This is a genomic window from Gandjariella thermophila, assembly GCF_005405885.1.
Classification (GTDB): domain Bacteria; phylum Actinomycetota; class Actinomycetes; order Mycobacteriales; family Pseudonocardiaceae; genus Gandjariella; species Gandjariella thermophila.
Window position 1 is genome coordinate 1 of record NZ_BJFL01000024.1, and the last position, 94,822, is coordinate 94,822.

Annotated in this window: 92 protein-coding genes, 1 tRNA gene and 1 pseudogene; 36 read left to right on the forward strand and 58 right to left on the reverse strand. The window is 71.5% G+C overall.

Features of this window, described 5'->3' with window-relative positions; all coding sequences use genetic code 11:
• Nucleotides 1-260: 260 nt before the first annotated feature.
• Together FFT21_RS19755 and FFT21_RS19760 are read left to right on the forward strand one after the other, a co-directional pair.
• A complete protein-coding gene (locus FFT21_RS19755; RefSeq protein ID WP_192909644.1) occupies nt 261-1,205 on the forward strand; it encodes a hypothetical protein in 945 nt (314 codons plus the stop codon).
• A 37-nt stretch (nt 1,206-1,242) separates the two neighbouring features.
• The gene (locus FFT21_RS19760) at nt 1,243-2,571 is read left to right on the forward strand and encodes an ADP-ribosylglycohydrolase family protein (protein WP_225978572.1); all 1,329 of its coding nucleotides are present in this window, start codon (nt 1,243-1,245) and stop codon (nt 2,569-2,571) included.
• Nucleotides 2,572-2,783: 212 nt separating this feature from the next.
• On the opposite strand, the gene FFT21_RS19765 is transcribed toward FFT21_RS19760, so the two are convergent.
• Nucleotides 2,784-3,008, reverse strand: coding sequence for a DUF397 domain-containing protein (locus tag FFT21_RS19765; protein WP_137815404.1), 225 nt, complete (start codon nt 3,006-3,008; stop codon nt 2,784-2,786).
• Complete coding sequence (locus FFT21_RS19770) at nt 3,005-3,880, reverse strand: helix-turn-helix domain-containing protein (protein WP_192909645.1); 876 nt, start codon at nt 3,878-3,880, stop codon at nt 3,005-3,007. The genes FFT21_RS19765 and FFT21_RS19770 overlap by 4 nt, the downstream gene beginning before the upstream one ends.
• A 274-nt stretch (nt 3,881-4,154) precedes the next feature.
• On the opposite strand from FFT21_RS19770, the gene FFT21_RS19775 reads away from it, so the two are divergent.
• Genes FFT21_RS19775 through FFT21_RS29880 form a run of 3 tightly spaced genes read left to right on the forward strand, consistent with a single transcriptional unit; the run spans nt 4,155 to nt 4,911 of the window.
• Entirely contained in the window at nt 4,155-4,367 is a 213-nt protein-coding gene (locus FFT21_RS19775) for a hypothetical protein (protein WP_137815406.1), read from the forward strand.
• Nucleotides 4,364-4,705, forward strand: a complete 342-nt coding sequence (locus FFT21_RS29875; protein ID WP_225978584.1) for a hypothetical protein — start codon at nt 4,364-4,366, stop codon at nt 4,703-4,705. The genes FFT21_RS19775 and FFT21_RS29875 overlap by 4 nt, the downstream gene beginning before the upstream one ends.
• Nucleotides 4,600-4,911, forward strand: coding sequence for an ADP-ribosylglycohydrolase family protein (locus FFT21_RS29880; protein ID WP_225978581.1), 312 nt, complete (start codon nt 4,600-4,602; stop codon nt 4,909-4,911). Before FFT21_RS29875 ends, FFT21_RS29880 begins: the two co-directional genes overlap by 106 nt.
• Before the next feature lie 27 nt (nt 4,912-4,938).
• Here FFT21_RS29880 and FFT21_RS19785 read toward each other — a convergent pair whose 3' ends face one another.
• Nucleotides 4,939-5,385, reverse strand: coding sequence for an SbtR family transcriptional regulator (locus FFT21_RS19785; RefSeq protein ID WP_307722949.1), 447 nt, complete (start codon nt 5,383-5,385; stop codon nt 4,939-4,941).
• Between the two features lie 269 nt (nt 5,386-5,654).
• On the opposite strand from FFT21_RS19785, the gene FFT21_RS19790 reads away from it, so the two are divergent.
• Both FFT21_RS19790 and FFT21_RS19795 read left to right on the forward strand, forming a co-directional pair.
• On the forward strand, nt 5,655-5,840 hold the full coding sequence (locus tag FFT21_RS19790; protein WP_307722950.1) for a hypothetical protein: 186 nt from the start codon (nt 5,655-5,657) through the stop codon (nt 5,838-5,840).
• A gap of 97 nt (nt 5,841-5,937) precedes the next feature.
• A complete protein-coding gene (locus FFT21_RS19795; protein ID WP_225978573.1) occupies nt 5,938-7,344 on the forward strand; it encodes a neutral zinc metallopeptidase in 1,407 nt (468 codons plus the stop codon).
• Nucleotides 7,345-7,423: 79 nt separating this feature from the next.
• On the opposite strand, the gene FFT21_RS19800 is transcribed toward FFT21_RS19795, so the two are convergent.
• A complete protein-coding gene (locus FFT21_RS19800) occupies nt 7,424-8,560 on the reverse strand; it encodes a DUF6114 domain-containing protein (RefSeq protein WP_137815408.1) in 1,137 nt (378 codons plus the stop codon).
• Nucleotides 8,561-8,644: 84 nt separating this feature from the next.
• Nucleotides 8,645-9,295: a DUF6230 family protein gene (locus tag FFT21_RS19805; protein ID WP_225978574.1), complete on the reverse strand. Its 651-nt coding sequence runs from the start codon at nt 9,293-9,295 to the stop codon at nt 8,645-8,647.
• 311 nt (nt 9,296-9,606) lie between these two features.
• On the opposite strand from FFT21_RS19805, the gene FFT21_RS19810 reads away from it, so the two are divergent.
• Complete coding sequence (locus tag FFT21_RS19810; protein ID WP_137815409.1) at nt 9,607-11,055, forward strand: neutral zinc metallopeptidase; 1,449 nt, start codon at nt 9,607-9,609, stop codon at nt 11,053-11,055.
• A 50-nt stretch (nt 11,056-11,105) separates the two neighbouring features.
• Here the strand turns inward: FFT21_RS19810 and FFT21_RS19815 are convergent, their stop codons facing one another.
• From FFT21_RS19815 to FFT21_RS19830, 4 genes are all read right to left on the reverse strand, one after another.
• Nucleotides 11,106-12,092 (reverse strand): tetratricopeptide repeat protein, encoded by a 987-nt coding sequence (locus FFT21_RS19815; protein ID WP_137815410.1) that lies wholly within the window; start codon nt 12,090-12,092, stop codon nt 11,106-11,108.
• A gap of 47 nt (nt 12,093-12,139) precedes the next feature.
• Nucleotides 12,140-12,484: an SCO6745 family protein gene (locus FFT21_RS19820; RefSeq protein WP_192909646.1), complete on the reverse strand. Its 345-nt coding sequence runs from the start codon at nt 12,482-12,484 to the stop codon at nt 12,140-12,142.
• Nucleotides 12,485-12,592: 108 nt separating this feature from the next.
• Entirely contained in the window at nt 12,593-14,344 is a 1,752-nt protein-coding gene (gene icmA, locus FFT21_RS19825; RefSeq protein ID WP_137815411.1) for a coenzyme B12-dependent isobutyryl-CoA mutase large subunit, read from the reverse strand.
• A gap of 96 nt (nt 14,345-14,440) precedes the next feature.
• On the reverse strand, nt 14,441-14,752 hold the full coding sequence (locus FFT21_RS19830) for an MTH1187 family thiamine-binding protein (RefSeq protein ID WP_137815475.1): 312 nt from the start codon (nt 14,750-14,752) through the stop codon (nt 14,441-14,443).
• Nucleotides 14,753-14,844: 92 nt separating this feature from the next.
• Here FFT21_RS19830 and FFT21_RS19835 point away from each other — a divergent pair, with 92 nt between their 5' ends.
• Nucleotides 14,845-15,345 (forward strand): MarR family winged helix-turn-helix transcriptional regulator, encoded by a 501-nt coding sequence (locus FFT21_RS19835; RefSeq protein ID WP_137815412.1) that lies wholly within the window; start codon nt 14,845-14,847, stop codon nt 15,343-15,345.
• Between the two features lie 3 nt (nt 15,346-15,348).
• On the opposite strand, the gene FFT21_RS19840 is transcribed toward FFT21_RS19835, so the two are convergent.
• Nucleotides 15,349-15,690, reverse strand: a complete 342-nt coding sequence (locus FFT21_RS19840) for a DUF3817 domain-containing protein (protein ID WP_137815413.1) — start codon at nt 15,688-15,690, stop codon at nt 15,349-15,351.
• A gap of 440 nt (nt 15,691-16,130) precedes the next feature.
• Between FFT21_RS19840 and FFT21_RS19845 the strand changes: the two genes are divergently transcribed.
• The 4 genes from FFT21_RS19845 to FFT21_RS19860 all read left to right on the forward strand — a co-directional run bounded on the left by FFT21_RS19845 (nt 16,131) and on the right by FFT21_RS19860 (nt 19,493).
• On the forward strand, nt 16,131-16,640 hold the full coding sequence (locus FFT21_RS19845) for a hypothetical protein (RefSeq protein WP_137815414.1): 510 nt from the start codon (nt 16,131-16,133) through the stop codon (nt 16,638-16,640).
• Nucleotides 16,641-16,655: 15 nt separating this feature from the next.
• Entirely contained in the window at nt 16,656-17,507 is an 852-nt protein-coding gene (locus FFT21_RS19850) for a DUF4142 domain-containing protein (RefSeq protein WP_137815415.1), read from the forward strand.
• 69 nt (nt 17,508-17,576) lie between these two features.
• Complete coding sequence (locus FFT21_RS19855) at nt 17,577-18,635, forward strand: DUF1996 domain-containing protein (protein WP_225978575.1); 1,059 nt, start codon at nt 17,577-17,579, stop codon at nt 18,633-18,635.
• Nucleotides 18,636-18,821: 186 nt separating this feature from the next.
• Complete coding sequence (locus tag FFT21_RS19860; RefSeq protein ID WP_137815417.1) at nt 18,822-19,493, forward strand: DUF3558 domain-containing protein; 672 nt, start codon at nt 18,822-18,824, stop codon at nt 19,491-19,493.
• Nucleotides 19,494-19,502: 9 nt separating this feature from the next.
• Here the strand turns inward: FFT21_RS19860 and FFT21_RS19865 are convergent, their stop codons facing one another.
• Nucleotides 19,503-20,969 carry a glycoside hydrolase family 47 protein gene (locus FFT21_RS19865; protein WP_192909647.1) on the reverse strand — a complete coding sequence of 489 codons (1,467 nt, stop codon included), beginning with the start codon at nt 20,967-20,969 and terminating at the stop codon, nt 19,503-19,505.
• Nucleotides 20,970-20,986: 17 nt separating this feature from the next.
• Nucleotides 20,987-24,250, reverse strand: a complete 3,264-nt coding sequence (locus FFT21_RS19870; protein WP_225978576.1) for a GH92 family glycosyl hydrolase — start codon at nt 24,248-24,250, stop codon at nt 20,987-20,989.
• A 537-nt stretch (nt 24,251-24,787) separates the two neighbouring features.
• On the opposite strand from FFT21_RS19870, the gene FFT21_RS19875 reads away from it, so the two are divergent.
• The 5 genes from FFT21_RS19875 to FFT21_RS19895 all read left to right on the forward strand — a co-directional run bounded on the left by FFT21_RS19875 (nt 24,788) and on the right by FFT21_RS19895 (nt 29,785).
• Nucleotides 24,788-25,771, forward strand: coding sequence for a LacI family DNA-binding transcriptional regulator (locus tag FFT21_RS19875; RefSeq protein ID WP_137815477.1), 984 nt, complete (start codon nt 24,788-24,790; stop codon nt 25,769-25,771).
• A complete protein-coding gene (locus tag FFT21_RS19880) occupies nt 25,768-26,907 on the forward strand; it encodes a class I mannose-6-phosphate isomerase (RefSeq protein WP_137815419.1) in 1,140 nt (379 codons plus the stop codon). Before FFT21_RS19875 ends, FFT21_RS19880 begins: the two co-directional genes overlap by 4 nt.
• Nucleotides 26,904-27,683, forward strand: coding sequence for an ATP-binding cassette domain-containing protein (locus tag FFT21_RS19885; RefSeq protein WP_137815420.1), 780 nt, complete (start codon nt 26,904-26,906; stop codon nt 27,681-27,683). Before FFT21_RS19880 ends, FFT21_RS19885 begins: the two co-directional genes overlap by 4 nt.
• Nucleotides 27,680-28,717, forward strand: coding sequence for an ABC transporter permease (locus tag FFT21_RS19890; protein ID WP_137815421.1), 1,038 nt, complete (start codon nt 27,680-27,682; stop codon nt 28,715-28,717). The genes FFT21_RS19885 and FFT21_RS19890 overlap by 4 nt, the downstream gene beginning before the upstream one ends.
• Nucleotides 28,718-28,795: 78 nt before the next feature.
• On the forward strand, nt 28,796-29,785 hold the full coding sequence (locus FFT21_RS19895) for an ABC transporter substrate-binding protein (protein ID WP_137815422.1): 990 nt from the start codon (nt 28,796-28,798) through the stop codon (nt 29,783-29,785).
• Between the two features lie 407 nt (nt 29,786-30,192).
• On the opposite strand, the gene FFT21_RS19900 is transcribed toward FFT21_RS19895, so the two are convergent.
• Nucleotides 30,193-31,329 carry an IS701 family transposase gene (locus FFT21_RS19900; protein WP_371856842.1) on the reverse strand — a complete coding sequence of 379 codons (1,137 nt, stop codon included), beginning with the start codon at nt 31,327-31,329 and terminating at the stop codon, nt 30,193-30,195.
• 434 nt (nt 31,330-31,763) lie between these two features.
• Between FFT21_RS19900 and FFT21_RS19905 the strand changes: the two are divergent.
• Nucleotides 31,764-32,136: pseudogene (locus tag FFT21_RS19905) on the forward strand (MmcQ/YjbR family DNA-binding protein).
• Between the two features lie 50 nt (nt 32,137-32,186).
• Here FFT21_RS19905 and FFT21_RS19910 read toward each other — a convergent pair.
• A complete protein-coding gene (locus tag FFT21_RS19910; protein ID WP_137815423.1) occupies nt 32,187-32,597 on the reverse strand; it encodes a hypothetical protein in 411 nt (136 codons plus the stop codon).
• A 573-nt stretch (nt 32,598-33,170) separates the two neighbouring features.
• Here FFT21_RS19910 and FFT21_RS19915 point away from each other — a divergent pair.
• Nucleotides 33,171-33,755 (forward strand): hypothetical protein, encoded by a 585-nt coding sequence (locus tag FFT21_RS19915; protein WP_137815424.1) that lies wholly within the window; start codon nt 33,171-33,173, stop codon nt 33,753-33,755.
• Nucleotides 33,756-33,862: 107 nt separating this feature from the next.
• Here FFT21_RS19915 and meaB read toward each other — a convergent pair whose 3' ends face one another.
• Both meaB and FFT21_RS19925 read right to left on the reverse strand, forming a co-directional pair.
• Nucleotides 33,863-34,837 carry a methylmalonyl Co-A mutase-associated GTPase MeaB gene (gene meaB / locus FFT21_RS19920; RefSeq protein WP_137815425.1) on the reverse strand — a complete coding sequence of 325 codons (975 nt, stop codon included), beginning with the start codon at nt 34,835-34,837 and terminating at the stop codon, nt 33,863-33,865.
• A 29-nt stretch (nt 34,838-34,866) separates the two neighbouring features.
• Complete coding sequence (locus FFT21_RS19925; protein WP_137815479.1) at nt 34,867-36,054, reverse strand: acetyl-CoA C-acetyltransferase; 1,188 nt, start codon at nt 36,052-36,054, stop codon at nt 34,867-34,869.
• Nucleotides 36,055-36,294: 240 nt separating this feature from the next.
• Here FFT21_RS19925 and mce point away from each other — a divergent pair, with 240 nt between their 5' ends.
• A complete protein-coding gene (gene mce, locus FFT21_RS19930) occupies nt 36,295-36,753 on the forward strand; it encodes a methylmalonyl-CoA epimerase (RefSeq protein ID WP_137815426.1) in 459 nt (152 codons plus the stop codon).
• Between the two features lie 7 nt (nt 36,754-36,760).
• Here mce and FFT21_RS19935 read toward each other — a convergent pair whose 3' ends face one another.
• On the reverse strand, nt 36,761-37,336 hold the full coding sequence (locus tag FFT21_RS19935) for a TetR/AcrR family transcriptional regulator (RefSeq protein ID WP_137815480.1): 576 nt from the start codon (nt 37,334-37,336) through the stop codon (nt 36,761-36,763).
• Between the two features lie 181 nt (nt 37,337-37,517).
• Complete coding sequence (locus FFT21_RS19940) at nt 37,518-37,901, reverse strand: SPW repeat protein (RefSeq protein WP_137815427.1); 384 nt, start codon at nt 37,899-37,901, stop codon at nt 37,518-37,520.
• Nucleotides 37,902-38,269: 368 nt separating this feature from the next.
• Between FFT21_RS19940 and ccrA the strand changes: the two genes are divergently transcribed.
• Nucleotides 38,270-39,601: a crotonyl-CoA carboxylase/reductase gene (ccrA, locus tag FFT21_RS19945; protein ID WP_137815428.1), complete on the forward strand. Its 1,332-nt coding sequence runs from the start codon at nt 38,270-38,272 to the stop codon at nt 39,599-39,601.
• Nucleotides 39,602-39,761: 160 nt separating this feature from the next.
• Nucleotides 39,762-41,702 carry a polarized growth protein Scy-related protein gene (locus FFT21_RS30560; protein ID WP_137815429.1) on the forward strand — a complete coding sequence of 647 codons (1,941 nt, stop codon included), beginning with the start codon at nt 39,762-39,764 and terminating at the stop codon, nt 41,700-41,702.
• A 58-nt stretch (nt 41,703-41,760) separates the two neighbouring features.
• On the opposite strand, the gene FFT21_RS19955 is transcribed toward FFT21_RS30560, so the two are convergent.
• From FFT21_RS19955 to FFT21_RS19965, 3 genes are all read right to left on the reverse strand, one after another.
• Nucleotides 41,761-42,555 (reverse strand): alpha/beta fold hydrolase, encoded by a 795-nt coding sequence (locus FFT21_RS19955; protein ID WP_137815430.1) that lies wholly within the window; start codon nt 42,553-42,555, stop codon nt 41,761-41,763.
• Between the two features lie 46 nt (nt 42,556-42,601).
• On the reverse strand, nt 42,602-43,363 hold the full coding sequence (locus FFT21_RS19960) for an alpha/beta hydrolase (RefSeq protein ID WP_137815431.1): 762 nt from the start codon (nt 43,361-43,363) through the stop codon (nt 42,602-42,604).
• Nucleotides 43,364-43,466: 103 nt separating this feature from the next.
• On the reverse strand, nt 43,467-43,787 hold the full coding sequence (locus FFT21_RS19965) for an Rv1322 family protein (protein WP_192909648.1): 321 nt from the start codon (nt 43,785-43,787) through the stop codon (nt 43,467-43,469).
• Between the two features lie 114 nt (nt 43,788-43,901).
• Between FFT21_RS19965 and FFT21_RS19970 the strand changes: the two genes are divergently transcribed.
• Nucleotides 43,902-44,126: an FmdB family zinc ribbon protein gene (locus FFT21_RS19970; protein WP_137815482.1), complete on the forward strand. Its 225-nt coding sequence runs from the start codon at nt 43,902-43,904 to the stop codon at nt 44,124-44,126.
• Between the two features lie 75 nt (nt 44,127-44,201).
• On the opposite strand, the gene FFT21_RS19975 is transcribed toward FFT21_RS19970, so the two are convergent.
• The 5 genes from FFT21_RS19975 to FFT21_RS19995 form a co-directional block, all read right to left on the reverse strand.
• Complete coding sequence (locus FFT21_RS19975; protein WP_137815481.1) at nt 44,202-45,983, reverse strand: 3-hydroxyacyl-CoA dehydrogenase family protein; 1,782 nt, start codon at nt 45,981-45,983, stop codon at nt 44,202-44,204.
• Between the two features lie 395 nt (nt 45,984-46,378).
• On the reverse strand, nt 46,379-47,056 hold the full coding sequence (gene dhaM, locus FFT21_RS19980; RefSeq protein WP_137815432.1) for a dihydroxyacetone kinase phosphoryl donor subunit DhaM: 678 nt from the start codon (nt 47,054-47,056) through the stop codon (nt 46,379-46,381).
• Between the two features lie 118 nt (nt 47,057-47,174).
• Nucleotides 47,175-47,876, reverse strand: coding sequence for a dihydroxyacetone kinase subunit DhaL (dhaL, locus tag FFT21_RS19985; RefSeq protein WP_137815484.1), 702 nt, complete (start codon nt 47,874-47,876; stop codon nt 47,175-47,177).
• Between the two features lie 170 nt (nt 47,877-48,046).
• The gene (dhaK, locus tag FFT21_RS19990) at nt 48,047-49,048 is read right to left on the reverse strand and encodes a dihydroxyacetone kinase subunit DhaK (protein ID WP_137815433.1); all 1,002 of its coding nucleotides are present in this window, start codon (nt 49,046-49,048) and stop codon (nt 48,047-48,049) included.
• A 112-nt stretch (nt 49,049-49,160) separates the two neighbouring features.
• Complete coding sequence (locus tag FFT21_RS19995; protein ID WP_137815434.1) at nt 49,161-50,672, reverse strand: aldehyde dehydrogenase family protein; 1,512 nt, start codon at nt 50,670-50,672, stop codon at nt 49,161-49,163.
• A gap of 222 nt (nt 50,673-50,894) precedes the next feature.
• On the opposite strand from FFT21_RS19995, the gene FFT21_RS28890 reads away from it, so the two are divergent.
• Nucleotides 50,895-51,047, forward strand: a complete 153-nt coding sequence (locus tag FFT21_RS28890) for a hypothetical protein (protein ID WP_153816564.1) — start codon at nt 50,895-50,897, stop codon at nt 51,045-51,047.
• A gap of 36 nt (nt 51,048-51,083) precedes the next feature.
• On the opposite strand, the gene FFT21_RS20000 is transcribed toward FFT21_RS28890, so the two are convergent.
• The 3 genes from FFT21_RS20000 to nucS all read right to left on the reverse strand — a co-directional run bounded on the left by FFT21_RS20000 (nt 51,084) and on the right by nucS (nt 54,135).
• A complete protein-coding gene (locus tag FFT21_RS20000; protein WP_137815435.1) occupies nt 51,084-51,383 on the reverse strand; it encodes a hypothetical protein in 300 nt (99 codons plus the stop codon).
• A 13-nt stretch (nt 51,384-51,396) separates the two neighbouring features.
• Entirely contained in the window at nt 51,397-53,088 is a 1,692-nt protein-coding gene (locus FFT21_RS20005; protein ID WP_137815436.1) for a sodium:solute symporter family protein, read from the reverse strand.
• Nucleotides 53,089-53,475: 387 nt separating this feature from the next.
• Nucleotides 53,476-54,135 carry an endonuclease NucS gene (nucS, locus tag FFT21_RS20010; RefSeq protein WP_137815437.1) on the reverse strand — a complete coding sequence of 220 codons (660 nt, stop codon included), beginning with the start codon at nt 54,133-54,135 and terminating at the stop codon, nt 53,476-53,478.
• 194 nt (nt 54,136-54,329) lie between these two features.
• Here nucS and FFT21_RS20015 point away from each other — a divergent pair, with 194 nt between their 5' ends.
• Genes FFT21_RS20015 through FFT21_RS20025 form a run of 3 tightly spaced genes read left to right on the forward strand, consistent with a single transcriptional unit; the run spans nt 54,330 to nt 55,664 of the window.
• Entirely contained in the window at nt 54,330-54,866 is a 537-nt protein-coding gene (locus FFT21_RS20015) for an NUDIX domain-containing protein (RefSeq protein ID WP_137815438.1), read from the forward strand.
• Between the two features lie 36 nt (nt 54,867-54,902).
• On the forward strand, nt 54,903-55,172 hold the full coding sequence (locus tag FFT21_RS20020) for a BrnT family toxin (RefSeq protein WP_137815439.1): 270 nt from the start codon (nt 54,903-54,905) through the stop codon (nt 55,170-55,172).
• A 27-nt stretch (nt 55,173-55,199) separates the two neighbouring features.
• Nucleotides 55,200-55,664: a hypothetical protein gene (locus tag FFT21_RS20025; RefSeq protein WP_137815440.1), complete on the forward strand. Its 465-nt coding sequence runs from the start codon at nt 55,200-55,202 to the stop codon at nt 55,662-55,664.
• 10 nt (nt 55,665-55,674) lie between these two features.
• Here the strand turns inward: FFT21_RS20025 and FFT21_RS20030 are convergent, their stop codons facing one another.
• The 3 genes from FFT21_RS20030 to FFT21_RS20040 form a co-directional block, all read right to left on the reverse strand.
• Nucleotides 55,675-56,448: an enoyl-CoA hydratase-related protein gene (locus FFT21_RS20030; protein ID WP_137815441.1), complete on the reverse strand. Its 774-nt coding sequence runs from the start codon at nt 56,446-56,448 to the stop codon at nt 55,675-55,677.
• Nucleotides 56,449-56,583: 135 nt separating this feature from the next.
• Entirely contained in the window at nt 56,584-57,651 is a 1,068-nt protein-coding gene (locus tag FFT21_RS20035; protein WP_137815442.1) for a glycoside hydrolase family 172 protein, read from the reverse strand.
• A gap of 109 nt (nt 57,652-57,760) precedes the next feature.
• Nucleotides 57,761-59,758, reverse strand: coding sequence for an ethylmalonyl-CoA mutase (locus tag FFT21_RS20040; RefSeq protein ID WP_137815443.1), 1,998 nt, complete (start codon nt 59,756-59,758; stop codon nt 57,761-57,763).
• Nucleotides 59,759-60,071: 313 nt separating this feature from the next.
• Here FFT21_RS20040 and FFT21_RS20045 point away from each other — a divergent pair, with 313 nt between their 5' ends.
• A complete protein-coding gene (locus FFT21_RS20045; RefSeq protein ID WP_225978577.1) occupies nt 60,072-60,368 on the forward strand; it encodes a hypothetical protein in 297 nt (98 codons plus the stop codon).
• 126 nt (nt 60,369-60,494) lie between these two features.
• Here FFT21_RS20045 and murA read toward each other — a convergent pair whose 3' ends face one another.
• Nucleotides 60,495-61,775, reverse strand: a complete 1,281-nt coding sequence (gene murA / locus FFT21_RS20050) for a UDP-N-acetylglucosamine 1-carboxyvinyltransferase (RefSeq protein ID WP_137815445.1) — start codon at nt 61,773-61,775, stop codon at nt 60,495-60,497.
• 207 nt (nt 61,776-61,982) lie between these two features.
• Between murA and FFT21_RS20055 the strand changes: the two genes are divergently transcribed.
• Nucleotides 61,983-62,618 (forward strand): cob(I)yrinic acid a,c-diamide adenosyltransferase, encoded by a 636-nt coding sequence (locus FFT21_RS20055; RefSeq protein ID WP_137815446.1) that lies wholly within the window; start codon nt 61,983-61,985, stop codon nt 62,616-62,618.
• A 58-nt stretch (nt 62,619-62,676) separates the two neighbouring features.
• Here the strand turns inward: FFT21_RS20055 and FFT21_RS20060 are convergent, their stop codons facing one another.
• The 17 genes from FFT21_RS20060 to rpmE all read right to left on the reverse strand — a co-directional run bounded on the left by FFT21_RS20060 (nt 62,677) and on the right by rpmE (nt 76,363).
• Nucleotides 62,677-63,102, reverse strand: a complete 426-nt coding sequence (locus tag FFT21_RS20060; RefSeq protein WP_137815447.1) for a DUF2550 domain-containing protein — start codon at nt 63,100-63,102, stop codon at nt 62,677-62,679.
• Between the two features lie 34 nt (nt 63,103-63,136).
• Nucleotides 63,137-63,505, reverse strand: a complete 369-nt coding sequence (locus FFT21_RS20065; protein WP_137815448.1) for a F0F1 ATP synthase subunit epsilon — start codon at nt 63,503-63,505, stop codon at nt 63,137-63,139.
• Between the two features lie 215 nt (nt 63,506-63,720).
• Nucleotides 63,721-65,151, reverse strand: a complete 1,431-nt coding sequence (gene atpD, locus FFT21_RS20070; RefSeq protein WP_137815449.1) for a F0F1 ATP synthase subunit beta — start codon at nt 65,149-65,151, stop codon at nt 63,721-63,723.
• 2 nt (nt 65,152-65,153) lie between these two features.
• Complete coding sequence (locus tag FFT21_RS20075) at nt 65,154-66,110, reverse strand: F0F1 ATP synthase subunit gamma (RefSeq protein ID WP_137815450.1); 957 nt, start codon at nt 66,108-66,110, stop codon at nt 65,154-65,156.
• Between the two features lie 15 nt (nt 66,111-66,125).
• Nucleotides 66,126-67,769 (reverse strand): F0F1 ATP synthase subunit alpha, encoded by a 1,644-nt coding sequence (atpA, locus tag FFT21_RS20080; protein WP_137815451.1) that lies wholly within the window; start codon nt 67,767-67,769, stop codon nt 66,126-66,128.
• 88 nt (nt 67,770-67,857) lie between these two features.
• Nucleotides 67,858-68,676 (reverse strand): F0F1 ATP synthase subunit delta, encoded by an 819-nt coding sequence (locus FFT21_RS20085; RefSeq protein WP_137815452.1) that lies wholly within the window; start codon nt 68,674-68,676, stop codon nt 67,858-67,860.
• Entirely contained in the window at nt 68,676-69,218 is a 543-nt protein-coding gene (gene atpF / locus FFT21_RS20090; protein ID WP_137815453.1) for a F0F1 ATP synthase subunit B, read from the reverse strand. Before atpF ends, FFT21_RS20085 begins: the two co-directional genes overlap by 1 nt.
• Nucleotides 69,218-69,745 (reverse strand): F0F1 ATP synthase subunit B, encoded by a 528-nt coding sequence (locus FFT21_RS20095; protein ID WP_137815454.1) that lies wholly within the window; start codon nt 69,743-69,745, stop codon nt 69,218-69,220. The genes atpF and FFT21_RS20095 overlap by 1 nt, the downstream gene beginning before the upstream one ends.
• A 2-nt stretch (nt 69,746-69,747) precedes the next feature.
• Nucleotides 69,748-70,005: a F0F1 ATP synthase subunit C gene (locus tag FFT21_RS20100; RefSeq protein ID WP_137815455.1), complete on the reverse strand. Its 258-nt coding sequence runs from the start codon at nt 70,003-70,005 to the stop codon at nt 69,748-69,750.
• A gap of 71 nt (nt 70,006-70,076) precedes the next feature.
• Complete coding sequence (atpB, locus tag FFT21_RS20105; protein ID WP_137815456.1) at nt 70,077-70,811, reverse strand: F0F1 ATP synthase subunit A; 735 nt, start codon at nt 70,809-70,811, stop codon at nt 70,077-70,079.
• A complete protein-coding gene (locus FFT21_RS20110) occupies nt 70,808-71,215 on the reverse strand; it encodes an ATP synthase subunit I (RefSeq protein WP_192909649.1) in 408 nt (135 codons plus the stop codon). Before FFT21_RS20110 ends, atpB begins: the two co-directional genes overlap by 4 nt.
• Before the next feature lie 16 nt (nt 71,216-71,231).
• Nucleotides 71,232-71,432, reverse strand: coding sequence for an AtpZ/AtpI family protein (locus FFT21_RS30745; protein WP_137815458.1), 201 nt, complete (start codon nt 71,430-71,432; stop codon nt 71,232-71,234).
• Between the two features lie 473 nt (nt 71,433-71,905).
• Nucleotides 71,906-73,075: a glycosyltransferase family 4 protein gene (locus tag FFT21_RS20120; protein WP_225978578.1), complete on the reverse strand. Its 1,170-nt coding sequence runs from the start codon at nt 73,073-73,075 to the stop codon at nt 71,906-71,908.
• Nucleotides 73,076-73,309: 234 nt separating this feature from the next.
• A complete protein-coding gene (locus tag FFT21_RS20125; protein ID WP_137815460.1) occupies nt 73,310-73,960 on the reverse strand; it encodes an L-threonylcarbamoyladenylate synthase in 651 nt (216 codons plus the stop codon).
• Nucleotides 73,961-74,029: 69 nt separating this feature from the next.
• Nucleotides 74,030-74,929 (reverse strand): peptide chain release factor N(5)-glutamine methyltransferase, encoded by a 900-nt coding sequence (gene prmC / locus FFT21_RS20130; protein WP_225978579.1) that lies wholly within the window; start codon nt 74,927-74,929, stop codon nt 74,030-74,032.
• Nucleotides 74,930-74,935: 6 nt separating this feature from the next.
• Nucleotides 74,936-76,024 (reverse strand): peptide chain release factor 1, encoded by a 1,089-nt coding sequence (gene prfA / locus FFT21_RS20135; RefSeq protein WP_137815461.1) that lies wholly within the window; start codon nt 76,022-76,024, stop codon nt 74,936-74,938.
• A 117-nt stretch (nt 76,025-76,141) separates the two neighbouring features.
• A complete protein-coding gene (gene rpmE, locus FFT21_RS20140) occupies nt 76,142-76,363 on the reverse strand; it encodes a 50S ribosomal protein L31 (RefSeq protein ID WP_137815462.1) in 222 nt (73 codons plus the stop codon).
• 286 nt (nt 76,364-76,649) lie between these two features.
• Between rpmE and FFT21_RS20145 the strand changes: the two genes are divergently transcribed.
• Complete coding sequence (locus FFT21_RS20145) at nt 76,650-77,060, forward strand: hypothetical protein (protein WP_137815463.1); 411 nt, start codon at nt 76,650-76,652, stop codon at nt 77,058-77,060.
• A gap of 59 nt (nt 77,061-77,119) precedes the next feature.
• Here the strand turns inward: FFT21_RS20145 and rho are convergent, their stop codons facing one another.
• From rho to argS, 6 genes are all read right to left on the reverse strand, one after another.
• Nucleotides 77,120-79,186, reverse strand: a complete 2,067-nt coding sequence (rho, locus tag FFT21_RS20150) for a transcription termination factor Rho (protein ID WP_371856841.1) — start codon at nt 79,184-79,186, stop codon at nt 77,120-77,122.
• A gap of 413 nt (nt 79,187-79,599) precedes the next feature.
• Entirely contained in the window at nt 79,600-80,517 is a 918-nt protein-coding gene (gene thrB, locus FFT21_RS20155; protein WP_137815464.1) for a homoserine kinase, read from the reverse strand.
• Between the two features lie 112 nt (nt 80,518-80,629).
• The gene (gene thrC, locus FFT21_RS20160; RefSeq protein WP_137815465.1) at nt 80,630-81,715 is read right to left on the reverse strand and encodes a threonine synthase; all 1,086 of its coding nucleotides are present in this window, start codon (nt 81,713-81,715) and stop codon (nt 80,630-80,632) included.
• Nucleotides 81,712-83,019: a homoserine dehydrogenase gene (locus FFT21_RS20165; RefSeq protein WP_137815466.1), complete on the reverse strand. Its 1,308-nt coding sequence runs from the start codon at nt 83,017-83,019 to the stop codon at nt 81,712-81,714. The genes thrC and FFT21_RS20165 overlap by 4 nt, the downstream gene beginning before the upstream one ends.
• A complete protein-coding gene (lysA, locus tag FFT21_RS20170) occupies nt 83,016-84,440 on the reverse strand; it encodes a diaminopimelate decarboxylase (RefSeq protein ID WP_137815467.1) in 1,425 nt (474 codons plus the stop codon). Before lysA ends, FFT21_RS20165 begins: the two co-directional genes overlap by 4 nt.
• Before the next feature lie 4 nt (nt 84,441-84,444).
• Nucleotides 84,445-86,109 carry an arginine--tRNA ligase gene (gene argS, locus FFT21_RS20175; protein WP_137815468.1) on the reverse strand — a complete coding sequence of 555 codons (1,665 nt, stop codon included), beginning with the start codon at nt 86,107-86,109 and terminating at the stop codon, nt 84,445-84,447.
• Between the two features lie 264 nt (nt 86,110-86,373).
• Here argS and FFT21_RS20180 point away from each other — a divergent pair, with 264 nt between their 5' ends.
• The 3 genes from FFT21_RS20180 to FFT21_RS20190 all read left to right on the forward strand — a co-directional run bounded on the left by FFT21_RS20180 (nt 86,374) and on the right by FFT21_RS20190 (nt 90,206).
• Nucleotides 86,374-87,165, forward strand: a complete 792-nt coding sequence (locus FFT21_RS20180) for a thioredoxin-like domain-containing protein (RefSeq protein WP_137815469.1) — start codon at nt 86,374-86,376, stop codon at nt 87,163-87,165.
• A complete protein-coding gene (locus FFT21_RS20185) occupies nt 87,155-87,952 on the forward strand; it encodes a DUF305 domain-containing protein (RefSeq protein ID WP_137815470.1) in 798 nt (265 codons plus the stop codon). The genes FFT21_RS20180 and FFT21_RS20185 overlap by 11 nt, the downstream gene beginning before the upstream one ends.
• 274 nt (nt 87,953-88,226) lie before the next feature.
• Nucleotides 88,227-90,206, forward strand: a complete 1,980-nt coding sequence (locus tag FFT21_RS20190; protein WP_137815471.1) for an acyl-CoA dehydrogenase family protein — start codon at nt 88,227-88,229, stop codon at nt 90,204-90,206.
• Between the two features lie 341 nt (nt 90,207-90,547).
• On the opposite strand, the gene FFT21_RS20195 is transcribed toward FFT21_RS20190, so the two are convergent.
• Complete coding sequence (locus tag FFT21_RS20195; RefSeq protein ID WP_137815487.1) at nt 90,548-91,711, reverse strand: ROK family transcriptional regulator; 1,164 nt, start codon at nt 91,709-91,711, stop codon at nt 90,548-90,550.
• 150 nt (nt 91,712-91,861) lie between these two features.
• Here FFT21_RS20195 and FFT21_RS20200 point away from each other — a divergent pair, with 150 nt between their 5' ends.
• Entirely contained in the window at nt 91,862-93,292 is a 1,431-nt protein-coding gene (locus FFT21_RS20200; RefSeq protein WP_225978580.1) for an APC family permease, read from the forward strand.
• Nucleotide 93,293: 1 nt separating this feature from the next.
• Here the strand turns inward: FFT21_RS20200 and FFT21_RS20205 are convergent, their stop codons facing one another.
• On the reverse strand, nt 93,294-94,217 hold the full coding sequence (locus FFT21_RS20205) for a cation diffusion facilitator family transporter (RefSeq protein ID WP_137815472.1): 924 nt from the start codon (nt 94,215-94,217) through the stop codon (nt 93,294-93,296).
• A 210-nt stretch (nt 94,218-94,427) separates the two neighbouring features.
• On the opposite strand from FFT21_RS20205, the gene FFT21_RS20210 reads away from it, so the two are divergent.
• Nucleotides 94,428-94,499: transfer RNA gene (locus FFT21_RS20210), tRNA-Arg, on the forward strand.
• Nucleotides 94,500-94,822: the final 323 nt, after the last annotated feature.

A 94,822-nucleotide genomic window follows, 5' to 3' on the forward strand; every position in this document is an offset into this window, starting at 1 on the left:
AAGAACTGGAAGATACTTGCCACCGGCTTTCGAGGGCGCCTCGCCGAGCTTCCGAATGTCATCCGAATCGTCACCGCACTGGAGTTCTACCGACTTGGCTGGTAAGGGCTCTGAATAACGCTCTCAAGGTCCCGCACCCGTATCAGCCCGGCGGTCAGGTGTTCATCGCCACGTTCACGGTGCCGAAGGCCACGTGCGGCGCGGTGCTGAGTATCCACTGCGCGGAGCTTGGCACCACCGGTGTCCGGGAGGCCGTCCTGATGGCCGAAATCGGGTGGCAGAACTGGATACGGCCGCACCCGTACGCACCCGAGATCAGCCGTCTCCCCTACCACGCGGGTGACGACCCGTCCTGGGACGCGAGGTTCGCCGGTCATCCGCTGAGCCGGGCGCGGGCCTGGGCCCACCACGTCGTGCGCACCGCCTCGGTCGACCCGCGTTTCGCTGCCCTGCCACCGTTCCAACTCCCGACAGCCGAAGCCCAGTCGGCCCCGCCGCCCGAGCCGCCGGTGGAGGTCGGAAGCACGCTGACGACGGTGTTGCTCGGCCTACCAATCGGCGGTTACCTGCCGTTGTGGTTGAGCAATCAGGACGTCGCATTCGTCCGGCTCGTTGAGCCCGAGTCCCTGTGGACGCGGCTGGGGATGGGCTCGGTCGGCCGGTCGCCGCTGGCGGAGAACTGGTACCGGGAGACGGCACTGTACAGCCTGGGCAGCGGCACGTTGCTGCTGCCCGGCCGGTACCGGGACGACAGGGGCGGCATTCCGGTGCAACAGGTCGCGGTCGCACCGGTCAGCCCGGAGGAGGCTGCCGCCGCGGCGACGGAGGACGCGGTACTGGAGACGTTCCGCTGGCTGGGCCAGGTGGCGCTGCAGGCATCGCAAAGGGATGAGGCTGTGGCGGTGACGCCTGGCGGACACCAGATGTACGGCAGGCCGGTCGTACTGCTCAAAGTTGTCGACCGCACGTCACTCGTCCTGGCCAGACCCGCCCCGGTGGGTGCCCCGTTGTGGCGGGACAACATCCCCGCCGACTACGAGCCCACTGCCGACGACCAGTGGTCGATGGTCGCCCCGGCATCCGAGGAGACCATGAAGGCTGGCGGCCTACTCACCAGGTTCGCCGTTTCCACCTGGTCGGTTCGACCGACGGAGCTGGCACTGTCCTTCGGCCGAGACCACCCAGGAGGCGATGCAGCGCGATAGGCGGCGATTCACCACTGATCCCGCGAGGATGGCAGGCGTGACGGACGGTTGGAAGCCGAGCAAGGAGGATCTCGAGGCGATCGAGATCCTCGAGAAGTTCCACGAGGAACGCAAGAAGAATCCCGTGGAGGAAATTTCGCTTCCGCCTGGGCAGGACTTCCTCATCGGGTACGACAGCAAGGGACGCAAGCTGTACGTTGACGATGACAAGGAGGAGGGCCCAGCGGGCGAGTTCTCGCGTCCGCGCTCGGCGTCCGATCGTCCCAGCGCCAGGGCTTCGACGACGGCAGTGCCCTACCGAGATCGCGTGTTGGGCTCACTCCTGGCTGGCGCGGTCGGTGACGCCCTGGGCGCTCCGGTCGAAGGTCTGCCTATGGAAAACATCCGGCAGCTCTACGGTCCTGAGGGCATTACCGAATTCAAACCGGCGTTCGGGGTTGGACCCGGTCTGATCACCGACGACACCCAGATGACCCTGTTCACATTGGAGGGACTGATCCGGGCCCATGTGAAGCAACGAAATTTCGGCACCGTGGACGTTCCCGCTGTCGTGCACAGGGCCTACCTCCGCTGGCTGCGGACCCAGACGCCGCCGCCGAAAACGGAGCCCACGTACCTACCCGGCGACGGCTGGCTGATCACCAACCGGGCGCTGCATCGCCGCAGGGCGCCCGGCAGGACCTGCATGACGGCGCTGCGCGCGACCCGCGACGGCGAGCAGTTCGGCACGTTCGAGCATCGTCTCAACGACTCCAAGGGCAACGGCGGGGTCATGCGCGCCGCTCCGGTCGCGCTGTGGCCGGGCGACGTACGCGAGGTCTTCGAGCTGGCAGCCCGCACCGCCGCTATCACGCACAGCCATCCCAGCGGCTACCTCTCCGCCGGCACCCTCGCCGTCATCGTGCACCAACTCCTGGCCGGCGCCGACCTCCGCGCCGCGATCGCCACGGCCCACTCGATCCTGCTGCGCTGGGACGGCCACGAGGAACAGGCCCGCGCGCTGGACGCGGCCATCGACCTGGCCTCCGCCGGACGGCCGACCCCGGAGCAGATCGCCGAACGGCTCGGCGGCGGCTGGGTCGGCGAGGAAGCACTCGCCATCGGCGTGTGCGCCGCGCTCTGCACCGACAACCTCACGGACGCTCTGATCGTCGCCGTGAACCACTCCGGCGACAGCGACTCCACCGGCGCGGTGTGCGGCAACATCGTCGGCGCCCACTACGGCCCTGCCGCCATCCCCGAATCCTGGCTCGCCACCCTGGAACTCCGGGACGTCATCGAGACCATCACCCGCGACGCCGTCCGCGAGTTCGGTCCCGAACCACCGTCCACACCAGACTGGTACCAGCGCTACCCGGGTTGGTGACCGAAGCGACGCGCCAGCGTCACGGCCGGGGCGGTAGCGGATGACGCGACCGGCGGCCAGCAGCTTCTCCCGAACGGCTCCACGGATCGAGGAGCTGTTGGTCGACCAGGTCGCGGTCAGTGCGCCAGTCCGCGTCGGCGTGCCCGAGGAAGAGGTCGGCCACCTCTGCGTGCGTTCGCCAGGTTCGAGGGCGACGACCGTCAGGTTTGCCCTCAGACGTCGAGGCGACCGCGCTTGACCCGCACGATCAACGACCGCCACGCGGAAGCGGTGAAGGCGAGGATGGGGCTCGTTGCGCCGAGTTTGGAGTCGCGCACGCCGACCCAGCCCGAGACGTCCTCGGTGATCTCGACGCAGTTCTGTCCCTGGCCGGTCCGGGTGGATGTTCGCCAGTTGGCGGCTTCGGCAAGGGCGGCGAGGGCGTCCTCTCGGTTCACGATCCGATCTCCTCTGCGATCCGGGCGATGAACGCCGGTGCATGCTCCGGCTTGATCGCCTGGACCTGCAAGCGTCTCAATGCCTGCCGGTACTCGTCGATCTCGGCCGGCTCCTCGTAGTAGACACCGCGGAGTCGGGTCTGAACGTAGACGGTGCCCGGGTCGCCGACCAGGTCCAGTGGGAAGTCCAACACCGTGAAGGTGCCGTCCAGCCCGCCGTGCGCGCCGGCGGCCGCCGGGAGCACCTGCACCGTGATGGTCGGGCGTTCGGCAAGGTGCACCAGGCGGTCGAGCTGGGCGCGCATCACGTCCGGCCCGCCGACGACGCGCCGGAGCGCCGCTTCATCGAGCACGGACCAGATCCGCAGCGGTTCGGGTTCGCGGTCGAGCGCGCTCTGCCGGGCCATCCGGAGGTCGACCCGGCGCCGCACCTCGGCGTCGGGCAGTTCCGGGTACGCCGCGAGGATCAGCGCGCGGGCGTACTCGGGCGTCTGGAACAGGCCGGGCACCACCAGGGCGTCATAGGACTGCACGTCGCGCGCCCAGGCCTCCAGCCCGAGGTAGAGGTCGAACCAGTCCGGCTCGGCGCCCTTGAAGACGGGCGTCTTCCACCAGTCCTTGCCCTTCTTCGCGCTGCGCAGCAGTTCCCGGAATGCTTCCTTGCGGTCGCCGACGCCGTACAGGTCGAGCAACGCGTCGCTCTCCAGCGCGGACGGCAGGTTGCGGCCGGTTTCCAGATGCGAGAGGTGGGAGACGTTGCAGTCCAACACCTCGGCCAACTCCTGACGCGACTTGCCGCTCTGCTCGCGCAGCCGCCGCAGCGTGAAAGCGATCCAGCGCTTGATCGCCGTTGGACTGCCAGTCGTCGCCACGTTGCTGCCTCCACCTCCGGGGATCTCCGAGTGCCCGCCAAAGCCACCCGATCGGGCCATGGATTGTATCGCGTTACCTATGTAACGTGATACTTGACCGGAGATCATCGCTCCGGATCACGGTAGTACCGCCAGGACCGCCGATCGGACGCTCCCCAGTCCTTCCCCGCCGAGCGGTGGTTCCTGGCATCCACGACTGGCGGTGGCCCGGCGCGGACCCCGAAACGGGCCGGGCCACCGCCGTCCACGGACACGGCAGAACTCGGGGGTGCGGATGGACGGCAACCCACGGCGGATCGCGTGCCGGGACCAGGACGGCCGGCGCGCGGAGTTGGAGGTGTCGGCGCTCGGCGACCATCGCGTCGGGTTACGGGTGCCGACCGGCGAGCGCTACGAACTCGAAGCGCTGGAGGGCGTGGGCCGGCTGCGGGCCGGCCTGCGGGACAAGCTGATCGAGAGTGCGCTGGCCAAGCGGGAGTACCGGTGAGCGCGGAACATCCGATCGTCGCCAGGATGCGGCTGCTCCGCCGAATGGGCTTTCACCAGGACTGCATCTACGACGAGTGCTTCGCAACCGTGACGGTCTACTTCTGGCGGGTCTGGCGCGGTGTCCGGGACGCGGTGCTGGCGTACTCCGCCGACGAGTGCAGCGCGTACCGGGTGTGGGCGGAGGACTTCGACGAGCGGAATCCGTTTGTCGTGGATGCAGATCTGCGCCTCTGGGGTCGGGTCGGGGACTTTCTCGACGTCACCGCCGAACTGCTGTCGCTGGCGCATCCACGGGCACCCGGGCACTTTCCCAGCGGACAGCCACCGGCGCGGTGAACCACTCCGGCGACAGCGACTCCACCGGTGCGGTGTGCGGCAACATCGTCGGTGCCCACTACAGCCCGGCCGCGATCCCCCGGTCCTTGTTCGACACGCTGGAACTCCGCGAGGTGATCGAGACCCTCGCCCGGGACGCCCTGCGCGAGTTCTGCCCGCAGCCACCGTCCACACCGGACTGGTGCCAACGCTATCCCGGCTGGTGATACCCGGACCGCGTTGCCGTCGCCGTCTCAGCCGCCGCCGGCGTGGTCGCCGCGGTCGTCGTTCCCACCGTGACCTGAAACGGCTGCGCGAGCGTCGGCGCCGTAGCGCAGTCCGTCGATGAGCACGTCGACCATGCGTCCGGCGTGGCCGGACCGGTCGTCGTCGGGTCGGCACAGGTTGGCCACCGCGTGCAGCAGTTCGTTGGGGTCGACGTCGGCGCGGACCTCGCCGGCAGCCGCCGCGGACTCCAGCAGCGAGGCGAGCGCGGGCCGGAGGTGCTGGTCGAAGTACGCGGGCAGGGCGTCGAAGGCCGGGTCGCCCGAGTGCAGGGCCGCGGCAAGCCCGCGCTTGGTCGCGATGAACCCGGCGTACCGCCGCAGCCAGCGTGCCAGCGCCTCGCCGGGGGCGTGCTCGGCCGCCAGCACGCGGGCGGCCTCGGCGCAGGCGTCGACCTCGTTCCGGAACACGGCCACGACCAGGTCCGAGCGCTGCGGGAAGTGGCGATAGATGGTGCCGACGCGGCCCGGGCGGCGATCTGCCGCACCGGGGCGTCCACGCCGGAGACGGCGAACACCGCCTTCGCGGCCTCGAGCACCGCATCGACGTTGCGTCGCGCGTCGGCGCGCACGCGGCGCGCCGAGCGGCCTGGCGTCTGTGGTGCCTCCGGCATCCCGGGCGTTGCCGGGTCGCCGCCGCGCTCGATCCGGTTCCCGTCCACGCTGCTCCTTCGCTTGAACGCACGATGGCGCACCTCGACGACCTGCTCGCCGGCGCGGAGACCACCCTCGACGACGAGATCCTCGACCGGATCGGCGAGATCGTCCCGCCAGGCACCGACGTCGGCACCCTAGACATGGCCTACGTGCCTCCGGCCATCTCCAGCGTGACCCTGCGACGTCGCCCGGCCGGCGAGCGCGCCGCGGCCTGAGCCGACCACCGACGAGCCGAGGAGGGCGCCCGGCGCCGGAGACCCTCCGGCCGCGTCGCGCTGCCGGGTGCCGGGGCGACCCGGCACACTGGACGGTGTGCGCGCACGCGTCGGACGCCGGTTGCGGACCGCGCCGTTCCGGCCGGTCGCGATGGTCGCCACCACGCTGGTCGTGGGGCTGGTCGCGGCGTGTGGCACGACGGTGACCGGGCACCCGACGGCCAGCACGACAGTGGCCGTACGGACGGTCGATCCGGTGTTCGTGCGCGGCACGGACGGCGGTACGGCCGACCGGCTGGCCGCCACCGTGCTCACCGACCTGCAGGGCTACTGGCGACAGACCTACCCGCGGGTGTTCGGCCGGCCGTGGCAGGACGTCGCGGGCGGGGTGTACTCGGTCGACTCCGGTGACGCCGCGGCGAAGCCGCCGCCGTGCGCCGACCGCGCCGCCGAGGTGCAGGGGAACGCCTTCTACTGCCCAGCCGCGGACGCGATCGCCTGGGACCGCGCGGCGCTGCTGCCGGTGCTGCGGGAACGCTTCGGCGACGCCGGCGTGGTGCTGGTGCTGGCGCACGAGATGGGGCATGCGGTGCAGCACCGGGCCGGGCTCAGCATCGAGGAGCTGCGCGACCATCCCGACCGGTACCCGATGATCCTGGTCGAGACGATGGCCGACTGCTACGCCGGGGCGGTCGTCCGCTGGGTCACCGACGGCCACGCCCCCGACCTGCGCATGGGACCGCGCGACCTGGACGCCGCGCTCAGCACGCTGGTCACCTTCCGTGACCCGGTGGGCACCACGGCGTCCGACATGGCCTCACACGGCGACGCCTTCGACCGGGTGGGCGCGTTCCAGGACGGCTACCAGCGGGGACCAGACCTGTGCGCGGGGATGACCGTGCAGAACCGGCGGTTCACCCAGCAGGAGGTGACCGAACCGGGCGCCCGCACGAACGGCGGCAACCTCCCGCTCGACCAGCTGCTCGCCGCGATGGGACCGGACCTGGCCGGGTACTTCGGCGGCGTGGTGGCCGGGCTCGGCCGGCGCTGGGCGCCGCCGCGCGTCCAGCCGACCGGCGCCGAACCCGGCTGCGGCGGCGACCAGGGGCCGGCAGCGTTCTGCCCGGCCCAGGGCGCCATCGACGTGGACATCGCGGGCGCCGTGCCGCGACTGCACCGGCAGATCGGCGACTACGCGGTGGGCACGCTGGTCGCCAGCCGGTTCGGGCTGGCCGCGCTGGCCGCGGTGGGCCGCCCGGTGGACGGCGAGGACGCCGGCCGGGGGGCGGTATGCCTGGCCGGCGCGTACACCGGCACGCTACTGGCCCGCCGAAACGGGTTCGCGCTGTCCCCCGGAGACCTGGACAAGGCCGTCGAGCTGCTGCTGGGCTACGACTTCGCCGCCCGGGACGTGCACGGGCATCCGGTGCCCACCGGCTACCAGCGGGTGGCGGCCTTCCGGGCCGGCTTCCAGGGCGGCGCGCGGTCCTGCGGCCTGGGCTGAGGCGAATGTCCCTGTCGCCACGGTGTGGCGTCGTTGGCGACCCGCGCCGGCCGGCCTCGCGGCAGGCACTCGCGGACCGTCAGCTGATCGTCACCCGGCCGCCGGGGATGTGCAGGACGCCGCCGTCCAGGTCGGTGTTCAGCACGGTGGCGTCGGTGAAGAAGATCGGGAACGGCAGCTTCACGCCCGGGATCATCAGCGGCGGCGGGTGGCCGATGTCGATGGTGATCGGGTTGCCGATGCCGAGCAGCTTGCCGCGCAGCACCTGGGTGCGCAGCTCGATCGGGCCGGGCGTGATCGTGGAGACGCTGCCCGGCGCGGCCGACGTGGTGATGCGGTGGCCGTTGCCCGCGTCCCCGCTCTGCACCAGGTTGGTGATCTTGATGGACGACGCGGTGAACCGCAGCAGCTTGACCGGCTGGCCGTTCAGCAGGCCGTCCACCAGGCCCTGGAAGGTCAGCCCGCCCATCTCCAGCCGCGTCGCCTGAAGCGTCCAGGCCCGCCCCTTGGGCACCACCGGCACGTCCCGCGTGGCCGGCGGCGCGCTGGTCGTGGCCGGCGGCTGGGCCGGCGCGGACCGGGAGGTGGTGGTGGCCGACGGGCCGGGCGAGCCGCTCGGCCGGCCCGTCGGGGTCGAGGAGGCCGACGTCGGGCGCGTCGGGAACGGAGGGAAGGGGAACGGGAAGGTGAACGTGGCCGCGGCCGCCGAGGCGGCGGGCACGGCGGCGGCGCGCTCGGTGCCGCCGACCACGAGCGCGGCGCCGAGCAGCACGGCGAGCGCCACGGCCATCGGCGCGGCGGGAGCGCCGGCCGCCCTCCGCCTGCCGGCGCCCCGCCTGGCGGGCCGGCGGTCGCTCCACGCCACCGCGAGCGCCCCGCCGACCAGGCCGAGCACGGTGCCCACCAGGAAACCGCCGAGGTTGCTGGTGACCAGGGCGACGAGGGAAAGGAGCACGGCGGCGGTCCCGGCGAACAGCCGGAACCGCGGCCGTAACCACATCGTTGCGGCGCAGACGAGCAGCAGGCAGCCGATCACCAGCGCGGAGACCCCGCCCAGGGTGTTGATGGAGATGACCATGTCACCGAACCGCAGCGTGGCGTACGGCGGCAGCAGGATCACCACCCCGGAGGCGAGCAGGAACAGCCCAGCCCAGAACGGCCGGCCGTGCCGCCACCGCCGGAACACCCGCCAGCCACCGACCACCCGCGCCCACATCGCAGGTCACTCCCCTCTCGACTGCCAACTCGCGGACCACCCCGAGCCCGCACCCGGCGGGTGCGGGTCACCGGAGGCCGATGATCAGAAGCACTCGCTGCGGCCGAGCTTGACGGTCATGCCCATGCCCTTGAACCGCAGGGTCTGCGCGGTCGTACTCCACGCCGTCTGCCGCAGCGAGCCGATGAAAGCGGAGTCCGCCTGAATGCCGAACGTGCCGGGAACACCCCTGACACCGGCCGGGCCCTTGCCGAGTTGGCCGGCGTCCACGCCGATCTGCGGGTTGTCCAGGGTGAGATCACCGGTCAACTGGTCCAACCCGACGACCAGGTTGTCGGCGGACATGGCGCCCCGGCCGCCAGCGGTGATCCGCAGGGTGACGTCGCCGACCACCGGCACGGCGGGCATGAACACCGACTGGCAGAAGTTGTCCAGGGTGGCCGAGCGGAAGCCGTTCACCACCACCGGGTGCGCCGCGCCCGCACCCTGGTCCACGCCGCCGAACTGGACAAGGCCCTGCCCGTGTAAGGCGTCCGCGCTGGATTTGAAGCTGGTACCGGACACCGCGAAGGACGCGGCGAGCGCGCCCTGGGACATGCCCACCATCAACACGCCGGCGCCGACTCCCCCGGCGGCGAGTACCGCCAGAAAGCGCAGCCAGCGCGTCCGTCCGCCGCGCTCGGTCGGCATCTTGATTACCTCGGTAGGCGCGTCGGTCGCCACGTCAGTCGTCACGACAGTCTCCCTCCGTTGGAAGCACGCATGCGGTTCGGCTGGGTGACACCCAGAAGACGTGATCTAGGGGGCAGAGGTTTACGTAGCGTGTGTGCGGACACAAGCAAAACGGCTCCGACCAGTCTAGAAATCACCCCGTGGAGTGATAGAAATGTGCGTTTGCCTGCGGATTTATGGCCTTTCCGGACTAGCCACACCACGGCTGCCGGGCCAGTAGGGTGCTGCCGTGTCCCGCGCGCCGGCGCGGTACGCGACGGCGTGACACACCAGCGGATGACACACGGCGGGGGTTCGTGAGGGGACGGGTGCGGATGCGTGGCACAACGCCGGGCGTACTGGTCGTGGTGGTCGTGGCGCTGATCGGGTTACTCAGCGGCTGCGCCGTCGAGATCCCCGGTTACGCCAGGGCGGTGGGCGAGGTGGATCCGGGTACGGTCGCCGGCCTTCCGGTCAGCCAGGGGCCCAGCGGGCCGGTCCCGGGCGTGCCCGACGCGCAGTTACGAGTGGACAACGCCGACGGCGGCGACATGGACAGGCTCGCCGTCGACGCCGTCGCGGACGTGCAGGAGTACTGGGCGCAGGCCCTCCCGGCCGGCTTCAACGGCGCGCGGTTCAAGCCGATCACCCGGCTGGTCTCGTTCGACTCCGCGGGCAGGCCGGTGGAGGTGTGCCACACCAGCACCGCGGGCCTGGTGAACGCCTTCTACTGCGGGCTGGATGACAGCGTCTCCTGGGACCGCGGCGAACTGCTGCCCCAGCTCAACCAGGCGCTCGGCCCGATGGCCGTGGTGGTGGTGTTCGCCCACGAGATCGGCCACGCCGTGCAGTTCCGGCTGGGCCCGGCCAGCCACATCGACCAGGCGACGCCGAGCATCGTCAAGGAGCAGCAGGCCGACTGCTACGCGGGCAACTTCATGCGCTGGGTCGCCGAGGGCCACGCGCAACATTTCCGGCTGTCCACCGGCGCCGGGCTGAACAAGGTGCTGGCCGCGCTGTTCTCGGTGCGCGACCCGTCCGGGGCGACGTTCAGCATGCAGAACGCGCACGGCAGCGCCTTCGACCGGGTGTTCGCGTTCCAGACCGGCTTCGCGGCCAACCCGCAGCGCTGCGCCGCGATCGACCTCAACGAGATCCAGCGGCGGGCCACCGAGACGGCGTTCACCCCGCAGGACACCAACGGCGGCAACCTGCCGATCAACGAGCAGACCCTCGCGCTGCTGCAGCGCAGCCTGCAGTTCGCGTTCCGGCAGAGCGGTGCCGTCCCACCCACCTTCCGCACCGGCGGGGCCACCTGCCCGGACGCCAGGTCCACCGACCCGGCCTCATACTGCCCGGCGACCAACACGATCATCCTGGACGTCGCGCGGCTGGCCAGGATCGGCACGCCGCCGTCCCGGCGCGGCCAGGGCGGTGGTGGCGGCATCGGCGACTTCGCCGCGTTCGGCGAGGTAGCCTCCAGGTACGCACTGTCCGTGGAGAAGGCGGTCGGCCTGCGGCTGGACGATCCGAACGCCGGGCTGCGCACCGCGTGCCTGACCGGGGCGTGGGCGGGCATCGCGGGGCAGGTGGAGGACCCGCAGAACCCGCTCCGGCTGTCCCCCGGCGACCTGGACGAGGCCATCGCCGAACTGCTCGCCGACGGCGGGCTGATCGCCTCGGACGTCAACGGCCAGCAGGTGCCGGCCGGGTTCGCCCGGGTCGAGGCGTTCCGGATCGGCTACCTGCAGGGCTCCGGCGCCTGCACGGCCAAGTTCGGCTGAGCGGCGGCGCCGGGCCGAAGCCGCCGCCGGACCCGGTCAGACCGGCACGGTCAGAACAGCACGCTGGCCAGCTTGCGGCGGGCCGCGGTGACCCGCTCGTCGTCCGGCGGGAACAGCTCGAACAGCTCCACCAGGTGCTGCCGGGCGCGGTCGCGGTCCTCGCCGGCGGTGCGGCCCACGGCGGCGATCAGCCGGCCGAAGGCGTCCTCCACCTTCTGCTGGGCCAGTTCGGTATCCGCGGCGGCGAACTGCGCCTCCAGGTCGTCGGGCGCGGCGTCGGCCTTGGCGATGGCGGCCGGATCCGCAGCCTCCGCGCGCCGGGTGAACCGCACCTGCGCCAGCGCGAACTTCGCCTGCTCGTTCGCCGGCTCGGCGTCCAGGATGCGCAGGTAGGCCTGCTCGGCCGCGTCGTAGTCGCCGCGCTCGAACGCCGCCTCGGCCTCGGTGAACCGCGGGTCCTCCGGCTCCTCGGCCGCCGCCTCGCCGGCCCCGCCGCCCTGCTCGGCGGCGCGGATGCCGGGCAGCCGGTCGCGCAGCGCGTCGATCAGGCGGTCGATCCACTGCCGGACCTGCGGCTCGGGCAGCGCCCCGGAGAAGGCGTCCACCGGCTGCCCACCGGCGATGGCCACCACGGTGGGGATCGACTGCACGCCGAAGAGCTGAGCGATCCTCGGGTTGGCGTCGACGTCCACCTTGGCCAGCACCCAGGTGCCGCCGCCCTGCTCGGCCAGCCGCTCCAGCACCGGCGAGAGCTGCTTGCACGGGCCACACCAGGTGGCCCACAGGTCGACCACCACGGGAACCTGGAGCGAGCGCTCGACGACCTCGGCCTGGAAGTCGGCCTCGGTCACGTCGATGATCGACGCGCCGGCACCGGCCGCGGCGCCGTCCGACTGTCCGCCGCGCTGCGACGCCCGGGAGGCGGCCTCGGCCTTGGCCTTGAGCCCGGACAGGTCGACGGCGCCGGAAAGCGCCGCGGACAGGGCTGCGTTCTGGGCTGCACTCTGACGAGGATCAGGCCTTGTCACGTTCTCCATCCTGACACGAGGGGTGGTGTGCTCGCGTGGCCGGTTGGCCGGCCGGTTCACCCCGGGCGTCTCACCCGCGGCTCCCCGTCGCCGAGCATGCGGCGCAGCGCGCCGTCCGCGCCGGCGAGCCGGGCCTCCAGGTAGCGGTCGGGCTTGCCGATCCGCCAGGCGTCCGGCAGCGCGCGGGCCACCCGGGACGGGTGGAAGTTGTAGAACGCGGAGGTGACCGCCTCCGGGCTGGCCGCGCCGAGCGGCGCCGCCCGGGTGCCGAAGTAGCCCATCCAGCCGCCGAGGCAGCCGAGGTCGTCGGTGGCCGCGCGGGCCTCCGGGGTGAAGTAGGTGACGTCGTGGTAGGTCTCGAACCGCACCCACATCCGGCGGGCGACCGCGGCGGCGTCCATGTGGATCACCCTATCCCCATTCAGCGGGCTCGACGGCGGTTTTCGGCACTCCCAACCCCCCGTCGGGCCCGCGGAATGCGGATTCGGGAGGCGGAGGTGCGGGTGTGCTCAGAACCGGGCGGGCTCGGTGTAGACACCCCACTCGGCGCGCAGCGCGTCGCAGATCTCACCCAGGGTGGCCTCGGCGCGCACCGCGTCCAGCATCGGCTCGATCAGGTTGCCGTCCGTCCTGGCCACCTCGACCATCGCGGCCAGCGCCCGGTCCACCGCGGCCTGGTCGCGCTCCGCGCGGCGCCGGGCCAGCACCCGGTTCTGCTCGCGCTCGATCTCGTGGCTGATCCGCAGGATCTCCAGGTCGTCCTCGCCGGACTCGGTGGCCACGTTGACGCCGACCATCTTCTTCTCGCCCTTCTCCAGGGCACGCTGGTGGGCGAACGCGGCCTCGGCGATCTCGCCGGTGAACCAGCCGTCCTCGATGCCGCGCAGGATGCCGGAGGTCATCTCGCCGATCGGGTACCGGCCGTCGGGCACCGCCCGCCGGGCCATCTCCCTGATCCTGTCGAAGATCTTCTCGGCCTCGGCCTCCAGCTTGTCGGTGAGCGCCTCGACGTACCAGGAGCCGCCCAGCGGGTCGATCACGTTGGTGACCCCGGTCTCCTCGCGGATCACCTGCTGGGTGCGCAGCGCGATCTGCGCCGCCTTCTCGCTGGGCAGCGCGAGCACCTCGTCGAGGGCGTTGGTGTGCAGCGAGTTGGTGCCGCCAAGCACCGCGGCCAGCGCCTCAATCGCGGTGCGGACGATGTTGTTGTCCGGTTGCTGCGCGGTCAGCGAGACGCCGGCGGTCTGGGTGTGGAACCGCAGCCACTGGGCCTTCTCGGTGCGTGCCCCGTAGACGTCGCGCAGCCACCGGGCCCAGATCCGCCGGGCGGCGCGGAACTTGGCGATCTCCTCGAAGAAGTCGATATGCGCGTCGAAGAAGAAGCTCAGCCCGGGGGCGAACGTGTCCACGTCCAGGCCGCGGGACAGGCCGAGTTCGACGTAGCCGAACCCGTCGGCGAGGGTGAACGCCAGTTCCTGCGCCGCGGTCGAGCCGGCCTCCCGGATGTGGTAGCCGGAGACGGACAGCGGCTTGTACGCCGGGATGCGCTCCGCGCAGAACTCCATCAGGTCGCCGATCAGCCGCAGGTGCGGCTCGGGCTGGAACAGCCACTCCTTCTGGGCGATGTACTCCTTGAAGATGTCGGTCTGCAGGGTGCCGTTCAGCCTGCCGATGTCCGCGCCCTGCCGCTCGGCCGCCACCAGGTACATGCAGAAGATCGGCACCGCCGGCCCGGAGATGGTCATCGACGTGGTGACCTGCTCCAGCGGGATGTCGGCGAACAGGATGTCCATGTCCTGCGCGGAGTCGACGGCGACCCCGCAGTGGCCGACCTCGCCGAGCGAGCGCGGATCGTCCGAGTCCCGGCCCATCAGGGTGGGCATGTCGAAGGCCACGGACAGCCCGCCGCCGCCGTTGGCCAGGATCATCTTGTAGCGCTCGTTGGTCTGCCGGGCGTTACCGAAGCCGGCGAACTGCCGGATGGTCCACTCCCGGCCGCGGTAGCCGGTGGAATGGATACCGCGGGTGAACGGGTACTCACCCGGCCAGCCGATGCGGCCGAAGTCCTGGACGGTCTCGCCCGGCCGCGGGCCGTAGACCGGGTCCACCTCCGTGCCCGACAGCGTGGTGAAGTCGGCATCCCGCACCCGGCCGCTGGCCACGGCCTCGTCGTAACGCCGCCGCCACCGCTGCCGGCCCGCCTGGATGTCGGCGCCGCTCCCGTTCGGGGCGTCGTCCCGGTCGTACCGCTTGACGGACATGGCGACCTCCGTGTCGTCCGCTCTTTTCTGATAGTAGGACGTCCTACTAATTGGCCGCCAGCGTGGCGTGCGCCACCCTGCGCGGTAACGGCCCCCTCAGTACTCGGTAGGGCCGCTCAGGTACCGCTCCACGCGGTCGACCTTGGCGCGCAGCTGCCCGGTGTGCCCCGGCCGGATGTCCGCCTTGAGCACCAGGCTCACCCGGGGCGCCCTGGCCTGCACGGCCTGCACCGCGCGCTTGACCACCGCCATCACCTCGTCCCAGTCCTCGCCCTCGACGGTGGTGAACATCGCCGTGGTCTCGTTGGGCAACCCGGACTCCCGCACCACGCGGACCGCCTCGGCGACCGCCTCCCCGACGCTGTCGGACTCCCCGCCGAGCGGGCTCACGCTGAACGCGACCAGCACTGCCGCCTCCTCGATCGACCTTCGTCCACTCCCACCGCCCACCGTGCGGACCGCGTCGTCGCCCCGCATCGTCGCTGATAGCGTCGTCCGCCATGACGACCCGCCCGCTGCCCTTCGACCCCATCGCTCGCGCGGCCGAGTTGTGGGAGCAGCGCGTCGGTCCGTCGACCACGATGGCCGCGGTCACCAGCATCATGCGAGTCCAGCAGATCATCCAGTCCGCGGTGGACACCGCGCTGCGCCCGCACGGCCTCACCTTCGCCCGCTACGAGGCGCTGGTGCTGCTCTGCTTCTCCCGGCGGGGCAGCCTGCCGATGCGGGTGATGGGCGAGCGGCTGCAGCTGCACCCCACCAGCGTGACCAACATCGTCGACCGGCTGGAGGCGGACGGCCTGGTGCGCCGCCTGCCGCATCCCACCGACCGCAGGACCACCCTGGTGGAGATCACCGACGCCGGCCGCAAGCTGCGCGCCATCGCCACCGAGGCGGTCACCTCGATCGACTTCGGGCTGCGCGGGCTGACCGAGCGGCAGACCCGGCGGCTCACCGAACTGCTGGCCAGGGTGCGGCGCGCCACCGGCGACTTCGGCTGAGCACTACTCCCCGGACTCCCCGACCGCGACCGTGGCCGCCGGCGGCTCGGCCAGCCGGCCGGTCCGGGTGGCCCAGCGCTCGAACACCACCGAACCGAACGGCGGGATGCTGGCCAGCAGTGCCAGGAAGGTGGTGCGCGCGTCCCAGGCCTGGCGGGAGCGCAGCTGCACCGCGAGCGCGAGGTAACCGAGGAACACCACCCCGTGGACGGTGCCGAAAACGTGCACCCCGACCGGGTCGTGCACCACGACGTACTTGAAGAACATGCCGATCAGCAGTCCGGCCCAGGACACCGCCTCGGTGACGGCGACGGTGCGGAACCGGGCGACGGGGGTGGCTGGCACGCGATCTCCCTCCGGGACGTCGACAGGCCCAGTGTGGGGCGTGAGCCGCGCCACCACGCGGCCGGGTGACCGGCCGGGAGCGCGCCGCGGCACCGGCGCCGGCTTTCTCGCCGGCTGACCTTCTCGACAAAAAAACAAATGTCCCGCTGATCAGTTCGACTTTCGACCTCGCACGTCCGGAGTAGCCGCGGTGACGGTGACTGTGGAGGTAGCGCCACATTCGGTCACCCTTTCGCGGCAGCCGGCGCGGCGATCGGGAATGTGCTGAACCGAACATCTACCGAGAGCGTACCTCGTGGCAGGCCCCGCGACCCGTGCCGCTTCGGGGTAGCGGACATCGCCAGGAAAGGGGAACGATCGTGAAATTGTCACGCAGCCGAACTGCAGTCCTCACGGTCGCCGGCTGCGCAGCGTTTCTGTTCACCGCCGCGTGCGGTCCGATGAGTATGGCCAGTTCCGGGAGCAACAGCGGCGGCTCGGCCGGGTCCGCGGCCGGTGGGGCCAGCGCGGGCGAGGCCGCCGGTGCGGGCGCCCCCAAGTCCACGCTGAACGCCACCGCGTCTCCCCAGCTCGGCTCGATCGTGACCGACTCGGCGGGCAACACGCTGTACCGGTTCGACCGCGACTCGGCCAACCCGCCGAAGTCGCGCTGTGTCGGCCCGTGCGCGCAGAAGTGGCCGCCGGTACTGGCCAACGGGGACATCACGGTCACCGGCCTGGAACGGTCGCTGGTCGGCACGGTCAAGCGTCCCGACGGCACCATGCAGCTCACGCTCGCGGGCTGGCCGCTCTACCGCTACGCCGAGGACAAACCCGGCGAGGTCAAGGGGGAGAACGTCGGCGGGGTCTGGTTCGCCAGCAGCCCCGCGGGCAAGAAGGTCACGCCACCACCCGGAACCAAGGTGGGTGGCGATCCGAACGACGGCAACTACGGCGGCAACGGCGGCTGACGGGATTTCACCGAGATGAGTACTCGACACATCAAGACGACCGGTCCGTCCGGCGGCGACAACGTGATGCTCCGGCGCTGGTTGATGATCGGAGGCGGGTTCTTCGGCCTCATTCTCGTGGTGGGTCTGGTGTTACCTCAGTTCGTCCACTTCCCCAGCGCGCCGCAGAACACCGCGGCCGCGGCGACCCAGGACGACGGCACCACATGGGACACGCCGTCCGGTCCGCTCAGCCCGATGGACCGGCTGCTGCTGGCCAAGGTGCGGCAGGCCAACCTCTGGGAGACCCCGACCGCCCAGCAGGCCAACCAGCAGGGCTTCAGCCAGCGGGTGAAGGACGTGGGCATGGTCCTCATGCAGGACCACGTCCAGCTCAACCAGCAGACCAACGACCTGGCGGCGCAGTTGCACGTGCCGCTGCCCAACGAGCCCAACCCCCAGCAGAAGGGCTTCATGGCCGACCTGGCCAACAAGTCCGGTCCGGACTACGACCAGACCTGGGCCACCGACCTGCGCATGGCGCACGCCCAGGTGTTCACGGTGGCCTCCCAGGTGCGGGCGCTGACCCGCAACACGCAGATGCGGGCCTTCGCGGACGTGGCGATCAACCTGGTCGGCAAGCACATGCGGCTGCTGGAGAGCACGGGCGTGGTGAACTTCAACGCCCTGCCGCCGCTGACCACACCGCCGCCCACGTCGGCGGCGCCGACCACGGTCGCGCAGTCGGTCGGCCCGGTCGGCACGGCGGGCGGCGACGACACCGCCTTCCGCGTGCTCAGCGCACTTCTCATCGGCCTGACCGAAATTGTCGTGATCACCGCCGTGTTGCGGACGTTCCGGCCCCGACGGAGCAAGGTGGAGAGGTAAATGGTACGTAAAGGAACACACCGTCGACCGAAGGCAGTACGGTTACTCACGGCCACCGCGGCCGTGCTCGTGGCCGCGGGGGTCGTGGTGGGCATGGGCGCCGCATCGGCCAAAACCACGAACGACGCCAACAGTTCAAGCCAGTCCAGCGCGTCGGCCACCGCCAACAAGAAGGGTGGAAACAACAACGGCGACAGCAACGGCGGTAACAACGGAGACAACAACAACGGCAAGGCGGAGGACCCGGCCAAGGCGCAACCGCCGTCGCCCAACGACTTCGTCGACATCACCAAGGTCAAGCCGAACCAGAAGAAGCAGAACGGCGCGGGCGGGAGCTTCGTCACCGACTGCGGCGTGAAGGCCAACCACCAGAACTCGGACAACTTCATCGCCGCGCCCGGTGTGCTCGACGGTGCCCAGCACACCCACGACTACGTCGGCAACGACAGCACGGACGCGAACTCGACCGACGACAGCCTCGCGGCGGCGGGCACGACCTGCAAGAACCAGCAGGACAAGTCCGCCTACTTCTGGCCGGTGATCCGCGACCTCACCAAGCAGGGTAACGACGTCAACCAGGACGGCGGCGGCGCGGACGGCAACTTCGGCCAGATCCTGGAGCCGGACTCGGTGCAGTTGAAGTTCGCCAGCGGCGGCGCCGACCAGGTGACCGCCATGCCGCAGTTCCTGCGCATCCTGTTCGGCAACGCCAAGGCGGTCACCCAGAACGGGAAGAACGCCAAGGACACCTGGACCTGCACCGGGTTCGAGGACCGGCTCACCAACAAGTACCCGCTGTGCCCGCAGGGCTCGAAGGTGGAGCGCATCCACGCCTTCCCGAACTGCTGGGACGGCAAGAACACCGACAGTGCGGACCACCGCTCGCACATCGTGGACGCGCAGAACGGCCAGTGCCCGAAGGGCTTCAAGGCCGTCCCGCAACTCCAGGTGACGCTGACCTACACCGTGCCGCAGGGCAAGAACTTCGCGGTGGACGGGTTCCCGGAGGAACTGCACAAGCCGCAGACCGACCACGACGACTTCGAGAACGTCATGTCGAACAACCTGATGAAGCAGGTGGTCGACTGCATCAACAACAACAAGCAGTGCGTCAACCAGGAACAGTGATCCGTCCATCGGTCATCCCGCCGGCGGTTCTCGACACGCGGATCGGTGGGTGACTTCACCGCCAACGGTGACCACCCTCCGGGGACGCCCCGAGACGCCAGACCGCCCGGTGCGCCTCCCTCGGGAGGCGCACCGGGCGTTGTCGACGGCGGCGCCGGTGACGCCGCAGGCACGAAGGGACGCGTGATGCACAGGAAGATCGCGAGGGCGCTGGCCACCGCGGTACTGGCCGGTGCGGTGCCGACCCTGGCGGCGTGCTCGTCGTCAGCCGCCGCGGGCGGCCACCCGCAGAGCCACGGCCAGAGTTCCGCGCGGAGTCACGGGCACGAGCACGGCGCCGCGGCGTTGCCGGCCAGCGAGCCGCTACCGCCGACCGCCCCGAACGTGGCCAACCCGGTGGACGCCACCACGTTCCGGCAGGCGCCGTGCACCGCGCTCAGCCCGGAGCAGCTGCACGAGTTCGGCGTGGCCGCGATCGGCCGGCAGACCACCCGCGGCCAGTACCTCGACTGCCTGTGGCGCGACCACGACGGCCCGTCGAGGATGTTCCTGATGGTGACCTTCTACCAGGGCGGCGGGCTGCAGGATATCTACGGCCACCAGGACAACTACGGGTACCTGCACGCGCTGCCCGCCATCGAGGGCTTCCCCGCGGTCGACGCGGTGCCCGAGGACTGGCGGCACCACGGGTTCTGCGGCACCGCGGTCGGGCTGGCCGACGACATGTTCGTGGACGTCCAGGTGGCGCTGGCCGGCGGGGCGAACCCGGCCCCGGACCACGACGACCCGTGCGGGCGGTCGCAGAAGGTGGCCACCGCCGTGGTCCGGAACATCAAGGGCGGGGGCACGGTGTCCTGAACGCCCTGGTCACCTCCTGGCGCCGAGCAGGATCTTGCCCTCGGTGGACAGGAAGTTGTTGGCGTAGTCGAACCGGTCGGTGTCGCTGAAGATCAGCCAGTAGTACTTGGTCTGCTCGGCCCACCAGTAGCCGGGGCAGAAGTCGCCCCGCACCGGCGGGTTGCTGGTCACGTCGTCCAGGACGGTGTAGCCGTAGGCGACCTTCGAGGTGCGCTTCATGTTCCGGTAGTGGGTGTACGCCTGCTGCCGGTAGCGCTCGTCCCGGGTGTTGATCCACAGCTTGAGCGCGGAGTCGACGAACTCGGGGCGCAGCGCGTTGCCCCTGCTGGTCGCCTTCAGGTTGGTGTAGTCGATGCCCTCCGGCAGCACGCCGTACCGCTCCTGCACCGCGCTCCACGAGGCCTGGTACGCGGCGGCCGGTGCGGCGTGGCCGGAGTTGGACAGCAGCCCGGCGTAGAACGCGGCCAGCTCGCTCTGGCTGGTGTCCACCTTCTTCCCGGTGTGCGCGTCGACCTGGGCGAACCACAGGTTCCCGCGCACCATGTCGGACTGGTATCGCAGGATCGCCGCGGTGGCCGCCCGGTACCAGCCCAGCAGTTCGGTGTCGCCGAAGAGCCGGTAGCCGCCCCACAGGTACTCGTAGAACGAGTCGGCGGGCGGGCCGATGGTCGCGGTGGCGGTGGTCCACTGCCCGGTCTCCGCGTTGATCCCGTACGGCAGCAGGTTCAGCGCGGTGCGCCGGTCCCACGCCGCGCGCAGGGCCTGCTTCGCCGCGTCGTGGTACTTCGCGTCACCGGTCCACGTCGAGAGCATGCCGAACTCGGGCAGGTAGGTGCCGATCTCGGCGAGGTTGGTGCTCGGCCCGCTGACCGCGCCGGTGTGCAGGTTGGCGAACCGGTACGGCAGCCCGGTCGGCGACTTGGTGAACGCCGGCAGCAGCCGGTCGGCCAGGTCCACGGCCAGCCGCAGCAGTAACGGCTCGCCCGTGACGGAGTAGCCGGCGGCCAGCCCGCCCACCACCCGGATGGTGGCCTCGAAGACCTGGAACGGCGCGTCGATGTCGAAGTTCGGCAGGTTCCTCCTGATCCAGGAGATGGCCTGGGCCAGCTCGTCGTCCAGGCCCATCACCCACAGCGTGTCCAGCGCCTCGATCAGCGACAGCCCGACCGAGTGCCCGGCGGCGAAGAAATCCGAGTGGCCGCCGGACACCGGCAGGATCTGGTCGTAGCCCAGCGCGCGGGCCACGTAGTTCCGCCAGGCCCAGCGGAACTCGGTGCGGACGTCCTCGGCGACGGCCGCCCAGTCGGCGCCCGCGGCGGGTTCCGCCGCGCCCGGCGTCGCGGCCAGCGCGGTGGGCCCGCTCAGGGTGGCCAGGCCGGCGGCCGCGCCGGCGGCCCCGAGCGCGCCCAGCAGCCGGCGCCGGGAAAGGTTCGGCGCGCTCGGGTGGATCGAGGTCCCGTAGCGTGAGGTGGTCACGGCTCCTCCGATGCGGTTCAGCCGACGGCGATGGAGAACACGTGCAGCGCGCCGCCCTTGACGTTGCTCGGCAGGGTCACGCTGCGCACCTGCTTGCCCGGTTGCAGGGTGATCGGCGCGGTGGCGAACAGGTACACGGTCAACCGCTGCGCCGTGCCGCTGACGCTGTTGCGGTACGGCATGGTGGCCACGATCCGGTTGTCGAAGGACACCGGGTTGTTGGCCGCGCCGCCCAGGGCCCAGTCGGAGAAGCCCACGTCCGCGGTCTGCGTGCTGCCGTCGGTGTAGGTGATGGTCAGCGTGCCGGACGCGTTACCGTTGGTGCCGGTGCCGAGCAGCGCGAGCTTCGTGGCGCCGGCGGGCGCGCTCGGCAGGTCCACGCTCTGCCCGTTCGCGTCCACGTTGTCGTACTCGCCGACGGACACGTTGGGCCAGGTGTGCGTGACGCCGTCGACGGTGACCGTGCCGCCGGGACGGACGCCGGCCGCGGCCAGCGCGTCACGGGAGAAGCTGTACCCGTCGCTGTCCAGGTTCGCCACGGACTGGTCGTTGTCCGGCGAGGTGCCGACGTTGTTCAGCGCGGCGCGCAGGCTACCCGGCTGGGCGACCAGCACGGCCAGCGTGGTGCCGGGCACGGCGCCGCTGTCCTGCGTGTAGGTGATCGGGATGCGGTAGGTCGCCTCAGCGGTGCCGGCGGCCACCGCCACGGTGACCGGCTGGCCGGCCTTGCCGCCCGCCGGCACGGGGATGTCACCGGAGGACGGGGTGACCGTCAGGCCCGCCGGGGGCTGCGCGGTCCAGTGCACCGTGCCGCCCTGGCCGGAGAAGTCCTGCGCGCCGATCGTCGCGGTGGCGCTGCCGCCCGCCGGAGCCACCACCCGGGCCGGGTCGACGTAGCCCAGGGCGTTGATGGCACCGTCCGCGAAGGACGGTGGCGCGTCCGCGGCGGCGGAACCCCAGGTGGTGTCCGGCGTCGCGGACAGCGTGTAGTCCAACGTGCCGCCGGTGTTGACGAAGGACTCCGGCAGCCACGGCCGGGTGGACGGTTGGCCGTTCACCGTGAGCCCGGTCACGTACGGCACGGCGGTGGCCGCTCCGGGCGCGTTGATGGTGATCTTCTGGCCGGTCGGCCGGGTCAGCACGACCTTGCTGAACAGCGGCGCGGTCAGGGTGAACTCGGCACGGCCCGGGATCTCCGGGTACATGCCCATCGCCGTCCACACGTACCAGGACGACATCTCGCCGAGGTCGTCGTTGCCGACCAGGCCGTTGGGCGCGGCCTTCCAGATCTCGCCCATCACCCGCCGGGTGATCGCCTGCGTCTTGTACGGCGCGCCGGTGTAGTCGTAGATGTACGGCGTCTGCAGGGTCGGCTCGTTACCGAGGAACGCGTACGGCTGCCGGGTGCCCGCGTTGAGCTTGGTGAAGAAGGTGTCCAGCCGCTGGTTGGCGGCCGCCTTGCCGCCCAGCGCGGTCACGAGTCCGCCGAGGTTGTACGGAACCATCCAGGTGTACTGCGCGCCGTTGCCCTCCACGTAACCGCTGGAGGAGGCCGGGTCGAAGGGTGCTGCGAACGAGCCGTCCGCGTTGCGCGGCTGCAGGTAGCCGGTGGCCGGGTTGAACAGGTTCTGCCAGTACTGGGCCCGCTTCATGAAGGTGTCGTAGGTGGCCCCGTCACCGAGCCGGCGGGCGAGTTGGGCGATGGCGAAGTCGGCGCTGGTGTACTCCAGCGTGTCGGCGGCCGCGCCGGGTACGTAGCCGAGTTTCTGGTAGTCGGCCAGCCCGGGCCGTTCCTCGTAGCCCTGGGTCGGCTGGGTCGCCCCACGCACCATCGACAGCAGCGCCCTGCCCGCGTCGAAGTCCTTGGCGCCGAACGCGTACGCGGTGGACACGATGATGTGGTACGGGTCGCCGTTCATCACGCCGGTGTAGTCGTTGGCCACCGTCCACCGGTCCCAGGAGCCGCCCTGCTCCGCATAGGCGATCATGGAGCGGGCGATGTCCGAGGTCTCCTTCGGCGCCAGGGTGGCCAGCAGTTGCGCCTCGGACCGGTAGATGTCCCACCCGGAGAAGTTGGTGTACATCGCATGCCCGGAGTCGGCGGTATGCACCCGGCCGTCGAACCCGGTGTAGCGGCCGTCCGCGTCGGAGAACACGTTGGGCTGCAGCAGGGCGTGGTAGAGCGCGGTGTAGAAGATGGTGCGCTCGTCGGTGCTGCCGCCGGTGACCTGCACCTCGTTGAGCCGGTCGTTCCACGCCGCCCGGGCGGCCGCGGCGATCTGGTCGAGGGACCGCGAGCCGTTGTTCTCCGCGCGCAGGTTCGTCCTGGCGCCGTCGACGGAGACGAAGGACAGGCCGACCCGCACGTTGACGGCCTGCGACTTCGAGGTGTCGAAGGTGACGTACCCGCCGGAGCCGGGGCCGGAGACGGTGGTGTCCTGCGGTGCCACCGACCGGGACCGCGGCCGCGCGGACGGCGTCGCCGTGTCCGATGTGGACAGTTTGGCGTGCGCCGGCGCGCCGCCGCGCTCGGTGGCGCTGCCCGGGGTGACCGCGCCGTTCTTCCAGGTGCCGATCGACGCGAACGGCCGGTCGAACTGCGCGTAGAAGTAGACCCGGTAGTGGTCGCCGGCGCCGCAGAAGTGCCCGCTGGCCGCCCAGCCGCTGATGCTGTCCCGGCCGATGGTGATCTGGGAGTCGTCGGTGCCGGCGATCGACCCGGAGGTGTTCACCAGCAGGGTGGCCGGCTTGCCGGCCGGGTAGCTGAACCGGCCGGAGCCGGTGCGCTGGGTGGTGGTCAACTCCACCTTCGCGCCGCTGTCCAGCGTCACCCCGTAGTAGCCGGCGGTGACCTTCTCGTTGGCGTGGCTGAACGTGGACACGTAGCGGCTCGGGTCCGCCGCCGGGGACGTGGTGACCTCGCCGACCAGCGGAATGAACGGGATGTCCTCGTAGGTTGAGCAGCCGGCGCCGGAGAGATGGGTCAGGCTGAACCCGCGGATCCGGTTGTCGTCGTAGTAATAGCCGCCGTGCTGGAACGTGACCGTGTCCGGGCTCCACTGCACCATGCCGAACGGCACGTCCGCGCCGGGGAAGGTGTTGGCCGCGCCGCCGCCGGTACCCATGTCCGCGTCGCCGGGCTTGGTGCCGATGTACGGGTTCACCCAGCGGGCCAGGTCCTGCGCGGCGGGTGCCGCGGCGCCCGGCTGGGCCGTGGCGGTGGTCAGCGGGGCGAGCGCCAGCGCGAGCGTGGCGCCCAGGGTCACCGCTAACCGCGACACGCCACGCCGGCGCTGGCCGCGTCTCTCCGCGCCCCTCTCGTCGCTTCGTTCCCCGGTTCTTTCCCCGGCCTCCCGACCGGCCCGGACTCGGCTCATCAGCCCATCCCTCCCAACACCCGCCCGCGCGGAACCGGGACGCCCCGCTCGCACGGTTCTTCGCAACCGTTCCCGACGACCTCGCCAACCGTTCCCGGCAGCACTGAAAGCGCTTTCGCCAACCGTTCTCGGCGCCTGCTGACAACCTTGTCCAACCGACGCAACGCGAGCGCCACATTGCGGAGAGCCACGGGTCGCGTCAAGGCTTGATCGGTCAGGTTGTCCCGTTCGAGACAACGATCTTCGCCCGGAGGGCTGAAAGCCGCGTGGCCATCCGGGCTCCGGATCGATTCCCGATGCGCCACCGCCCGATGTGGACGGATCGCCGTGCGCGGCCTTGACCGGTTCACCAGGCGTTGACAGCTCCCGAGTTGGCGTGTCCAATCTCCGGGCATGACAACGTTGTCCGGGACCGGCCCTCGCCGGGTGCGGCGCGCCACCATGAGCGACGTGGCGCGGCTGGCCGGCGTGAGCATCAAGACGGTGTCCCGGGTGGTCAACGACGAGCCGGGGGTGCACCAGGCCACCGCGGAACGGGTGCTGGCGGCGATCGACCAGCTCGGCTTCCGCCGCAACCTGAGCGCGCGCAACCTGCGCCGCGGGTCCTCCGCGGGCATCGTCGGGCTGGTCATGGAGGACGTGGCGAACCCGTTCTACTCGGAGTTGACCGGGGCGGTGGAGGAGGTGGCCAGGCAGCACGGCCGGCACGTGCTCGCCGCGTCCTCCGGTGAGGACCCGGACCGCGAACGCGAACTGGCCCTGGAGTTCTGCGCCCGCCGGGTGGACGGGCTGATCGTGGTCCCGGCCGGGGTGCAACACGGCTACCTGGTGCCGGAGATGCGGGCCGGCACGCCCGCGGTGTTCGTCGACCGCCCGGCCGGCGACGTGGTGGCGGACACCGTGCTGGTGGACAACATCGGCGGCACCGTGGCCGCGGTGCAGCACCTGGCCCGGTACGGGCACCGGCGGATCGCCTTCCTCGGCGACGCGCCGGACATCTTCACCGCGGCGGAGCGGCTGCGCGGCTTCCGCGAGGGCTGCGCCCGCGCCGGCGTCCGCTACGACGAGGACCTGGTGGCCATGGGCCCGCACGACGCGCCCGGCATCGGCGCGACGCTGCGCCGGCTGCTGCGCGGTCCCGAGCCGGCCACCGCGCTGGTCACCGGCAACAACCGGATCACCGTGCTGGTGCTGCGCGCGCTGGCCGGCCAGCGGGACCGGCCGGCCCTGGTCGGCTTCGACGACTTCGAGCTGGCCGACCTGGTTAACCCGCCGGTCACGGTGATCGCGCACGACGTCGCCGCGCTCGGCAGGACCGCCGCCGAACTGCTGTTCGCCCGGCTGGACGGGGACGGCGCGCCGCCGCGCCGCGTCGTGCTGCCGGTGCGCCTGGTAACGCGTGGATCCGGGGAGGTACCTGCGTGACGTCCGATCACCCGGCAGGGCACGACACCGGCGGGCCGCCGCCGCGGCCGGTGCTGCTGCCGGCCAACCAGCCGAGGCAGTTCTACCGCGGCGGCACGTCCATCGCGGCGCTGCGCGGCATGCCCGCCGAGGCACGCACTCCCACCGAGGCGGCGGAGGGCACCGTGGCCACCGAATTCGGCCCCGAGGACTGGATCGCGTCCACGACCAGCCTGTTCGGCAAGGCGCCCGCCGGGCTGACCGTGCTACCGGACGGCCGCCTGCTGCGCGACGCGGTCGCCGCCGACCCGGACGGCTGGCTCGGCCCCGCGCACACCGCCGTGCTGGGCGCGGACACCGGCCTGCTGGTCAAGCTGCTGGACGCCGGCCAGCGGCTGCCGGTGCACTGCCACCCGTCCAACGCCTTCGCCCGGCGGCACCTCAACTGCCGGCACGGCAAGACCGAGGCCTGGGTGGTGATCGGCACCAGCGGCGACAACCCCACCGTGTACGCCGGGTTCACCGAGGGCGTGGACGAGCGGACGATCGACGCCTGGGTGTCCACTCAGGACTCCGCGGCGATGCTGGGCGCGCTCAACCCGATTCCCGTCCAACCCGGGGACACGGTGTTCGTGCCGGCCGGCCTGCCGCACGCGATCGGCCCCGGTGTGTTCATCGTCGAGTTGCAGCAGCCAACCGACTTCTCGGTGACCCTGGAGTGGCAGGGTTTCCTGCCCGGCGCGGACGCCGGCCACCTCGGGCTCGGCTACGACACCGCGCTGGGCTGCGTGGACACCTCGGGCTGGTCCGGCGCCCGGCTGGACTCGCTGGTCCGGCACACCGGAGACCGCCGCGACCCGGTGGTGCCGCTGTTCGGCGCGGAGGCCGACGCGTTCTTCCGGGCCGAGCGGATGCATCTCGGACCGCGCGTCGAGCTGGACCCGTCGCTCGCCGTGCTCGTCGTGCTGGAGGGGACGGCGCGGCTGCGCACCGAGCACGGCGGCGAGCTGGACCTGCGGCGCGGCGCCACCGCGCTCGTCCCCTTCGCCGCTGGTCCGTCCACTCTGGACGGCGAGGCGGTGGTGGTGCGGTGCCGCCCGCCGCATCCTTCCGCGGTGCCGGCCGCGGACGGCTCCGATGTGGGAGGTGTCGAATGAGCGCCGAACCGGCCGGGCCATCCCTGCTCGAGGCGCGGGACCTGGTCAAGCACTACGGCGGCGTGGAGGCGTTGCGCGGCGCGTCCTTCGAGGTGCGGCACGGCGAGGTGGTCGCGCTCATCGGGGACAACGGGGCCGGCAAGTCCACCCTGGTCAAGTGCCTGTCCGGTGCGGAACAGGCGGACTCCGGCGAGGTGCTCATCGACGGCCGGCCGGTGACGCTGGACTCGCCCACCGCCGCGCGGCGGCACGGCGTCGAGACCGTCTACCAGGACCTCGCCGTGGCCCCCGACCTGGACCCGGCGGCCAACCTGTTCCTCGGCCGCGAACTGTTCCGCACGGGCCTGCTGGGCCGGCTCGGCATGCTGGACAAGGCGGAGATGCGGCGGCGCGCGGCGAGCGAGTTCGCCCGGCTCGGCGTGCAGTTGCAGAACATCGACGTGCCGATCAGGTCGCTGTCCGGCGGCCAGCGGCAGAGCGTCGCGGTGGCCCGGTCGGTGGTGTGGGCGAGCAAGGTCGTGTTCATGGACGAGCCGACCGCCGCGCTCGGCGTGGTACAGCGCGAGCGGGTGCTTGACGTGATCCGCCGGGTCCGCGACTCCGGCGTCGCCGTGGTGCTGATCAGCCACAACATGCCCGAGGTGCTGGCCGTGTCGGACCGGGTGGAGGTGCTGCGGCTGGGCCGCCGGGTGGCCCGGTTCCGGACCGCGGAGGCCACCCTTGAGGACCTGGTCGGCGCGATGACCGGTGCACTTCACCAGGAAGGCGCGGCATGAGTACGTCCACAGTGGAAGCTCCGGCGACGCGGCCGGAGCGCACCGGGTTCGGCCGGCGGCTGGTGTCCGCGAACACGTTCTGGATCGGCCTGGTGCTCGTCGGGCTGTACCTGGGCTTCAGCGTGCTCGCGCCGAGCGCCTTCCCCACCCTGTTCAACTTCCAGACCCTGCTCATCGAGGCGTCGGTGTTGCTGGTGCTGTCCGTGGGGATGACCTTCGTGATCATCACCTCGGGCATCGACCTGTCCGTCGGCTCGGTGCTGGTGTTCGCCGGCGTGGTGGGCGCCAAGGCGATGGAGGCACTCAGCCCCGGGCACGACGCGACGTCCGCCGGCTGGGGCGTGATCGCCGTCGGCCTGGTCGCCGCGCTGACCGGCGGCGCGGTGTGGGGGCTGGCCAACGGGCTGCTCATCGCGCGCGCCAAGATCCCGCCGCTGATCGTCACCCTCGGCTCGTTCGGCGCCGCGCTCGGCGTCGCCGAACTGGTCACGGCCGGGGTGGACGTGCGGACCGTGCCCCAGGCGCTGCGCCGCACCCTCGGCTACGGCACGTCCTTCGTCGTGGTGCCGAACCTGGTGCTGGTCGCGGTGGTGGTCACCGTGCTCGGCGGCTGGCTGCTGCACACCACCCGGTTCGGCCGCTACACGTACGCGGTTGGCTCCAACGCCGAGGCCGCCCGCCGCTCCGGCATCGGGGTGACCCGGCACCTCGTGCTGGTCTACCTGATCACCGGCCTGCTGGCCGGCCTGGGTGGCTTCATGTCGCTGGCCTACTACGGCACCACCACGATCTCCGGGCACAGCACGGACAACCTGAACGTGATCGCCGCGGTGGTGCTGGGCGGCACCAGCCTGTTCGGCGGCGTCGGCAGCATGCTCGGCTCGGTGATCGGGGTGTTCATCCCCGCCGTGCTGACCAAGGGCTTCGTGATCCTCGGCGTGCAGCCGTTCTGGCAGCCGGTCGCGGTGAGCGCGGTGCTGGTCGCCGCGGTGTGGTTCGACCAGCGGCGACGCCGAACCCAGGACCGCCGCTGACCCGAAACGGCTTCGCGGCAGGCGACACGACGTCCGGATACAGCTTCCAGACACGACGAGGTGCGGAGGTACGGGCAGATGAATGCAGGCAAGCGGCGCGTGGCGCTGGTGGGCGCGGTGCTCACCGCGGCCACGGTGGTCGCCGCGTGTGGTAGCGGTCAGGTCGGTCAGGTGGGCGGGAGCAGCACCGACAACAAGAAACTCGTTCTCATTCCCGGGGTGCAGGCGGAACCCTTCTACATCTCGATGCAGTGCGGCGCGCAGGAGGAGGCCAAGAAGCTCGGCTACGACCTGAACACCCAGGCACCGCAGAAGTTCGACCCGAGCCTGCAGACACCGATCGTCACCGGGGTGCTCGCGTCCAAGCCGGCCGCCGTGCTGATCGCGCCGACCGACGACAAGGCGATGGCCAGCCCGATGCAGCAACTCAAGGACGCCGGCATCAAGGTCGTCGAGGTGGACACCTCCCTGCAGGACAAGTCGATCGGGTTGGCGTCGATCTCGTCGGACAACGAGCAGGGCGGCCGGAAGGCCGCGGACACGCTGGCCCAACTCGTCGGTAACAAGCAGGGTTCCGTGCTGGTGCTCAACACGATCGCCGGCACGTCCACCACGGACGCCCGCGCCAAGGGCTTCGAGGACGAGATCAAGAAGTACCCGAACCTGAAGTACGTCGGCGCGCAGTACACCAACAACGAACCCGCGCAGGCCGCCGCTAAGGTGTCCGCCACGCTGTCCAGCACGCCGGACCTGATCGGGGTCTTCGCCACCAATCTCAACACCGGCGAGGGCGCCGCCACCGGGCTGCGCAACGCGGGCAAGGTCGGTCAGGTCAACCTGGTCGGGTTCGACGCGAGCCCGAATGAGGTGGAGGACCTGAAGAGCGGCAGCTTCCAGGCGCTCATCGCGCAAGACCCGGCCAGCATCGGCCGCAAGGGCGTGGACGCCGCCGTTGCCGCCGTCCAGGGCAAGCCGGTCGGCCCGCGCGAGGTGCAGACCGACCTCATCGCGATCACGCAACAGAACCTGCAACAGAACCAGAAGTACCTGTACCGGACGAGTTGCTGAACCGGCCGCGGGTGGTTGGCACGCCGCATGTCGTGCCAACCACCCGCGTCGCCCGGCGCCGCACGGCTTCCAGCGTGGCGACCCGCTCCCGCAGCTCCGTGATCAACCGCGCCCGCTCGATAACCAGGGCGGCCTCGTCGTACGACGGGAATCCATCCCCGACCTGCACTCCAAGACCGTCCCATAGAGACAATCGAACCCACAAATAGCCTAATACGACAACGGCAGTTACGGGGGCCAGTGTCCGCGTCGTCGGTAGTGGCTTCGGCGAGCTTGGTGTTGGCGTCGTCGTCGCCAGTCTGACCAGCTCAGGATGTGCTTCTGGCCGTGGCCGGGCGTGAGCAGCAGGGTGGCGATCAGCCGGCGGATCTCGTTGCCGGTCACGCTGATCTTGTCGCTGCAAACGCCTACGTCGCCCCTTTTGCGGTGTGCTCGCTGCGGGTGACGGTCAGGAACGCGGCGGCCAGCATGGACCCGGTGATGTGCCGGTACCAGGCGGTGTAGTCGCGGACCTGGTAGTGGTCCAGGCCGGCCTCGTTCTTGGCCAACTGGAAGCATTCCTCGACGCACCAACGGATGCCTGCAACCCGGATCAGCTCGGCGAAACTCGTGTGGGCGGGGGCGGCGCAGCGGTAGTAGGCCACCTCGTACTCGCCTTTGTCGTTGGGACGGGTGGCGCGGCGCAGCAGCAGGCGGTGTGCCCAACCCGCGGGTAGCCCGGCCGGGTCGAGTTCGACCAGGGACCAGTCATACAGGCGTTGGCCGCGGGCGCCGTCCCCGGCGCTGCGGCGTTCCCACGCGGCAGCCGGCACCACGGCGGCCACGGTCTTGGCCTGCCGGCGTCGACGGTCCGGGCAGGGCAGCCGGTCATCGCAGCGGGTGGCCAACACGAACGGCATCCGCCGGGCCAGCAGTCCCTTGCGGAAGGCCGGGTTCTGCCCGAACTCCTCATCCGCGGTGACCCACCCGGCCGGCATCCCGGCGTCCAACGCGCGGGCGATCATGGCCAACGCCTGCGCCGGCTTGGTGGAAAACGCGACCCCGTCCGGGATGCCTGCCCGGCGGCACCGCGCGCGGTCATCGGTCCACGACTCCGGTAAGTACAGCTCCCGGTCGATCAGTGCCCGCCCCTTGGCCGAGGCGTAGGCGAGAAACACCCCGACCTGACAGTTGTCGATCTTTCCGGACGTGCCGGTGTACTGCCGATGCACGCCAGCAGAGTGCCGCCCCTTCTTGACAAAACCGGTGCCATCCGCGATCAACACCCCGCCCGGCTCTCCCAGGCGATCCGCCACATAGCCGCGCACATCGTCGCGAACCCCGTCGGCGTCCCACCGCGCGGTGCGTAACAGCCGCTGCATCCCGTCCGGGCACGCCGCCCCGGCGTGCTCGGCCACGGTCCATCCGTTCTTGCGCTCCAACGGCGCTAGCAGGCCGCGCACATACCCCAGCACTCGCTCACGCGGCTCCGACCGGCCGAAACGCGGCCCCACCAGCGTGCACAACCGGGCTAACTCATCCGACCAACGCTCGATGTCCTCGATCTCCACCCCACCGACATCGACGCTTCACCCACCCGACTGCATCACCGGATCAAGTGCCGTTGTCGTACTAACCAGTTATCCCACGAGTATATTGGCCAACGAGTTCTGGTACAATCAGAAGCGTCTTCACTCGGCAGTGGGTTACCGCCCTCCGCGGGAGGCTTACGCCGAATTCGAGGCATTGCGGTCCATCGCGTGAAATAAGCGGCCAGATCCCTGTCCGAAAAACGCGAGGCCCCCCAGCCACCCGGAGCGCAGACCACGACACCGAAGATCACCCACTCGGCGCAACGTTCAAACCTGGCCATTGATCGTCTACCTGTGCACGGCACGACTACTCCGCCAGCAGCCAGAGCTGTCCACACGCCTCCCCACAAACAGGCCCGCGAGGCGAGAATTGCCCCGCGGCCTCAGGAGGCGGGAAGCAGCACACGATGGTGACGGACCCGCTGGAGCGGCTGCGCCGGTTGTGTCTTGCGCTACCGAAGACGACGGAACGCCTCAGTCACGGCGAGCCGACCTGGTTCGTGCGCGGCAGGAAGACGTTCGTCATGTACGCCGACCACCACCATGACGACCGGCTGGCCTTCTGGTGCGCGGCTCCACCCGGCGTGCAGGAGGAGTTGGTCGCTTCCGACCCCGGGCGGTTCTTCGTGCCGCCGTACGTTGTGCATCGCGGGTGGCTCGGGGTGTGGCTCGACGTGCCGGTGGACTGGGATGAGATCGAGGAGCTGGTGACCGGACGCCTACCGAGCGATCGCACCCAGGATACTGGTCGCGCAACTGGACGCGCGGAACGCGGAATAATTCCGCCTTTACCCCGGCTGTCCCCCGCTGTCCGTGGCTGTCCCCGGCGCTCATTCACCGATGACCGGTGGTGCGGCGAACTGGGTGTCACCGAAGGCGTTCTCGGTCTGGATCAGGTAGGTGTCGGCGGCGCCGGCTGGCTCACTGGTCGCGGGCCGCGACCGGACGACACGTAACGGCTGGGTGTCCTCCGCGTTGCCGCGCACCACGGTCGGCCGTCCCTGGTCACGGACTGGTGGAATCGGCGTGGTCGGCGGGCCGCCGTCCGACCCGTGCCCCGCGTCGGCGTGCCGACCGCTGCCGGCGTGCGCCGCCGGCTCCGTGCCGTCGAGCACGCCGGAGAAGCCTCTGTCCGGCCCGCCACCCGGGTCCGGGCCGGTCCCGTGCGACCACCCCTCGTCCTCGACGCGCCGGTGCCTCGCCGGCTCACGCCACTGCGGGCGCTCGCGGAATCGCGTCATGGTGCCCCCTCTTGACGACGGCTTCCGTTCGCCGATCTGCCGACCCGGTAAGTGACTCGACAGCCTCTCGTCATGTCTTACGCGCCGATACCGGGTAGCGGTTCGGACGGTAACAAGGGGCCGCCCACCGCGCGTCCACTTTGCCCGAACGTGGCCGAGGCCACGTCACGGCGGAGCGCCGGTCGCCCAGCGCCGATCACTGACGGTGATCGATTCGCTGAGTGGCCGGTCGCGAGGACCGCGCCGACCGGGGCCGCCGCCGAGGCCGTACCACGGCACACCCGCCGGCCTGCGGCGACCAACGCCCGCTGCTACCGCGGCGCTAGCGAACCGGGCTCCCGGCGCCACCGGCTGCCGCCTTTCGGTGGTGTCCGCATTGGTGCGAACGGACGTTGACTCCCGCACGTGGGAACGCTTTCCTGTCAGTGCTCCGGCGCATTTTTCGCACATTCACAACAGCCATAGAGCTCACTCCGACGCGGGCGGCCGACGCAGACCGTCAGTAATCCTTGCAAACCCTGGTCAGGACTGGATGAACCGTCAACACACACCCTCGAAACGCTAGGATCCTCAATGAATGACTCTTCGTCGTCTTCGCCCAACCCCGTATTTGAACTTTCCCTGACATTCTTGAACGGCTGGTGCGATCTTTACCTCGAATACGGCGACGAGCAGTTAACCATTCGTGCGACCACTCTTTCGAACGCGTTCAACGACCTGGTGGACGCGTCCATCGACCTGGCGCAGGGCCGGCAGTGCGTCAGCGTCATGTGGGGCGGCGAGGGCAACGGCGCATTCGTGGACCTCGCGCTCGACGCCACGGAGTATCTCGGCGTGGTCGTACACGAGATGGCCGACTCCAACTGGTTTTCCCCAGCGCTCCGGTGGGCGCCCGCCCGCGGGCACGCCCTGTTCACCGCGTACGTGTCCTTTTCCGAGTTCGCCCGCAAGCTCGGCCGTGAGCTTCGCAAGATTCGCGTCCAGCACACCGACATCACCGGCTACATGCCGCACTGGGGATGGTCATACCCACAGGCCAGGTACGAGCTGTTCGAAAGCTTGATGGCGCGCCGCGGGTTCAAGCCGGTGTCCACCCAGACGATCAGGCACGAACTGCAGGTCGGCCGGCTCCGAGAGCCCAACCCGGCGCACGCGTGACAGCCTGTTGCGGCACGCTGGTGAACACGCCCTCGACCCGACCGGTCGGCGACGGACTGCTGGTGCTGCCGCAGCGGTAAGCCCGGGTGGACGCGGGTCGGAGCCGCTCAGGCTTCTTCCGCGTGCAGGCCCTCGATGAGCTGGTCCGCCGCGGTGTACGGGTCGATCTGGCCGGCGACGACCTGCTTGGCCAGCCGGTCCAGCGCCTCGCCGCCGTGCACGTAGCCGAGCTTGGTGCGCAGCCGCTCCACCGAGATCGCCTCGATCTCCGCTTCGGCCCGCCGCCGCCGGCGCTGCTCCAGCTCGCCGTGGTCCACCAGCCAGGTGCGGTGTTGCTCGATGGCGCCCACCACGTCGTCCAGGCCCTCGCCGCGGGAGGCCACGGTGCGCACGATCGGCGGGCGCCACATCGGGCCGGACCGCTCCCGGCGACCCAGCGAGATCATGTACTTGAGGTCCCGCTCGGTGGCGTCGGCGCCGTCCCGGTCCGCCTTGTTGATCACGAAGACGTCGGCGACCTCGAGGATGCCGGCCTTGGCGGCCTGGATACCGTCGCCCATGCCCGGGGCGAGCAGGACCAGCGTGGTGTCGGCCAGTTGCACCACCTCGACCTCGGACTGGCCGACGCCGACCGTCTCGATGAGCACCACGTCGCAGCCGGCCGCGTCCAGCACCCGCAGCGCCTGCGGGGTCGCCCAGGCCAGCCCGCCCAGGTGCCCCCGGGTCGCCATCGACCGGATGAACACCGCCTCGTCGGTGGCGTGCTCCTGCATCCGCACCCGGTCGCCGAGCAGCGCGCCGCCGGAGAACGGCGAGGACGGGTCCACGGCGAGCACGCCGACCCGCTTGCCCTGGCTGCGGAACGCGGACACCAGCGCCGAGGTGGACGTGGACTTGCCCACACCCGGCGCGCCGGTCAGGCCGATCACCTGCGCCCGCCCGGTGTGCGGGGCCAGCGCCTCGGCCACCTCGCGCAACTGCGGGCTGGCGTCCTCGACCATGGAGATCAGCCTGGCCACCGCGCGCGGCTGACCCGCCTGCGCGCGGTGGACCAGGTCTGCGACGTCAACGCTCCTCGGCACGTTTCAGACCCTAGTTGTGCGGCTTCGGCTCAGCCCTTGGGCACCCGGATGATCAGCGCGTCACCCTGGCCGCCGCCGCCGCACAGCGCGGCCGCGCCGACCCCGCCGCCGCGGCGCTTCAGCTCCAGCGCCAGGTGCAGACCGAGCCGCGCGCCGGACATGCCGATCGGGTGGCCCAGCGCGATGGCGCCACCGTTGACGTTGACCCTCTCCTCGTCAATGCCGAGTTGCCGGGTGGACACGATGCCGACCGCGGCGAACGCCTCGTTGATCTCGACCAGGTCCAGGTCGGCGACCTCGATGCCCTCCTTGGCCACCGCCGCCCTGATCGCGTTGGCCGGCTGCTCGTGCAGGCTGGCGTCCGGGCCGGAGACCACGCCGTGCGCGCCGATCTCGGCCAGCCACGGCAGCCCCAGCTCCTCGGCCTTGGCCCTGCTCATCACCACGACGGCGGCGGCGCCGTCGGAGATCTGCGAGGCCGAACCGGCGGTGATGGTGCCGTCGGAGGAGAACGCCGGCCGCAGCCTGGCCAGCCCCTCCACGGTCGTGTCGCCGCGCACACCCTCGTCGGTGACGAACTCGATGGGGTCACCCTTGCGCTGCGGGATGGTGACCGGGGTGATCTCCTCGGCGAAGGTGCCGTTCTCGATCGCCTTCGCGGCGCGCTGGTGCGACCGGGCGGCGAACGCGTCCTGCTCCTCGCGGGTCAGCCCGTAGCGGGAGTTGTACTTCTCCGTGGACGCGCCCATGGCGACCTGGTCGAACGCGCAGAACAGGCCGTCGTAGGCCATGTGGTCGACAAGCTGCACGTCGCCGTACTTGAACCCGGCGCGGGACTTGGGCAGCAGGTGCGGGGCCTGCGTCATCGACTCCTGGCCGCCGGCCACCACGATGTCGAACTCGCCGGCCCGGATGAGCTGGTCGGCGAGCGCGATCGCATCCAGCCCGGACAGGCAGACCTTGTTGATCGTCAGCGCGGGCACGGTCATCGGGATGCCGGCCGCGACCGCGGCCTGGCGGGCGGGAATCTGGCCGGCGCCCGCGGTGAGCACCTGACCCATGATCGTGTACTGGACCTGGTCGGGCGACACACCGGCCCGCTCCAGTGCGGCCTTGATGGCGAACCCACCGAGCTGAGCCCCGGAGAAGTCCTTCAGCGAGCCCAGCAGGCGGCCCATCGGGGTACGCGCCCCGGCGACAATGACGGAACCGGACACCGAACCGGACACGGCAGCCTCCATCGGCGTGCTAGCGGTTGTTAACTGCGGACCATACCCGTGAGTAGCAGCCGAGTCGCAACACGTCCGTGGTGAGGCGGCGCACAACGACGGCTGCACCGATTCTGTCCGCGCCGGGGCGTCACGCCGGCGTCCCGACCCGCCGGGCGAGGCGCCGACTGTCGTGCGCGCCACACAACCTCGCTCGGAACCGTTCCAGCGGGCCTACCCTTTCTGGATATGCGCGAGGAACTTCGGCCCGCACTCCAGTCCTTCGTCACCGCCATCGACCACGTCGGCGTCGCGGTACCCGACCTGGACGCCGCGATCGACTTCTACCGGGAGACGTTCGGGCTGGAGGTCACCCACACCGAGGTCAACGAGGAACAGGGGGTGCGCGAGGCGATGCTGCACGCCCCGGGGGACGGCGGCGCCGGCACCGCGCTGCAGTTGCTCGCCCCGCTGCGCCCGGACTCGACCATCGGCAAGTTCCTCGACCGCAGCGGCCCGGGCCTGCAGCAGCTTGCCTACCGGGTGTCCGATGTGGACGCCGCGAGCGCCGCGTTGCGGGCCAAGGGGCTGCGCGTCCTCTACGACGAGCCCAGGCGCGGCACCGCGGGCAGCCGGGTCAACTTCGTACACCCCAAGGACGCCGGCGGGGTGCTCGTCGAACTGGTCGAGCCGGCCGGGTCGCACTGACCCGGGCCTAGCGGCCGGCGCCCGCCCCGCGGCCGGCGCCGAGTTCGAGGGCGCCGGCGATGAACGCGGTTTCCCGCTCCATCTCGCCCGGCTCGTCGCCGGCGTGCCGCGCGGTGGAGTGCCGGTAGCTGAGCGCCTGGGCGAGCAGCGCGGCGGCGCTGTCCACGTCAGCGCGCGGCACCCGGTCCCCGCTGGCGGCGATGATCACGCCGCGGATCTGCTCCACCACCCGGTGGAAGCGGGCCTGCAACGCCTCCCGCACCGCCTCGTGCGTGTCGGCCTCGCGCCACAGCAGGTGGGACAGCAGCCGGGAGGCGCCCAGCCGGGCGTTCAACTCGGCGACCAACCGGCGCAGGCTTTCCGCCACGTCCCCGGAGACGACCACCCGGCCGTGGTCGAGCCGCTCCTCGGGGAGCCGCTCGACCAGCGCGGCGAGCAGATCGGACTTACGGCGGAAGTAGTAGTGCACCAGCCCCTTGGGGACTCCGGCCCGCTCGGCGATCCGCGAGGTCGGCGTCCCCTCGAAGCCCGACTCGGCGAACAGTTCCTCCGCCGCGGCCAGGATCCGTTCCCTGGTCGACATGTCCGCCGACACGTTCACCGCACACCTCACCCCACGCCCGCGTTGCGCACCCGGCCTCCTTCCATGGAACACGATTCTCGGGACTCGGGTGCGCAACGCTCCAGGGTGACCGGCTCGACCGGGCCACCCGACCGACCCGGCAGATCGGTCCGGCCGGATCTGGCCAGTCTGCTCGGTCCGGTCAGTGCTGCCCGGCCAGCCCGTGATGCGCGGTGTTCGCGGCTGGCAGCGCCGCCGCCCCGGCGATCACGGCCAGCACGCCAATGACCCACGACGTCCACGACGCGCCCTGCATCGAGCTGTAGCCCATCACCCACGGGGAGATGAACATCAGCACGCCGAGCACCATGTGGACGCCCTCGCTGGTCACCGAGCCCGGCATGGCCAGCGACCACAGGCCGGACGCGGCGAGCAGCACACCGAGGACGATCATCGTCCACATCGCCCCCGTCGTCGTGCTGACCGCCAGCGGCGAGAGGGCCAACACCACCCCGAGAACGACGGCCGCCCAGTCCTGCCACCTGGTCCATGGCCTGGCCGTCGCCCTGTCCGTCGACTCAGCCATCACCATCACCTCCGGTCCTGGAGTCCCCCGCCCGAAAGGGAAGGAGAGGAAAACGACAGAGGAAGCGGCATCATCATCCGCCTTGGTTGGCCGGCCGGTCAAGGCCCTGTTGCGAGCCGTACGACCCTGTGGCGGGCGGGAGCGCTCGCCCTATGGTGGAAAACCTGGGTGCCATCGCTCACAGCGCGACCACTGGATCGTTTACTGACCAGTAACATTCCGCCACCTGCAGCCATCCGCGCAGCGAACGAGGCCACCCGGGGCCGGCCACGCCAACCCGGAACAACGGCCATGACCACACGGCCGCGGAGCCACAGCCGCGAAGACGCCATATCCGCGAAGACGAAAGCCGCCCGGAGGTACCCGCCGTGCAGAAAATCCTCGACGCGATCCTCGCCGACGAGCTGGACGCCATCGGCTCCCTGCCCGTGCCGGAGAGCTACCGGGGGGTGACCGTGCACGCGGACGAGGTCAACATGTTCGACGGCGTCCCGCACAAGGAGAAGGACCCGCGCCGGTCGCTGCACGTGGACGAGATCGCCACGCCGGAGCTGGGGCCCGGCGAGGCCCTGGTCGCCGTGATGGCCTCGGCGATCAACTACAACACCGTGTGGACGTCGATCTTCGAGCCGGTCCCCACATTCGCCTTCCTCAAGCGCTACGGCAAGACCTCCCCGCTGGCCGCCCGGCACGACCAGCCGTTCCACGTGGTCGGCTCCGACCTGGCCGGGGTGGTGCTGCGCACCGGTCCCGGCGTGAACGCGTGGAAGCCCGGCGACGAGGTGGTCGCACACTGCCTGGACGTCAGCCTGGAGAGCCCGGACGGGCACAACGACACGATGCTCGACTCGGAGCAGCGGATCTGGGGCTTCGAAACGAACTACGGCGGCCTCGCCGAGATCGCGCTGGTCAAGGCAAACCAGTTGATGCCGAAGCCGGCCCACCTGACCTGGGAGGAGGCCGCCTCCCCCGGGCTGGTCAACTCCACCGCCTACCGCCAGCTCGTGTCGGTCAACGGCGCGAACATGAAGCAGGGCGACGTGGTGCTGATCTGGGGCGCCTCCGGCGGCCTCGGCTCCTACGCCACGCAGTTCGCGCTGAACGGCGGTGCCATCCCGGTGTGCGTGGTGTCCAGCCCGACCAAGGCGGAGATCTGCCGCAAGATGGGTGCCGAGCTGATCATCGACCGGAACGCGGAGGGTTACCGGTTCTGGAAGGACGAGCAGAACCAGGACCCGAAGGAGTGGAAGCGGTTCGGCACGAAGATCCGCGAGCTGACCGGCGGTGAGGACCCGGACATCGTCTTCGAGCACCCCGGCCGGGAGACCTTCGGCGCGAGCGTGTATGTGGCCCGGAAGGGCGGCACGATCGTCACCTGCGCGTCGACCAGCGGCTACATGCACACCTACGACAACCGTTACCTGTGGATGAACCTCAAGCGGATCATCGGCTCGCACTTCGCCAACTACCGCGAGGCATGGGAGGCGAACCGGTTGATCGCCAAGGGCAAGATCCACCCGACAGTGTCCAAGGTGTACCCGTTGGAGCAGACCGGGCAGGCCGCCAACGACGTGCACCAGAACCTGCACCAGGGCAAGGTCGGCGTGCTCTGCCTTGCCCCGCAGGAAGGTCTGGGCGTGCGCGACCAGGAGTTCCGCGCGCAGCACGTGGACAAGATCAACCGGTTCCGCGGCGTCTGAGCACGTTCGGCCGGCGTCCGGCACGGTGATCGGTCACCGACGCGTCGGCGGGGCGCGCAGCTTGCCGGGTGTATAACGGAGAGCATTGTCCAGCAATCCATCGCCGTGTCGGCCGGCGTGCACCCGCCGGCCGGCGCGCATATCCGGGTAGCGTGAAGATATGCGCCTCGCCGACGACCGTGACCTCGTTCCCCTCGGATCCGGCTTCGACATCGTCAAGCGCGGCTACGACCGCCAACAGGTCGAGGAGCATCTCGAACGCCTCGATACCGATCTCCGGCTGCTGGCCGCCGATCGCGACGCGGTGGTGTCCCAGGCCCATGATCTTGCCCGCCAACTCGAGGCGGCGAGATCGGAGATCGAGAAGCTCAAGGGCCAGATCGAGCGGCTGTCCCTGCCCCCGACCACCCTGGAAGGGCTGAGCGAGCGGTTGCAGCGCATGCTTCGGCTCGCCCAGGAGGAAGCCAGCGAGACCAAGGCCAGGGCCGACGCCGAGGCCGACCACATCCGGGCGAAAGCGGAGTCCGACGCGAACGCGCTGCGCTCCCGGTACGAGCAGATGATCGCCGAGCTGGACCGGCGGCGCTCCGAGATGGAGGCCGAGCACCAGCACGTGCTGGACAAGGGCCGAGCCGACGCCGAGGCGCTACTCAAGCAGGCCGAGGAGGAGCGCAGGCGGCTGGACGCCGAGGCCGAGCGGCGGCGCAACCAGGTCGAGGAGGACTTCGAGATCGCGATGGCCTCCCGGCGCAACGAGGCCATGCGCACGCTCGCCGAGCAGGAGGCGGCCAGCAAGGCCGAGGCGGAGCGCCGGCTGCGGGAGGCCGCCGACGAGGCGGCCCGGATCCGCCGGGAGATCAACGACGAGCGGGCCAGCAGCAAGACCGAAGCCGAACGACTCGTCCGCGAAGCGACCGAAGAAGCCAACCGCCTGGTCCGCGAGGCCACCGAGAAGGCCGAGCGGCAGCTCGCCGAGGCCACCGAGGAGGCCGCCCGGATCCGCCGAGAGATCAACGACGAGCAGGCCAGCAGCAAGACCGAAGCCGAACGACTCGTCCGCGAAGCGACCGAAGAAGCCAACCGCCTGGTCCGCGAGGCCACCGAGAAGGCCGAGCGGCAGCTCGCCGAGGCCGAGCAGACCGCGGAGCAGCGGCTGCGCGAGGCCACCCAGCGGGCCGAGCAGCAGGTTCGGGAGGCCACCGAGGAGGCCGCCCGGTTGCGCCGCGAGGTGACCGAGGAGGTCAACCGCCGGCGGCACGACTCGATGGCGGAGGCCACCGCACGGTTGCAGGAGGCCGCGGACGAGGCCGACCGGCGCGTCCGGGACGCCACCAACAAGTCCGAGCGGATGGTCCGGGAGGCCACCGAGGAGGTCAACCGCCGCAGGGAGAAGGCCACCAAGGAGCTGGCGGAGCTGCGCCAGCTCCGCGAGCGCATGGTCGGCCACCTGCAGACCGCGCGGCGGCTGATGCAGGACGCCAGCCCGCTGTTCGACCAGTTGGACGAGGACCAGCCGGCCGAGGGCGAGACCGACGAGACCACGGAGTTCATCCCGCGTCCCAAGTCCGGCAGGCCGGCCGCGGCGAAGTCCGAGCCCGCCGAGTCCCGCTCGGCGGGTTCCGAGCCCGCCGAGTCGGCCGAAACGGCGGCCGAGGTGCCGGCCACGACGTCGTCGTTAGCCTCGGCGCCGGCCGGCGGCAAGGCAGCGGCGGACAGCGGGGACACCGCGGAGAGCACGGGCGCGGCCACCGGCGACCAGGCCCCGTCGCAGCGTGACGACCAGCGGCGGGCCCAGCCGTCGAACGCCCAGCAGTCCAGCTCTCAGCAACCGAGTGCCCAGCAGTCCACGGCGCAGCGGCCGGCCCGGCAGGAGCAGACCCGGCGGATGCACCCGGTCACGCCGGGCGGCACGGGCACCAAGCAGATGCCGCCGGTGTCGCAGGGCAGCGACACTCAGGGGCCCTCCGGGGAGGGCGGCCAGCAGGCCAACCGGGGCAGCCAGGCGCAGCAGCGCGGCGGCAGGGGTGGCGGCCAGGGCCAGGACACGCCGACCAAGAAGCTGCGCCATCCGCTCGCGTCGGGGCCGCGCGGCAAGCGCTGACGGCGAACACCGGTGGGGCCCGGTCGGCGCGTGCCGGCCGGGCCCCGCCCCTGATGGATCAGCCGACGGTGGGCAGCCAGTCCAGGACCGTGCGGACGAAGCTGTGCGCGTCCTCCACGGGTGGCAGGTGACCGCAGCCGGGCAACTCGACGTATTCCGCGCGCGGCAGCAGGCCGGCCATCTCGCGGGACAGGTGCGGCGGCACCACGGTGTCCTCATCTCCCGTCACGACGAGGGCGGGCACGCCGGCCGCGCGCAGCGCGTCGGACGAGTCGGGGCGGGCGGCCATCGCGCGCTGCGCCCAGGCTACCCCGGCGGCGGGCTGCCCGTCGATCATGCCGCGTACCGTGTCGACCACGTCCGGCCGGCGGGTCGTCGTGGTGGTGCCGAGCAGTTTCGGCAGCATGGATTCGGCGAGCCAGCCGCGGCCGCCCTCGGCCTCGGCCCGCTCGGCCACCGACAGGCGAGTCGCCCGCGCCTCCTCGGTGTCCGCGGACGCCTTGGTGTTCACCAGCAGCAGGCCGGCGATCCGCTCCGGGGCGGCACGCAGCACGGCCATGGCCGCGTAGCCACCCATCGAGCAGCCGCCGAGCACGACGCGGTCCAGTCCCAGCCTGTCCAGCAACGCGAGCACGTCCGCGGCCACCACGGAGAGGTCGGGCCGCGGCACCGTGCCACCGCCGTTCGGGCCGCCGCCGTCCAGCGGGCTGCGGCCCAGGCCACGCTGGTCCGGGGTGATCAGCCTGGCCTGCCCGGCGAGTCCGGGCCGGACGTCGTCCCACATGCGCGAGTCGACGGGATAGGCGTGCAGCAGCACGAGGGGGGTTCCTGATCCGGAGTCGATGTAGTGCACACCCTCATCGTGCCGCCGTCCCCGTCCGGCCGAACGACGCGGGGGCTCAGGACTCGACGATAGTCACCTGGCGGGTCTCGTACCGGCCGGTCCAGGTGCGCGGCAGCGGCGTGGCCACCCGCGGTGCGACGGCGGCCACCACGGCGTCCAGCACGGCGTCGGCGTGCCCGACGAACAGGTGCTTGGCACCCGGGAAGTCGATCACCTTGGCCTGCGGGACCGCGGCGAACCGGCGACGCGCCTCGGCCGGCCGCAGGTAGTCGTCGAACTCGGGCACCAGGCAGACCACCGGCTTACCGGACTCCGCCCAGACGGCCAGATGTTCCGGCTTGGTGAAGCGCAACGGCGGGGAGATCAGCACGGCGCCCCGCACCAGCGGGTCGCAGCCGTGCATCAGCGCCAGGTCGGTGCCGAACGACCAGCCGACCAGCCACACCTCCGGCAGGTCGTGGAACTCCGCGTACTCCAGCGCGGCGGCCACGTCGAACCGCTCGCCGACCGCGTTGTCGAACCGGCCCTCGCTGCGGCCGGCCTCGCTGGCCGTGCCCCGGGTGTTGAACCGGAGCACCGCGAGGTCGGCCAGCGCCGGTAGCCGCCAGGCCGCCTTGCGGTAGAGGTGGGAGTCCATCATGCCGCCGTGGGTGGGCAGCGGGTGCAGGCACACCAGCGTGGCGCGCGGCTGCCGCTCCGGCGGCAGTGCCAGCTCACCGATCAGCCGCAGGCCGTCCGCGGTGTGCAGCTCGATCGGCTCCCGGCGGGCCGGGAGCACGGTGTTGGCCCGGATCTGCACTGTCTCTGCCGGATTCATCGGCACCGATCCTGCCATCCGAGGTGCGCCACGCGTGGCCGTCCGGCCGCGACGCTCGTCACCTCCCGCTCACCGGCAGCGTAACCACCGAGATCGCCGGCGGTCACCAGCGGCGTGCGGTCGGGCCGCGGCGACCGCGCGCGGCCCAGCAGTGGCTGTGCCAGTGCCGGCGGTCCGCCACCGAGCCCCACTCCTCGGCCGGCCAGGTGACCACGTGGGCGGTGCCGGGCACGATCTCGTGGTCGCAGCCGGGGCAGCGGTAGAACTTCGTGGCCCGCGACCCGGGCACCCTGCGGACCAGCCACTCGCCGTCCGGTGCGCTCTCCCGTTCCGGCCAGCCGAGTCCCGCGCTCAGCGGCTGGCGGCCGGCGTCTCGGGTGTCCGAACCCGAGCGCCGGGACCGCGGGCGGTGACGGCGGGGCACGAACAGCACGGTAACCGGGTCACGGCCGGCGGGGTCACCCGGGCCGGCCGGCAGTCCCCGGCGTGCGCGGCCGGCGCGGTGGCCGGGACCGTCGCCGCCGGGCGACAATGGGGCGTGCCCACATACGCCTATCGCTGCCGCGAGTGCACCGAGCAGTTCGAGGTCAAGCGCCCGATCAAGGATGCCGGCCAGCCGGCCCGGTGCCCCGCCGGCCACTCCGACACGGTCAAGCTGCTGACCACGATCGCGATCACGGGACGAGGCGGCTCCGGACGCGGCGCCGCCCCCGCGGCGGCGCCGACCGGCGGCTGCTGCGGCGGTGCCTGCTGCGGCGGCTAAGCCCGGCCCCGACCGGCGAGCGCCCGCGTGCCGTGCTCGGCACGCGGGCGCTCGCGGGAGCCCATCCGGCGCGGCTCAGGCCGCCGTGTAGTCGCGGAAGCCCTTCCCGCTCTTACGACCCAACCGGCCCGCGGTGACCAGGTGCTCCAGCAGCGGGGCAGGCGCGAACCCCGGCTCGCGGAACTCCGCGTAGAGCGTGCGCTCGATGGCCAGGGACACGTCCAGGCCGACCACGTCGAGCAGTTCGAACGGCCCCATCGGCAGGCCGCAGCCGACCTTCATCGCGGTGTCGATGTCGTCCGCGTCGGCGTAGTGCGCCTCCAGCATCTTCACCGCGTCGTTGAGGTACGGGAACAGCAGCGCGTTGACGATGAATCCGGCTCGGTCGCCGCAGTCCACCGGGTGCTTGCGCAGCTTCTTGCAGACCGCCCGGGTGGTGGCCACCGTGTCGGCCGAGGTGAGGATGGTGGACACCACCTCGACCAGCTTCATCACCTGGGCCGGGTTGAAGAAGTGCATGCCGATCACGTCGCGGGGCCGAGAGGTGGCGGCGGCGCACTCCACCACGGGCAGCGAGGACGTGGTGGTGGCCAGCACGGCACCGGGCTTGCACACCTCGTCCAGGGTCTCGAAGACGACCCTCTTGACGTCCAGTTCCTCGGCCACCGCCTCGACCACCAGGTCGCAGTCGGCCAGTTCCTCGAACTCGACCGCGCCCTGGATGCGGGCCAGCGCGGCGTCCCGGTCCTCCTCGGACAGCCGGCCGCGCACCACCGCCTTCTCCAGCGACTTGCGGATCTTGTCGACGGCGCCTTTGACCTTCGCCTCGCTGCGACCGCGCAGCACCACGTCGAACCCGGCCTTGGCGAAGACCTCGGTGATGCCGGTGGCCATGGTTCCGGTGCCGACCACGCCCACCCGCTGCACATCGCGCGCGGCCGCGCCCTCGTCGGCCCCGCTCGGGGTGAGGGCGTCCGGCACCACGTTCGGCGAGTCGGGCGCGTCGTAGGTGTAGAAGCCGCGGCCGGACTTCCGCCCGAGCAGGCCCGCAGTGATCATCTGCTTGAGCATCGGCGCGGGTGCGTGCAGCCGGTTCCGCGACTGGTGGTACATCGTGTCGAGGATCTCGTACGCGGTGTCCAGACCGATCAGGTCCAGCAGGGCCAGCGGCCCCATCGGGTAGCCGCAGCCCAGCCGCATCGCCGCGTCCAGATCCTCCCGGCTGGCGTAGCGCTGCTCGTACATCCGCACCGCATGGTTGAGGTAGCCGAACAGCAGCGCGTTCGCGATGAATCCGGCCCGGTCGCCGATCACCACCGGCTCCTTGCCGATGCTCCTGGCGAACGCCACCACGTCGTCCACCACGTCCGGTTCGGTGACCACGGTGCGCACCACCTCGACCAACTTGAGCACCGGGGCCGGATTGAAGAAGTGCATGCCGACGACCTTGCCCGGCCGGCCGGTGTGCACGCCGATCTCGGTGACCGACAGCGACGAGGTGTTCGAGGCGAGGATGGCGTCCGGCCGGCACACCCGGTCCAGTTCGGCGAACACCTCCGCCTTGAGGTCCAGGTGCTCCGGGACCGCCTCGATCACCAGGTCGGCGTCGGCGACGTCGGCGAGCCGGGTGGTGGTGGAGATGCGGTCGAGCAACTCGGCCTTACCGGACTCGTCCAACTTGCCGCGCTGCACGGCCCGGTTGGTGGAGTGCTCGATGTGGCCGAGCCCCCGGGTGATGCCGGCCTCGTCGACTTCGACCGCGATCACCCGCAAGCCGTTGCGGGCCAGCACCTCGGCGATGCCGGAACCCATGGTGCCGAGGCCGACGACGCCGACCGTGGAGAACTCGCGAGCCAAGACCAACCTCCCGCGTCCTTGAGGGCTCGTCACGTGCGACCGCTCGTTCGTTACCGAGCTTGTTACGGCGCTGTCCGGCGTTGCCGCCGGACTCGTTACCGATGTGTTGCTACGCGCCGGTAACTTGCGGGCATCTTCCCACGCGTGCGGCGATTGACCAGGTGAGGTTCGCCACCGGATCGAGCCAGTTTCGTGCTGCTTTCTCCGAACGCTCGGGTTGTTCAGCCCCCGCGCTGTCCGTCGCGTCCGTCACCACACCGGCCGCTCGCCCGGGCCCGGCGGCCCGGGGTCGCTGGGCCGGTCGTGAACAACCCTCGCTGAGGGCCTCTGGGTGCGATATGCCACACCGGCCGTCACGGCGGCGTTGGTGACCGCCGGACGGCGCGGCCCGGAGGTTACTCGTCGAACCGGCGTTCCGCGAGGTTGGTGATGCGGCGCAGGGCGTCCTTGGCGTCCCGACCGGTGGCGGTCACGGTCACCGTGTCCCCGGCGCGCGCGCCCAGGCCCATCAGCGCCAGCACACTTCTGGCGTCCACCTCCTGATCGCCGTAGCGGACCGTCACCTCGGCGTCCAGGTGGGCGATGGACCGGGCGAGCAGGGCCGCCGGCCGGGCGTGCAGCCCGACCTCGTTGGTCAGCAGCACGTCGGTGCTCTCCGTGGGACCGGCGGGGGCCGGTTCGGCGGCCGCCTCGGCGCCGGCCCCGGCCGCCTCGGCGGCGGAGGCCACCGCGGGCAGGTCGGCGCCGCCCTGGGCGGCCACGGCGGCCGCCACCGCGCCCTCGACCAGCGGGGCGTTCACCAGCCGCGCCCGGTCCGGGTCGGCCAGCGACTCCACCGCGAGCTCCGCCGTCATCTGCGCGCTGCCCAGGTCGTAGAGCAGCAGCACACCGGCGCCCGAATCCGCCTCGGCGACCGCGCCGGTGACCTTGTCGAAGGAGGTGCCCAGGCCGCCGTCGTCCATCCCGCCGGCGGCGAGCACGGTCACCTCCGGCGCCATCTGCGCGGCGAGTTCCACCACGCCCTCGGCGAGCCGCGCGCTGTGCGCGACGATGACCAGGCCGACCCGGCTCATGGCGCGCCTCCGTTCTGCGCGGCTTCGTGCGCCACCGCGACCGCGTCGGCGGGATGCGGCCGGCTGAAGGCAGGGCGCGCGCCGTGGTCGCCCGGGGCGTCGCGGCTTGACGCACGCATCAGGGGGCCTCCCCGCCCGCGGCCTTCCGGGCGGCGTCGGCCAGCGCGCGCAGCAGCAGCGCGGCGGACCTGGCGCCGGGGTCCAGGTGCCCGGCGCTGCGCTCGCCGAGGTAGGAGGCGCGGCCCTTGCGGGCGACGAGCGGCACGGTGGACTCCGCGCCGACCTCCGCCGCGTCGGCCGCGGCAGCGAGGACGGCGGGCACGCCGTCACCGCCCGCCGAGGTACTTCCTCCCGCCGAGGCGGCCGACAGTGCCGCGGCGTCGGCCATCGCCGTCTCCGCCGCCCGCACCGCCGGCTGCAACGCGTCCACCATGGTCTTGTCGCCGATCTCCGCCTTGCCCCTGGCGACGACGCCCTCGCACGCGGCGCGCAGCGCGGCGGCCACCTCACCGGCGGACAGTTCCGTGGCGGCGCCGACCGCGTTGGCCGCGCGCAGGAACGCCGTGCCGTACAGCGGGCCCGCCGCGCCGCCCACGGTGGAGATCAGCGTGGTGGCAGTGAGCTTGAGCACCGCACCGGGAGTGTCCAGTTCGGACATGTCCAGCTTGGACATCACGGCCTCGAAGCCGCGGCGCATGTTCTCGCCGTGGTCGCCGTCGCCGATCTCCCGGTCCAGGTCGACGAGTTCGTCGCGGTGCTCGGCGATCACCTCGTTCACGCGGCGCAGAGCGGCGATCACGTCCTCGGTGGCGCAGCCCATGCTCAGTGCCCCTTCCTGAACGCGCGCCGCGAGCGCGTCGCCGCGGCGCGACCGGGACATGGCATTCCCGTCGTGGCTGATGAGCCGCCCCGCCCGCGCGATCGCGGGGCTTCGCCCTGGCGCGTTCCCGTGCTCATCATCGCAGGCCAGCCCTGTTCCGGGACACGCTGTCAGGCTCCCCACCGCAGCGCCGCGGTGTGCACCGGGGCGTCCCACAGTTCGATCATCTCGTCGTCCAGCTTGAGCAGCGTGATGCTCATGCCCTGCATCTCCAGGCTGGTGATGAACGGCCCGACCAGCCGCCGCTCGACCCGGATGCCGCGCTCGGCGAGCAGCCGCTCCGCGATGCCGTGCGCCAGGTACAACTCGATCAGCGGGGTGCCGCCCATCGAGTTGGTGAACAGCAGCGCCCGGTCACCCTCGCGGAACGGCAGATCCTCCAGCACGGGCTCGAGCAGCCGCCGCACGATACCGTCGGCGTTCTCCGCCGGCATCCGCTCCCGGCCCGGCTCGCCGTGGATGCCGATACCGATCTCCATCTCGTCCTCGGCCAGGGTAAAGGTCGGCTCGCCGACGTGCGGCACGGTGCAGCCGGTGAGCGCCATACCCATGGAGCGCACGTTGGCGATCACCCGGCGGGCCAGTGCCTCGCAGCCGTCCAGGTCAACCTTGCGGTCGGCGGCGGCGCCGACGATCTTCTCCAGTAGCACGGTGCCGCCGACCCCGCGCCGGCCGGCGGTGTAGAGGGAGTCCTTCACCGCCACGTCGTCGTCGATCACCACGCTGCGCACGTCCCCACCCTCGGCGGCGGCGAGTTCCGCGGCGGTGTCGAAGTTGAGCACGTCACCGGTGTAGTTCTTCACCACCAGCAGCACCCCGGCACCACCGTCCACCTGGGACACCGCGGCCTGCACCTGGTCCGGGGTGGGCGAGGTGAACACCGCGCCCGGGCAGGCGGCGTCGAGCATGCCCGGACCGACGAAGCCGGCGTGCAGGGGTTCGTGGCCGGAGCCGCCGCCGGACACCACCGCCACCTTGCCGCGCACCGGGGCGTCGGCCCGCGCCACCACGGCCGGCTTGGTGCTGACCCGGAGCAACTCGGGGTGCGCGGCCGCCATGCCTCGCAGGGAGTCGGCCACCACGGTCGCCGGATCATTGATGATCTTCTTCATGGCCGGCCTCCGGTACGGATCGTCCTCGACTCGCTGAGCCTTTCCTACCGTGCTTGGCCGAGCGGGGAAAGCACCGCCGCGCCGGGCGACTGGCCGGTGACTGGTGGGTCGCTCAGCGGCCGTAGCGCAGCCGCACCAGGCGGAGCAGTTGTCGCACCGTGTGCGTGCCGCGGGAGAAGCTCATCGGCTCCAGTAGCGCGCCGAACCGGCGCCGGGTCACCGCCTGCGGCCTGGCGAACTCGCGCAGCCCGTCCTCGCCGTGGATGCGGCCGAAGCCGGAGTCGCCGACCCCGCCGAACGGCAGCGCGGGCACCGCGGCGAAGGAGATCACCGAGTTCACCGACACCATTCCGGCGCGCAGCCGGCGGGCCAGTTCCTCGCCACGGGACCGGGAGAACACCGCGGCGGCCAGGCCGTAGCGGGTGCCGTTGGCCAGCCGCAGCGCCTCCGCCACGTCGCGGACCCGGTTGACGGTGATGGTGGGCCCGAAGGTCTCGTCGCGGACCGCGGCGCAGTCCTCCGGCACGTCGGTGAGCACCACCGGCTCGACGTACGGCGCGCGCACCGAGTCCAGCCCGCCGACCACCGCGCGGGCACCGGCGTCCAGGGCGGCCTGGATGTGCCCGCGGATGACGTCCACCTGGGACGGCATGGTGATCGGGCCGAGGTCGGCGCCGTCCTGGCCGCCGGCGCGGAGCCGGCGCGCCCGCTGGGCGACGAGGTCGAGGAACCGGTCGGCCACCGCGTCGACCACGTACACCCGCTCGACCCCGACGCAGGTCTGGCCGGCGTTGGCCATGCCGCCCCAGACCGCCGCGTCCGCGGCCGCCTCCAGGTCGGCGTCGGCGTCCACGATGAGCGCGTCCTTGCCGCCGCACTCGACCAGCACCGGGGTCAGGGTCTCCGCGCATGCCGCCATCACCCGCTTGCCGGTGGCCGTGGAGCCGGTGAACGCCAGTTTGTCCACTCCGGACCGGCACAGCGCCGCGCCGGTCTCGCCGTACCCGGTGACCACGCGGAACACCGGATGCTCGGGGACCACCTCGGCGAAGGTGTCGGCCAGCCAGGTGCCCACGCCGGGGGTGTACTCGCTGGGCTTGAACACCACCGCGTTGCCGGCGGCGAGCGCGTAGGCGATCGAGCCCATCGGGGTGAAGGCCGGGTAGTTCCACGGCCCGATCACACCGACCACGCCCAGCGGCTGGTACTCCAGCGTGGCCGCGTGGTTGTACATCAGCAGGCCGGGCGAGACCCGGCGGCGGCGCAGCACCCGCTCGGCGTGGTGTGCCGCCCAGTGCAGGTGGTCCACCACGAGCACGAGTTCCAGCCGCGCGTCGTCGATCGGCTTGCCGGTCTCCGTGCTGATCAGGTTGGCCAGTTCGGGCAGCCGGCGGACGAGGCGCCGGCGCCAGGCGTCGAGCCGCTGCTTCCGGCCGGCGAAGCCGAGCCCGGCCCACCACTGGCCGGCCTCGCGGGCGCGGCGGACCGCGTCGGTGACCTCCTCGGCGCCGTGGACGGGGTATCGCCCGACCACCTCGCCGGTGCGCGGGTCGAGCGAGAGCAGCTTGTCGGAGTTCTCCGACTCCTGGGGCGCCGGTGTGCTCTGGGACGTGGTCCGCGTCATCGAGACTCCCTGTGGATCACCCGTCGGTTACCCAAGAGTAATCAATGCGACCGGCCGTCGGCAGGGGTCACCGTGAACCGCTGGTAACACAGGGTCACATTTGCCGTGGCCGAGGTCACGGAGGGGTTCGGGAACGATCCAGAGGGCGGAGGCGATGTACCTGGTGGGGCGCGGCGATCCCGCGCCCCACCAACCGGCACCTACTACTGGAGAGGAGCAAGCGTGTCCAACACCATGGGCAACACCGCCTCCCGCCGTGCCGCCATCCGCGGCCTCGGCACCCGCCTCCGCCGCGTGGCCAACCGGTTCGACGCGTACACCCTGGAGGCGTTCAACCCGCAGTTCCCGCACGGCCGCGGCCGCAGGCGGGCCTGACGGGCCACCGCGCCCAACCGTTCCAACGGTTCGGCCCTACCGCTCGCCGGCGCCATCGGCGTCGTCGGCGGGCCCCGTAGCCGCCCCCTCCGACGCCGCGGTGGGCACCCGCAGCGGCCGGAGCTGGGCCCACGCGGCGAACAGGATCGCCAGGCCGAGCATGCCCAGCCCGCTCCACAGGTTCAGGTTGGTGCCCGCCTTCGCCGTGTCGGCCTCGGTGGTGAAGGCGATGCCGACAACCAGCAGCACGATCCCGTAGAAGCCGAACAGCAGCGCGATCACCCAGCGCAGGTCGAACAGACCGGCTCGCTTGGTCGGAGTTCCCGCTTCGCTCACGGCACAGCCTCCCTCAGGCGAAGATCACGTTAAGCACGATGGCCAGCACGGCGACGATCCCGGCGAGCACGGCCGGCGACCGGTACCACCCGGCGTTCTCCCCGGTGGTCTCGTGCCGGCGTGCCTCCTTCGGCGTCAGCGACCACACCAGCCCGGCCAGTTCGGCCTCCGGCTTCGGCCGGGTGGCCAGCGACACCGCCACGCTGACCGCGATGTCCACCACGAACGCCGCGCTCGCCCCGACGAAGCTGGCGCCCTGGCCGGCGAGGTTCAGCACGCCCACCTTGTTGAGCAGGTCGACCAGGATCGCCGCGACGGTGCCGAGCACCAGGCCGGACCAGCCGGCCGCCGGCGTCATCCGCTTCCAGAACATGCCGAGGATGAACGTGGCGAACAGCGGGGCGTTGAAGAACGAGAACAGCGACTGGACGTAGTCCATCAGGTTCGAGTAGCCGCCGGCGATGAACGCGGTGCCCATCGCGATGATCGTGCCGACCACCGTGACCGTGCGGCCGACCCGCAGGTAGTACTCGTCCGGACGGTCCTTGACGATGTAATCCTGCCACAGGTCGTAGGTGAAGACCGTGTTCAGCGAACTGATGTTGGCGGCCATCCCGGCCATGAACGAGGCGAGCAGGCCGGTGATCGCGATGCCGAGCATGCCGTTCGGCAGCAGGTCGCGCATCAGCAGTTCGAGCGCGTTGTTGTAGGTGACGCCCGCTTCGCTGGCGCCCTGCTTGAGCTGGATCAGTTCCGGCGCGAGCACTCCGGCCAGCATTCCGGGGATCACGATGACCAGCGGGATCAGTGTCTTCGGGAAGGCGCCGATGATCGGCGTGCGGCGGGCGGCCGACATGTCCCGTGCGGACAGTGCGCGCTGCACCTCGGCGAAGTTCGTGGTCCAGTAGCCGAAGGAGAGCACGAAGCCGAGACCGAACACGATGCCCAGCACGGACAGGAACGAGTTACCGATGCCGGTCAGGTTGACGCCCGGCCACGAGGTGACCTGCTCGTGAGCGGTGCTCGGGTAGAGCGTGTTGATCCGGTTGACCAGCCCGCTCCAACCGCCGACCTTGTGCAGGCCGACCAGGGTCAGCGGCAGCAGCATCGCCACGATCACGAAGAACTGCAGCACCTCGTTGTAGATGGCGGCGGACAGCCCACCCAGCGTGGTGTAGCTGAGCACCACCAGGCCGGCGACCACAATGGACAGTGAGACCGGCCAACCCAGCAGCACGTTGACCACGCTCGCCAGGGCGAACAGGTTGATGCCCGCGATCAGCACCTGGGCCACCGCGAAGCTGATCGCGTTGACCAGGTGGGCGCCCTTACCGAAGCGACGAAGCAGGAACTCCGGCACGCTGCGTACCTTGGAGCCGTAGTAGAAGGGCATCATCACCAGGCCGAGGAAGAGCATGGCCGGGATGGCGCCGATCCAGTAGTAGTGCGCGGTCGGCAACCCGTACTGCGCGCCGTTTGCGGTCATGCCGAAGATCTCGAGCGCACCGAGGTTCGCCGAGATGAAGGCCAGACCGGTGATCCAGGCCGGTAGCGACCGGCCGGAGAGCAGGAAGTCGAGACTCGTCGACACCTGGCGCCGAGCGAGCGCCCCGATGCCGAGCACCAACGCGAAGTAGACGACAAGGAGTACGTAGTCGAGCGGTCCGGCGTGTAGCCGGAGGTTCGCTGCGGCCAGGACGGACACCCAGCCCACCTCCAGTCCAACATTATCCAACAAGACCAACCACGACGCGTCGGCGCCGCACGTTACCGCACAGTTTCAACGCGGTGAACCGATGTAGCGGAACTGTGTCCTAATTTGTTGCCGGGCCATACTAATTCACTCCAACGTGTCACGCATCACCCGGTCGAGAACCTGGGCGAGCCCGCACCGACAGGCCCGGTGAGCAGCACGGATGCCACAGCGGCCCGGCCGCAACGCTCCCTGGCCGTGCGTGTCGAGGGTTCCGCGCCGCCGGTCGCGTGTCGAGAGCGGCGTCCGTGCCCGTGCCGCGAACGCGCGCCGCGATCGCGTCGCCGGCGGGGGACCGGGACTCGGCGTCGCAGGCCGGTCCCGTTCCGGAACGGGCCGTCAGAACAGCCGGAACTCGTCCGAGTCCATGCCGCGGAGGGCGTCGTAGTCCAGCACGACGCACTCGATGCCGCGGTCCTCGGCCAGCGTCCTGGCCTGCGGGCGGATCTGCTGGGCCGCGAACACGCCGCGCACCGGAGCCAGCAGCGGGTCGCGGTTGAGCAGTTCCAGGTAGCGGGTCAACTGCTCCACGCCGTCGATCTCGCCGCGCCGCTTGATCTCCACGGCGACGGAGACGCCGTCGGCGTCCCGGCACATCAGGTCCACCGGGCCGATCGCGGTCGGGTACTCGCGGCGCACCAGCGTCCACCCCTCGCCGAGCGTGGTGACGTGCTCGGCGAGCAACTCCTGCAGGTGCGCCTCCACACCGTCCTTGACCAGGCCCGGCTCCACGCCCAACTCGTGCTTGGAGTCGTGCAGCACCTCATCGATGGTGATCAGCAGCTTCTCGCCGCTCTTGTTCTGCACGGTCCACCGGCCGTCGTCCTCGGTCAGCCAGCACGGCGGACTCATCCAGTTCAGCGGCTTGTAGGCGCGGTCGTCGGAGTGCACGGACACCGAACCGTCGGCCTTGATCAGCAGCAGCCGCTGAGCCATCGGCAGGTGCGCGGTGAGCCGTCCGACGTAGTCCACCTGGCAGCGAGCGATGACGAGGCGCACCCGGCCAGAGTAGAGGCACCGCGCGGCGGCACCCCGCCGCCCCGCCGGCAGCCCCCGCCCCCGCTGCCGGCGTGTCGGCGGCCACAGCGGCCGCGGAAGGTAGCGTCCGGCCGACCCCGTACCCGCGGGCGGGCGTGCCACAAGCACCGCGGTCGTCCGCGGGCACCGCGCGACACGAGGAAGGACCAGCCGCCGTGGAATCGCTCGGATCTCGTCAGGTGTACGCGAACGCGTGGATGAGCGTGCGCGAGGACACGATCCGCCGCGCGGACGGCTCCACGGGCATCTACGGCGTGGTGGACAAGCCGCACTACGCGCTGATCATTCCGCTGGACGGCGAGCGGCTGCACCTGGTCGAGCAGTTCCGCTACCCGCTGGGCATGCGGCGGTGGGAGTTCCCGCAGGGCACCGCGCCGGACCGGGCCGACGTGGATCCGGCCGAGCTGGCCGCCCGGGAGCTGCGCGAGGAGACCGGGCTGCGCGCCGCGCACCTGGTCGAGATCGGCGTGCTGGACGTGGCCCCCGGCATGTCCAGCCAGCGCGGCCGGGTGTTCCTGGCCACCGGGCTGACCGACGGCGAACCCGACCGTGAGACGGAGGAGCAGGACATGCGCACGGCGTGGTTCCACCGCGCCGAGGTGGAGCAGATGATCGCCCGCGGCGAGATCAGCGACGCCCAGTCAGTCGCCGCCTACACCCTCCTGCTGCTCCACGAGCACGCGCAGCCGTAGCTAGCACAATGCAATGCGTTGCATTATGCTAGGCGAGTGCGGGAGATCCGCTGGACGGACGAGTTGGACGAGCACATCTGGGTCCGCCACGGCGTAACTCCCGGCGAAGTGGAGCAGGTTCTCTACACCCGGCCGCGCTGGGTCGCCACGGGCAGGGACGGAACGACATACGTTTACGGGCGGAGGGACGCCGGCCGGTTCCTCCTTGTGGTGCTGAGCGAGGCGCAGACCAACGACTACTACGTCGTCACTGCCCGAGACATGACCGACGGCGAGCGTCGAACCTACCGCCGGAAGGCGCGGTGACCACCCGCCCACGTTGGAGGGCACGCGATGAAGAAGATCGAGGAACTGCGGGACTACATCGACACACACGACACCAGCGTCGAGATGGAGCAGGGCCACTGGGAGACCGAGGTCGCCGAGGACCCGATGGTCACCACGTCGCTCCGCCTTCCCAAGTCGCTGCTGGACTGGGTCCGCCAGCAGGCGGCCGCCGAGCATGTCAAGCCGACGGCGTGGCTTCGGGGCCTGATCGAGCAGCAGCGCGCGGGCCACGCCGATCTCGAAGAGCGGGTCAGTGCCCTGGAGACCGTGATCTCCTCGTGGCTCGCTCACCTGCGACCAGCGAGCCCGGCACGGCGCACGCCCGGCGGCCCCACCGCCGCTGGAACACGCGTAGCCGCCCAGCCCATCAAGATCGCGGGACGCCACGCCCGGGCCACCGCCGGCAAGGACGCCAAGACCGGCAATCCCACCCCTGGCACGAGGCGGCGCACGCGGTCAGGCAGCAGGTAGCCCGGCGGCGTCACTCTGGCCAGACGGGGTGGCGCTTCTCCAGGAACGCGGCCATGCCCTCGCGGGCGGCGGGGAGCTGCGACGCGGCGGCCATCACCTCGACGGCGAGGGTGTAGGCGTCCGCCTCGGGGCGGTCGAGCTGCGCGTAGAGGGTGCGCTTGCCCAGCGCCTTGCTGGCCCGGCTGCCCCGGGTGGCGCGGGCCAGCAACTCGTCCACGGCGCGGTCCAGCTCGCCGTCCGGCACCACCCGGTTCACCAGGCCCCACTGCTCGGCGGTGCGGGCGTCCACCGGGTCGCCGGTGAGCGCCATCTCCATGAGCCGCTTGCGGCCGATCGCGCGGGCCACCGGCACCGCCGGGGTGTGGCAGAACCAGCCGCCCCTGCCGCCGGGCAGCGCGAACCCGGCCGACTCGGCGGCCACCGCCAGGTCGCAGGAGGCGACGAGCTGGCAGCCGGCGGCGGTGGCCAGCCCGTGCACCCGGGCGATCACCACCTGCGGCACGGACTCGACGGTGCGCATCAGCTCGGTACACAGCTCGAGCAGCCGGCGCACCCCGAGCAGGTCGCGGGCGGCCACGTCGGCGAAGTCGTGGCCGGCGGAGAACACCGGCCCCTCGCCGGCCAGCACGATCCCGGTGGCATTGGTGTCGCCGGCCGCGCGGAAGGCGGCCAGCAGCTCGGCGAGGTGCTCCTCGGACAGCGAGTTCCGCCGCTCCGGGCGGTTCATCGTGATCCGCACCGTGTCGTCGGCCTGCTTCACCAGGATGTGCCGGTAGTCACCCATGCCTTCGACGCTACTCGGCCAGCCCGCCGTTCGTGACCCCCGTTCAGCACGCTCAACGGGGGTCTGGGCGTGCTCGGAGGCCCCGTTGAGGGTGCTGAATGCGGATTCGGGGGCGGCGGTCGGCGCCGCAGGGCGTCAGACGCGCAGGTCCTTGGCGGGCGGCAGCGGTGGCTGCGGCTCGTGCGGTTCGACCTGGTACCACAGCGCGGTGGAGGCGATGTCGTCCGGCAGCGTGCGGTACTTGCCCAGCGCGCCCCAGCCGAGCGCCTGCACGGTGACCCGGATGTCGGCGTCGAAGCGGATCGGGTCGGGAATGTGCCAGCGATACATGCCGAACCGCTGGCCGGCGCGGTACACGCCGTCGCCGATCACCTGGGGCAGCCCGAGGAACGGCGTGGAGTAGCGGCCGTACCGGCCCGGCGGCGCCTCGAAGTTCCACGCCCCGCCGACGTAGTCCTCGGTGCCGGTGCCGCAGATGGTCGGGAACTCGTTGTCACCGTCCAGGTAGAACTTGACCTCGCCCTCGCCCCACCAGCCGTCGCTGTTGGCCTGCCAGGCGAGGTAGGTGCCGACGTACTGGCCGCGCCCGCGCACCCCGTCCAGCACGGTGTGCACCTCCTTGTGCCCCAACGGGTTGCTGCGCCGCCAGGTCGCGTGCAGGTACGCCGCGTCGTCCGGCACGTCGGTTTCCGCGTAGGTGATCTGGTAGTACACCGGTGCGCTGGAACTGATCACCCGCCGGCCACGGTGCTCGAGGGTGAGCCGGGCCCGCTCGCGGAACGGCATCGGCCAGTAGCTGTTGAACCCGCCGGCCGGGTTGACCGCGACCGGCAGCGAGTTCACGTACGCCCGCTCGCACCAGCCGTTGCAGAAGAAGTCGCCGAGCGGCACCTCGATCGACGGGTGCTCCTCGCCGTCCCAGTGCGCGCGCAGCACCATGCTGCGCTCGACACCCTCCGGCGCGGTGAGCCAGAAGTGCTGGATGATGCCCGGCCCGGCGATGTCGGCCAGCACCGCCGTGTCGCCCGGTTTCAGGTCGATGGACGGGGAGACCTTCCAACCCTGGCCGAGTTCCCGGGCGGCCCTGGCGCCGGTGCCCTCGGTCGCCATGCCGCCCCGCCCCTTCTCCCCGGTCGGGTTCTCCGGCGTGATCGACCGGGTCCGGCTCGCGGGAAGCCGCCACAACCCGTCCATGCCCAGCATCGCGCCTCCCTACCGTCACGGCACCGTCGCGGCCCGACGCTAGGCCGTGCGGAACCGCCGGCGCTGGCGGGGTGACGACACCGCAGGTCACCCCGCCGGCGGGCGGCCGTCAGGTCGGCAGGCCGTGGGCGGCGCGGACCACGTCCACGATGCTGTTCATGATCGTGGTCAGGGCGTAATCCTTGGGGGTGAACACCTTGGTCACCCCGCGCTCCTCCAGCAGCGCGGCGTCCTCCGCCGGGATGATGCCGCCGGCCACCACCGGGATGTCCCCGGCGCCGGCCTGGCGCAGCCCGTCCACCACCGCCGGCACGACCTCCATATGCGAGCCGGACAGCACGGACAGCCCGACCACGTGCACGCCCTCCTGCACGGCGGCCGCCACGATCTCCGCAGGGGTCAGCCGGATGCCCTGGTAGATGACCTCGAAGCCGACGTCGCGGGCGCGGACGGCGATCTGCTCGGCACCGTTGGAGTGGCCGTCCAGCCCGGGCTTGCCGACCAGCATGCGCAGCCGCTCGCCGAGTTCCTCACCGGTGGCCTTCACCCGCTCGCGCACCGCGGCCAGCTCCTCGCCGGCCTCGCCGCCGGCGGCGGCCGCGGACACGCCGGTGGGCGCCCGGTACTCGCCGAACACCTCGCGCAGCGCGCCGGCCCACTCGCCGGTGGTCACCCCGGCGCGGGCGCATGCCAGCGTCGCCTCGACCAGGTTGGTGTCGGTCTTGGCCGCGTCCCGCAGGTCGCGCAGGGCGGTGTCCACCGCGGCCGCGTCCCGGCCGGCCCGCCACGCCTGGACGGCCTCGACAGCGGCCTGCTCCACCTCGGGGGCCACCGTCTCGATCGCCTTGGCGCCCTCGGCCTGCAGCGGGCTTGGCTCGGTGGTGTCGAACTTGTTCACCCCGACGATGATCTCCTCGCCGGACTCGATCCGCCGCCGCCGCTCGGCCAGCGAGCCGACCAGCTGCGACTTCATGTAGCCGCTCTCCACGGCGGCCACCGCGCCGCCCATCGCCTGCACCCGGTCGATCTCCTCCCGGGCGCCGGCCATGATCTCCTCGACCTTGGCCTCGATCACCGGTGAGCCGTCGAAGATGTCCTGGTACTCCAGCAGGTCGGTCTCGTAGGCCAGCACCTGCTGCATGCGCAGCGCCCACTGCTGGTCCCACGGCCGGGGCAGGCCGAGCGCCTCGTTCCACGCGGGGAGCTGGATCGCCCGGGCCCGGGCGTTGCGGGACAGCGTGACCGCGAGCATCTCCAGCACGATCCGCTGCACGTTGTTCTCCGGCTGCGACTCGGTCAACCCGAGGGAGTTGACCTGCACCCCGTAGCGGAACCGCCGGTGCCTGGGGTTCTCGATGCCGTAGCGGTCGCGGGTGATCTCGTCCCAGAGCGCGGCGAACGCGCGCATCTTGCACATTTCCTCGACGAACCGCACGCCGGCGTTGACGAAGAACGAGATCCGCGCGACCACGTCGCCCTTGCGGTCCTCGGGCACCTGGCCGGCGTCGAACACCGCGTCCAGCACGGCGATCGCGGTGCACAGCGCGTACGCGACCTCCTGGACCGGGGTGGCGCCCGCCTCCTGCAGGTGGTAGCTGCAGATGTTGATCGGGTTCCACTTCGGCACGTGGTGCACCGCCCAGGCCACCATGTCGGTGATCAACCGCAGGCTCGGCCCCGGCGGGAACACGTAGGTGCCCCGGGACAGGTACTCCTTGATGATGTCGTTCTGCGTGGTGCCGGAGAGCTTCGAGATGTCCGCGCCCTGCTCCTCGGCCACCGCCACGTACAGCGCGAACAGCCACATGGCCGTCGCGTTGATGGTCATCGAGGTGTTGGCCTCGGCCAGCGGGATGCCGTCGAAGAGCTGGCGCATGTCCCCGATGTGGCTGATCGGCACGCCGACCTTGCCGACCTCACCCTTGGCGAGCTCGTGATCCGGGTCGTAACCGGTCTGCGTGGGCAGGTCGAAGGCCACCGAGAGCCCGGTCTGGCCCTTGGCGAGGTTCCTCCGGTACAGCGCGTTGGACGCGGCCGCCGAGGAGTGACCCGCATATGTACGCATCACCCACGGGCGGTCCCGCTCCCGGTCGCTCGGGTACGGCACGGCCGCCACCTCCACTCCGTTGTGAGCGTTATCCAGAAGGCCCAGCGACCGCGGGCCACCCGCGGGACTCGCCGGCGGGGCGACCGGCGTGGTGGGCCGCGGGGAGACCGCTGAATAACGCGAACCTCTGAAATTGGCAGTGTGTTGCGGCCAGGGTACTGGCGGGTAACCTCGGCGGGAGCCGTGCAGTTGCTCACAGCTCGCGCCCCGGATCTCTTCCAGGGTCTCGCACACGGCGGGTACATGCGAGGGGCCCCTACCACACCCCGAACGACGGATGGTGACCCGCCCGGGTGCGGCGCACGATAGTGGTGTGCTCGTCGTCGACTGGCTCCTCGTGCTGCCGATGTTCATCCTGCTCATCGGCCTGCTGCGGTGGGCCTTCGGGGACGACCGCTCGATCGGCCCGCTCCCCGACGACGGTGACGGGAGCGGCTACGGGTTGCTCCGCGAGGTGGCCTCGGCGCCGACCCGGTCCGCCGCCGAGCGGCTGCGGACCGAGGGTGTGCGGGCCACCACCGCGCCGTCCGGGGACGGCGCCGGCTGCCGGGTGCTGGTCTTCCCCGACGACGAGGTGGCCGCCCGGCTGGTGCTGCACGACGAGCGCTAGCCAGGCACGCTCCGCCGGCCCGCGCGCCCCGAAGGGGTCGACAGGCGCGGAGACCGGGCCACCCAACACCACAACCGCATCCGGCCACGACAGCCACGGCCCGGCTACGCGGATCCGACGGCGCGCCTAACGTTCCGGCGGAGCCGACACGCGGTGCACGTCGGCGCCGAGTTTCTGCAGGTTCTCCACGAACAGCGGGTAGCCGCGGTCGATGTGGAAGACGTCCCACACCTCGGTGATGCCCTCGGCGCACAGCCCGGCCAGCACCAGCCCGGCACCGGCCCGGATGTCCGAGGCCCACACCGGGGCGCTGGACAGCCGCTCCACGCCGCGGATGACCGCGTGATGGCCGTCGGTGCGGGCGTCCGCGCCGAGCCGGACCATCTCCTCGATGAACCGGAACCGGGCCTCGAACACGTTCTCGGTGATCATCGACGTGCCGTCCGCCACCGCGGCCAGCGCCACCGCGAAGGGTTGCAGGTCGGTGGCGAAGCCCGGGTAGGGCAGGGTGACGAAGTCGACCGCCTTGGGCCGGCCGTCCATCACCACCCGGAAGCCCTGCTCGGTGGCGTCGTCGAAGGTGGTGATCTCCGCGCCCGCGGTACGCAGTTTCTCCAGCACCAGGTCCAGGTGGTGCGGGTTGACCCCGCGCACATGCACGTCACCACGGGTGACCGCGGCGGCGAACGCCCAGGTGGCGCCGACGATCCGGTCCCCGATGACCCGGTGCTCGGTGGGGTGCAGGGTGTCCACGCCGTGCACGGTGAGCGTGGAGGTGCCGGCTCCCTCGATCCGGGCGCCCATCTGCTGCAGCATGGTGCACAGGTCGACGATCTCCGGCTCGCGCGCCGCGTTGTCGATCACCGTGGTTCCGTCCGCCATCACGGCGGCCATCAGGATGTTCTCGGTCGCGCCCACGCTCGGGAAGTCCAGCCAGATCTGCGCGCCGTGCAACCCCTCGGCCTCGGCGACCACGCAGCCGTGCTCGATCTCGCTGTGCGCGCCGAGCTGGCGCAGACCGTTCTGGTGCATGTCCAGCGGGCGGGAGCCGATCGCGTCGCCGCCGGGCAGCGCGACCACCGCCCGCCGGCACCGGCCGACAAGCGGGCCGAGCACGCACACCGAGGCGCGCAGCTTGCCCATGGAGGCGAAGTCCGCGCGGTGGCTCAGCTCGGCCGGCGTGGTGATCAGCACCGTGCCGCCGTCCACGGTCACCTCGCAGCCCAGGCCGCGCAGCACGTCCGCCATCAGCGGCACGTCGAGGATCTCCGGGCAGTTGGTGATGGTGGTCGTGCCCTCGGCCAGCAGTGCCGCCGCCATCAGCTTGAGCACGCTGTTCTTCGCGCCGACGACCTCGACCTCTCCGGTCAGCCGCGCGCCGCCGCGGACCCGGAAATGCTCACTCACTGGGGATCTCCTCGGTCAACTACGTGCATCGTGTGGGTCTCTTCGCCCTCGCACGGCGGTCGCGCGGCCGCCGACCCTCGCCGAACGCCGCCCGGAAGAACACCGCGGCGTCCCGGTCGGGCATCCTGACCGGTACAGGCACCGCCGGCCATGGTACGAGGCCACCGGGATCGGCGGCGGGCCAGGAGCACCCCGTAGGGTGCTGGCATGGCCGTGCACCTGACTCGTATCTACACCCGCACCGGCGACGACGGAACGACGGGGCTGGGCGACTTCAGCCGGGTGCCCAAGACCGATCCCCGGCTGGTCGCCTACGCCGACGTCGAGGAGGCCAACGCGGCGATCGGGACGGCGCTGGCCCTGGGTCACGTGGCCGAGGACGTCGCGGCCGTGCTGCGGGCGGTGCAGAACGACCTGTTCGACGTCGGGGCCGACCTGTGCACCCCGATCGTGCCGGACCCGAAATACCCGCCGCTGCGGGTGACCGAGCCGTACATCGCCAGGCTGGAGCGCTGGTGCGACGAGTTCAACGAGCGGCTGGGCAAGCTGGACTCGTTCATCCTGCCCGGAGGGACGCCCGCGGCCGCGCTACTGCACACCGCGCGGACGGTGGCCCGCCGAGCGGAACGCGGCGCCTGGGCGCTGCTGGAGGTGGACGCGGAGCGCACCAACCCGCTCACCGCCAAGTACCTGAACCGGCTCTCCGACCTGCTGTTCATCCTGGCCCGGGTGGCGAACCCGGACGGCGACGTGCTGTGGCGCCCGGGTGCCAACGCGGAGGGCGCCGAGGCCGCGGCCGAGGACGCCGCCGCCGAGCGGAACGGCACCGAGGGCGCCCAGTGACGGTCGGCAGGACCACCAGGTCCCGGGTTTGCGGTACGTGAAGACCGGCGAACGGGGCTCAGGAGGCCCAGGGCACGGCGCGGCCGGGCGGGGCCGACTCCAACCAGGACAGGAATCCGGTGAGCGTGTCGGCCCCCATGGCGAGTTCGATGTCGCCGGCGTCGGCGCGGCAGCGGAGCACGGTCGCCCCCCGGGGCATGGCGTAGCTCTCCGTGGCGTCCGGCTCGCGGCGGGCGGCGATCTCCAGCCCGCTGCGCCGGATAACCCGGTCGGGCCGGGTGCTCACGCCGAGCACCCGGTACCAGAGAAAGTCACCGCCCCGGTAGTGGGCAATGCCGAGATGCCAGCCGCGGCCGGTGCCCTCCAGGCGCTGGCGCAGCGCGACCGGCACACCCTCCCGGATGGCCAACCACCGGCGCAGGGTCAGGGTGCCGGCCACGACGACCAGCAGCAGGAGCACCACTACCCACCCGGTGATTGCCACTGGCCGCTCCTGCCCCTCGCGCCGGTTGGTCAGCTCACTGGACCGAGTGACCCGCGGCCCGCAGCCGGGCCCTGCCCCGCAGGTGTACCTCCGGGTCGTGCGACTCGTAGTCGGCGCGAGCCTGGTCGACGTCGATCTCCTCGCGCAGCTCGGCCGACTCGGCGAGGATGCTCACGCCGTCCTCGGTGACCGAGAGGAAGCCTCCGTCCACCGCGGCGTGAATCTCGCCCCCGTCGGTCGAGTCGATGCGGACCATCTCACCCTGGACCAGTTCGGCCAGCAGGGGCAGGTGTTTGGGCAGGATACCGACCTCACCCACGGTGGTCCGCGCGAAGACGAAGGTGGCCGTCCCGGACCACACCTCGCGCTCCACCGCTACCAGGCGGACGGTCATCTCAGCCACGCGGCACTCCTTCGTCTTCTGCCGAGGTACTTTCTCCCGCCGAGGCAGCAGATAGCACCGCCGAGGTACTTTCCCCCGCCGAGGTGGCGGTTGGCACCGCCGAGGTGCGCTCTTCCGCCGGGACGGCGAACAGCACCGCTGGGTCGAGTGTAGAGGGTTCGGTGTGCGGGCGCCGGGGCGCCGGGGTCAACCCGGCGCCCCGGCGCGCCGTGCCGTCAGCGCTCGAGTTCCTTGGCCTTCTTCTCGACGTCGTCGAGACCACCGACCAGGTGGAACGCCTGCTCGGGCAGGTGGTCGTACTCACCCTTGGTGATCTTGTCGAACGCCTCGATGGTCTCCTTGAGCGGCACATTCGAACCGGGCTGACCGGTGAACTGCTCGGCGGCCATCATGTTCTGCGACAGGAACCGCTCGATGCGGCGCGCCCGGTGCACCAGCTGCTTGTCCTCTTCGGACAGTTCGTCGATACCGAGAATCGCGATGATGTCCTGGAGGTCCTGGTACCGCTGCAGGATCCGGATGACCTCCTGGGCCACCCGGTAGTGCTCCTCGCCGACGATCTGCGGGTCGAGGATGGTGGAGCTGGAGGCCAGCGGGTCCACCGCGGGGAAGATGCCCTTCTGGAACACCGTCCGGGACAGCTCCGTGGTGGCGTCCAGGTGGGCGAACGTGGTGGACGGCGCCGGGTCGGTGTAGTCGTCCGCGGGCACGTAGATCGCCTGCATCGAGGTGATCGACCGGCCCCGCGTCGAGGTGATCCGCTCCTGCAGCTCACCCATCTCGTCGGCCAGGGTCGGCTGGTAACCCACCGCCGAGGGCATGCGGCCCAGCAGCGTGGAGACCTCCTGGCCGGCCTGGGTGAACCGGAAGATGTTGTCGATGAACAGCAGCACGTCCTGCTGCTTCACGTCGCGGAAGTACTCCGCCATGGTCAGCGCGGACAGCGCGACCCGCATACGGGTGCCCGGCGGCTCGTCCATCTGCCCGTACACCAGGGCGGTGTTCTTGATGACGTCCGCCTCGCGCAGCTCCAGAATGAGGTCGGTGCCCTCACGGGTGCGCTCGCCGACGCCGGCGAACACCGAGGTACCACCGAAGTTGCGGGCGATCCGGTTGATCATCTCCTGGATGAGCACCGTCTTGCCCACGCCGGCGCCGCCGAACAGGCCGATCTTGCCACCACGCACGTACGGGGTGAGCAGGTCGACCACCTTCAGGCCGGTCTCCAGCATCTCGGTGCGGCCCTCGAGCTGGTCGAACGCCGGAGCCTTGCGGTGGATGCTCCAGTGCTCCAGGTCCTGGCCGTAGCCCGGCTCGTCCAGGCACGCGCCGAGGGCGTTGAAGACGTGGCCCTTGACCTCCTCGCCGACCGGCACGGAGATCGGCTTGCCGGTGTCGACCACCTCGACACCACGCACCAGGCCGTCGGTGGGCTGCATGGAGATGGCGCGGACCAGGTTGTCACCCAGGTGCTGGGCGACCTCCAGGGTCAGCGTCTTGGCCAGCTCGGGGAGGGCGACCTCGGCGTGCAGCGCGTTGAACAGTTCGGGCACCGCGTCCCGGGGGAACTCGACGTCGACCACCGGTCCGGTGACTCGAACGACCCGGCCGGTTGCCGTCTGGGTGGAAACATCAGTTGCGGTCATCGTTAGTCTTCACTTCCTGCGGCAGCGGCGAGCGCGTTGGCACCACCGACGATCTCGCTGATCTCCTGGGTGATCTGGGCCTGGCGAGCCTGGTTGGCCTGCAGCGTGAGGTCGCGAATGAGGTCGTTGGCGTTGTCCGTGGCGGACTTCATGGCCCGCTGCCGGGACGCCAACTCCGACGCCGACGCCTCCAGCAGGGCCGCGTAGATCCGCGTGCCGACGTACTTCGGCACCAGATTCTTGAACAGTTCGTCGGCGTCCGGCTCGAACTCGTACAGCGTCCGGACCGCCTCCGGCACCCCGTACTCGACCTCCATCGGGGCGAGCCGCCTGGCCACCGTCACCTGGCTGAGCATGGTGCGGAACTCGGTGTAGACGATGTGCAGCTCGTCGATCCCGGCCAGCCGGACGGTCTCCTCGCTGCCGGCCGGCTGGTACCGGGCGCGGGACTCCTCGTCCTCGTCGGCCCCGGCGCAGAACGCCCGCACCACCGGCCCGGCGATGGCCGCCGCGTCGGCGTAGGCCGGCCGCTCGGAGAACCCGGTCCACTGCGCCGCGATCTCCCGCCTGCGGAACGTGTAGTAGTTCAGTCCCTTGCGGCCGACCACGTAGAGCTGCGGGTCCTTGTTCTCCTGGCGCAGCAGCGCCAGCAGTTCCTCGGCCTGGCGCAGCACGTTGGCGTTGTAGGCGCCGCACAGCCCCCGGTCGGAGGTCACCACGATGACGCCGGCCCGGCGCGGGTTCTGCCGGCCCACCAGCAGCGGGTGGTCCAGGGCGGACGCGTCGGCGGCGGCCGACAGCACGTTGGTGATCTCGGCGGCGTACGGCCGTGCGGCCTGCACCCGGGCCTGCGCCTTGGCGATGCGCGAGGTCGCGATGAGCTCCTGCGCCTTGGTGATCTTCCGCATCGACTGGGTCGAGCGGATCCTGCGCCGCAGTACGCGTAGCTGTGCTGGCATGCTCGCTCTACCCGATCACTTCTTCTCCGGCGCCGGCCGGGCGACCTGGACGGACTCCTTGGCCTCGGCGGAGGCGTCCATCGGCTCCGCCCGCTCCTGCACCACCGGGGCACCGCCCGACGGGGTGAAGCTCTTCTTGAACTCCTCGACGGTGTCCACGAGCCTCTTCTCGGTCTCTTCGGAGAGCTTCTCGGACTCCCGGATGTCGGTGAGCACGTCCGAGGCGTGGTGCCGGACGTAGTCCAGGAACTCGGACTCGAACCGGCTGACGTCCTCGATCGCCACCGAGTCGAGGTGGCCCTTGGTGCCCAGGTAGATGGACACCACCTGCTCCTCGACCGGGAACGGCGTGTACTGCGGCTGCTTGAGCAGCTCGACCAGCCGGGCACCGCGGTCGAGCTGCGCCTTCGACGTCGGGTCGAGGTCGGAGGCGAAGGCGGCGAACGCCTCCAGCTCGCGGTACTGCGACAGGTCCAGCCGCAGCGAACCGGCCACCTGCTTCATCGCCTTGATCTGCGCGTCACCGCCGACCCGGGACACCGAGATACCGACGTTCATGGCCGGGCGGACACCCTGGTTGAACAGGTCGGTCTCGAAGAAGCACTGGCCGTCGGTGATGGAGATGACGTTGGTCGGGATGTACGCCGACACGTCGTTGGCCTTGGTCTCGATGATCGGCAGGCCGGTCATCGAGCCGCCACCCATCTCGTCGGACAGCTTGGCGCACCGCTCCAGCAGCCGGGAGTGCAGGTAGAACACGTCGCCCGGGTAGGCCTCGCGGCCCGGCGGCCGGCGCAGCAGCAGCGAGATCGCGCGGTACGCCTCGGCCTGCTTGGACAGGTCGTCGAAGACGATCAGCACGTGCTTGCCCTGGTACATCCAGTGCTGGCCGATGGCCGAGCCGGCGTACGGGGCGAGCCACTTGAAGCCGGCCGAGTCGGACGCCGGCGCGGCGACGATGGTGGTGTACTCCATCGCCCCGGCGTTCTCCAGCGCCTGCCGCACCGCGGCGATGGTGGAGCCCTTCTGCCCGATCGCCACGTAGATGCAGCGCACCTGCTTGGCCGGGTCGCCGCTCTCCCAGTTGCCCTTCTGGTTGAGGATGGTGTCCACGCAGACCGCGGTCTTGCCGGTCTTGCGGTCACCGATGATGAGCTGCCGCTGGCCGCGGCCGATCGGGGTCTGCGAGTCGATCGCCTTGATCCCGGTCTGCAGCGGCTCGGACACCGGCTGCCGCTGCATCACGCTGGGTGCCTGCAGTTCGAGGACGCGGCGCTCCTCGGTCTCGATCTCGCCGCGGCCGTCGATCGGCTGGCCCAGCGGGTTCACCACGCGGCCCAGGTAGCCGTCGCCCACCGGAACCGAAAGCACGGCTCCGGTGCGCTTGACCTCCTGGCCTTCCTCGATCTTTTCGAAGTCACCCAGGATGACCGCACCGATGGACCGGGTGTCCAGGTTGAGTGCGACCCCGAGGATGCCCCCGGGGAACTCCAGCAACTCGTTCGTCATCGTCGAGGGCAGCCCCTCGACGTGGGCGATCCCGTCACCGGTCTCGACGACGGTCCCGACCTCTTCGCGCGAGGTCTCGGTCGAGACGCTGGAGACGTATTGCTCGATCGCGCTCCGGATCTCGTCCGAGGAGATCGTCAGCTCCGCCATGCTCCTGCCGTCCTGCTCTCGTAGTTGTGCCGCGTGGTTCGGGGTGGGTTGTGGTCCGCCGGTCAGCGCCCGCTGTGGTTCGGCCGCCTCACCTCGGGAGGTCCCGGCTCGCCCTGGCCAGCCGGGTGGCGATGCTGCCGTCGATGACCTCGTCGCCGACCCGGACCACCATGCCGCCGATGACCTCGGGGTCGATCTCGACCTGGATCGAGACGGGCCGCCCGTAGATTCGGGACAGCACCGTCGCGAGCCGCTCCTCCTGCTCCGCCGACAGCGGTTCCGCGGCGACCACCTGCGCCATCGAACGGTTGCGGCGGGACGCGGCCAGCTCGGCGAGCTGCTGCACCACCGCGTCCAGGCTACGGTGCCGCGGCGCCCGCACGGCCTGCTCCAGCAACTGCAGCGTAACCGGCTTCACCTTGTCCGCCAGCAGCCCACGGAGCAGGTCAAGCCGGCCGGGCGCCGGCGCCGAGGTGTCCTCCAGCAGCTCCCGCAGGCGGCTCTCCGAGTCGAGCACCCGGCCGAAGCGGAACAGCTCGTCCTCCACCTCGTCCAGCGCGCCGTCCCGCTCGGCCGACGCCAGCAGGGCCTGCCGGGCGAGCGACTCCAGCGCGTCGACCAGGTCGGTGGTGCGCGACCAGCGCTGCGTCACCACCTCGAGGAGCAGGTCGAGCGCCGCGGCGTCGAGCTTGCCGCCGAACACCCGCTCGGCCAGGCCCCGGCGGCCGGACTCCGCCGCCGCCGGGTCGGCCAGGTACCGGCGCAGCACCCGCTCGGTGTCCAGCACCCGGGCCGCCTCGGAAAGCTGGTCGGCGAGCCGGTGCAGCGCGCCGGTCTCGGTGCCGCCGACCTGCTCCTCGAACCGGTCCCGCACCACGGCCAGGGACAACCTGCTGGTGAACTGCATCACGCGTCTCCCTTGCCCACCGCGGCACCGGCGGTGCCGGCCCGCTCGGCCTCCGGGGCGGCCATGCCCTCCAGCTCACCGAGGAAGCGGTCCACGGTGGCCGCGCGCCTGGCCGGGTCGCCGAGGTGCTCGCGGACCAACCGCTCGGCAAGCTGGGCGGCCAGCCCGCCGACGTGCGCCTGCAGCTCGCGCACCACGTGCTGGTGCATCAGCGCGAGCTGCTCCTCGCCGCGCTGGCGGACGCGCTCCACCTCCGCGTCGGCCCGCTGCCGCATCTCCTCACGGATACGGTCGGCGTCCACCCGGGCGGTGTCCCGGATCTTGGCCGCCTCGGTGCGCGCCTCGGCGACCGCGTCCTGGAACTTGCGCTCCGCCTCGGCGAGCCGCTCCTCGGCGCGCCTGGCCTCCTCGAGCTGGCGGCGCACCTCCTCCTGGCGCTCGCGCATCAGCTTGCGCACCGGAGGAACGACCTTCCACCACAGGAAGCCGATGATCACCGCGAAGGCGAACAGCGAGCTGATGTACTTCGCGACCTCACCCATCACGACCTACCTCCCAGCTCGCTGAGGAACCGGTCCACGGTCTCCCGGTGCCGGGGGTCGGCGGAGACGTCCTCGCCGAGCACCCGGCTCGCCAGCGTCGTGGACAGCGTGCCGACCTGGGCGTATAGCTCGCGGGTCGCCTGCTCCCGCTGCGCGGCGAGTTGCTCCTCGCCGCGCCGCCGGATGTCGGCGACCTCGGCCTCGGCCCGCTGCCGCATCTCGTCGATGATCTGCTGCCCCTCGGCCCGGGCCTCCTCGCGGATCCGGGCCGACTCGGCACGCGCCTCGGCCAGCGCCTCGGCGTACTTCTCCTTCGCGGCCTCGTACCGCTCACTCGCCTGGCGGCTCTCGTCCAACTGGCGCTGGACCATGTCGTGCCGCTCCCGCAGTGCCTTCTGCACCGGAGGCAGCACGTACCGCCAGATCACCAGCAGCACGATCGCGAAGATGAGGATCTCCGCGAAGATCGTGCCGTTGGGGAGCAGGAAGTTCGAGTTCCCCTCTGCGGCGAGAACCTGACCCGGCATGATCACTTGCCGCCGAGGGAGAAGACGAACAGCGCCATGAAGGCGAGGTTGATGAAGTAGGCCGCCTCGACCAGACCGACGGTGATGAAGAACGGGGTGAACAGCCGGCCCTGCGCCTCCGGCTGCCGCGCGATGCCGGCGATGAACTGGCTACCCGCCAGACCGTCGCCGATACCCGCACCGATGGCACCGCCGCCAAGGATCAGGCCACCGCCCACCAAGGCCCCGGCCATCGTGATCGCGCTGTTGATGTCAGCCATGACTCTCCCTAACCTCGTCTCTCTAGCGTGAGAACGTTCTTCGGTTTTCCCCAAACGCACCGATCGGAAAATCAGTGCTCGTGTTTCTCCATGGCCTGACTGAAGTACAGAACCGTCAGGATGGCGAAAATGAAGGCCTGAATGAATCCGACGAACAGGTCGAAGGTCTTCCAGATCGCGTTGGGCGCCCACAGGATGTAGGCGGGGAACAGCGCGATCAGCGAGACCAGGATCGTGCCGGCGAAGATGTTGCCGAAAAGACGGAGTGACAGCGAGACCGGCTTCGCGATCTCCTCGATGATGTTGATCGGGGCGAGGAACGCGACGTGCCCCCGGACCAGTTGCGCCGCGTGCCTGCCCGGCCCGCGCCGGCGCGCTCCGGCCGCGTGGTACCAGACGAACACCAGCAGCGCGAGCGCGAAGGTGAAGTTCGTGTCCGAGGCCGGCGGCGGCAGGAAATCCTTGCCCGCGGCCTGCACCGGCAGCACGGACAGCCAGTTCGAGATCCAGATGAACAGGAACAGGCTCATCGCCAGCGGCACCACGAACGGCGCGATGGTGACGCCGATGGTGGCCTCCACCTGCCCGCGGATCCACTTGGTGACCGCCTCGAAGAACAGTTGCACGCCGCTGGGTACCCCGGAGGTGACCTTCGCACGCAGCGCGAACGCCAGCCCGATCAGGATCGCCGCGGCAACCACCGTCGCCAGGATGGTGTCCACGTTGAACGTCATCCCGAGGAACTCGGCGGTCGGGTGCTGCCCGACCTCGATGTTGCCCTCGGCGGCGAGAACCCGGTCACTCATTGCTGACGAAGCTCCTTCACGACCGTTCCGGCGGTGTTGGCGGTAATGATCAGTTGGAAGAGGGCGAGCCCGACGAACACACCCATGCCCTCCGGCCGCACCAGGATGGCGATCAGCAGCGCGATCGCCGTGATCACGGCCAGCCGACCGAGCGCGGACAGCGCCAGTGCCCGCTTGCTGGGATTCTCGCTGATCGTCACACGGGACACCGACCGCTGCACGAGCAGGGTGTTGACCAGGCCGAGCGCGAGCCCCACGGTTCCGAACACGCCCGCGAGGATGTGGCCGAGCACGCCGGAAACGACCAGCCCCAGGACCGCGAAGGCGCCCGCCACCAGCAGCGGGCGGCGGAGGTTCAGGACCTTGCCGGCGGGGATGGTCGATACAGCGTCTGCGGCTGACACGGCTGCCCCTCGATGTCTACAGGAACTTCCGGAACTGTACGTACGAGTAGAGGCAGGCGGAGGCAATACCCACCGCGAGCCCCACGAACACAAAAACTGGAGAGGTATGGGCGCGGCCGTCAATGAACCAGCCAAGGACCGAGCACCCGACGACCAGAACCACGACGGCCGATCCCAAACCGATCAACTGGACCGGGCTCGGTGGTTTTTGCGCCACGACCGGCCTACCAGGGGGCTACCAACGCGCGTCGATCATTCAAGCGCTGCTCCTTGTCGGTCGATACGTCGGCGAAGGTACGAGACGTACCCGAACCTCCCACCGGCGCGGGCCGGCATCCCCGCGGTCCATTGCGGGGATGCCGCGGACGCTACCACAGGGTAGTTGCACCCCTTCACAAGGGCCTGACCTGCGGGCTCTTGCGCGGGGTACGGCGTGCTTCCGGACATAACGTACATGGTCATGCGGTCACCGCGACAGGGACCTCGCGATGTTCGCGGACAGCGTCACAAACGGACGAACCCGGCGTCGATTACCCCCGAGGTAGCCGCTCGGCGCGACCGGACTACTCCGCGAGTCCGCGGGCCGGGCGCGGCGGCTGCACGGGTGCCGCGACCTGGCGTACTCGCGGTTCCGTCGTTGTGAGTCCGCACACACGCCTGGTGTGACCACCGCCACGCGCCGCACACCGATCAGGTCCTCAGCCGGGGGATCAGCGACACCAGCAGCGCCAGGCCGAGGCCGATGCCGACCACCCAGCCGACCACGGTGACGTCGGTGAACAGGGTCAGCGCCACCGCGCCGAAGGCGAGCACCCCGGCCCACAGGTAGATCAGCAGCACCGCGCGCCGCTGCGAGTGGCCGAGTTCCAGCAGCCGGTGGTGCAGGTGCATCTTGTCCGCCGCGAAGGGGCTGAGCCCCTTCCGGGTCCGTCGCACCACGGCGAGCATCAGGTCCAGCATCGGGACGAACAGCACGGCGGCGGCCACCAGCAGCGGGGAGAGCAGGGCGAGCAGGTCGCGCGGGCCGTAGCCGACGTAGCTGAGCCGGCCGGACGCCGAGGTGCTGGCCGCGGCCAGCATCAGCCCGATGAGCATCGACCCGGAGTCGCCCATGAACAGCCGGGCCGGCTGGAAGTTGTGCGGCAGGAAGCCCAGGCACGCCCCGGCCAGGGTGGCCGCGATCAGCGCCGGCGGGTAGGCGTTCACGTCGCCGCCGGTGTCGCCGAGCAGGCCGAGCGAGAAGGCCAGGGTGGCGCTGGCCGAGATCAGCCCGATGCCGGCGGCCAGCCCGTCCAGGCCGTCGACGAAGTTCATCGCGTTCACCATGGTGACCACCAGCAGCACGGTGATCAGCGCGCCCTGGTTCTGGTCCAGCACGAGCACCGAGCCCAAGCTGCCGTTCTGCCCCGCCCAGGGCACCCAGAACATGAACCACTGCAGGCCGAAGAGCACCAGGATGCCGGCCGCGGTGGTCTGCCCGGCGAACTTGGTCAGCGAGTCCAGTTCGAACCGGTCGTCCAGCGCGCCTATCAGGGTGATCACCGCGCCGGCCACCAGCACCGCGACCGGGTCCCAGGAGAAGGTGAACGCGTTGCGCAGCACCGGAAGCTGGTGCGCCAGCAGGGTGCCGCAGACCACCCCGCCGTACATGGCGACGCCGCCCATCCGGGGCATCGGGGCCACGTGCACGTCCCGCTGCCGGGGATAGGCCACCGCGCCGACCCGGATGGCCAGCAGCCGGATCAGCCCGGTGAGCAGGAAGGTCACCGTTGCGGAGATCAGGAGGACGAGCAGGTACTCGCGGACCGGGAGCAGGCCGCCCGGGGCGCCCGGAACCGAGGTGGGCGCGGGGCCCACCATGCCAGGGCCCACCATGTCAGGCGCGCCCCTGGTCCGATCGGAGGCGCGCCGCGCGGGCGTTCGACCGTACGGCCATGCCGGCCATCTCCCGGAACGGGCTGCTCACTTCGCGTTGACTCCAATTTCCGCGATCTCCCGCGACCGCGATCGTGCCGCCAGGGCCGTGGCACCGGAGAGCAGCGCACGCGTCCCGGTCGCGTCGGTGTGCCCAACGCTACCGCGCGGTTACTCCGGCTAGCGCGCCACCTCGAGCTCGGTGCCGAGCACCTCGGCCAGCGCCGCGGTGCTCACCTCTCCCTCGCGCAGCACCACCGGCTTCGCCCCGGTGAGGTCGACGATGGTGGACGGCACCCGGTCGCCGGAGGGACCGCCGTCCAGGTAGACGGTTACCAGGTCGCCGAGTTGCTCCCGCGCCTCGCCGGCGGTGGTCGCCGGCGGATGGCCGGACCGGTTCGCGCTGGACACCGCCATCGGGCCGACCTCGCGGAGCAGTTCCAGCGCGACCGGGTGCAGCGGCATGCGCAGCATCACGGTGCCCCGGGTCTCGCCGAGGTCCCACGCCAACGACGGCGCGTGCGCCAGCACGATGGACAGCCCACCCGGCCAGAACGCCTCGATCAGCGACCGGGCCCGGCTGGGTACCGACATGGTCAGGCCGTCCACGGTGGACCAGGAGCCGACCAGCACCGGCACTGGCATGTCCGGCCCGCGCCCCTTGGCGGCCAGCAGCGAGCGCACCGCGTTCGCGTCGAAGGCGTCACAGCCGATCCCGTACACCGTGTCGGTCGGCAGCACCACGAGACCACCGGAACGCACCGCGCCGGCGGCCGCGGCCAGGCCGGCCTCCCGGGTGTCGTTGCGGCTGCAGTCGTACATCGTGCTCACGGGCATAGATCCTGGCACCCCCGCATTGAGCGGGCTGAACGGGGGTTTGCGGGCTCCCGAGACGGCCGTTCAGCCCGCTGAATGCGGGGTCTGGGTGCGCCGCAGGTGCGCGGTGGCGAACCGGGGCCGGCCGGCCAGATCGGCGTGGTCGGTGACCTCGGTGAAGGCGCCGTGGCTGGCGAGCAGCGCCGGCACCGCCTCGCCGTGGCCGTCGTCGTGCTCGATGCCCACCGCGCCGCCGGGCCGCAGCAGCCGGGCCGCGCGGTCGACCACGTCGCGGATCACCGCGAGGCCGCCGTCTCCGGCGAACACCGCGTGCTCCGGGTCGTGCTCGGCGACCTCGGGCGGCACCGCGGTGCCCTCCGGCACGTACGGCGGGTTGCACAGCAGCAGGTCGACCATGCCGGCCAGGTCGGCGAGCAGGTCGGGATCGGCCACGTCGCCGGCGTGCAGCCGGATCCGGGAGTCGCCGGCGGCGGCCCGGATGTTGGCATTGCGCCGGGCCCAGGCCAGCGCGGCCGGGTCCCGCTCCACGGCGTGCACCTCGGCGTCCGGCCGGGCGTTGGCCACCGCCAGGCCGAGCACCCCCGATCCAGTGCACAGGTCCACCACCACCGGCCGGCGCACACCCTGCAGCTCGGCCAGCCCCCAGGCGAACAGCAGCTCCGTCTCCGGGCGGGGCACGAACACCCCGGGGCCGACGGCCACGCAGATGCCGCCCATGGCGGCCCAGCCGGTGAGGTGCTGCAGCGGCACCCGCTCGGCGCGGCGGCGGACCAGCCGGCGCAGCTCGTCCGCGGCGACCGGGTCGATCTCGGTGACCAGCGGCAGCCGGGTGCGTGGCACGCCGAGCACGTGCGCGGCGAGCAGCTCGGCGTCCGCGCGGGGGCTGGCCACCCCGGCATCGGCGAGCACCCGCTCGGCCTCGCGCACCGCCGCGCGCAGTGGTTGCGCCTCCGCGCCAGCCACCGGCCGTCAGCTCCCGGCGGTACCGGCGGTGGCCAGCCGGTCCGCCCGGTCCGCGGCGATCAGCGCCTCCAGCACGCCGTCCAGGTCCCCGTCGAGCACCTGGTCGAGGTTGTACGCCTTGTAGTTGACCCGGTGGTCGGAGATCCGGTTCTCTGGGAAGTTGTAGGTGCGCACCCGCTCCGAGCGGTCCACCGTGCGGACCTGGCTGCGCCGCGCGTCCGCGGCCTGCCGGGCCGCCTCCTCCTCGGCCAGCGCCTGCAACCGGGCCCGCAGCACGTGCATCGCCCTGGCCCGGTTCTGCAACTGGCTGCGCTCGTTCTGGCAGGACACCACGATGCCGGTGGGCAGGTGGGTGATGCGCACCGCGGAGTCGGTGGTGTTCACGCTCTGCCCGCCGTGGCCGGAGGACCGGAACACGTCGATACGCAGGTCCTTCTCGTCCACGTCGACCTCGACCTCGTCCGGCTCCGGGTAGACCAGCACGCCGGCGGCGGAGGTGTGGATGCGGCCCTGCGACTCGGTCACCGGCACCCGCTGCACCCGGTGCACGCCGCCCTCGAACTTCAGCCGGGCCCACACCCCCTCGGGCCCGTCCGGTCTGCCCTTCACGGCCAGCGTGACGTCCTTGTACCCGCCCAGCCCGGACTCGGTGGCGTCGAGCACCTCGGCCTGCCAGCCGCGGCGTTCGGCGTAGCGCAGGTACATGCGCAGCAGGTCGCCGGCGAACAGCGCCGACTCCTCGCCGCCCTCGCCAGACTTGATCTCCATGACCACGTCCGAGGCGTCGTGCGGGTCGCGCGGCAGCAGCAGCTCGGTGAGCCGCCGCTCGAGCGGCGGGATCTTCTCGGCCAGCGCGGTGGCCTCGGCGGCGAAGGCCGGGTCCTCCTCGGCGAGTTCCCGGGCCGCGGCCAGGTCGGCGCGGACCTCGTCCAGCTCGCGCGCGGCGCGGGCGATCGGGCTGAGCTCGGCGTAACGGCGGCCGAGCCGGCGCGCGAGGCCCTGGTCGGCGTGGATCGCCGGGTCGGCGAGCCTGCTTTCCAGCTCGGCGTGCTCGGCGAGCAGCGTGTCGAGCGAGTCAGGGGCGGGACGGGTCACGGGTGCTCCGATAGGGATTCACGACGACGGTACCGAAAAAGGCGGCGGCGCCCGAACCGGCGCCGTGCGCGACCGGTCGGGCGCCGCCGGGGCGAGTACTCGCTCCGCCCTACGCCGCTACTTGTTCTTCTTGGGGCGCCTGCCGTAACGCGCCTCGAACCGGGCCACCCGGCCACCGGTGTCCAGAATCTTCTGCTTGCCGGTGTAGAAGGGGTGGCAGTTCGAGCAGACCTCGACGTGGATCACGCCGGTCTTCTTGGTGCTGCGGGTGGTGAACGTGTTGCCGCAGCCGCAGGTCACCTCGGTGACCACGTAGTCGGGGTGGATACCGCTCTTCACCGTGTGTCGTCCTCTCCTCGTGGCCGCCGGGTCCCCGAGCCTTGCCTGCGGGGTGAACCGGTGCCGGACTCGACCATCCAGTGTGCCAGATGCGTCGCCGCCGGCAGGAACGCGTCCGGTTTCCGATTGTTCCGTGCCCGCCCGACGGCGCCGCAGGCGGCCCGCGGGTGCTTGCCGGCTGCCGTCCGGCGCGCGAAACGAACCTTCCGGCGCGGGAAAGGACCCGCCCGCCGCTCCGCTTTCGTTACCGAACGGTAGCGGTGATGACGCAAACGACACTGGGCCCGTGCTGTGCCTGGCGCGCCGGGTGCCGGCGCTGATGTGGTTCGCCGTGCCGCTGCTGTTCGTGGCCGGCGTGCTGGGCCTCACCGGCCTGGGTGTGCTGGTCACCGGCGCCGTCCGGGAGCCGCTGCAGCTGTCCGGCACGCTGTGCGGTGCGGCCGCCGCGGTGACCTTCGCCACCGGCGACGCGGTGTCCTGGCCGGGCGGCGGCCGACCGTGGCGCTGGGTGCGCCGGCTGTACCCGCTGGCCGTGCTGCTCGGCGGGGTGGCCGTGGACGGGGTGCGGCTGCCGGTCGTGCCGGCGGTGGTGGTCGGCCTCGGCGCGCTGGCACTCGTCGGCGCGATGGTCGTCCGCTACCGCGACCGGCCGGAGCCGGTGACGGACGAGCCGCCGTACCTCGCCGTGCGCCGGTAGCCGCTGCTCACGCGCGGATGGGCCCCACCGGTGCTCGGCGGGGCCCATCCGCGTCGGCGCTACTCCTCGCTGCCGCCGTTGTTGTTCGGTCCCGGGGTGGTCTTGGCCACCTGCATCAGGAACTCGATGTTGGTGCGCGTCTTGCGCAGCCGGTCCAGCAGCAGGTCGATGGCCTGCTGGCTGTCCAGCGCGTGCAGCACCCGGCGGAGCTTGTGGGTCACCGCCAACTCGTCCGGGGAGAGCAGCAGCTCCTCCTTACGGGTGCCGGACTGGTCGACGTCGACCGCGGGGAACACCCGCTTGTCGGCGATCTTGCGGTCCAGCTTGAGCTCGGCGTTGCCGGTGCCCTTGAACTCCTCGAAGATCACCGTGTCCATCGTGGACCCGGTCTCCACCAGCGCGGTGGCGAAGATGGTCAGCGAACCGCCGTTCTCGATGTTGCGGGCCGCGCCGAGGAACCGCTTCGGCGGGTACAGCGCGGTGGAGTCCACACCACCGGAGAGAATCCGGCCGGACGCCGGTGCGGCCAGGTTGTAGGCCCGGCCGAGCCGGGTGATCGAGTCGAGCAGCACGACCACGTCGTGCCCCATCTCGACCAGCCGCTTGGCTCGCTCGATGGACAGCTCGGCGACCGTGGTGTGGTCCGACGGCGGGCGGTCGAAGGTGGAGGCGATGATCTCGCCCTTCACCGACCGCTGCATGTCGGTGACCTCTTCCGGCCGCTCGTCCACCAGCACGACCATCAGGTAGCACTCGGGGTTGTTCCTGGTCACGCCGTTGGCGATGGCCTGGAGCACCGAGGTCTTGCCGGCCTTCGGCGGGGAGACGATCAGCGCCCGCTGCCCCTTGCCGACCGGCATGACCAGGTCGATGACCCGGGTGGTCAGCCCGTTCGGGTCGGTCTCCAGCCGCAGCCGCTCGTTCGGGTACAGCGGGGTCAGCTTGTGGAACTCGGGACGGCTCTTGGCCGCCTCCGGCTCCAGGCCGTTCACCGTGTCCACCCGGACCAGCGGGTTGAACTTCTGCCGCTGCTGCTCGCCCTCGCGGGGCTGGCGGACCACACCGGTGATCGTGTCGCCCCGGCGCAGCCCGTACTTGCGGACCAGCGACAGCGAGACGTAGACGTCGTTCGGCCCGGCCAGGTAGCCGGAGGTGCGCACGAACGCGTAGTTCTCCAGGACGTCGAGGATGCCCGCGACGGGCAGCAACACGTCGTCCTCGCGGATCTCGGTGTCGCCGCCGCCCTCGCCGCGGCCTCCGCGGCGCCGGCGGTCCCGGAACCGGCGACCGCGCCTGCGGCCGCCCTCCTCCTCGTCGTCGCCGTTGCCCTGGCGGTTGCCCTGCTGGCGGTCGTTCTGCTGCTGGCGCTCGCCACCCTGGCGGTTGCTCTCGCCGCGGTTGCCCTGGTTGCCCTCGGCGCCGCCCTGGCCGCCGCTCTGACCGTCGCCCTGGTCGGCGTCCGGGCCGCCGGCCGGCCGGTTGGCCGAGCGGCGCCGGCGGCCACCACGGCGGCCGCCGTCCTCGCCCTGCGGCTTCTCCCCGCCGGGCTTGTCCCCACGCTGCTCGGAGCCCCGGTCGTCGCCGGCCCGCTCCCCGCCGGCCTGCTGCGGCTTCTCCGCCGGCCGCTCGGTGCTGGCGGCCTCGCCGCTGGCCTGCGCGGCACCGCCGCGGGACGGCTGGTCACCGCCCAGTTCGAGCTGGTGGGCGGGCCGCTCCGCCGGGTCGACGGTCGCCGTGGCGGTAGGCGCGGGGGCACTGCTCTGCGCCTCGGCGGCCTCGGCGGCCTTCGGCGGCGTCGCGGCGTTGCCCCGACCGGAGGTACCGCCCTGCCGCTCCTTGATCGCGGCGATGAGGTCGCCCTTGCGCATACCCGCGGTTCCGGTGATGCCGAGCTGGCTGGCGAGCTCCCGCAGCTCGGCGAGCACCATGCCGGACAGTCCGGCACGCCGGCGCGGCGAGCCGCCGTTGGACTGGGTGGTCAGCGCGTTCTCCTCGGCGTCGGGGCGGGGCTGTGGCGCTTCGCCGCTCGACTCGGTACGCGATGACTCAGGCTGGTCACTGCCAGTCTGATCAGCGCGATCGGCGGCGGGCACCGCGTCGCTGCTCAGTAGATCGGTATTGCTCACGCATGTCCTTCCTTACCGGTCCACGCCTCCTACGCGGACCAGCGGACTGCCGTCCGACGGGACGCGGAACGGCGTTCTTCGCCCAGGTTGGCGGATCTCCGGCGAGATATGAAGCTGATACGACGGGAACCGCCGACACGAGACGGTCGGCCACCGCGGCGATCGGGTGCCCGCCAGCGTCGGCCCCGCCCTGACGGCGCGGAGTCGGCTCTCAGCAGGAGATGCGACCCGGGAGGATTCCCCAGGAACGGCACCGGGCGCCCGTGCGCGCGGTGACTGATCTGTTCCGAGCGTAGACGGCGCCGGTGCCTGGTGCAACAACCGGCTTCGTCACGCCGCACCTGGAACAACCCCGCCGACCTCGTGTTTGTTCCCGTGCTCGGGCACGGAATGGCCGCCGGCCCAGGATATGATCAGCCTATCGGCTGGACCCGGACCCCCTCCCGGTCGACGGGCAGCCGGTGCACGGTGAACCCGTCGGCCGCGACCGCGGCGGGCGGCTCGCCGTCCGGGGGCAGCGCGAGCACGGTGGGGCCCGCACCGGACACCGCGGCCGGCACCCCGGCCGCCCGCAACGCCGCCACCAGCCGGATCGTCTCCGGCCACGCCGGTTCCCGATAGCTCTGGTGCAGCCGGTCCTCGGTTGCCGGAAGCAGCAGGTCGGGCCGCTGGGTGAGGGCGTGCACGGCGAGCGCGGCACGGCTCGCGGCGAACGCCGCGTCGGCGTGCGGCACCTGATCGGGCAGCAGGCCGCGGGTGACCGGCGTGGCCGACTCGGTGGCCGGCACGTACACGACTGGCGCGAGATCGGGGTGCGGCTCCAGCCGGGTGGCGTGAAAGCGCTTCCGGACCCCGGTGCCAATCCCGTCGGCCGCCTCCGACCAGGCCACCACCAGGCCGCCGAGCAGGCTTGCAGCGGCGTTGTCCGCGTGCCCCTCGAAGCCGGCGGCGAGCTGCAGCGCCTCGTCATCCGGGTCGCGGCCGGCCAGCGCGTACCCGGCGACCACGCCGGCCACCGCGGCCGCCGCCGAGGAACCAAGTCCCCGCGAGTGGGGGATGGTGTTGTGGCAGCGCAGCGCCAGGCCTGCGGGGCGCGCCCCGGTCGCCTCGCACGCGGCCCGCAGGGCGCGCACGACCAGGTGTTTCTCGTCCAGCGGCACCCGCCCGGCGCCCTCACCGGTCACCTCCACGGTCAGCCCGCCGCCGGTGACCTCGACCTCGACCTCGTCGTGGCGGGCCAGCGCCATGCCCAGCGCGTCAAAACCCGAGCCGAGGTTGGCGGTGGACGCGGGCACGCGCACCCACACGCACCGGTGCACCACGCCGGTCATCCGCACACCCCGACGGTTGGGTGTGTTATTGGCCACATGCCCCCCGGCGTGCCGTACCGGCACACCGGCGGACCGGCCGGGCGGGGGCCGGTAACGACCACGGCGCCGCGGATCACACCAGCTCCAGCGCGCTGGCCACCGCGTTCGGGTCGACCGGCAGCGGCTCGACCTCGACCATGCCGTCCAGCGCGGTGGCCGGGTCCTTCAGGCCGTGCCCGGTCACCGTGCAGACCACCAGCGAACCGGCCGGCAGCCGGCCGTCCGCGGCGGCGAGCAGCAGGCCGGCGACGCTCGCCGCGGACGCCGGCTCCACGAACACGCCCTCCCGGCTGGCCAGCAACCGGTACGCGGCCAGGATCTGCTCGTCGGTGACCGCCTCGAACAGGCCGTCGGAGGCGTCCCTGGCGGCCACCGCGGTCCCCCACGAGGCCGGGCTGCCGATCCGGATCGCGGTGGCGATGGTCTCCGGGTGGGACACCGGCGCGCCGTGCACCAGCGGCGCGGCGCCGGCGGCCTGGATGCCGAACATCCGCGGCGCGGAGTCGATCACGCCGTCGGAGAGGTACTCGGTGTAGCCCTTCCAGTAGGCGGTGATGTTGCCCGCGTTGCCGACCGGCAGGACGTGCACGTCCGGGGCGCGGCCGAGCACGTCGCACACCTCGAACGCGGCGGTCTTCTGCCCCTCGATCCGGATCGGGTTGACCGAGTTGACCAGGGTGATCGGGTAGCCGGCCGCGGTCTTACGGGCCAGTTCCAGGCAGTCGTCGAAGTTGCCGTCGATCTGCAGGATGCGGCAGCCGTGCACCACCGCCTGGGCCAGCTTGCCCATGGCGATCTTGCCGCGCGGCACCAGCACCGCGCAGGTCAACCCGGCCCTGGCGGCGTAGGCCGCGGCCGACGCCGACGTGTTGCCGGTGGACGCGCAGATCACCGCCCTGGACCCGGCGGCCAGCGCGTGGGTGATGGCGGTGGTCATGCCACGGTCCTTGAACGACCCGGTGGGATTGGCGCCCTCCACCTTGAGCAGCACGCGGCAGCCGGTCAGCTCGCTCAGATGCCGCGCCTCGACCAGCGGGGTGCCACCCTCCTGAAGTGTCACCACCTCGACGTCGGCGGTGAACGGCAGCCGATCCCGGTAGACGTGGATGATGCCCGGCCAGCCGGGCCGGACGGCCGCCTCGGCCCGTACCTGGCTCACGGTTCCGCTCCCTCCACCCGCATCACACTCACCACCTCGCGCACGATCGGCAGCCCGGCGATCTTGTCCACCGTGGACCGCAGCGCCGCGTCGGGCGCGGTGTGCGTGACGATCACCAGGCTGGCGTCGGCGGACCGCCCCTCCTGGCGCACCGCGGCGATGCTCACGTCGTGCTCGGCGAACACCGCGGCCACCTGGGCGAGCACGCCGGGCCGGTCGGCGACGTCCAGGCTGACGTGATACCGGGTGCGGGCCTCGCCCATCGGCCGCACCGGCAGGTCGGCGTAGGCGGACTCGCGCGGCCCGCGCCCGCCGACCACCCGGTTGCGAGCCACCGCGACCAGGTCGCCCAGCACCGCGCTGGCGGTGGGCGCGCCGCCGGCGCCCTGCCCGTAGAACATCAGCTGCCCAGCCGCCTCCGCCTCGACGAACACCGCGTTGAACGCGCCGCCGACGCCGGCCAGCGGGTGGCTGCGCGGGATCATCGCCGGGTGCACGCGGACGGACACCGACTCCTCGCCGTTCTCGGTCACCCGCTCGCAGATGGCCAGCAGCTTCACCGTGCGACCCAGCGCCCTGGCCGCGGCCACGTCCGCTGCGGTGATCCCGGCGATGCCCTCCCGGTGCACGTCCGCCGAGGTGACCCGGGTGTGGAAGGCCAGCGAGGCGAGGATGGCGGCCTTGGACGCGGCGTCGTAGCCGTCCACGTCCGCGGTCGGGTCGGCCTCGGCGTAGCCGAGCCGGGTGGCCTCGTCCAGCGTCTCGCCGTACGCGGCGCCGGTGGCGTCCATCGCGGACAGGATGTAGTTGGTGGTGCCGTTGACGATGCCCATGACCCGGGTGATCCGGTCCCCGGCCAGCGACTCGCGCAGCGGTCGCAGCAGCGGGATCGCGCCGGCCACCGCCGCCTCGAAGTAGAGGTCCGCGCCGGACGCGTCGGCCGCGGCGAACAGTTCCGCGCCGCACTCGGCGAGCAGCGCCTTGTTCGCGGTGACCACGGACCGGCCCGCGGACAGCGCCTTGAGCAGCAGCGTCCTGGTCGGCTCGATGCCGCCGATCACCTCGACGACGACGTCCACGCCGTCGTCGGTGACCAGCCCGTCGACGTCGGTGGTGAGCAGGTCGGCCGGCACGTCCCGGTGCCGGTTCGGCCGGCGCACCGCGATGCCGGCCAGCTCGACCGGCGCGCCCACCCGCGCGGCCAGGTCGTCTGCCTGCTCGTGCAGCAGCCTGGCCACCTCGGAACCCACCGTGCCGCAGCCCAGCAGGGCCACCCTCACGGGTTTCGTGCGTGACACCGTCATGGACACTCCAGCCGGAACAGGTCGTCCTCGGTCTCCCGGCGCAGCAGCAGCCGCGACTGGCCGTCGCGGACCGCGACCACCGCCGGCCGGGGCAGCCGGTTGTAGCCGCTGGCCATCGAGTAGCAGTAGGCGCCGGTCACCGGTACCGCGAGCAGGTCGCCGGGGGCGATGTCGGCCGGCAGCCAGCAGTCCTGCACCAGCACGTCGCCGGACTCGCAGTGCTTGCCGACCACCCGGCACAGCGCCGCACCCACACCGTCCTCTGTGGACCGCGAGACCAGCCGGCAGTCGTAGACGGCGCTGTACAGCGCGCTGCGGATGTTGTCGCTCATCCCGCCGTCCACGCTGACGTAGGTGCGGCGCAGGCCGTGGCCGAGCGCGACCTCCTTGACGGTGCCCACCTCGTACACGGTGACCGTGCCGGGGCCGGCGATGGCCCGGCCCGGTTCCACCGCGATCGCCGGCACCGGCAGGCCGGCCTGGGCGCACTCCTTGCCGACGATGGCGTGCAGCTGCTCGGCGAGCTGCGCGGGCGGCAGCGGGTCGTCGTCCGCGGTGTAGGCGACGCCCAGCCCGCCGCCGAGGTCCACGGTGGACACCTCGGCGAGGGCGTCGCCGTACTCCTCCCGCAGGCTGGCCAGCAGCCCGATCACCCGGTGCGCGGCCACCTCGAAGCCGTCCGTGTCGAAGATCTGCGAGCCGATGTGGCTGTGCAGGCCGACCAGCCGCAGCCCCTCCGCCTTGAGCACCCGGCGCACCGCCTCGGCGGCGTCCCCGGAGGCCAGGGAGAACCCGAACTTCTGGTCCTCGTGCGCGGTGGCGATGAACTCGTGGGTGTGCGCCTCGACGCCGACGGTGACCCGCACCATCACCGGCTGCCGGACGCCGCGGTCCCTGGCGAGCTGGTCCAGCCGGGCGATCTCCAGGAACGAGTCGAGCACGATCGCGCCGACCCCGGCGTCCAGCGCGGCGGACAGCTCGGCCAGCGACTTGTTGTTGCCGTGCATGGCGATCCGCTCGGCGGGGAAACCGGCGCGCAGCGCGACGGCCAGCTCACCGCCGCTGCACACGTCCAGGCTCAGCCCCTCCTCGTGCACCCAGCGGGCCACGGCCACGGAGAGGAACGCCTTGGACGCGTAGTGCACCAGCGCCGGGTCGCCGAACGCCTCGGCGTACTCCCGGCAGCGGGCGCGGAAGTCGTCCTCGTCCATGACGAACAGCGGGGTGCCGTACCGCTCGGCCAGCTCGCGCACATCCGCCCCGGCGAAGCGGACCACGCCGTCCGCGGCGCGCTGGCAGTTGCGCGGCCACACGTGGGGGTGCAGCGCGTCCAGCTCGTCCGGTGTGGACGGTCGGGGGCCGGCGGTGTTGCTCGGCAGGATCACGTCGGCGTGCCGGGGTCCGGCGGGGTGGGCTCGCATGGTGCTACATCCGTTCCGGCGCGCCGACCCCGAGCAGGCCCAGCCCGTTGGCCAGCACCTGCCTGGCGGCCGCGCACAGCGCGAGCCGCGCGGCGGTCAGCGGCGTCGCCTCCTCGTCGCCCTGCGGCAGCACCCGGCAGGAGTCGTAGAACTTGTGGTAGGCGCTGGCCAGCTCCTCCAGGTAGCGGGCCACCCGGTGCGGCTCGCGCAGCTCGGCCGCGGTGCCGACCACCCTCGGGTACTCGCCGATGGTGCGGATCAGGTCGCCCTCCCGGTCGTGGGTGAGCAGCCCGTAGTCGACGCCGCCGGCGGCCGTGGGCACCTCGACACCCAACTCGGCGGCGTTGCGCAGCAGCGAGGCCAGCCGGGCGTGCGCGTACTGCACGTAGAACACCGGGTTCTCGTTCGTGCGCCTGCTCCACAGGTCCAGGTCGATGTCCAGGGTGGCATCCACGCTGGACCGGACCAGCGCGTAGCGGGCCGCGTCCACGCCGACGGCCTCCACCAGGTCGTCCAGGGTGATCACGGTGCCGGCCCGCTTGCTCATCCGCACCGGCCTGCCGTCCCGCACCAGGTTCACCATCTGACCGATCAGCACCTCGACGGTGTTCGGGTCGTCACCCAGCGCGGCCGCCGCCGCCTTGAGCCGGCCGATGTAGCCGTGATGGTCCGCGCCGAGCATGTAGATACACAGGTCGAAGCCGCGGGCCCGCTTGTCCTTGAAGTAGGCGATATCCCCGGCGATGTAGGCGGGCTGGCCGTCGCTCTTGATCACCGGCCGGTCCTTGTCGTCGCCGAACTCGGTGGAGCGCAGCCACCACGCGCCCTCGTGGAAGTACAGGTTGCCGGAGGCCTTCAGTTCCTCGACGGCGGCGTCCACGGCGCCCGAGGTGTGCAGCGAGTCCTCGTGGAAGTACACGTCGAAGTCGGTGCGGAAGTCGTGCAGCGTCTGCTTGATGTGGTCGAACATCAGGCCGACGCCGACCCGGCGGAACACCTCGTGCTGCTCGCCGGCCGGGCGGGAGAGCACGTCCGGCTCGCGGCGCAGCACCTCGGCGGCGATGTCGGCGACGTAGTCCCCGGCGTAGCCGTCCTCCGGCGCGGGCTTGCCCTCGGCCGCGGCGACCAGCGACCGGACGAACCGGTCGATCTGCGCCCCCGCGTCGTTGAAGTAGTACTCCCTGGTCACCGCGGCGCCGCGGGCGGCGAGAATGCGGCCGAGCGCGTCGCCGACCGCGGCCCAGCGGGTGCCGCCGATGTGGATCGGGCCGGTCGGGTTCGCGGAGACGAACTCCAGGTTGATCCGGCGGCCGGCCAACTCGTCGCCGCGCCCGTAGCCGTCGCCGGCGGCCAGCACCTCACGCACGATGGCGCCCTGGGCGTCGGCGGCCAGCCGCAGGTTGAGGAAGCCCGGCCCGGCCACCTCGGCCTCGGCGATGGCGTCCTGGGCGGCCAGCGCCTCCGCCAGCCAGCCGGCCAGCTCGCGCGGGGCCACGCCGAGCCGCTTGGCGCTCTGCAGGGCCAGGTTGGTCGCGTAGTCGCCGTGCTCGGGATTGCGGGGTCGCTCGACCGTCACCGCGTCCGGCAGCGCGGCGGTGTCCAGCCCTCGGGCGGACAGCACGTCGACGGCGGTGGCACGAACCAGGTCAGCGAGCGCGGCGGGGGTCACTCGTTGAAGTCTAGGGATGCGTATGCGCTGATCCCGAGCGGGTTAATGTTCCCGGAGGGTGGGACACCGGGGTGCCCAGCGGTGTTACTTCGGCGGTGCTCCCCGCTCCCCGCCGCCTCGGCGGGAAAGAGTGCCTCGGCGGTGCTGCCCGCCGCCTCGGCGGGCCGGCCGCGAGCTTGACCGGCAGCAGACACGCTCTCCTTACACTGACCCCCGTTCGGGCGACCCCCGGGCGGATGGCGGCGACGGGAGACCGAGACGGGCATGGCCGGCGGCAGACAGACCAGAGGCAAGCAGCGCGCGGCGGGCGCGGGACGCCGGGCGCGGTCGTCCGCCTCCGCGCTCACCGGCAGGCAGCGGCCGTGGGGCATGGTGATCGCGGTGCTGGCGGTGCTCGCCCTGGCCGGCGGGGTGTTCGGCTACGCCTACACCCAGCTCTCCGCGAAGAACGCGAAGCAGGCGGCAATGGCCAGGTGGCTCCCGTCGGAGACCAACAAGGACCCGTCCACCCAGATCCCCGGCGTGGTGAAACGGGACTACCCGGCCGGCAAGCACGTCACCGCCGCCCAGCGGGTGGCCTACGACGCCAGCCCGCCGTTCGGCGGCCCGCACGACGGCAACTGGGCGGCATGCACCGGCACCGTGTACCGGACCGCGGTGCGCAACGAGAACATGGTGCACGCACTGGAGCACGGTGCGGTGTGGATCGCCTACAACCCGGACCAGGTCACCGGGGCGGCGCTGGACACACTCAAACAGAAGGTCGCCGGCCAGCAGTTCACCATGCTGTCGCCCTATCCCGGGCTGGACCGGCCGATCTCCGTGCAGTCCTGGGGGCACCAGCTCAAGCTGGACAGCGCCACCGACCCTCGGCTGGACGAGTTCGTCCAGTCGCTGCGGCAGAACCGGTACACCACCCCGGAGATCGGTGCCTCCTGCGACGCGCTCGGCCCCGGCCAGTTCGATCCGGACAACCCGCCACCGTTCGACCCGTCCCGGTCCGGTCCGGACGCGGTGCCGATGAGCGGCGGGCAGGAGGCCAACAATGGCCGGTGACCGCCCTGCCGAGCCCGCCGCCGACCCCGCCGCTGGCCAGGCTGCCGGGGCGACTGCCGACCCGGCGACGGAGCCGGGCGAGCCCACCGATCCGGGCGAGCCGGAGGAACCGCCGGGTACCCCGCAGTGGGTGCGCACCGCGGTGGTCGCAGCGGCCGTGCTCGCCGTGCTGCTGCTCGGCGCGGCCACCGGGCTGCTGATCGGGCTGCCCCGCTCCGGCGGCGACGTGCCCCCGGCGAACTCGGTGGACGTCGGCTTCGCCCAGGACATGGCCCTGCACCACCAGCAGGCGGTGCAGATGGCCAACACCGCCAGGGAGAAGACCACCAACTCGGAGATCAAGCAGCTGGCCTTCGACATCGAGTCCACCCAGCTCGAGCAGGTCGGCCGGATGGCGGGCTGGTTGATGCTGTGGGGCCAGCCCGAGCAGAACCCGGGCACCCACCTGGCCTGGATGACGGGCGCGGCGAGCGTGCACCAGCACGGCGCGCCCGCCCCTTCCACGGGCGCGGTCGCGGACAGCGACCACATGCCGGGCATGGCCAGCGAGGACGAGTTGGGCCGGCTGCGCTCGCTGTCCGGGCAGGAGTTCGACGTCTACTTCCTGCAGCTCATGTTGCGGCACCACGAGGGCGGCACGCCGATGGCCCAGTACGCCGCCCAGCACGCCAGCGTGCCCGCGGTGCGCACGCTGGCCGACAACATCGTGCGGGCGCAGAGCAACGAGGCCGCCACGATCCGCCAGCTCCTCGCCGAGCGGGGTGCGACACCGCTGCCCCCGCAGTAGGCCCTGTCCGCGCCTGTTCTGAGAACGCGCGCCGCGATCGTGTCGCCGGGGCTCACAGTGACCGGGCATGCCGCTGTTCGGCCTGGTGGCTCGCCCCACCCCACGATCACTGGGGCTTCGCCCCGGCGCCCTCCCAAAATCAGCGTCGCAGATCAGTCCGGCTCCGGAACAGGCTGTCAGTAGATCCCGCCGGTACCGCCGGCCGAGTGACTCGACCTGCAAAAGTTACCCGCCGGTATTAGCGTTGATGCCCCGACGTCTAAGGGGGTCAGCGATGACCGCAGCAGATCCGGCCCGGGGTGGCGAGCCCCCCGACGCGGGCCGTGCAGCGCGAACCGGCGGCGAGGTCACCGAGCGCGAGGCCAGGCAGGTCGCCGAGGCCGCCAGGGAGACGGCGTGGCGGCGGCCGAGTTTCGGCAAGGAACTCTTCCTCGGCCGGTTCCGGCTCGACCTGGTGCACCCGTTCCCGCAGGGTGGCGACGAGGAGTCGCGCGGCAAGGGCGCGGAGTTCCTCCGCAGGCTGCGCAAGTTCTGTGAGACCGAGGTGGACGGCGAGCGCATCGAGCGGGAGAGCCGGATCCCGGACGAGGTGTTCCGGGGTCTGAAGGAACTCGGCGCGCTCGGCATGAAGATCGACGAGTCGTACGGCGGCCTGGGGCTGTCGCAGGTCGACTACAACCGCGCCCTGATGCTGGCCGCCTCGGCCCACCCGTCGCTGGGCGCGCTGCTGTCCGCGCACCAGTCCATCGGGGTGCCCGAGCCGCTGAAGCTGGCCGGCACCGAGGAGCAGAAGCAGAAGTACCTGCCCCGCTGCGCGCGCACCGACATCAGCGCCTTCCTGCTCACCGAGCCGGACGTGGGCAGTGACCCGGCGCGGCTGTCGGCCACCGCGACGCCCACCGACGACGGCAAGGCCTACCTCATCGACGGCGTCAAGTTGTGGACCACCAACGGCGTGATCGCCGACCTGCTGGTGGTGATGGCCCGGGTGCCCCGCGGTGACGGCCACCGCGGCGGTATCACCACGTTCGTCGTCGAGGCGGACTCCCCCGGGATCACCGTGGAGAACCGCAACGCGTTCATGGGCCTGCGCGGCATCGAGAACGGGGTGACCAGGTTCGACCAGGTCCGGGTGCCGGTGGAGAACCGGATCGGCGAGGAGGGCCACGGCCTGCGGATCGCCCTGACCACGCTGAACACCGGCCGGCTGGCGCTGCCCGCGATGTGCGCCGGGGCCGCCAAGTGGTGTCTGAAGGTCGCCCGCGAGTGGTCCGCGGAGCGGGTGCAGTGGGGCCGGCCGGTCGGCGAGCACGAGGCGGTGTCCAGCAAGGTCGCCTACATCGCCGCGACGGCGTTCGCGCTGGAGGCGGTGCTCGACCTGTCCGGTGAGCTGGCCGACGCGGGAAGCCACGACATCCGGATCGAGGCGGCGCTGGCCAAGCTGTACGGGTCGGAGATGGCCTGGCGGGTGGCCGACGAGCTGGTGCAGATCCGCGGCGGCCGGGGCTACGAGACGGCCGCCTCGCTGGCCGCGCGGGGCGAGCGCGGGGTGCCGGCCGAGCAGATGCTCCGCGACCTGCGGATCAACCGGATCTTCGAGGGCTCCAGCGAGATCATGCGGCTGCTGATCGCCCGCGAGGCGGTGGACGCGCACCTCGCCGTCGCCGGTGACCTCATCGAGCCCGAGGCCGACCTGCGCCGCAAGGCCCGCGCCGCGACGAAGGCGGGCGGTTTCTACGCGAAATGGCTGCCCGGCCTGGTGGTCGGCGCCGGGCAGGTGCCCCGGTGGTACGCGGAGTTCGGGCCGCTGGACACCCACCTACGCTTCGTCGAGCGGGCCAGCCGCCGGCTGGCCAGGCAGACCTTCTACGCCATGTCGCGCTGGCAGGCCAAGCTGGAGCGCAAGCAGGGCTTCCTCGGCCGGGTGGTGGACATCGGCGCGGAGCTGTTCGCGATGAGCGCGAGCTGCGTCCAGGCCGAACGGATCCGCGCCGGGGACGCCGAGCGGGGCGGCACCGCCTACGAGCTGGCCGACGCGTTCTGCCAGCAGGCCCGGCTACGGGTGAACGAGCTGTTCGACCGGCTGTGGACGAACACCGACGGCAACGATTCACGGCTGGCCCGCAACGTGCTGGCCGGCCGGTACACCTGGCTGGAGGACGGGGTGCTGGACCCGTCGATCCCGGGCCCGTGGATCGCGGAGCACCACACCGGCCCGTCCACCAAACCGAACGTGCACCGGAAGATCACCTGACCGGGCCGGGGTGCTGGCGGCTGGGCGCTCCCGCCGCCCGACGAGTCCGCGTGCCGTGGCTCGCGCACTCGTCGCGCGACGGACGTTTCGATCGGGTTCCGTTGCACACGGGGCAGGTGGTTGCGGGCGCGGCACCTGCCCCGTGCACCGGAAGGGGAATGTCCCCCTCCCGGCTCCCCTAACAACGGAAGGACACAACACCCTCCAGGTGGAGGTGCTGGTAACGCTAAGCCACAGAACCCTCCGATGGACTTAGCACAATCGGGTGAAACGCTACGGGGACATTCGCGATTACCTAGCGTTGCGTGTTCGTCGCCACCCTGTGAATTACTCCGAATGGCTCAATTCCCGTTGTCTGGACGGTCGAAGACGAGATCACGCGCGGTGCCCAACGCGGTGGCGATGGCGCCCACCAGCACCGCGTCCGCACCCAGCTCACCCGGCACGATGCGGGGCGCGAACGGGGTGCTCCGGCGCAGCGCCCGTTCCAGTGGTTCCTGGAGCAGGTCGGTGTTGCTGCCGATACCGCCGCCGAGCACGACCAGTTCCGGGTCCAGCACGGCGGCCACCGAGGCGACCACGAAAGCCAGCCGCGCCGCCTCCTCCTCCACGGCCCGCAGCGCGGCCGGCTCGCCGGCCCTGGCCAGCCGGAAGACCTCCCGTGCGGTGCGCACCCGGGTCAGCCCGTTGGCCGCGGCCAGCGCCACCACGGACCGGGCCGCGGCCGCGGACTCGAGCATGCCCTGCGGTGGCGGCCCGGAGTCGGCGCCGGGTAGCCCGGTGGCCGGCCACCCGTAAGGCAGGTAGCCGACCTCGCCGGCGGCGCCATGGCCACCGCGGAACAGCCGCCCGTTGACCACGATGCCCATGCCGATGCCGGTCCCCACGGTGATGCAGGCGAACACGTCCACACCGCGGGCCGCGCCGGCCTCCCGCTCGCCGACCGCGGTGAGGTTCGCGTCGTTCTCCACCACCAGCCCCGGACCGAGCACCGCCTCCAACTCGTCCAGCAGGCCACGGCGCCCCCAGCCGGGCAGGTTCGGCGCGTGGTGCAGCACCCGGCCGCTGGTGTCCGGCACGCCCGGGCTGCCCACCACGGTGGACACCACGTCCTGCGGCCGGAGGCCGGCCCTGTCGAGGGTGCGCTCGGCGAACTCCCGCACGGTGCGCACCAGCGCGGCCGCCGAGCGGCAGCGGTTGCGCTCGGTGAGCCGGCCCACCACGGTGCCGGCGAGATCGGCCACGGCTAGCCTGATCCGCTCGCGGCCGATGTCCACGCCGAGCACGTGCCCGGCCGCCGGGTTCGCCTCGTAGACCACGGCCGCCCGGCCAGGCCCGGCCGAGGACCGTCCGGCCGGGCGCACCAGCCCCCGGCGCTCCAGATCGGAGAGGGCCTGCCCGACGGTCGGCTTGGACAGCCCGGTGTCCCTGGCGACCTGCGGGCGGGTGGCCGGGCCGCCGGTCCGCAGCCGATGCAGCACGGCACGCTGGTTCAGTTCCCGCATGCCCGCCGGTGTCCCGACCTGTGGCGCCTTCCCCACCGTCACCCTCAGCCTGCCTTCACCTCGTGCGCACCGGAGTCTACGTGCGGAGTATTCCGCTACCGCCCTTCCTATGTTAGGAAGCTTTCCTAACATAGGAAGGGCGGTACGGCCGTGTCCCCACACTCCGCAGGCCCCGCGCAGCCCGGCTCGGCCCGGCTGGAGCGCCGCATCGGTCCGATCCAGGCGACGGCGATCAACATGACCCAGATGTGCGGGATCGGCCCGTTCGTCACCATCCCGGCGATGGTCGCCACCATGGGCGGCCCGCAGGCGGTGTTCGGGTGGCTGGTGGGCGCGCTGCTGGCCATGGCGGACGGCCTGGTGTGGGCCGAGTTGGGCGCCGCGATGCCCGGCGCCGGCGGTACCTACGTCTACCTCCGCGAGGCGTTCCAGTACCGCACCGGGCGGCTCATGCCGTTCCTGTTCGCCTGGACGGCGATGCTGTTCATCCCGCTGATCATGTCCACCGGCGTGATCGGCCTGGTGTCCTACCTCGGCTACCTGGTGCCCGGGGTGGTGGACGCGAGCGGGCAGGCGACCGTGCTGGGCCACGCGATCGGCATCGGCGTGGTCGCACTGGTCGTGCTGCTGCTGTACCGGAAGATCGCCGAGATCGGCCGGATGACCACGGTGTTCTTCGTGGTGATGCTGGTCTCCGCGGTCGCCGTGATCGTGGCCGCGTACGCACACTTCCACGCCGACCTGGCGTTCGGCTACCCGGCCGGCGCGTTCGCGCTCGGCGGGCCGTTCTGGACCGGGCTGGGCGCCGGCCTGGTCATCGCGATCTACGACTACCTCGGCTACAACACCAGCGCGTACCTCGGCGCGGAGGTGCGCGACCCGGGCCGGACGCTGCCCCGGTCCATCGGGCTGGCCATTCTCGGGATCATGGTGCTCTACCTGCTGCTCCAGCTCGGCGTGCTGGGCGCGGTGCCGTGGCAGGAGGTCGCCAAGTCCAGCTCGGTCGCGTCGCTGGTGGTGGAGCGGTCCTGGGGGGTGGCCGCCGCCCGGGTGCTCACCGTGTTCATCGTGGTGACCGCGTTCGCCTCAGTGTTCGCCGGCCTGCTCGGCGGGTCCCGGGTGCCGTATGAGGCGGCGCGGGACCGGCTGTTCCTGCCGTGGTTCGGCCGGCTGCACCCGCGGCTGCACTTCCCGCACGTCGCGTTGCTGGCCATGGGCGTGATCACGGCGATCGGCTCGCTGTTCCCGCTGCAGGCGGTGATCAGCATGTTGACCGCGGTCTTCGTCATCGTGCAGTCCGTGGCACAGGTGGTCGCGCTGATCGTGCTGCGCCGCCGGCAACCCGACCTGGTGCGCCCGTACCGGCAGTGGCTGTATCCGCTGCCCTGCCTGGTCGCGCTGGCCGGTTGGGCCTATGTGTACGTCTCGTCCGGCGGCCAGCAGATCCTGCTGTCGCTGGGGTGGCTGGTGCTGGGCGTGCTGGCGTTCCTGGTGTGGGCGCGAGTGGAACGCACCTGGCCGTTCGGCGTGCGGGAGGTACGGGAGAGCTTCCGCACCGGCGCGACGCCCGAACCGGTATGAGCTACCAGGACAGTTCCCGGCAGCGGGCCGCCGTGTCCCGCGACTCCACCTGCAGCGTCGCATGCTCGATGCGGTACCGCTCGGCGAGCAGCCGCTGCGCGGCCCGCAGCACGCAGTCCTGGTCCACCCCAGGGGGCACGGTGAGATGCGCCGAGGCCACCTCCATGCCCGGGGTCAGCGTCCACACGTGCAGGTCGTGCACCTCGGCCACGCCGTCCACCCGGCCCAGGTCACCGGCCAGCGCGTGCACGTCCAGCCGCTCGGGCGCGTGCTGGAACAGGATCCGCAGCGCGTGCCGGGCGAGCTGCCAGGTGCGCGGCAGCACCCACAGGCCGATCGCCACGCCGACGATCGGGTCGGCGTACCGCCAGCCGAACGCCAGCGTGACCGCACCGCTTGCCACCACGCCGAGCGAGCCCACCAGGTCGGAGAGCACCTCCAGGTAGGCGCCGCGCAGGTTCAGGCTCTCCTCGGCGCCCCGGCGGAGCATCAGGAACGACGCCAGGTTGGCCAGCACCCCGACCAGCGCGGTGGCCAGCACCGGCAGGCCCGGCACCTCCGTCGGCCGGGCGAACCGCTCGGCCGCGGTCACGATCACGTAGCCGGCCACGCCGAACAGCAGCACCGCGTTGGCCAGCGCGGCCAGCACCTCGGCCCGGTACACCCCGAACGTGCGGTTCGGCCCGGTGCCGGCACGCCGGGCGAACACCACGGCGGCGAGCGCCATGGCGAGCCCGAGCACGTCGGTCAGCAGGTGCGCGGCGTCGGAGAGCAGCGCCAGCGAGGACGTGGCCAGCCCGACGATCGCCTCGATCGCCAGCACCGCGACGCCGAGACCCAGCGCCGCCCACAGCCGGCCGACGTGGCGAGCCGACGCACTGGCGGCGCGGTCCCCCGGAACGCCATGCCCGTGACCGTGCCCCATCAGGCCTTCCTCCGCACCTGGCCGCCCCTTCCGCTCCGTGCCTGTTTCGCCGCCGACCCCGCCAACGTATAGTCACATGCGCATGAGTGCAACCTGGCCGTTCCGGCATGATGGGCCCGCCCGCCGCGGCCCGCCCGCGAGGGGTATGTCAACACGGTCCTACCGGGCTGCTAAGCTTCATCCCGTCGCCCGGACATCGGGTGAACCAGGGCCCCCGTAGCTCAGGGGATAGAGCACCGCCCTCCGGAGGCGGGAGCGCAGGTTCGAATCCTGCCGGGGGCACTCAATTGGTCAAGCGTTTTTGCAGGTCAAGCTCACCATCCGACGGTAGCGATATATCGCTGCAGTCCAAAATGCCTGGTCGAGGCGCACAGGTTCGAACCCTCCGGGGTACGGGAGTCGAAGCCACGCTGCGGTCCAGCCCACGCCAGGATCCGCACCCGCCGACTGCTGCCAACGATTCTCGTCTCGGAAAGCGCAGGTCATCCATGAAGGGGTGGGGCCGGTCAAGCCTTGATGGTGCGTGGGGCAGCCCTTGTTTTGCCCGGCTTCCGGCTTGCTGGGGGCAGGCGCGCAGAAGGTGTCGGGGTCCAGGCTGGCCGTAG

Bases quoted from the DNA above. Each gene is read 5' to 3' on its own strand.
- FFT21_RS19935 (WP_137815480.1), bottom strand. From the start codon at position 37,336: ATGTCGACCAGGGAACGGATCCTGGCCGCGGCGGAGGAACTGTTCGCC.
- FFT21_RS19885 (WP_137815420.1), top strand. From the start codon at position 26,904: ATGAGCGCCGAACCGGCCGGGCCATCCCTGCTCGAGGCGCGGGACCTG.
- FFT21_RS19835 (WP_137815412.1), top strand. From the start codon at position 14,845: ATGACGACCCGCCCGCTGCCCTTCGACCCCATCGCTCGCGCGGCCGAG.
- FFT21_RS20075 (WP_137815450.1), bottom strand. From the start codon at position 66,110: ATGCCAGCACAGCTACGCGTACTGCGGCGCAGGATCCGCTCGACCCAG.
- FFT21_RS20025 (WP_137815440.1), top strand. From the start codon at position 55,200: ATGAAGAAGATCGAGGAACTGCGGGACTACATCGACACACACGACACC.
- thrB (WP_137815464.1), bottom strand. From the start codon at position 80,517: ATGACCGGCGTGGTGCACCGGTGCGTGTGGGTGCGCGTGCCCGCGTCC.
- FFT21_RS20195 (WP_137815487.1), bottom strand. From the start codon at position 91,711: ATGCGGGAACTGAACCAGCGTGCCGTGCTGCATCGGCTGCGGACCGGC.
- FFT21_RS19790 (WP_307722950.1), top strand. From the start codon at position 5,655: ATGGCGCACCTCGACGACCTGCTCGCCGGCGCGGAGACCACCCTCGAC.
- icmA (WP_137815411.1), bottom strand. From the start codon at position 14,344: ATGTCCGTCAAGCGGTACGACCGGGACGACGCCCCGAACGGGAGCGGC.
- FFT21_RS19800 (WP_137815408.1), bottom strand. From the start codon at position 8,560: ATGTGGGCGCGGGTGGTCGGTGGCTGGCGGGTGTTCCGGCGGTGGCGG.
- FFT21_RS20085 (WP_137815452.1), bottom strand. From the start codon at position 68,676: ATGCAGTTCACCAGCAGGTTGTCCCTGGCCGTGGTGCGGGACCGGTTC.
- FFT21_RS19775 (WP_137815406.1), top strand. From the start codon at position 4,155: ATGGACGGCAACCCACGGCGGATCGCGTGCCGGGACCAGGACGGCCGG.
- FFT21_RS19875 (WP_137815477.1), top strand. From the start codon at position 24,788: ATGAGCGACGTGGCGCGGCTGGCCGGCGTGAGCATCAAGACGGTGTCC.
- FFT21_RS19960 (WP_137815431.1), bottom strand. From the start codon at position 43,363: ATGAATCCGGCAGAGACAGTGCAGATCCGGGCCAACACCGTGCTCCCG.
- atpD (WP_137815449.1), bottom strand. From the start codon at position 65,151: ATGACCGCAACTGATGTTTCCACCCAGACGGCAACCGGCCGGGTCGTT.
- FFT21_RS19755 (WP_192909644.1), top strand. From the start codon at position 261: ATGGCCGAAATCGGGTGGCAGAACTGGATACGGCCGCACCCGTACGCA.
- dhaK (WP_137815433.1), bottom strand. From the start codon at position 49,048: ATGAAGAAGATCATCAATGATCCGGCGACCGTGGTGGCCGACTCCCTG.
- atpB (WP_137815456.1), bottom strand. From the start codon at position 70,811: ATGAGTGACCGGGTTCTCGCCGCCGAGGGCAACATCGAGGTCGGGCAG.
- FFT21_RS20180 (WP_137815469.1), top strand. From the start codon at position 86,374: ATGGCCGGCGGCAGACAGACCAGAGGCAAGCAGCGCGCGGCGGGCGCG.
- FFT21_RS20095 (WP_137815454.1), bottom strand. From the start codon at position 69,745: ATGCCGGGTCAGGTTCTCGCCGCAGAGGGGAACTCGAACTTCCTGCTC.
- FFT21_RS20165 (WP_137815466.1), bottom strand. From the start codon at position 83,019: ATGACGGTGTCACGCACGAAACCCGTGAGGGTGGCCCTGCTGGGCTGC.
- FFT21_RS20120 (WP_225978578.1), bottom strand. From the start codon at position 73,075: ATGGTGGGCCCCGCGCCCACCTCGGTTCCGGGCGCCCCGGGCGGCCTG.
- FFT21_RS19940 (WP_137815427.1), bottom strand. From the start codon at position 37,901: ATGGCTGAGTCGACGGACAGGGCGACGGCCAGGCCATGGACCAGGTGG.
- FFT21_RS20100 (WP_137815455.1), bottom strand. From the start codon at position 70,005: ATGGCTGACATCAACAGCGCGATCACGATGGCCGGGGCCTTGGTGGGC.
- FFT21_RS20205 (WP_137815472.1), bottom strand. From the start codon at position 94,217: ATGGGGCACGGTCACGGGCATGGCGTTCCGGGGGACCGCGCCGCCAGT.
- FFT21_RS20035 (WP_137815442.1), bottom strand. From the start codon at position 57,651: ATGCTGGGCATGGACGGGTTGTGGCGGCTTCCCGCGAGCCGGACCCGG.
- FFT21_RS19995 (WP_137815434.1), bottom strand. From the start codon at position 50,672: ATGACGCGGACCACGTCCCAGAGCACACCGGCGCCCCAGGAGTCGGAG.
- FFT21_RS20190 (WP_137815471.1), top strand. From the start codon at position 88,227: ATGACCGCAGCAGATCCGGCCCGGGGTGGCGAGCCCCCCGACGCGGGC.
- FFT21_RS19895 (WP_137815422.1), top strand. From the start codon at position 28,796: ATGAATGCAGGCAAGCGGCGCGTGGCGCTGGTGGGCGCGGTGCTCACC.
- FFT21_RS19815 (WP_137815410.1), bottom strand. From the start codon at position 12,092: ATGGAGAACGTGACAAGGCCTGATCCTCGTCAGAGTGCAGCCCAGAAC.
- FFT21_RS19890 (WP_137815421.1), top strand. From the start codon at position 27,680: ATGAGTACGTCCACAGTGGAAGCTCCGGCGACGCGGCCGGAGCGCACC.
- FFT21_RS19915 (WP_137815424.1), top strand. From the start codon at position 33,171: ATGAATGACTCTTCGTCGTCTTCGCCCAACCCCGTATTTGAACTTTCC.
- lysA (WP_137815467.1), bottom strand. From the start codon at position 84,440: ATGCGAGCCCACCCCGCCGGACCCCGGCACGCCGACGTGATCCTGCCG.
- FFT21_RS20055 (WP_137815446.1), top strand. From the start codon at position 61,983: ATGGCCGTGCACCTGACTCGTATCTACACCCGCACCGGCGACGACGGA.
- atpF (WP_137815453.1), bottom strand. From the start codon at position 69,218: ATGGGTGAGGTCGCGAAGTACATCAGCTCGCTGTTCGCCTTCGCGGTG.
- FFT21_RS19810 (WP_137815409.1), top strand. From the start codon at position 9,607: ATGCGTGGCACAACGCCGGGCGTACTGGTCGTGGTGGTCGTGGCGCTG.
- dhaM (WP_137815432.1), bottom strand. From the start codon at position 47,056: ATGAGCCGGGTCGGCCTGGTCATCGTCGCGCACAGCGCGCGGCTCGCC.
- FFT21_RS19910 (WP_137815423.1), bottom strand. From the start codon at position 32,597: ATGACGCGATTCCGCGAGCGCCCGCAGTGGCGTGAGCCGGCGAGGCAC.
- FFT21_RS20185 (WP_137815470.1), top strand. From the start codon at position 87,155: ATGGCCGGTGACCGCCCTGCCGAGCCCGCCGCCGACCCCGCCGCTGGC.
- atpA (WP_137815451.1), bottom strand. From the start codon at position 67,769: ATGGCGGAGCTGACGATCTCCTCGGACGAGATCCGGAGCGCGATCGAG.
- FFT21_RS30560 (WP_137815429.1), top strand. From the start codon at position 39,762: ATGCGCCTCGCCGACGACCGTGACCTCGTTCCCCTCGGATCCGGCTTC.
- FFT21_RS19820 (WP_192909646.1), bottom strand. From the start codon at position 12,484: ATGGACGCCGCCGCGGTCGCCCGCCGGATGTGGGTGCGGTTCGAGACC.
- FFT21_RS20030 (WP_137815441.1), bottom strand. From the start codon at position 56,448: ATGGGTGACTACCGGCACATCCTGGTGAAGCAGGCCGACGACACGGTG.
- FFT21_RS19845 (WP_137815414.1), top strand. From the start codon at position 16,131: ATGAGTATGGCCAGTTCCGGGAGCAACAGCGGCGGCTCGGCCGGGTCC.
- FFT21_RS19850 (WP_137815415.1), top strand. From the start codon at position 16,656: ATGAGTACTCGACACATCAAGACGACCGGTCCGTCCGGCGGCGACAAC.
- mce (WP_137815426.1), top strand. From the start codon at position 36,295: ATGCGCGAGGAACTTCGGCCCGCACTCCAGTCCTTCGTCACCGCCATC.
- FFT21_RS19860 (WP_137815417.1), top strand. From the start codon at position 18,822: ATGCACAGGAAGATCGCGAGGGCGCTGGCCACCGCGGTACTGGCCGGT.
- dhaL (WP_137815484.1), bottom strand. From the start codon at position 47,876: ATGGGCTGCGCCACCGAGGACGTGATCGCCGCTCTGCGCCGCGTGAAC.